105 protein-coding genes, 4 tRNA genes, 1 pseudogene and 2 riboswitches (2 of these 112 running past the window's edge) are annotated in these 114,742 nt (G+C 62.0%); of the genes and pseudogenes, 35 read left to right on the top strand and 75 right to left on the bottom strand.

The window, feature by feature from the left end; genetic code table 11:
- From rpmC to gcvP, 29 genes are all read right to left on the bottom strand, one after another.
- A protein-coding gene (gene rpmC, locus EWV35_RS01855) for a 50S ribosomal protein L29 (protein WP_129359329.1) crosses the window boundary here: on the bottom strand, positions 1-289 show its 5' portion. The gene continues 38 nt to the left of window position 1, outside the view; the window shows 289 of its 327 coding nt (coding positions 1-289); its start codon is at positions 287-289; the stop codon falls past the left edge of the window.
- Between the two features lie 2 nt (positions 290-291).
- The gene (rplP, locus tag EWV35_RS01850) at positions 292-708 is read right to left on the bottom strand and encodes a 50S ribosomal protein L16 (RefSeq protein WP_129359327.1); all 417 of its coding nucleotides are present in this window, start codon (positions 706-708) and stop codon (positions 292-294) included.
- Entirely contained in the window at positions 709-1,536 is an 828-nt protein-coding gene (gene rpsC / locus EWV35_RS01845) for a 30S ribosomal protein S3 (RefSeq protein WP_129359325.1), read from the bottom strand.
- A complete protein-coding gene (rplV, locus tag EWV35_RS01840) occupies positions 1,537-1,902 on the bottom strand; it encodes a 50S ribosomal protein L22 (RefSeq protein ID WP_129359323.1) in 366 nt (121 codons plus the stop codon). It abuts the gene before it with no gap.
- A gap of 62 nt (positions 1,903-1,964) precedes the next feature.
- The gene (gene rpsS / locus EWV35_RS01835) at positions 1,965-2,246 is read right to left on the bottom strand and encodes a 30S ribosomal protein S19 (RefSeq protein ID WP_030015038.1); all 282 of its coding nucleotides are present in this window, start codon (positions 2,244-2,246) and stop codon (positions 1,965-1,967) included.
- Between the two features lie 12 nt (positions 2,247-2,258).
- Positions 2,259-3,098 carry a 50S ribosomal protein L2 gene (gene rplB, locus EWV35_RS01830; protein ID WP_129657622.1) on the bottom strand — a complete coding sequence of 280 codons (840 nt, stop codon included), beginning with the start codon at positions 3,096-3,098 and terminating at the stop codon, positions 2,259-2,261.
- A 35-nt stretch (positions 3,099-3,133) separates the two neighbouring features.
- Positions 3,134-3,436 (bottom strand): 50S ribosomal protein L23, encoded by a 303-nt coding sequence (gene rplW, locus EWV35_RS01825; protein WP_129359319.1) that lies wholly within the window; start codon positions 3,434-3,436, stop codon positions 3,134-3,136.
- On the bottom strand, positions 3,433-4,056 hold the full coding sequence (rplD, locus tag EWV35_RS01820) for a 50S ribosomal protein L4 (RefSeq protein ID WP_129657620.1): 624 nt from the start codon (positions 4,054-4,056) through the stop codon (positions 3,433-3,435). The genes rplW and rplD overlap by 4 nt, the downstream gene beginning before the upstream one ends.
- A gap of 5 nt (positions 4,057-4,061) precedes the next feature.
- The gene (gene rplC / locus EWV35_RS01815) at positions 4,062-4,718 is read right to left on the bottom strand and encodes a 50S ribosomal protein L3 (protein WP_129359315.1); all 657 of its coding nucleotides are present in this window, start codon (positions 4,716-4,718) and stop codon (positions 4,062-4,064) included.
- Between the two features lie 16 nt (positions 4,719-4,734).
- Positions 4,735-5,043: a 30S ribosomal protein S10 gene (gene rpsJ / locus EWV35_RS01810; RefSeq protein ID WP_030015043.1), complete on the bottom strand. Its 309-nt coding sequence runs from the start codon at positions 5,041-5,043 to the stop codon at positions 4,735-4,737.
- Between the two features lie 482 nt (positions 5,044-5,525).
- The gene (locus EWV35_RS01805; RefSeq protein ID WP_129657618.1) at positions 5,526-6,152 is read right to left on the bottom strand and encodes a hypothetical protein; all 627 of its coding nucleotides are present in this window, start codon (positions 6,150-6,152) and stop codon (positions 5,526-5,528) included.
- A 14-nt stretch (positions 6,153-6,166) separates the two neighbouring features.
- The gene (locus tag EWV35_RS01800) at positions 6,167-7,768 is read right to left on the bottom strand and encodes a GMC oxidoreductase (RefSeq protein WP_129657616.1); all 1,602 of its coding nucleotides are present in this window, start codon (positions 7,766-7,768) and stop codon (positions 6,167-6,169) included.
- Positions 7,769-8,094: 326 nt separating this feature from the next.
- Positions 8,095-9,285 (bottom strand): elongation factor Tu, encoded by a 1,191-nt coding sequence (gene tuf, locus EWV35_RS01795; protein ID WP_129657614.1) that lies wholly within the window; start codon positions 9,283-9,285, stop codon positions 8,095-8,097.
- Between the two features lie 183 nt (positions 9,286-9,468).
- Positions 9,469-11,583: an elongation factor G gene (fusA, locus tag EWV35_RS01790; protein ID WP_129359308.1), complete on the bottom strand. Its 2,115-nt coding sequence runs from the start codon at positions 11,581-11,583 to the stop codon at positions 9,469-9,471.
- A 66-nt stretch (positions 11,584-11,649) separates the two neighbouring features.
- On the bottom strand, positions 11,650-12,120 hold the full coding sequence (gene rpsG / locus EWV35_RS01785; RefSeq protein WP_129359306.1) for a 30S ribosomal protein S7: 471 nt from the start codon (positions 12,118-12,120) through the stop codon (positions 11,650-11,652).
- Positions 12,120-12,494 (bottom strand): 30S ribosomal protein S12, encoded by a 375-nt coding sequence (rpsL, locus tag EWV35_RS01780; RefSeq protein WP_129359304.1) that lies wholly within the window; start codon positions 12,492-12,494, stop codon positions 12,120-12,122. Before rpsL ends, rpsG begins: the two co-directional genes overlap by 1 nt.
- A 397-nt stretch (positions 12,495-12,891) precedes the next feature.
- Positions 12,892-13,677: an IclR family transcriptional regulator domain-containing protein gene (locus EWV35_RS01775; RefSeq protein ID WP_129657612.1), complete on the bottom strand. Its 786-nt coding sequence runs from the start codon at positions 13,675-13,677 to the stop codon at positions 12,892-12,894.
- Positions 13,674-14,399, bottom strand: coding sequence for a 3-oxoacid CoA-transferase subunit B (locus EWV35_RS01770; protein WP_129657610.1), 726 nt, complete (start codon positions 14,397-14,399; stop codon positions 13,674-13,676). Before EWV35_RS01770 ends, EWV35_RS01775 begins: the two co-directional genes overlap by 4 nt.
- A complete protein-coding gene (locus EWV35_RS01765; protein ID WP_129657608.1) occupies positions 14,396-15,082 on the bottom strand; it encodes a 3-oxoacid CoA-transferase subunit A in 687 nt (228 codons plus the stop codon). Before EWV35_RS01765 ends, EWV35_RS01770 begins: the two co-directional genes overlap by 4 nt.
- A 6-nt stretch (positions 15,083-15,088) precedes the next feature.
- Positions 15,089-16,279 carry a thiolase family protein gene (locus EWV35_RS01760; protein ID WP_129658242.1) on the bottom strand — a complete coding sequence of 397 codons (1,191 nt, stop codon included), beginning with the start codon at positions 16,277-16,279 and terminating at the stop codon, positions 15,089-15,091.
- 48 nt (positions 16,280-16,327) lie between these two features.
- The gene (gene pcaDC, locus EWV35_RS13565) at positions 16,328-17,605 is read right to left on the bottom strand and encodes a bifunctional 3-oxoadipate enol-lactonase/4-carboxymuconolactone decarboxylase PcaDC (protein ID WP_129657606.1); all 1,278 of its coding nucleotides are present in this window, start codon (positions 17,603-17,605) and stop codon (positions 16,328-16,330) included.
- Positions 17,602-18,840, bottom strand: coding sequence for a lyase family protein (locus tag EWV35_RS01750; RefSeq protein ID WP_129657604.1), 1,239 nt, complete (start codon positions 18,838-18,840; stop codon positions 17,602-17,604). The genes pcaDC and EWV35_RS01750 overlap by 4 nt, the downstream gene beginning before the upstream one ends.
- 3 nt (positions 18,841-18,843) lie before the next feature.
- Complete coding sequence (pcaG, locus tag EWV35_RS01745; RefSeq protein ID WP_129657602.1) at positions 18,844-19,488, bottom strand: protocatechuate 3,4-dioxygenase subunit alpha; 645 nt, start codon at positions 19,486-19,488, stop codon at positions 18,844-18,846.
- On the bottom strand, positions 19,488-20,321 hold the full coding sequence (gene pcaH / locus EWV35_RS01740) for a protocatechuate 3,4-dioxygenase subunit beta (RefSeq protein ID WP_129657600.1): 834 nt from the start codon (positions 20,319-20,321) through the stop codon (positions 19,488-19,490). The genes pcaG and pcaH overlap by 1 nt, the downstream gene beginning before the upstream one ends.
- 246 nt (positions 20,322-20,567) lie before the next feature.
- Positions 20,568-24,461, bottom strand: coding sequence for a DNA-directed RNA polymerase subunit beta' (locus tag EWV35_RS01735; protein WP_129657598.1), 3,894 nt, complete (start codon positions 24,459-24,461; stop codon positions 20,568-20,570).
- Positions 24,462-24,514: 53 nt separating this feature from the next.
- Entirely contained in the window at positions 24,515-28,030 is a 3,516-nt protein-coding gene (gene rpoB / locus EWV35_RS01730; RefSeq protein WP_129657596.1) for a DNA-directed RNA polymerase subunit beta, read from the bottom strand.
- A gap of 346 nt (positions 28,031-28,376) precedes the next feature.
- Positions 28,377-29,825, bottom strand: coding sequence for an L-serine ammonia-lyase (locus EWV35_RS01725; RefSeq protein ID WP_129657594.1), 1,449 nt, complete (start codon positions 29,823-29,825; stop codon positions 28,377-28,379).
- A 56-nt stretch (positions 29,826-29,881) separates the two neighbouring features.
- Entirely contained in the window at positions 29,882-31,066 is a 1,185-nt protein-coding gene (gcvT, locus tag EWV35_RS01720; protein WP_129657592.1) for a glycine cleavage system aminomethyltransferase GcvT, read from the bottom strand.
- A 28-nt stretch (positions 31,067-31,094) separates the two neighbouring features.
- Positions 31,095-33,968 (bottom strand): aminomethyl-transferring glycine dehydrogenase, encoded by a 2,874-nt coding sequence (gcvP, locus tag EWV35_RS01715; protein WP_129657590.1) that lies wholly within the window; start codon positions 33,966-33,968, stop codon positions 31,095-31,097.
- A gap of 26 nt (positions 33,969-33,994) precedes the next feature.
- A riboswitch (glycine riboswitch) is annotated at positions 33,995-34,091 on the bottom strand.
- A riboswitch (glycine riboswitch) is annotated at positions 34,092-34,183 on the bottom strand.
- 181 nt (positions 34,184-34,364) lie between these two features.
- Between gcvP and EWV35_RS01710 the strand changes: the two genes are divergently transcribed.
- Positions 34,365-35,795 (top strand): MFS transporter, encoded by a 1,431-nt coding sequence (locus EWV35_RS01710; RefSeq protein ID WP_238654027.1) that lies wholly within the window; start codon positions 34,365-34,367, stop codon positions 35,793-35,795.
- Positions 35,796-35,881: 86 nt separating this feature from the next.
- Here EWV35_RS01710 and EWV35_RS01705 read toward each other — a convergent pair whose 3' ends face one another.
- From EWV35_RS01705 to modA, 6 genes are read right to left on the bottom strand one after another with little or no spacing between them, the layout of a single operon-like run.
- A complete protein-coding gene (locus EWV35_RS01705; RefSeq protein ID WP_129657588.1) occupies positions 35,882-36,358 on the bottom strand; it encodes a molybdenum cofactor biosynthesis protein MoaE in 477 nt (158 codons plus the stop codon).
- On the bottom strand, positions 36,348-36,833 hold the full coding sequence (locus tag EWV35_RS01700) for a MogA/MoaB family molybdenum cofactor biosynthesis protein (protein ID WP_129657586.1): 486 nt from the start codon (positions 36,831-36,833) through the stop codon (positions 36,348-36,350). Before EWV35_RS01700 ends, EWV35_RS01705 begins: the two co-directional genes overlap by 11 nt.
- Positions 36,830-37,321, bottom strand: a complete 492-nt coding sequence (gene moaC / locus EWV35_RS01695; RefSeq protein WP_129657584.1) for a cyclic pyranopterin monophosphate synthase MoaC — start codon at positions 37,319-37,321, stop codon at positions 36,830-36,832. Before moaC ends, EWV35_RS01700 begins: the two co-directional genes overlap by 4 nt.
- Positions 37,318-38,601: a molybdopterin molybdotransferase MoeA gene (locus EWV35_RS01690; protein WP_129657582.1), complete on the bottom strand. Its 1,284-nt coding sequence runs from the start codon at positions 38,599-38,601 to the stop codon at positions 37,318-37,320. Before EWV35_RS01690 ends, moaC begins: the two co-directional genes overlap by 4 nt.
- A complete protein-coding gene (locus EWV35_RS01685) occupies positions 38,594-39,469 on the bottom strand; it encodes a molybdate ABC transporter permease subunit (protein ID WP_238654025.1) in 876 nt (291 codons plus the stop codon). The genes EWV35_RS01690 and EWV35_RS01685 overlap by 8 nt, the downstream gene beginning before the upstream one ends.
- Positions 39,453-40,283 (bottom strand): molybdate ABC transporter substrate-binding protein, encoded by an 831-nt coding sequence (gene modA, locus EWV35_RS01680; RefSeq protein ID WP_129657578.1) that lies wholly within the window; start codon positions 40,281-40,283, stop codon positions 39,453-39,455. The genes EWV35_RS01685 and modA overlap by 17 nt, the downstream gene beginning before the upstream one ends.
- Positions 40,284-40,471: 188 nt before the next feature.
- On the opposite strand from modA, the gene moaA reads away from it, so the two are divergent.
- Genes moaA through EWV35_RS01660 form a run of 4 tightly spaced genes read left to right on the top strand, consistent with a single transcriptional unit; the run spans position 40,472 to position 43,662 of the window.
- Positions 40,472-41,539 (top strand): GTP 3',8-cyclase MoaA, encoded by a 1,068-nt coding sequence (gene moaA / locus EWV35_RS01675; RefSeq protein WP_238654023.1) that lies wholly within the window; start codon positions 40,472-40,474, stop codon positions 41,537-41,539.
- 3 nt (positions 41,540-41,542) lie between these two features.
- Positions 41,543-41,812: a MoaD/ThiS family protein gene (locus EWV35_RS01670; RefSeq protein WP_129657574.1), complete on the top strand. Its 270-nt coding sequence runs from the start codon at positions 41,543-41,545 to the stop codon at positions 41,810-41,812.
- Between the two features lie 3 nt (positions 41,813-41,815).
- Positions 41,816-42,472: a molybdenum cofactor guanylyltransferase gene (gene mobA / locus EWV35_RS01665; protein ID WP_129657572.1), complete on the top strand. Its 657-nt coding sequence runs from the start codon at positions 41,816-41,818 to the stop codon at positions 42,470-42,472.
- Positions 42,469-43,662: a molybdopterin molybdotransferase MoeA gene (locus EWV35_RS01660; RefSeq protein ID WP_129657570.1), complete on the top strand. Its 1,194-nt coding sequence runs from the start codon at positions 42,469-42,471 to the stop codon at positions 43,660-43,662. The genes mobA and EWV35_RS01660 overlap by 4 nt, the downstream gene beginning before the upstream one ends.
- Positions 43,663-43,910: 248 nt before the next feature.
- Here EWV35_RS01660 and EWV35_RS01655 read toward each other — a convergent pair whose 3' ends face one another.
- From EWV35_RS01655 to EWV35_RS01625, 7 genes are read right to left on the bottom strand one after another with little or no spacing between them, the layout of a single operon-like run.
- Positions 43,911-45,242 carry an MFS transporter gene (locus EWV35_RS01655; protein WP_238654021.1) on the bottom strand — a complete coding sequence of 444 codons (1,332 nt, stop codon included), beginning with the start codon at positions 45,240-45,242 and terminating at the stop codon, positions 43,911-43,913.
- Entirely contained in the window at positions 45,239-46,738 is a 1,500-nt protein-coding gene (locus EWV35_RS01650; RefSeq protein WP_129657568.1) for an ATP-binding cassette domain-containing protein, read from the bottom strand. The genes EWV35_RS01655 and EWV35_RS01650 overlap by 4 nt, the downstream gene beginning before the upstream one ends.
- Complete coding sequence (locus tag EWV35_RS01645) at positions 46,735-47,460, bottom strand: energy-coupling factor transporter transmembrane component T (RefSeq protein WP_129657566.1); 726 nt, start codon at positions 47,458-47,460, stop codon at positions 46,735-46,737. The genes EWV35_RS01650 and EWV35_RS01645 overlap by 4 nt, the downstream gene beginning before the upstream one ends.
- Positions 47,453-48,079, bottom strand: a complete 627-nt coding sequence (locus EWV35_RS01640) for an MptD family putative ECF transporter S component (protein ID WP_129657564.1) — start codon at positions 48,077-48,079, stop codon at positions 47,453-47,455. The genes EWV35_RS01645 and EWV35_RS01640 overlap by 8 nt, the downstream gene beginning before the upstream one ends.
- Positions 48,076-48,723: an MptD family putative ECF transporter S component gene (locus EWV35_RS01635; RefSeq protein WP_129657562.1), complete on the bottom strand. Its 648-nt coding sequence runs from the start codon at positions 48,721-48,723 to the stop codon at positions 48,076-48,078. The genes EWV35_RS01640 and EWV35_RS01635 overlap by 4 nt, the downstream gene beginning before the upstream one ends.
- The gene (locus EWV35_RS01630; RefSeq protein ID WP_129657560.1) at positions 48,720-50,501 is read right to left on the bottom strand and encodes an ABC transporter ATP-binding protein; all 1,782 of its coding nucleotides are present in this window, start codon (positions 50,499-50,501) and stop codon (positions 48,720-48,722) included. Before EWV35_RS01630 ends, EWV35_RS01635 begins: the two co-directional genes overlap by 4 nt.
- Positions 50,498-52,210 (bottom strand): ABC transporter ATP-binding protein, encoded by a 1,713-nt coding sequence (locus tag EWV35_RS01625; RefSeq protein ID WP_238654019.1) that lies wholly within the window; start codon positions 52,208-52,210, stop codon positions 50,498-50,500. Before EWV35_RS01625 ends, EWV35_RS01630 begins: the two co-directional genes overlap by 4 nt.
- Positions 52,211-52,405: 195 nt before the next feature.
- On the opposite strand from EWV35_RS01625, the gene EWV35_RS01620 reads away from it, so the two are divergent.
- Positions 52,406-53,098, top strand: coding sequence for a TetR/AcrR family transcriptional regulator (locus EWV35_RS01620; RefSeq protein ID WP_129657555.1), 693 nt, complete (start codon positions 52,406-52,408; stop codon positions 53,096-53,098).
- A gap of 183 nt (positions 53,099-53,281) precedes the next feature.
- Here EWV35_RS01620 and EWV35_RS13115 read toward each other — a convergent pair whose 3' ends face one another.
- From EWV35_RS13115 to EWV35_RS01580, 9 genes are all read right to left on the bottom strand, one after another.
- On the bottom strand, positions 53,282-53,422 hold the full coding sequence (locus EWV35_RS13115) for a hypothetical protein (protein WP_165168282.1): 141 nt from the start codon (positions 53,420-53,422) through the stop codon (positions 53,282-53,284).
- Between the two features lie 328 nt (positions 53,423-53,750).
- Positions 53,751-54,140, bottom strand: a complete 390-nt coding sequence (gene rplL, locus EWV35_RS01615; protein WP_129359258.1) for a 50S ribosomal protein L7/L12 — start codon at positions 54,138-54,140, stop codon at positions 53,751-53,753.
- A gap of 120 nt (positions 54,141-54,260) precedes the next feature.
- The gene (gene rplJ, locus EWV35_RS01610) at positions 54,261-54,800 is read right to left on the bottom strand and encodes a 50S ribosomal protein L10 (protein ID WP_129657553.1); all 540 of its coding nucleotides are present in this window, start codon (positions 54,798-54,800) and stop codon (positions 54,261-54,263) included.
- A gap of 297 nt (positions 54,801-55,097) precedes the next feature.
- Complete coding sequence (locus EWV35_RS01605; RefSeq protein WP_129657551.1) at positions 55,098-56,153, bottom strand: ABC transporter ATP-binding protein; 1,056 nt, start codon at positions 56,151-56,153, stop codon at positions 55,098-55,100.
- A 167-nt stretch (positions 56,154-56,320) separates the two neighbouring features.
- Positions 56,321-57,016 carry a 50S ribosomal protein L1 gene (gene rplA / locus EWV35_RS01600; RefSeq protein ID WP_129657549.1) on the bottom strand — a complete coding sequence of 232 codons (696 nt, stop codon included), beginning with the start codon at positions 57,014-57,016 and terminating at the stop codon, positions 56,321-56,323.
- A 136-nt stretch (positions 57,017-57,152) separates the two neighbouring features.
- Positions 57,153-57,581, bottom strand: a complete 429-nt coding sequence (gene rplK, locus EWV35_RS01595) for a 50S ribosomal protein L11 (protein ID WP_129359250.1) — start codon at positions 57,579-57,581, stop codon at positions 57,153-57,155.
- Positions 57,582-57,822: 241 nt separating this feature from the next.
- Positions 57,823-58,674: a transcription termination/antitermination protein NusG gene (gene nusG / locus EWV35_RS01590; RefSeq protein ID WP_129657547.1), complete on the bottom strand. Its 852-nt coding sequence runs from the start codon at positions 58,672-58,674 to the stop codon at positions 57,823-57,825.
- 82 nt (positions 58,675-58,756) lie between these two features.
- Positions 58,757-59,041 (bottom strand): preprotein translocase subunit SecE, encoded by a 285-nt coding sequence (gene secE / locus EWV35_RS01585; RefSeq protein WP_129359245.1) that lies wholly within the window; start codon positions 59,039-59,041, stop codon positions 58,757-58,759.
- 94 nt (positions 59,042-59,135) lie between these two features.
- Positions 59,136-59,208, bottom strand: a tRNA-Trp gene (locus EWV35_RS01580).
- A 308-nt stretch (positions 59,209-59,516) separates the two neighbouring features.
- Here EWV35_RS01580 and EWV35_RS01575 point away from each other — a divergent pair.
- On the top strand, positions 59,517-60,728 hold the full coding sequence (locus EWV35_RS01575; protein WP_129658236.1) for a pyridoxal phosphate-dependent aminotransferase: 1,212 nt from the start codon (positions 59,517-59,519) through the stop codon (positions 60,726-60,728).
- A gap of 209 nt (positions 60,729-60,937) precedes the next feature.
- Positions 60,938-61,969: a 6-phosphofructokinase gene (locus tag EWV35_RS01570; RefSeq protein ID WP_129657545.1), complete on the top strand. Its 1,032-nt coding sequence runs from the start codon at positions 60,938-60,940 to the stop codon at positions 61,967-61,969.
- 107 nt (positions 61,970-62,076) lie between these two features.
- Here the strand turns inward: EWV35_RS01570 and ygfZ are convergent, their stop codons facing one another.
- The 3 genes from ygfZ to EWV35_RS01555 form a co-directional block, all read right to left on the bottom strand.
- Positions 62,077-63,228: a CAF17-like 4Fe-4S cluster assembly/insertion protein YgfZ gene (gene ygfZ / locus EWV35_RS01565; RefSeq protein ID WP_129657543.1), complete on the bottom strand. Its 1,152-nt coding sequence runs from the start codon at positions 63,226-63,228 to the stop codon at positions 62,077-62,079.
- Complete coding sequence (locus EWV35_RS01560) at positions 63,225-63,830, bottom strand: nitrobindin family protein (RefSeq protein ID WP_129657541.1); 606 nt, start codon at positions 63,828-63,830, stop codon at positions 63,225-63,227. The genes ygfZ and EWV35_RS01560 overlap by 4 nt, the downstream gene beginning before the upstream one ends.
- Before the next feature lie 171 nt (positions 63,831-64,001).
- Positions 64,002-64,697 carry a hypothetical protein gene (locus EWV35_RS01555; RefSeq protein WP_238654017.1) on the bottom strand — a complete coding sequence of 232 codons (696 nt, stop codon included), beginning with the start codon at positions 64,695-64,697 and terminating at the stop codon, positions 64,002-64,004.
- Between the two features lie 276 nt (positions 64,698-64,973).
- Between EWV35_RS01555 and EWV35_RS01550 the strand changes: the two genes are divergently transcribed.
- The 8 genes and pseudogenes from EWV35_RS01550 (at position 64,974) to EWV35_RS01520 (ending at position 73,325) form a co-directional block, all read left to right on the top strand.
- Complete coding sequence (locus EWV35_RS01550) at positions 64,974-65,660, top strand: response regulator transcription factor (protein ID WP_129657539.1); 687 nt, start codon at positions 64,974-64,976, stop codon at positions 65,658-65,660.
- Between the two features lie 137 nt (positions 65,661-65,797).
- A pseudogene (gene mshD, locus EWV35_RS13375) lies at positions 65,798-66,862 on the top strand (mycothiol synthase); the annotation flags it as partial.
- 6 nt (positions 66,863-66,868) lie between these two features.
- Positions 66,869-69,160, top strand: a complete 2,292-nt coding sequence (locus tag EWV35_RS13370; RefSeq protein ID WP_394342428.1) for an RNA degradosome polyphosphate kinase — start codon at positions 66,869-66,871, stop codon at positions 69,158-69,160.
- A gap of 63 nt (positions 69,161-69,223) precedes the next feature.
- Complete coding sequence (locus tag EWV35_RS01540; protein WP_129657535.1) at positions 69,224-70,168, top strand: NUDIX hydrolase; 945 nt, start codon at positions 69,224-69,226, stop codon at positions 70,166-70,168.
- Entirely contained in the window at positions 70,158-70,988 is an 831-nt protein-coding gene (locus EWV35_RS01535; RefSeq protein WP_129657533.1) for a thymidylate synthase, read from the top strand. Before EWV35_RS01540 ends, EWV35_RS01535 begins: the two co-directional genes overlap by 11 nt.
- On the top strand, positions 70,985-71,605 hold the full coding sequence (locus EWV35_RS01530; RefSeq protein ID WP_129657531.1) for a dihydrofolate reductase: 621 nt from the start codon (positions 70,985-70,987) through the stop codon (positions 71,603-71,605). Before EWV35_RS01535 ends, EWV35_RS01530 begins: the two co-directional genes overlap by 4 nt.
- Positions 71,606-71,720: 115 nt before the next feature.
- A complete protein-coding gene (gene asd / locus EWV35_RS01525; protein WP_129657529.1) occupies positions 71,721-72,860 on the top strand; it encodes an aspartate-semialdehyde dehydrogenase in 1,140 nt (379 codons plus the stop codon).
- 9 nt (positions 72,861-72,869) lie between these two features.
- Positions 72,870-73,325, top strand: coding sequence for a GntR family transcriptional regulator (locus EWV35_RS01520; RefSeq protein WP_238654015.1), 456 nt, complete (start codon positions 72,870-72,872; stop codon positions 73,323-73,325).
- Here the strand turns inward: EWV35_RS01520 and EWV35_RS01515 are convergent.
- The 9 genes from EWV35_RS01515 to EWV35_RS01475 all read right to left on the bottom strand — a co-directional run bounded on the left by EWV35_RS01515 (position 73,322) and on the right by EWV35_RS01475 (position 80,768).
- On the bottom strand, positions 73,322-73,831 hold the full coding sequence (locus EWV35_RS01515; protein ID WP_238654013.1) for a PGPGW domain-containing protein: 510 nt from the start codon (positions 73,829-73,831) through the stop codon (positions 73,322-73,324). The two genes, EWV35_RS01520 and EWV35_RS01515, sit on opposite strands and share 4 nt — an antisense overlap.
- Positions 73,832-74,042: 211 nt before the next feature.
- On the bottom strand, positions 74,043-75,131 hold the full coding sequence (locus EWV35_RS01510; RefSeq protein ID WP_129657525.1) for a UDP-N-acetylmuramate dehydrogenase: 1,089 nt from the start codon (positions 75,129-75,131) through the stop codon (positions 74,043-74,045).
- A 51-nt stretch (positions 75,132-75,182) separates the two neighbouring features.
- Positions 75,183-76,508: an MFS transporter gene (locus tag EWV35_RS01505; RefSeq protein WP_238654011.1), complete on the bottom strand. Its 1,326-nt coding sequence runs from the start codon at positions 76,506-76,508 to the stop codon at positions 75,183-75,185.
- Between the two features lie 250 nt (positions 76,509-76,758).
- Entirely contained in the window at positions 76,759-77,220 is a 462-nt protein-coding gene (locus EWV35_RS01500; RefSeq protein ID WP_129657521.1) for a MaoC family dehydratase, read from the bottom strand.
- 2 nt (positions 77,221-77,222) lie between these two features.
- Entirely contained in the window at positions 77,223-77,681 is a 459-nt protein-coding gene (locus EWV35_RS01495) for an FAS1-like dehydratase domain-containing protein (protein ID WP_129657519.1), read from the bottom strand.
- A 270-nt stretch (positions 77,682-77,951) separates the two neighbouring features.
- Positions 77,952-78,025: transfer RNA gene (locus EWV35_RS01490), tRNA-Met, on the bottom strand.
- A 54-nt stretch (positions 78,026-78,079) separates the two neighbouring features.
- A tRNA-Thr gene (locus tag EWV35_RS01485) sits at positions 78,080-78,151 on the bottom strand.
- Between the two features lie 80 nt (positions 78,152-78,231).
- Positions 78,232-80,139: a DEAD/DEAH box helicase gene (locus tag EWV35_RS01480; protein ID WP_394342427.1), complete on the bottom strand. Its 1,908-nt coding sequence runs from the start codon at positions 80,137-80,139 to the stop codon at positions 78,232-78,234.
- Between the two features lie 419 nt (positions 80,140-80,558).
- Positions 80,559-80,768 (bottom strand): hypothetical protein, encoded by a 210-nt coding sequence (locus EWV35_RS01475; RefSeq protein WP_129657515.1) that lies wholly within the window; start codon positions 80,766-80,768, stop codon positions 80,559-80,561.
- Between the two features lie 400 nt (positions 80,769-81,168).
- Here EWV35_RS01475 and EWV35_RS01470 point away from each other — a divergent pair, with 400 nt between their 5' ends.
- Positions 81,169-82,170, top strand: a complete 1,002-nt coding sequence (locus EWV35_RS01470; protein WP_129657513.1) for a DNA-3-methyladenine glycosylase family protein — start codon at positions 81,169-81,171, stop codon at positions 82,168-82,170.
- Between the two features lie 41 nt (positions 82,171-82,211).
- On the opposite strand, the gene trxA is transcribed toward EWV35_RS01470, so the two are convergent.
- The 3 genes from trxA to EWV35_RS01455 form a co-directional block, all read right to left on the bottom strand.
- Positions 82,212-82,622 carry a thioredoxin gene (trxA, locus tag EWV35_RS01465; protein ID WP_129657511.1) on the bottom strand — a complete coding sequence of 137 codons (411 nt, stop codon included), beginning with the start codon at positions 82,620-82,622 and terminating at the stop codon, positions 82,212-82,214.
- A 186-nt stretch (positions 82,623-82,808) separates the two neighbouring features.
- Positions 82,809-82,893, bottom strand: a tRNA-Tyr gene (locus EWV35_RS01460).
- A 183-nt stretch (positions 82,894-83,076) separates the two neighbouring features.
- The gene (locus EWV35_RS01455) at positions 83,077-83,400 is read right to left on the bottom strand and encodes a hypothetical protein (RefSeq protein WP_129657509.1); all 324 of its coding nucleotides are present in this window, start codon (positions 83,398-83,400) and stop codon (positions 83,077-83,079) included.
- A gap of 175 nt (positions 83,401-83,575) precedes the next feature.
- On the opposite strand from EWV35_RS01455, the gene EWV35_RS01450 reads away from it, so the two are divergent.
- The gene (locus tag EWV35_RS01450) at positions 83,576-84,067 is read left to right on the top strand and encodes a YajQ family cyclic di-GMP-binding protein (RefSeq protein ID WP_129657507.1); all 492 of its coding nucleotides are present in this window, start codon (positions 83,576-83,578) and stop codon (positions 84,065-84,067) included.
- 33 nt (positions 84,068-84,100) lie between these two features.
- On the opposite strand, the gene htpX is transcribed toward EWV35_RS01450, so the two are convergent.
- Positions 84,101-84,997, bottom strand: coding sequence for a zinc metalloprotease HtpX (gene htpX, locus EWV35_RS01445; RefSeq protein WP_129657505.1), 897 nt, complete (start codon positions 84,995-84,997; stop codon positions 84,101-84,103).
- Positions 84,998-85,240: 243 nt separating this feature from the next.
- Here htpX and EWV35_RS01440 point away from each other — a divergent pair, with 243 nt between their 5' ends.
- Together EWV35_RS01440 and EWV35_RS01435 are read left to right on the top strand one after the other, a co-directional pair.
- Positions 85,241-85,792, top strand: a complete 552-nt coding sequence (locus EWV35_RS01440) for a Fur family transcriptional regulator (RefSeq protein ID WP_129657503.1) — start codon at positions 85,241-85,243, stop codon at positions 85,790-85,792.
- 49 nt (positions 85,793-85,841) lie between these two features.
- Positions 85,842-87,341, top strand: a complete 1,500-nt coding sequence (locus EWV35_RS01435) for a catalase (RefSeq protein ID WP_129657501.1) — start codon at positions 85,842-85,844, stop codon at positions 87,339-87,341.
- 115 nt (positions 87,342-87,456) lie between these two features.
- On the opposite strand, the gene EWV35_RS01430 is transcribed toward EWV35_RS01435, so the two are convergent.
- Positions 87,457-88,899, bottom strand: coding sequence for an SseB family protein (locus EWV35_RS01430; protein ID WP_129657499.1), 1,443 nt, complete (start codon positions 88,897-88,899; stop codon positions 87,457-87,459).
- Between the two features lie 126 nt (positions 88,900-89,025).
- Between EWV35_RS01430 and EWV35_RS01425 the strand changes: the two genes are divergently transcribed.
- Positions 89,026-90,390 carry a DUF6882 domain-containing protein gene (locus EWV35_RS01425; protein WP_129657497.1) on the top strand — a complete coding sequence of 455 codons (1,365 nt, stop codon included), beginning with the start codon at positions 89,026-89,028 and terminating at the stop codon, positions 90,388-90,390.
- Between the two features lie 203 nt (positions 90,391-90,593).
- Here the strand turns inward: EWV35_RS01425 and EWV35_RS01420 are convergent, their stop codons facing one another.
- Positions 90,594-91,235 carry a TetR/AcrR family transcriptional regulator gene (locus tag EWV35_RS01420; RefSeq protein WP_129657495.1) on the bottom strand — a complete coding sequence of 214 codons (642 nt, stop codon included), beginning with the start codon at positions 91,233-91,235 and terminating at the stop codon, positions 90,594-90,596.
- Between the two features lie 117 nt (positions 91,236-91,352).
- Between EWV35_RS01420 and EWV35_RS01415 the strand changes: the two genes are divergently transcribed.
- The 3 genes from EWV35_RS01415 (at position 91,353) to EWV35_RS01405 (ending at position 94,604) form a co-directional block, all read left to right on the top strand.
- Positions 91,353-93,089 (top strand): CocE/NonD family hydrolase, encoded by a 1,737-nt coding sequence (locus EWV35_RS01415; RefSeq protein ID WP_129657493.1) that lies wholly within the window; start codon positions 91,353-91,355, stop codon positions 93,087-93,089.
- Between the two features lie 121 nt (positions 93,090-93,210).
- Positions 93,211-93,912: a hypothetical protein gene (locus EWV35_RS01410; protein ID WP_129657490.1), complete on the top strand. Its 702-nt coding sequence runs from the start codon at positions 93,211-93,213 to the stop codon at positions 93,910-93,912.
- Between the two features lie 170 nt (positions 93,913-94,082).
- Positions 94,083-94,604: a nuclear transport factor 2 family protein gene (locus tag EWV35_RS01405; protein WP_129657489.1), complete on the top strand. Its 522-nt coding sequence runs from the start codon at positions 94,083-94,085 to the stop codon at positions 94,602-94,604.
- Between the two features lie 470 nt (positions 94,605-95,074).
- Here EWV35_RS01405 and EWV35_RS01400 read toward each other — a convergent pair whose 3' ends face one another.
- The 3 genes from EWV35_RS01400 to EWV35_RS01390 form a co-directional block, all read right to left on the bottom strand.
- Positions 95,075-96,082: a polyprenyl synthetase family protein gene (locus EWV35_RS01400; protein ID WP_129658230.1), complete on the bottom strand. Its 1,008-nt coding sequence runs from the start codon at positions 96,080-96,082 to the stop codon at positions 95,075-95,077.
- A 134-nt stretch (positions 96,083-96,216) separates the two neighbouring features.
- Complete coding sequence (locus tag EWV35_RS01395) at positions 96,217-97,551, bottom strand: geranylgeranyl reductase family protein (protein ID WP_129657487.1); 1,335 nt, start codon at positions 97,549-97,551, stop codon at positions 96,217-96,219.
- 4 nt (positions 97,552-97,555) lie between these two features.
- Positions 97,556-98,257, bottom strand: a complete 702-nt coding sequence (locus tag EWV35_RS01390; protein ID WP_129657485.1) for a demethylmenaquinone methyltransferase — start codon at positions 98,255-98,257, stop codon at positions 97,556-97,558.
- 110 nt (positions 98,258-98,367) lie between these two features.
- Here EWV35_RS01390 and EWV35_RS01385 point away from each other — a divergent pair, with 110 nt between their 5' ends.
- The 4 genes from EWV35_RS01385 (at position 98,368) to EWV35_RS01370 (ending at position 104,887) form a co-directional block, all read left to right on the top strand.
- Positions 98,368-99,060, top strand: a complete 693-nt coding sequence (locus EWV35_RS01385) for a TetR/AcrR family transcriptional regulator (RefSeq protein WP_129657483.1) — start codon at positions 98,368-98,370, stop codon at positions 99,058-99,060.
- On the top strand, positions 99,041-101,572 hold the full coding sequence (locus tag EWV35_RS01380) for an MMPL family transporter (protein ID WP_129657481.1): 2,532 nt from the start codon (positions 99,041-99,043) through the stop codon (positions 101,570-101,572). The genes EWV35_RS01385 and EWV35_RS01380 overlap by 20 nt, the downstream gene beginning before the upstream one ends.
- A 70-nt stretch (positions 101,573-101,642) precedes the next feature.
- Positions 101,643-102,368: a TetR/AcrR family transcriptional regulator gene (locus EWV35_RS01375; RefSeq protein ID WP_165168280.1), complete on the top strand. Its 726-nt coding sequence runs from the start codon at positions 101,643-101,645 to the stop codon at positions 102,366-102,368.
- Between the two features lie 29 nt (positions 102,369-102,397).
- Positions 102,398-104,887 carry an MMPL family transporter gene (locus EWV35_RS01370; protein WP_129657477.1) on the top strand — a complete coding sequence of 830 codons (2,490 nt, stop codon included), beginning with the start codon at positions 102,398-102,400 and terminating at the stop codon, positions 104,885-104,887.
- Positions 104,888-104,985: 98 nt separating this feature from the next.
- Here the strand turns inward: EWV35_RS01370 and menD are convergent, their stop codons facing one another.
- Complete coding sequence (gene menD / locus EWV35_RS01365; RefSeq protein WP_129657475.1) at positions 104,986-106,755, bottom strand: 2-succinyl-5-enolpyruvyl-6-hydroxy-3-cyclohexene-1-carboxylic-acid synthase; 1,770 nt, start codon at positions 106,753-106,755, stop codon at positions 104,986-104,988.
- Positions 106,756-106,884: 129 nt separating this feature from the next.
- On the opposite strand from menD, the gene EWV35_RS01360 reads away from it, so the two are divergent.
- From EWV35_RS01360 to EWV35_RS01330, 7 genes are all read left to right on the top strand, one after another.
- Positions 106,885-107,925, top strand: coding sequence for a FecCD family ABC transporter permease (locus EWV35_RS01360; RefSeq protein ID WP_202976012.1), 1,041 nt, complete (start codon positions 106,885-106,887; stop codon positions 107,923-107,925).
- Positions 107,922-108,749 (top strand): ABC transporter ATP-binding protein, encoded by an 828-nt coding sequence (locus EWV35_RS01355; protein WP_129657471.1) that lies wholly within the window; start codon positions 107,922-107,924, stop codon positions 108,747-108,749. The genes EWV35_RS01360 and EWV35_RS01355 overlap by 4 nt, the downstream gene beginning before the upstream one ends.
- 70 nt (positions 108,750-108,819) lie before the next feature.
- On the top strand, positions 108,820-109,854 hold the full coding sequence (locus EWV35_RS01350) for an ABC transporter substrate-binding protein (protein ID WP_238654008.1): 1,035 nt from the start codon (positions 108,820-108,822) through the stop codon (positions 109,852-109,854).
- Entirely contained in the window at positions 109,851-110,669 is an 819-nt protein-coding gene (locus tag EWV35_RS01345) for a Rossmann-like domain-containing protein (RefSeq protein ID WP_193554061.1), read from the top strand. Before EWV35_RS01350 ends, EWV35_RS01345 begins: the two co-directional genes overlap by 4 nt.
- A gap of 20 nt (positions 110,670-110,689) precedes the next feature.
- Positions 110,690-111,937: an MFS transporter gene (locus tag EWV35_RS01340; RefSeq protein ID WP_165168278.1), complete on the top strand. Its 1,248-nt coding sequence runs from the start codon at positions 110,690-110,692 to the stop codon at positions 111,935-111,937.
- The gene (locus EWV35_RS01335; RefSeq protein ID WP_165168276.1) at positions 111,934-112,941 is read left to right on the top strand and encodes a GHMP family kinase ATP-binding protein; all 1,008 of its coding nucleotides are present in this window, start codon (positions 111,934-111,936) and stop codon (positions 112,939-112,941) included. Before EWV35_RS01340 ends, EWV35_RS01335 begins: the two co-directional genes overlap by 4 nt.
- A complete protein-coding gene (locus tag EWV35_RS01330) occupies positions 112,938-114,002 on the top strand; it encodes a pyridoxal-phosphate dependent enzyme (RefSeq protein WP_129657465.1) in 1,065 nt (354 codons plus the stop codon). Before EWV35_RS01335 ends, EWV35_RS01330 begins: the two co-directional genes overlap by 4 nt.
- Here EWV35_RS01330 and EWV35_RS01325 read toward each other — a convergent pair.
- Positions 113,986-114,405, bottom strand: coding sequence for a GNAT family N-acetyltransferase (locus tag EWV35_RS01325; protein ID WP_129657463.1), 420 nt, complete (start codon positions 114,403-114,405; stop codon positions 113,986-113,988). The two genes, EWV35_RS01330 and EWV35_RS01325, sit on opposite strands and share 17 nt — an antisense overlap.
- Positions 114,406-114,742, bottom strand: partial view of an o-succinylbenzoate synthase gene (locus tag EWV35_RS01320; protein ID WP_129657461.1) — the final stretch only. Its footprint extends 704 nt past the window's final position; only the last 337 of its 1,041 coding nucleotides appear in the window; the start codon falls outside the window, past its right edge — the gene reads right to left on this strand; the stop codon is at positions 114,406-114,408.

Below are 114,742 nucleotides of genomic sequence, written 5' to 3'. Positions count from 1 at the left end.
CCTTCTTCGCTGCCTTTGCAGCCTTCTTGTCGGCCTTCTTGTCAGAGGCATCGTCCGAAGACTCGGCCTCGGGTCGGATGCCCAGTTCGCGCTCACGCAACACCGTGTAGATGCGCGCGATATCGCGCTTGACAGCCTTGAAGCGGCCCGCATTCTGGAGCTGCCCGGTGGCCTTCTGGAAACGGAGGTTGAACAGCTCCTCCTTGGACGAACGCAGCTTCTCGGTGAGAGCTCCGTTGTCCAATTCAGCCAGCTGCTCGATGGACTGATCCTTGGATCCTACTGCCATTTCTATTCACCACCTTCGCGACGCACAATGCGTGCCTTCATGGGGAGCTTGTGGATTGCCAGGCGCAAGGCCTCTTTGGCGACTTCATCGCTCACGCCGGCCAGTTCGAACACGACACGACCGGGCTTGACGTTGGCAACCCACCACTCCGGCGAACCCTTACCGGAACCCATGCGGGTTTCGGCAGGCTTCTTGGTCAGCGGACGGTCCGGGAAGATATTGATCCAGACCTTACCGCCACGCTTGATGTAGCGGGTCATGGCGATACGAGCAGCCTCGATCTGACGGTTAGTCACATACGCGGGTGCCAGCGCCTGAACGCCCCACTCACCGAACGAAACGGTGGTGCCGCCCTTGGCGACGCCGCTGCGCTTCGGGTGGTGCTGCTTGCGGTATTTTACGCGACGGGGAATCAGCATTTATGCCTCACCGTTTTCTGCAGTCTTGGCTTCGTTGGCCGGGGCCTCCGAAGCGCTGTTCTGCTGCTCGTTGCGCCCACCGCGACGACCTGCGCCACCGGCGGTGTTGCGACGACGGCGCTCGCCGCCTCCGCGACGATCGTTGCCGCGGCGGTTGCCCTGCGCGGCCTGCTGAGCAGCAAGTTCCTTATCGGTCAGATCACCCTTGTAGATCCACACCTTGACACCGATGCGACCGAAAGTGGTCTTGGCTTCAAAGAAGCCGTAGTCGATGTTTGCGCGGAGGGTGTGCAGGGGCACGCGGCCCTCTCGGTAGAACTCCGAGCGGGACATCTCGGCGCCGCCGAGACGACCAGCGCACTGGATGCGGATGCCCTTGGCTCCAGCCCGCTGAGCGGACTGGATGGCCTTCTTCATCGCGCGGCGGAAAGCCACACGAGAAGCGAGCTGCTCGGCAACTCCCTGCGCCACCAGCTGAGCGTTGACCTCGGGATTCGAGACCTCGAGGATGTTCAGCTGGATCTGCTTGCCGGTGAGCTTTTCGAGCTCTCCGCGAATGCGGTCGGCTTCGGCGCCGCGGCGACCGATCACAATGCCCGGGCGCGCAGTGTGGATATCCACACGGACGCGATCACGGGTGCGTTCGATCTCGACGTTGGCGATGCCTGCGCGTTCCATGCCGTTCGACATGAGCTCACGGATCTTCACATCCTCGCGGATGAAGTCCTTGTAGCGCTGGCCTTCCTTGTTGGAGTCAGCGAACCAGTGCGACTTGTGGTCCGTAGTGATCCCCAGTCGGAATCCGTGCGGGTTAATTTTCTGTCCCACTTAGCGGTCCTCCTCATTATCCGGGGTAGCGAGAACCACGGTGATGTGGCTGGTTCGCTTGTTGATGCGGTATGCACGACCCTGAGCTCGCGGTTGGAACCGCTTCATGGTCGGGCCCTCGTCGACGAACGCTTCACTGATGAAGAGTTCTTCTTCCTTGAAAGCGACGCTATCGCGATCAGCGAGCTGGCGGGCGTTGGCCACTGCCGACTCGACAATCTTGAATACCGGTTCCGAAGCACCCTGCGGGGCAAACTTCAGAATCGCCAGTGCCTCATTCGCCTGCTTGCCACGAATCAGGTTGACGACGCGCCGGGCCTTCATAGGCGTCACGCGAACGTAGCGCGCAGATGCCTTGGCTTCCATTGCCTATCTCTCTTTCGTCTATTGCCGAAGAGTTACACGCTGCCAAATCGGTCGGAACCGACTTAGCGACGCTTACCCTTGCGGTCGTCCTTCACATGGCCGCGGAAAGTCCGCGTGGGAGCGAATTCGCCGAGCTTGTGCCCGACCATCGACTCGGTGATGAACACGGGTACGTGCTTGCGTCCGTCGTGCACGGCGATCGTGTGCCCGAGCATGTCGGGGACGATCATCGAGCGGCGGGACCACGTCTTGATGACGTTCTTGGAACCCTTATCGTTCTGAGCGGCAACCTTCAGGAAGAGGTGCTGGTCAACGAAAGGGCCCTTCTTCAAACTACGAGGCATGTTTCAGGCTCCTTAGCGCTTGTTCTTGCCAGTACGACGACGACGCACAATGAGTTTGTCGCTTTCCTTATTGGGGCGACGGGTGCGTCCCTCGGGCTTGCCGTTCGGGTTGACGGGGTGACGACCACCGGACGTCTTGCCCTCGCCACCACCGTGAGGGTGATCGACGGGGTTCATGACGACGCCGCGAACGGTCGGGCGGATGCCCTTCCAGCGGTTACGGCCGGCCTTGCCCCAGCTGATGTTGGTCTGCTCGGCATTGCCGACCTGACCGACGGTTGCGCGGCAGCGGACGTCGACGTTGCGGATCTCGCCGGAGGGCAGACGGAGCTGACCGTACTTGCCTTCCTTCGCGACCAGCTGGACCGAAGCACCGGCTGAACGAGCCAGCTTGGCGCCGCCACCGGGGCGGAGCTCAACGGCGTGGATCACGGTACCAACAGGGATGTTGCGCAGCGGCAAGTTGTTGCCGGGCTTAATGTCCGCGTTGGGGCCGGACTCGACGACGTCGCCCTGCTTCAGGCGGTTCGGCGCGATGATGTAACGCTTGGCGCCATCGACATAGTGCAGCAGCGCGATGCGCGCCGTGCGGTTGGGATCGTACTCGATGTGTGCGACGCGAGCATCGACACCGTCCTTGTCGTGACGGCGGAAATCGATCAAACGGTAAGCCCGCTTGTGTCCACCGCCCTTGTGACGGGTCGTGATGCGACCGCTGTTGTTTCGTCCGCCGCTCTTGGACAGCGGGCGCAGCAACGACTTCTCGGGAGTCGATCGCGTGATTTCTGCGAAGTCGGCAACGCTCGAGCCACGACGGCCCGGCGTTGTCGGCTTGTATTTACGGATAGCCATAATTTAGTTCCTCGTTAAAGTGGTCTCCGCGGGCGCTAGGCCTGCGGACCGCCGAAGATATCGATGGTGCCTTCGCTCAGGGTCACAATCGCACGCTTGGTGCTCTTGCGGGCTCCCCAGCCGAAGCGCGTGCGCTTCCGCTTGCCGGCACGGTTGATGGTGTTGACGTTGGAAACCTTGACGCCGAAGATACGCTGAACGGCATCCTTGATTTCCGACTTGTTCGAGCGAGTGTCGACCTCGAAGGTGTACTTGCCCTCGTCGATCAGCCCGTAGCTCTTCTCCGAGACGACAGGCGCAATGATGACGTCGCGGGGATCCTTGATGGTGGCGCTCACTTGGCGTCCTCCTGGTTCTTTCCAGCCTTGCTGGCGATTGCCACAAACACGTCGTAGGCATCCTTCGTGAAGACCACGTCGTCGGCGCGCAACACGTCGTACGTGTTGAGCTGGTCCGCGTACAGGACGTGGGCGAACTCGAGGTTGCGAACGGAAAGGGCGGCGTTATCTTCCTTGCGGTCGATAACAACCAGCACGTTCTTGCGAGAGGTCAAGTCCCTCAAAGCGGCCTTGGCTGCCTTGGTGGAGATCTCAGCGACCAGCGAATTGACCACATGAATGCGGCCGTGGTTCGCGCGGTCGGAGAGGGCACTGCGCAGAGCAGCAGCCTTCATCTTCTTGGGCGTGCGCTGCGAGTAGTTGCGCGGCACAGGCCCGTGCACGACGCCGCCGCCGGTGTGCTGCGGCATACGGACCGAACCCTGGCGGGCGCGGCCGGTACCCTTCTGCTTGAACGGCTTGCGGCCTGAACCGGAGACCTCGCCGCGGTTCTTCGCCTTGTGGGTGCCCTGGCGGGCAGCGGCCAACTGCGCGATGACGACCTGATGCATCAGAGCCTCGTTGGGCTCGACGCCGAAGACATCGGCCGGCAGATCAACCTTTACGGTTTCAGTAGCCATTGGAGTTAGGCTCCCTTCACAGCGGTGCGAACCAGAACGACGCCGCCCTTGGGACCAGGAATGGCACCCTTGATCAGCAGGACGTTGTTCTCGGTGTCGACACCCTGAATCGTGAGGTTCTGGGTGGTGTGGCGGTTGTTGCCCATACGTCCAGCCATGCGCATTCCTTTGAATACGCGGGCGGGATAGGACGCGCCGCCGATGGAACCCGGCTTGCGGTGGTTCTTGTGCTGGCCGTGCGAAGCACCGACGCCCTTGAAGCCGTGACGCTTCATAACACCTGCAAAGCCCTTGCCCTTGGTCTTGCCCACGACGTCGACGCGCTGGCCGGCTTCGAAGAGCTCAACGGACAGTTCCTGACCGAGGGAGTACTCGGAGGCGTCCGCGGTGCGAACCTCGACGAGGTGGCGGCGCGGAGTGGTCCCGGCCTTCTCGAAGTGTCCGACGAGGGGTTTGGTTACCTTGCGGGGGTCAATCGCACCGAAACCGATCTGAATGGCGTTGTAACCATCGGTGTCCTGACCGCGCAGCTGGGTGACAACATTGGAATCGGCCTTGACGACGGTGACCGGCACAAACTTGCCGTTCTCGTCCCAGACCTGGGTCATGCCAAGCTTGGTGCCCAGCAGGCCCTTCACCTGGCGCTCGAATTTGGTAGTCATTGGGATGCGATCCTCTTTACAGCTTGATTTCGATGTTCACGTCTGCCGGCAGGTCCAAGCGCATGAGCGAGTCAACAGCCTTGGGCGTGGGGTCGACGATGTCGATCAGCCGCTTGTGCGTACGCATCTCGAAGTGCTCGCGGCTGTCCTTGTACTTGTGCGGCGAGCGGATTACGCAGTACACGTTCTTCTCGGTGGGCAGCGGCACGGGGCCAACAACCGTCGCACCAGCGCGCGTCACCGTCTCAACAATCTTCCGAGCCGAAGAGTCGATGACCTCGTGGTCATACGACTTCAGCCGGATGCGGATTTTCTGTCCCGCCATCTGTCGGACTCTCTTTCTTCAAGTACTTCCCTGTGTAGGGACCCCAAGGGCCCCTCTGTATGGCGTCTTCTGGCAGTAACCGCTCGTATTCCGGACGATGGACACCGTCCAGATTCCATGCGGATTCCTGGCGCCGCCTCACACGAACTGAATCCGGCATTCCCGGGTTCCTCAATTCGTTGAAGCACCGACCCCCGAACTCGGGCGTGTCGCGAAGTGGTTGCGCAGACATTTCCAGAGTTTTCGGACCGGGTCATTTTGGGCTTGAGCGGACGAGCCGAAATCGAGGACCGATTTTTGGGCAAGTCAACGCCAACAAGCGCTTGAACAACGTCCTCTATCTTGCCAGAGGCTCTTGGGACCGCGCAAGCCCGGATCTCCGAAGTGGCCAAAGACACTCTTCAGAGAATTCGGTCCGGGCCCGATTTTATCGATCGGCCCCGGACCATCAAGGATACCGTGGCAGCCAGTGCCACTAGGTGTCAGAAGACACTCGTGTACGGTACGTGCCCGATCCTGAGACTGTTGTCGTCGTAGTCCCCATCTCGCTCGTCCTCCACCCACCCCGCCACCAGCACGTTGAAGGCAACATGCACGAATGGCGGGTCGACGAAGTATCGCAGAGGGATCTCGATAGTCTGCCCAGGTGTGAGTTGACCGGAGACCTTGTACCTGAATCTGGCACCCGATGACTTCCCCGACCCTGTTGTGTCCTCGGCCCAAACCACCCCCGGAAGGGTTGTTGTCGCCTTGAGCCGGTTGGCACGCCATGGTTCATAGTCCGAGATGTAATCGCGCATGGTGATCTCCACCGTGCCGCTGGGATTCATCGCGATCACACGCCCGACATTCGTGATGCGGAGACTTGGAGGCAAGGAGCCCGTGTTCGCGATGCGCTCTCCTGTCGATTTCCTATAGACCGGGGTCTCCCGCTTCGGCTCCCAGGTCTCCATGTCATACGGCGGGTCGACGACATCGATGGCCAAGTCCGTGGGGACGCTGCTTGCCATAGCGGGAACAGTGCTGGATACCGCCACGACCGGCAGCGACCACGCAGCCGACTTCATGAGGCTCCGACGCCCGAGGCGGGCGTAGTGATGTTCTTTCATGGTGTCCGCCCCTGCTAGAACCGCTGCGCCGCGAGCAACCGATCCATATTGCGTTCCGCCAGAGCCGTGATGGTCACGAACGGATTGACGCCGATCTTGGCCGGGATGAGGGAGCTGTCCATGACGAACAACCCCGGGACACCCTTGACCTCACCCTGCAGGTCGGTGACCTCCCCCAGAACCGCCCCGCCCAGAGGGTGATACGTGAAGTAGTCGGAGTATGTCTTGTTCTGTTCGAAGAGATCCCCGCGAGGCCCGGTACCCGGGTTGGCGTTGTTGATGCGATTGAACAATTTGCGGGCCGCCCGCACGGACGGTTCGGAGTGTTCCTGGCCCCAATCAAGTTCCATCTTTCGGCTTCCGCGGTTCCAAGTGAAGGTGCCCGTGTTCGGGTTATTGGTGATCGCGAGGTACACACCGGTTCTGAGGTCGATCCCCGCCGGGAACGGTGCAATTTCCGCGAAGACCGAATCCACGGAATCGTCCCAGTTCGACAGCCCCATGACCGGAATCGTGGACTGGCGTGCTCCAGACCAGGTCCTGAGCCTGCGAGCGTGCATCGTATTGCCGTTGGGCCCCCATCCCCGGCCCAGAGACTCCGACATACCCGTGATAGCCCCCTCGGCCTGGGCCGACAAGAGCAGCCTGGTCGTACCGACGGAACCTGCCGCAAGAACCACGCGGTCGTATTCCCTCGTGCGCCTTTCGACGAGGTTTCCATTGAAGTCGATGGTCTTGGTCCGGAGCTGAAAGGTTCCGTCGGGCTTGCGCTCGAGGGATTGCACCTCCGTCATCGGGATGAGATTGACCCGACCCGTGGAGAAGGCTTCCTTGAGCAGCGTCTTCGGCAAGGAATTCTTGCCGTGGTCGTTACCGAAGATCACCTGCTTGTCCAAAGCCGACCGTGGGACCTGGCCATAGGCTTCTTTCCGCATGTAGTCGAAGTCGTAGACATTGGGGACCATGACGTGGTCGATGCCGGCCTTCTTGGCCTGCGCCGCACTGACCCTGGCGAACTGATACCACGGAGTGTTCATGACCAGGTCCATCGCGGGATCGTTGACCCTCAGGGAGCTGTTCGCGCGGGGGAAATACACGTTGTACATTTCCTCCGCGTCCACCTGGGGCAGAACCATTTCGAAGAAGGAACGGCGCGGAGTCACGGCCATGCCCCCGTTGACCAGCGACCCGCCGCCGACGCCGCGACCGACGTAGACCTTCATGTTAGCGAAGTACTCGATATCGAGCGCTCCTGCGCCGGGGTCAATGCGTCGATTGACCAGGTCCAGGCCTCCGAGATAGCTGAAGGGCATATCCGTCCTGGCCTTGAACCACATGGAACGGGAGGACGGTGCGGTCATCGTCGTGAAGATGCGTCCATTGATAGGACGCATCTTGTCCCAGTCGGTGCCCATCTCGATCAAATCGACTTGCTTGCCTGCCAAAGCCAATTTGCGGGCGGCGACCGCTCCCCCATACCCGGAACCGATGATCGCGATCCGGTTCGAGCCCCCTGTGGCAACGGCCGGTTGGGCAACCCCCGCAACTGCGGGAGCAGCCGCGGCGACCACGGCGGATGCCTTGAGAAGTGTTCTGCGAGTTATGTTGAACGACATAGTTCCACCTTTAGAAGTGCGAGTAATAGGTGAATCCCGTATGAAACGAGACGCTCTCATTTTATACTTCTCTTGAAATTTCGATCTTCCGAATTTCATTCCGAAATCGGATTCTCCACGCCCTGGAGGACGCTCATTTTCTGCCCTGGCGGCACGATCCCAACGCGGAAGGCACCCCGCCCCTCCAGAAAAATCTCGTCATTTCCCGAGGTCACCGAGAGGAAACTTTGAAAAGCAAAAGAAAAGGGCCCCGGCAAAAGCCGGGGCCCTTTCTTGAAGCGGTCAACGTGACATCACACGCTGACCACCGGGATCACAAAGAAATGTTACTTGGTGATCTTGGTAACGCGACCCGAACCAACGGTACGGCCACCCTCACGGATAGCGAAGCCGAGGCCCTCTTCCATAGCGATGGGCTGGATCAGCTCAACCGTCATCTCGGTGTTGTCGCCGGGCATAACCATCTCGGTGCCCTCGGGCAGAGTGATGACGCCGGTAACGTCCGTGGTGCGGAAGTAGAACTGCGGACGGTAGTTCGAGTAGAACGGGTTGTGACGGCCGCCCTCATCCTTGGAAAGGATGTAGACGTTCGCCTCGAAGTTGGTGTGCGGGGTGATCGAACCCGGAGCAGCAACAACCTGGCCGCGCTCGACATCGTCGCGCTTGAGGCCACGCAGGAGCAGACCGCAGTTCTCGCCGGCCCATGCCTCGTCGAGCTGCTTGTGGAACATCTCGATACCGGTAACGGTGGTCTTCTGGATCGGGCGGATGCCGACGATCTCGACATCCGAGTTGAGAGCCAAGGTACCGCGCTCGGCACGGCCGGTCACAACAGTGCCGCGACCGGTGATCGTGAAGACGTCCTCGATCGGCATGAGGAACGGCTTGTCCTTGTCGCGAACCGGGTCCGGAATGAAGTCGTCAACGGCCTCCATGAGGTCCTCAACCGACTTGACCCACTTCTCGTCGCCTTCGAGGGCCTTGAGAGCGGACACGCGAACGACGGGAGCGTTGTCCCCGTCGAACTCCTGCGAAGACAGCAGCTCGCGGACCTCCATCTCGACGAGGTCGAGAAGTTCCTCGTCCTCAACCATGTCGGCCTTGTTCAAGGCGACAAGGAGGGAGGGGACGCCAACCTGACGGGCGAGCAGAACGTGCTCGCGAGTCTGGGCCATGGGGCCATCGGTAGCGGCGACCACGAGGATAGCGCCGTCCATCTGGGCAGCACCGGTGATCATGTTCTTGACGTAGTCAGCGTGACCGGGGGCGTCAACGTGAGCGTAGTGACGCTTGTCGGTCTGGTACTCAATGTGAGCAATGTTGATGGTGATGCCGCGCTGCCGCTCCTCAGGAGCGGAGTCGATCATACCGAAGTCCTGCTTCTCATTCAGGTCCGGGAACTTGTTTGCGAGAACCTCGGAAATTGCAGCAGTCAGCGTGGTCTTACCGTGGTCAACGTGACCGATGGTACCAATGTTGACGTGCGGCTTGGAGCGCTCGAACTTTGCCTTAGCCACTATGTTCCTCCTAGAACGTTTGATGGAAACTTGCGCTGGCTTTCTGCGCAGTCCGTGGTTGAAGACGGATTCCTGATCAACAATAACGGAAAAATCATCCCGTATGAAAACCAGCGCAAGCTTCCGAGGCTTTGTTTTATTTGGGTTGGGAAGGCGGCCCGGAAGAGCCGCCGTTGCGGAGAATTACTCCCCGCGGCTCTTCTGGATGATCTCCTCGGCAACTGCCTTCGGGACCTCTGAGTAGCTGTCGAATGCCATCGAGTACACCGCACGGCCCTGCGTCTTGGAACGCAGGTCGCCGATGTAGCCGAACATTTCGGACAGCGGCACCAAGGCTGATACCAGCTTGACGCCGGCAACATCTTCCATGGATTGGATGTGGCCACGGCGCGAATTCAGGTCACCAATGACGTCGCCCATGTACTCCTCGGGAGTGCGAACTTCGACGGCCATCAGCGGCTCGAGCAGCACCGGGTTGGCGCGGCGTGCGCCTTCCTTGAATACCATCGAACCGGCGATCTTGAAGGCCATCTCGGATGAGTCGACGTCGTGGTAGGCGCCGTCAACCAGGGTGGCCTTCACGCCAACCACGGGGTATCCCGCGAGGATGCCGAGCTGCATCGCACCTTGGATGCCGGCATCCACCGAAGGGATGTATTCACGGGGCACACGGCCACCGGTGATCTTATCCTCGAACTCGTAGAGTTCTTCGGAGTCGAGAGCGATCGGCTCGAAGTTGACCTGCACCTTCGCAAACTGGCCGGAACCACCGGTCTGTTTCTTGTGGGTGTAGTCGACCTTCTCAACGGCCTTCTTGATCGTCTCACGGTACGCAACCTGCGGCTTGCCGACGTTGGCTTCCACGCGGAACTCGCGCTTCATGCGGTCCACCAGCACGTCCAGGTGGAGCTCGCCCATACCACCGATTTCGGTCTGACCGGTCTCGTCGTTGAGGTTGACCGTGAAGGTCGGGTCCTCAGCGGAGAGCTTCTGGATAGCGGTCGAGAGCTTCTCCTGGTCACCCTTGGTCTTGGGCTCGATGGCCACGTAGATCACGGGCTTGGGGAAGGTCATCGACTCGAGAACGATCGGATTGGCCTGATCGCACAGCGTATCGCCGGTCGTGGTCTCCTTGAGACCGATCGCGGCGTAGATGTGTCCGGCCTGGATCTCCTCGACCGGGTTCTCCTTGTTGGAGTGCATCTGGAAGAGCTTGCCGATGCGCTCACGGCGACCCTTGGTCGAGTTGAGAACCTGCTGACCCGAGCTCGCGATACCGGAGTAGACGCGAATGTAGGTGAGCTGTCCGTAGAACGGGTGAGCGGCCACCTTGAACGCGAGGGCCGAGAACGGCTCGTCCTTGGCAGGACGGCGAGTCAACTCGACCTCTTCGTCCTTCGGATCGTGACCGATCATCGGGGGCACGTTCAGCGGGGACGGGAGGTAGTCGATGACCGCATCGAGCATCGGCTGCACGCCGCGGTTCTTGAACGCCGAACCGCAGAAGACCGGGTAGGCCTCGTTCTTGACGGTCAGCTCGCGGATTCCGGCCTTGAGCTCGTCGATCGTCAGCTCTTCGCCCTCGAGGTACTTCTCCATGAGCTCTTCGGACGTCTCAGCGACCTGCTCGACGAGCTGGTTGCGGTACTGCTCCGCACGTTCCTGAAGATCCTCGGGGATCTCGCGGGTTTCGTACGAAGCACCCAACGTCACGTCGCCCTTGGAGTCGCCAGGCCAGACGTAGGCCTTCATCTCGAGCAGATCGATGACGCCGATGAAGTCGTTCTCGGCACCGATCGGCAACTGCATCACGATCGGAGTAGCACCGAGGCGCTTCACGATGGTGTCGACCGTGAAGTAGAAGTCGGCACCCAGCTTGTCCATCTTGTTGACGAAGCAAACACGGGGAACCTCGTACTTGTCAGCCTGACGCCACACGGTCTCTGACTGGGGTTCAACGCCCTCCTTGCCATCGAAGACGGCAACGGCGCCATCGAGCACGCGCAGCGAACGCTCCACCTCAACGGTGAAGTCGACGTGGCCCGGCGTATCGATGATGTTGATCTGGTTGTTCTTCCAGAAGCACGTGGTAGCCGCGGAGGTGATGGTGATTCCGCGTTCCTGTTCCTGGGCCATCCAGTCCATCGTGGATGCACCGTCGTGGGTCTCACCGATCTTGTGATTGATACCGGTGTAGTACAGGATGCGTTCGGTAGTGGTGGTCTTACCGGCATCGATGTGGGCCATGATGCCGATGTTGCGGACCTTGTTCAGGTCGGTAAGCACGTCAAGTGCCACGATGTTTCCCTTTCAGGTGGATCAACCGGATGGCCCGCCCGCACGGAGCGGGCCAACAGGAAGAAATTACCAGCGATAGTGAGCGAAGGCCTTGTTGGACTCGGCCATCTTGTGGGTATCTTCGCGACGCTTCACAGCGGCACCGAGACCATTGGAAGCATCCAAGATCTCGTTCATCAGGCGCTCGGTCATGGTCTTTTCGCGGCGGAGCTTGGAGAAGCCAACCAGCCAGCGAAGAGCCAGCGCGGTCGCGCGGCCCGAACGGACCTCGACCGGGACCTGGTAGGTCGCGCCGCCGACGCGGCGGGAGCGAACCTCGAGCGAAGGCTTGATGTTGTCCATCGCCTTCTTGAGGGTTGTCACAGCATCAGTATCGGTTTTCTGAGCCACACCTTCGAGCGCGCCGTAGACGATGCGCTCTGCGGTGGACTTCTTGCCGTCCTGCAGGACCTTGTTGATCAACTGCGTCACGAGCGGGGAACCGTAAACCGGATCGACCACGAGCGGACGCTTGGGAGCGGGACCCTTACGAGGCATTACTTCTTCTCCTTCTTTGCGCCGTAGCGGGAACGAGCCTGGCCACGGTTCTTGACGCCCTGAGTATCCAGTGCGCCGCGAACGATCTTGTAGCGAACACCGGGGAGGTCCTTCACACGGCCGCCGCGAACGAGCACGATGGAGTGCTCCTGGAGGTTGTGTCCCTCGCCCGGGATGTAAGCCGTAACCTCGACGCCGCCGTTGAGCTTGACGCGGGCGACCTTACGCAGAGCGGAGTTCGGCTTCTTGGGGGTAGTCGTGTAAACACGGGTGCAAACGCCGCGCTTCATGGGGCTGCCCTTGAGTGCGGGCGCCTTGGTCTTCACGACCTTGGGAGTCCGGCCCTTGCGGACCAGCTGCTGAATTGTAGGCACTTTTGAGTTCTCCGTTTGATCTTGGCTTCCCGGAGGGAAAGCCTTGAAATGTATGCCTCGTGCGGAGTGGCCGCGCTGAGAGCACTGATAAACCGGTCTAGCGTTTCTTGGAAAATGGGCACAATTAACCGATGGCATTTTGACACAAAAAAATAAAAAAGTGTGTCAGAGGACCGTATCCATACCTGCCATTGATTCCGAAGCCCATCCCGGTCGCATACCGTGAGAAGGTTTCTGAGCTCGCAACGTAGGAGAATATGATAATCCGACATCGCACCACTCAGACACACTGCACACAGCACACTCGCACTGAGACTGAGTACTTCATGGTTAACAGTACCCCAGGATCGGCGTCTTGGCGAATGGATGTGGCGGACGTGACCCTTCTCGACTCGGTTCAGGCAGGAAAGCTGAGTCCGGCTCCGGAACGATAGGCATGACCGATTCTCAACGAGGTCTCACGCAGGCGAGGCAGGATCTTCTCCTGAAGTCTCTCGGCGCGCGCATTGTCGGTTCCGACGCGCATCGAGACATTGACCGCAGCTACGTGCCGGCCTTTTGCGTCGAGCACCGGAGCGGCCACCGAACGAAGCCCGAGTTCCAATTCTTGGTCGACGACTTCCCATCCCCGCTTCTGCACACGCAGGATGCGCGCGCGCAGCTCATCCACATCCGTCACGGTGTATTCCGTAAATTCTTCGGGCCCCTGCCGATCCAGATACTCCTCAAGCTGCTTCTCCCCCAGCCCGGCAAGCAGCACGCGTCCCATCGAGGTCGCGTGCGCGGGGAAGCTGGTCCCCACGCTGATAGCGACGTGCATGATCCGACGAGCGTGGACCCTGGCGACGTATATGATGTCGTCACCTTCCAGCACCGACATCGACGTGGACTCCCCCACCCGGCCGGACAGCTCCCGCAGATGCGGGTATGCGAGATCCGGCAGTGACAGGCTGGAGAGGTAAGAATAGCCGATGCCCAGAACGGTCGGACTCAACCGGAATTCTTTCCCATCAGTGTGGACGTAGCCGAGTCCCACCAGGGTGTGGAGGAAACGCCGGGCCGTCGCGCGAGTTAGCCCCGTCTTCTGCGCAACTTCAGACAGGGACATGCTCGCGTGATCGGCGTCGAAGGCTCGCAGGACCGATATCCCACGGGCCAGGGACTGCACGTATGCATCGCTCATGGTCGCGCCCAACCCGTGGATTCCGAGGCACCCGGTTTTTCCTCGCGGCCCGTGAGGGGACCGTGCAATTCGACGTCGAGCTCTTCGGCGAGCTGGGCGGCATCGATCCCGAACGTCTCGCGGACGTGGACTCTGCCTCCGTCCAACTCGAAGATGGCCAGGTCGGTGTAAGCGCGGGAAACGCAGCCGACCCCCGTCAACGGGAATGTGCACTCTCGGACCAACTTGGCAGAACCGTCCTTGGACAGCAGATTCATCATCACGAAAGTCTGTTTGGCCCCGATCGCCAGGTCCATCGCACCGCCCACGGCAGGAATCGAACCGGGCGCTCCCGTGGACCAATTCGCCAGGTCCCCGTTCTCGGCCACCTGAAAGGCCCCGAGAACACAAATATCCAGATGCCCTCCACGCATCATCGCGAAGGAATCCGCATGATGAAAATAGGACGTGCCCGGTGTTTCCTTGACGGGGATCTTGCCGGCATTGATCAGGTCGGGGTCGATCTCCTCGCCGTGGGCCTCAGGTCCCATGCCCAACATCCCGTTCTCGGTATGCAAAGTCACGCCGTTCTCCGGATCGAGATAGTCCGCGACTTTGGTCGGCTGTCCGATTCCGAGGTTGACGAACGCCCCCGAGGGAATGTCCTGAGCAACCTTGCGGGCCATTTCCTCCCGGGTCAGGGGCTTCTCGGTGACTCGAGGGGTCTGGTGGAGTGAACTCATGAGCCTGCGCCTTTCGTTGTGACGTCCGCGATCTTCACGACCGTGTCCACGTAGATTCCGGGGGTCACCACGGCTTCCGGATCGATGCTTCCGGGCTCGACCGTCCGGGCGACCTGGACAATGGAATGGTTCGACGCGGCAGCCATAATCGGCCCGAAGTTTCTCGCTGTCTTCCGGTAGGTGAGGTTCCCGACGCCGTCGCTCTCCTCGGCCTTCGTCAAAGCGAAATCCGCCCGCAAAGGGTATTCCAGAACGTAGTGGACGCCATCGATCTCGCGGGTTTCCTTGCCTTCGGCCAATTCGGTCCCGTAACCGGTGGGAGTGAAGAATGCTCCGATGCCGGCGCCAGCGGCACGGATCCGTTCGGCGAGGTTCCCCTGGGGCACCACCTCGAGCTCTATATCGCCCGAACGATATTTTTCATCAAAGTGCCACGAATCCGTCTGTCGCGGGAAGGAACAAATAATCTTCTTGACTCTCCCCAACTCTATGAGCCGAGCAAGCCCGACGTCACCGTTGCCCGCGTTGTTGTTTACGACCGTGAGGCCGGTCGCGCCGTTGTCGATCAGGGCATCGATCAGCTCAACGGGTTGGCCCGCGACCCCGAAGCCACCGATCATGATCGTCGAGCCGTCCGAAATATGGCTCACGGCCTCTGCAGCTGTGTTCACGAATTGCGTCATCGACTTCTACTTTCCCTCGTCGTTCTCCAGCACCACGGCCAGTCCTTGCCCGACGCCGATGCAGATCGCAGCGACTCCCCATCGGGTTCCCGATTTCCTCATCGAGCGTGCCAGCGTGCCGAGGATCCTGGTGCCGGAGGCGCCGAGCGGATGGCCGATCGCTATGGCTCCGCCGTGCGCGTTGACGATGCTCGGATCAATTCCCCACGCGTTAATGCACGCCAGGGACTGGGCGGCGAAAGCCTCGTTGAGCTCGACGGCTCCCACACGAGACCAGTCGATACCGGCTCGTTCCAGAGCCCGATTGGCCGCTTCGACCGGGGCATAACCGAAGTATTGGGGCTCATTGGCCGCCGATGCCCGGCCCGCTATGCGCGCGAGCGGATCGAGACCGATCAGATTGGACGCCTTTTCGTTGCCCAAGAGGGCAGCCGACGCCCCGTCGTTGAGCGGTGACGCGTTACCGGCCGTGACTCGACCATTGTCCTTTCGGAACACAGTGCGCAGAGACGAGAGCGTCTCGGCCGTACTGTCCGGGCGCAATGATTCGTCCCGCGTCAAGTCCGTGCCGGGTACCTGCTCGACGAGATCAGCATAGAAACCTGACGCCCACGCCTCGGCCGTCAGCCGGTGCGAACGCGCACTGAATTCATCCATCGCTTCGCGTTCCACGCCGTACTTCTCGGCCAACCGCTCGGTCGCTTCACCGAGTGAAACCGTCCACTCATCTTTCATCTGGCGATTGACCAAACGCCATCCAAGGGTCGTAGAAGCCAGATTCAGGTCCCCGGCGGGAAATGGCTTGCTCGTCTTCGGCAGGACCCAGGGGGCGCGGGACATGGATTCCACGCCGCCGGCGACCACGACGTCGGCCTCGCCCACGTTGATGGCGCGGCTCGCTTGCATTGCAGCGTCCAGGGAAGAACCGCAGAGTCTGTTGATCGTCGTGCCCGGCAAGGAGTCCGGCAATCCCGCCAGAAGTGTTGCCATCCGAGCGACGTTCCGGTTCTCCTCCCCCGCGCCGTTCGCATTGCCCAGATAGACCTCATCGACTGAGTGTCCTTCAAGCCCCGGGGCCCGCTCAACGAGTCGGCGAAGCACGAATGCCGCCAGATCGTCGGGACGAACGCCGGAGAGTCCTCCGCCGTACTTTCCAAAAGGAGTGCGAACCGCGTCGTAGACATACGCAGAGTGCAAGTCGTTCATGGGGTCCTTCCAGGTGCTCGTGAGCGTGATATGTGGTTCTTAGAGGTCGCCGAGCGCGTGCAGGACCTCTTGGGCCCGGGCGAACGCCGTGTTGGCCGCCGGGACACCGCAATAGATGGCCGATTGCAGGATGACCTCCTGGATTTCTTCGACAGTGACGCCGTTACGACGCGCGGCCCTGACGTGCATCTCGAATTCCGACCAGTGGCCCAGAGCGATCATGGCCGTCATAGTGATCGCACTGCGCGTTTTCCGGTCCAGGCCCGGCCTCGTCCAGATCTCGCCCCACGCGTATCGGGAAATGAAATCTTGAAAAGGAGCCGTGAAGGCAGTGGTTCGAGTCTCGGCCTGGTTCACGTGCTCATCGGACAGGACTTCCCGCCGCACCTTCATCCCTGCGGCCTTCACGTCCGTGCGGCTCATGTCCTGGTCCGGAAGGATCGGCGACGACGCATCGGCGGTTCGGGCGGAGTCCTCCGCAGCCCCCGAGGACCGGGAGCGGAAGAACTCGACGATCTCGCTCGCAGCACGCCCCGGTTGTTCCGCGGGCAAGAGGTGCGCTGCCTCGTCGAAGACCACGGCCTTCGAGTCCTGGACTCCTTCAGCGATTTGTCGGAGACTCTCGGGAGGCGTTGCGACGTCGTTCGACCCCGCCATGGTCAGAACCGGGACCCGGAGGTCTCGGAGGCGCTCGCGCACGTCGAACCGGGCGAGAGCCCGGCACACGAGGCCGTAATTGTGTCGATCGGCCTCTTGGAGGCTGTGCAGGAGTTCGGTGCCGACCACGTGCTCTTCACCCAGGAACCCGGGTGCGAACCACTTCTTGGCCGATCCGATCACTTGGGTAGGGGTACCCGAGGTCTCGACGAGTTGCGCGCGCTCGATCCAACTCGACGGATCGCCGATTTTGGCTCCCGTGCAGATAGCGGCGATCGCCTTCAGCTCATCGGGGTGTGCCAGTGCCAAGGAAAGTCCAACGGCGCCGCCGACCGAAACCCCGGCGTAGAAATAGGCTTCGGTCGAGGTCCCGCGTTCCTCCTGGACACGCCGGGCGAGCACGTGCACGCCCTCGGCCAGCTCTTCGACGCTGAACTCCTCCTCGACGACACCGCCCCGGCCATGACCGGGCAGCTCCCACCCGACGAGATCAAATTTCTCCCTCAGGTACTCTGCGGCAGGCGCCCACAAAGGCGTCACGGAAGTTCCGAGCGACGGCCCGAGGACCAGCAGCGGCTTAGCGCGTCGTGCCTGTGCGTCCTGAAGCGATCCCTCGAGGTTCTCGCCGAGGGCCACTGGTGTAAGTTCCGGGATGCTCATTGGTTCTCCTTCGCGTGCTTCCATCGACGTGCGGCGGTTCGAGCCTGATGGGCGCTGTTGCCGGTATTCCGCTTTTCCGATGCTTCGCTCCCGTCCGGGCACAGATTGGCGTTCATGGCATCGGCGTGGACCTCGAGGCCGGACACCAGATCGGACAACATAGTGCTCGCCACGATCCCGTGCCGGGCGACCGACCGAATCGGTTCCCACTCCAGGTGCCACGCGAGTTCAGATCTTTCCTCGACGGCGAGCGCCTCGGATTCCAACAGCGCGCCCATGGATCGGGCCGCCATGACCGCCGAGCGGCGGATGAGGATCGACATGCTCGGATTCCGTTTGTGGGGCATCGACGACGATCCTCCGCGTCCGGCCGCGATGGGTTCCGTGAGTTCGGCGATCTCGTCGCGGGACGAAATCACGATGTCGCCCGCGATCTTGCCGCAGGCCGTTGCCGCCTGCGCCAGAGGTTGCACCGCGTCGATCATCGGACGACGTCGCGTATGCCAGACTTGCTCGACCGCCGGGCCGTTCAGGCCCAGTCGTTGCGCCCACATCAGCCCGAGGCGGTCGGGAACAGGCATGTTCAGGGATTCGTCATCGTGTAGGTTCATCAGGTCGAGAACCGCAGCGTTCGTTCCGGCGGCGCCACCTCCGGAGACCGGAAGCCATAGAAGTCCTGGATCCGTCGCCCGTGCCGCGGCCGCGACGGCGTCCAACCACCGGCCCGCCCGGGCACCGAAAGTCGTAGGCAAGGCATGCTGGCCCAACGTCCTGGCCGCCATCGGCGTCTCGGCGTGCATTTCGGCCACCACGGACAGGTCGTCCGCGGCCCGGCACAGTGCCGCATGGGTTTTTCCCAACGAGTCCCTGATCACGAGCATCAAAGCCGTGTCCAGGATGTCCTGGCTCGTGAGCCCCCGATGCACCAGAGCTGTGCCTGGGTCCTCCCCGTTCGGCGAGGCCTGAGCGACCTTGGATTTCAGCGCTTTGACCAGGCCGATAACGGGATTGCCGCCACCCTCGGAGCCTTCGGCGATCTCCGGCAGGTTATCGTGAAGGCCGGAATCGATCGCCGAAGCGACCCGCACGGCGCTCGGGGCATCCGCGAAACCCGCGTCGGCCTGCGCGAGAACCCAGGCGGATTCCGCGCGGACCAGAGCGTCCAGGATCGCAGCATCCCCGACGACGGACTCGGCACGGTGGCCTCCGGGAACCAAAAGATCCGTGAAAGACATGCCCTAGCTCTCGATTCCTGGGAACTTCAGGAACACGGTTTCGTCCTCGCCCTGCAGGCGAATGTCGTGGTGCAACGAACCGTCGTCACGTCGAGTGGCAATGAGGGTTCCGCGGCGGTCCTCCGGCAGGGATTGCAACAGCGGATCCGCGGCCAATGCTTCGTCATCGTCCGGAAGGTAGACGCGTGTGAAAAGACGGTTGAGGAGACCACGCGCGAAGACCACCATCAGGAAGTACGGTGCGTGACCGTAGCCCGTAGGCCCCGGATTGACCGTCGTGAAATTGTACGTCCCCAACCGGTCCACGGCGTGGCGCCCCCATCCGGTGAACGTGAATCCGTCACGGTTCAGCGACCCCGTCTGGTCAGGAATGTTCCCGTTCTCGTCGGCTTGCCAGATCTCGATCATCGCGTCGGGAATGACCTCTCCCTCCCCGTCGAATACTTGGCCGAAGAGGCGCACAGAATCCGGACGCGACTGGCTCACGAGCTCATTGCCGCCCCGATAGGGCAGGCCCATTTCCTCATGAGCCGTCGCGTATCCGAAGAAAGGACCGATCGTCTGCCCGGGCGTCGGCGTGAGGTCCTCGGGCGCCGCGTCCACGGGTCGACCATAGCTGACAGGAATTGCGGTTTCCTCGCGGTTCATCACTGAGCATCCTCCGATTCCATCCAAGTACGGTTGCTGCCACCCAGGACGATGTCCCAGTTGTAGCCCAACAGCCATTCGTGTTCGGACACGCCGTGGTCGTAGGTTGCGACCAAGCGTTCGCGCGCCTTGGGATCGACAATGGACTGATATATCGGGTCCAGGGCGAAGAGCGGATCCCCCGGGAAATACATCTGCGTGATCATGCGCTGAGTGAAATCCGTACCGAACAACGAGAAATGAACGTGCGCGGGCCTCCAGGCGTTGCGGTGATTCTTCCAGGGGTAGGGCCCCGGTTTGATGGTTGTGAATTCGTAGGAGCCGTCCTCACCAGTGAGGCATCGCCCGACCCCGGTGAAATTCGGGTCAATCGGCGCCGGATGCTGATCGCGCTTGTGAATGTACCGACCCGCGGCATTGGCCTGCCATATCTCCACGAGCTGATGGCGAACGGGACGCCCTGCCGAGTCCATGACACGGCCGCGGATCTTGATCCTCTCACCAATGGGCTCGCCCCCGCCCTGAATCGTCAAATCGGATTCCAGCTCGTGAATATCACGATGACCGAATGCCGGCGAGGTCAACTCGATCAGTTCCGGATCGGTGTGATGCAGGTCCTTGGTCGGGTGCCGCAGAACCGAACTGCGATACGGCGCATAGTCGAGTCGCGGCTGGGTTTCCTCCGAGCCCGAGGCTTGGTACCGCTCCCTTTGTTCCCGAACCTGCCGGTTGATGAAGTCTTGACTGTCCGCAGCAGCGTCGGGGTTCGTCACCGACCGCTCTGTGAAGTTTTCTTCGTCCAGATTTTTCTCGGCGTGGTCTTCGATCACCATGTCGATCTCCCTTCCGCAACGGGTGTGATGCATAACCCGTTCAGTGGTCAATCTACCGTTTGCCCGTTCGTAATGTGACTCGGCGTACGCAATGCGAACAGAGCGCAAGACCTTGTCAAAGCTTGATTCGCTGGCCCTGGGCCGCAACTGCCCCGGCACAACGACGGCGGCCGGCCCTCTCCGGGAGGAGAGGGCCGGCCGCCGTCGAGCGTGGAGCGGACTCAGCCGCTCACGTGCGTTCTATATTCAGTTGCTTCCGAAGTCGTAGTCATCCAACGGGATGGCCTGGAACTCGGCCGCCACGGAGGCGTCGTTCTCAGCGGCATAGCTGAAATCGCCGAACCCGGTCGAGTTGGCGTACAGCTTTTCGCGAGCCTCCTCGGTCGGCTCGACCTCGATGTTGTTGTAACGATCGAGACCGGTACCGGCCGGGATGAGCTTACCGATGATCACGTTCTCCTTGAGACCGACCAAGGGATCCGACTTGCCCTCCATCGCGGCCTGGGTCAGGACTCGAGTGGTCTCCTGGAAGGAGGCCGCAGAGAGCCACGAATCCGTCGCCAGCGAAGCCTTGGTAATACCCATGAGCTCCGGACGACCAGCCGCGGGACGCTGCTGGTTGACCATGGCCTTCTTGTTGGCCTGCTGGAATGCGACGGTCTCCACGAGCTCACCCGGAAGCAAGGAAGTGTCTCCGGACTCGATGACCGTGATACGACGTGTCATCTGACGGATGATGACTTCCACGTGCTTGTCGTGGATGCCCACACCCTGAGACCGGTACACGCCCTGGACCTCGTCCACCAGGTGCTTCTGCGCCTCACGGGGACCGCGAATACGCAGAACTTCCTTCGGATCCACCGCGCCGGAGACCAGCTGCTGGCCGACCTCCACACGGTCGCCGTCTTCAATGAGCAGACGCGCACGGCGGAGGATCGGGTAGGCAATCGCCTCGTCGTCCTTGTTGTCCGGGGTCACGATGATCTTGAGAGCCTTGTCCGTGTCCTCGATCGACACACGACCTGCGATCTCGGAGATCGGCGCGACGCCCTTCGGGGTACGAGCCTCGAAGAGCTCCTGAATACGCGGCAGACCCTGCGTAATGTCCTCTGCCGAAGCAACACCGCCGGTGTGGAAGGTACGCATGGTCAGCTGGGTACCGGGCTCGCCAATGGACTGGGCGGCGATAATGCCGACGGCCTCGCCGATGTCCACCAGGTTTCCGGAAGCCATCGAACGCCCATAGCATTTTGCGCACACGCCGACCGCAGACTCGCACGTCAGTACCGAGCGAACGCGCACGGTCTGGATGCCCGCCTTGTACAACGTCCGGATCACGGTGTCCGATACGTCGTCGCCCGCGTTGGCCAGAACGTTTCCGTCCTCGTCCTTGACATCGACCGCAAGAATACGACCATGGATCGAATTCTCGACGTCCTCGTGCAGCATGACCGAGCCGGTGTCCTCGTCGATCTGGACGAGCGGGAGGTTCAGGCCGCGGCGCGTCTGGCAGTCCAGCTCGCGGACGATGACGTCCTGCGAGACGTCGACCAGACGACGCGTCAAGTAACCCGAGTTGGCGGTACGCAACGCGGTATCCGCAAGACCCTTGCGGGCACCGTGGGTCGCGATGAAGTACTCCAGAACCGACAGGCCTTCACGGTAGGAAGACTTGATCGGACGGGGCATGATCTCGCCGCGGGTGTTGGCCACGAGACCACGAATACCCGCGATCTGGCGAACCTGCATCCAGTTACCGCGAGCTCCCGAAGACACCATGCGGTTGATCGTGTTGAGATCGGTCAAGTTGTCTCGCATGGCCTGGGCGACCTCGTCGGTCGCTTTGGTCCAGATGTCAATCAACTCGGAACGGCGCTCGTCGTCGTCGATCAGACCCAACTCGTACTGGCCCTGGATCTCGTCGGCCTGCTTCTCGTAACCGGCCATGATCTCCGGCTTGGCCGGAGGTGTCGCGATATCGGAGACCGCAACGGTCACGCCCGAGCGAGAAGCCCAGTAGAAACCGGTGTCCTTGAGGTTGTCCAAGGTGCGAGCGACGTCGACCATCGGGTAGTTCTCCGCCAGATCGTTGACGAGCTGACCGAGCCCCTTCTTGTCGGCGATGCCATTGAACCACGGGTAATCGGCAGGAAGAGTCTCGTTGAAGAGAACCTGACCGACGGTGCATTCGACCAGAACGGGCTGACCCTGTTCCCAACCCTCGGGAGCTTCCCATCCTTCGTATGGGACGAAGTCATCGAGAACGATCTTCACGCGTGAGTTCAGGTGAATCTCTTTGCGCTCCATGGCCATGAGCGCTTCCGCCAAGGACGAGAACGCGTGGCCCTCACCCTTTTCGCCTTCGCGCACCGTGGTCAAGTGGTAAAGACCGATGATCATGTCCTGGGACGGAACCGCCACGGGACGACCGTCAGAGGGCTTGAGGATGTTGTTCGAGGACAGCATCAGAACACGCGCCTCGGCCTGCGCCTCGGGGCTCAGCGGCAGGTGCACTGCCATCTGGTCACCGTCGAAGTCGGCGTTGAACGCGGAGCACACGAGCGGGTGCAGCTGGATGGCCTTGCCCTCGACGAGTTGCGGTTCGAATGCCTGAATACCGAGTCGGTGCAGAGTCGGCGCGCGGTTCAGCAGCACGGGGTGCTCAGTGATGATCTCTTCGAGAACATCCCACACCTGCGGGCGGAAACGCTCGACCATTCGCTTAGCCGACTTGATGTTCTGAGCATGGTTCAGATCGACCAGGCGCTTCATCACGAACGGCTTGAACAGCTCCAGCGCCATCTGCTTCGGCAAACCACACTGGTGCATCTTCAGCTGGGGCCCGACGACGATCACGGAACGACCCGAGTAGTCGACGCGCTTGCCCAACAGGTTCTGACGGAAACGTCCCTGCTTGCCCTTCAGCATGTCGGACAGCGACTTCAACGGACGGTTGCCGGGTCCGGTGACCGGGCGGCCGCGTCGACCGTTGTCGAACAGCGAATCAACCGCTTCCTGGAGCATGCGCTTTTCGTTGTTCACGATGATCTCGGGGGCACCGAGATCCAGCAGACGCTTGAGACGGTTATTGCGGTTGATCACGCGACGATACAAATCATTGAGGTCTGAGGTCGCGAAACGGCCGCCGTCCAGCTGAACCATCGGGCGAAGCTCCGGAGGAATGACCGGAACCGCGTCGAGGACCATGCCCAAAGGCGAGTTGTTGGTCGTCAGGAATGCATTGATGACCTTGAGGCGCTTGAGCGCACGGGTCTTCCGCTGCCCCTTGCCGTTCTGGATGATGTCGCGCAGCGCTTCGGCTTCGCCGGCCATGTCGAAATTCTCGAGGCGGTTCTTGATGGACTCGGCGCCCATCGACCCCTCGAAGTACATGCCGTACTTGTCGACCATGGAACGGTAGAGCGCCTCATCACCTTCGAGGTCGCTGACCTTGAGGCTCTTGAAACGGTCGAAAACCTGATCCATGTGTGCGATCTCGGCATCGACACGCTTGCGCACCTGTGCCATCTGACGCTCCGAGGAGTCGCGCAGCTTGCGCTTCTCTGCGGCCTTGCCGCCTTCGGCCTCGATGCGGGCAAGTTCTTCCTCGGTTTCCTTGGCGATTGCCGCAATATCGGCGTCGCGCTCGGTCTCGAGAGCTTTCTTGTCCTTGTCGTGTGCCGCCTGGAGATTCGGCAGATCGTCGTGACGACCTTCCTCATCGACCCAGGTGATCATGTACGCGGCGAAGTAAATGATCTTCTCGAGATCCTTCGGCGCCAAATCGAGCAAGTAGCCGAGGCGTGAAGGAACGCCCTTGAAGTACCAAATGTGAGTCACGGGCGCGGCCAGTTCGATATGGCCCATGCGCTCACGACGCACCTTGGCGCGAGTCACCTCGACGCCGCAGCGCTCACAGATGATGCCCTTGAAGCGCACGCGCTTGTACTTGCCGCAGTAGCATTCCCAGTCGCGGGTCGGACCGAAGATCCGCTCGTCGAACAGGCCTTCTTTCTCCGGCTTCAGGGTTCGGTAGTTGATGGTCTCAGGCTTTTTGACCTCACCGTATGACCAGTTTCGGATGTCTTCCGCGGTGGCCAGGCCAATCCGCATCAGGCCAAGTGAAGATTCGTTGGACATGGGGTCCTTTTCTCTCAAAAACTCTTGAAGGATCTGGTGTGGATGAGTGAGATTTAGACTTCCTCAACCGAGCTGGGCTCGTTGTGGGAGAGGTCAATACCCAATTCATCGGCAGCCCGGAATCCTTCATCCTCCGAGTCGCGCATTTCGATCGCATTGCCTTCGGTCGAGAGAACCTCGACGTTCAAGCACAGAGACTGCATTTCCTTGATGAGCACCTTGAAGGACTCGGGAACACCCGGTTCTGGGATGTTGTCGCCCTTCACGATGGCCTCGTAGACCTTGACGCGTCCGTGGACGTCGTCGGACTTGATGGTCAGGATTTCCTGCAGGGTGTAGGCGGCGCCGTACGCCTCGAGTGCCCACACCTCCATCTCGCCGAAACGCTGTCCGCCGAACTGAGCCTTACCGCCCAGCGGCTGCTGGGTAATCATCGAGTAAGGACCGGTCGAGCGGGCGTGGATCTTGTCGTCCACCAAGTGGTGCAGCTTGAGGATGTACTGGTAACCCACCGAGATCGGCTCCGGGAAGGGTTCGCCGGTACGACCGTCGAACAAGAGTGCCTTGCCCGAGCGGTCGATGAGGCGTTCACCGTCGCGGTTCAGATTGGTGTGGTCCAGCAGGTCGAAGATTTCCTCTTCGTCCGCGCCGTCGAACACCGGGGTTGCAACCTTGGTCGGGCCGGATTCCTTGGGGAAATTCGGCAGGTTGTCCAGCCACTCGGGGTTGCCCTCGATCTTCCAGCCCTGCTGGGCCAGCCAACCGGTATGGACCTCGAGAACCTGACCAATGTTCATACGCCCGGGCACACCCAGCGGGTTCAGGATCACGTCGACGGGAGTTCCGTCGGCCATGAACGGCATGTCTTCGACGGGCAGGATCTTGGAGATGACGCCCTTGTTGCCGTGACGGCCGGCGAGCTTGTCGCCGTCGGTGATCTTGCGCTTCTGAGCCACATAGACGCGGACCAGCTGGTTGACTCCGGGAGGCATGTCCTCGTCGTCTTCATCGCGGTCGAAGACGCGAACGCCAATGACCGTGCCGGACTCGCCGTGCGGAACCTTCAAGGAAGTATCGCGAACTTCACGGGACTTCTCGCCGAAGATCGCGCGCAGCAGGCGCTCTTCCGGTGTCAACTCGGTCTCGCCCTTGGGCGTGACCTTACCGACCAGGATGTCGCCGGCCTCGACCTCGGCACCGATGTGGATGATGCCTCGCTCGTCGAGAGCCGAGAGGACGTCCTCGGAGACGTTCGGGATGTCGCGGGTGATCTCTTCCGCGCCCAACTTGGTATCGCGGGCATCGATCTCGTGCTCCTCGATGTGAATCGAGGTGAGAACGTCCTCGGAGACCATGCGCTGGGACAGAATGATCGCGTCCTCGTAGTTGAGGCCTTCCCAAGACATGTAAGCGACCAGTAGGTTCTTGCCGAGAGCCAATTCGCCCTGATCCGTGGACGGGCCATCGGCGATCAGACCGCGAGCGCCCACCCGATCCCCCTCGGAGACGACAACACGGTGGTTGTAGCAGTTACCCGGGTTGGAGCGCAGGAACTTGGCGATCGGGTACGACGTCGTGGTTCCGTCATCGTTGGCGATGACGACCATGTCGGCCGAGACCTCGCGAACCACACCGGCCTTCTGGGCCAGCACGGAATCGCCGGAGTCCATCGCGGCGTAGCCTTCCATGCCGGTGCCGACGATCGGGGATTCCGACTCGAGCAGCGGCACAGCCTGACGCTGCATGTTGGCGCCCATGAGGGCGCGGTTGGCGTCGTCGTGCTCGAGATACGGGATCAGCGACGTACCGACCGAGACCATCTGGCGCGGGGAAACGTCCATGTACTGGACATCGTCGGCCGGCTTGGCCTCGGCCTCGCCGGATCCGTCCGAGGCACGGCACAGCACGTATTCCTCGACGAAGTGCTGGTCATCGGTCAACGGCGCGTTGGCCTGAGCGATGATCTTGCCCTTCTCGTCGTCCGCCGTCAGGTAGACGACCCTCTCGGTCACCTTGCCGTTGATGACCTCGCGGTACGGGGTCTCGATGAAGCCGAACGGGTTGATGCGCGCGAAGGTCGCGAGCGAGCCGATGAGGCCGATGTTCGGGCCTTCAGGAGACTCGATCGGGCACATGCGTCCGTAGTGGGACGGGTGCACGTCGCGAACCTCCATGCCCGCACGGTCACGGGACAGACCGCCGGGGCCGAGGGCGTTGAGACGACGCTTGTGCGTCAGCCCGGCCAGCGGGTTGTTCTGGTCCATGAACTGCGAGAGCTGCGAGGTGCCGAAGAACTCCTTGATAGAGGCGACGACGGGGCGGATGTTGATCAGGGTCTGCGGCGTGATGGCCTCGACGTCCTGAGTGGTCATGCGCTCACGAACCACGCGCTCCATGCGGGACAGACCCGTGCGAATCTGGTTCTCGATCAGCTCGCCGACCGCACGGATGCGGCGGTTGCCGAAGTGATCGATGTCGTCGGTGTCGACCAGGATGTCCTGCTCGACGCCGTCACGCTTGCCCTTGATGGACTTGCCGCCGGCGTGCAGGGTCACGAGGTAACGGATCATCGCGACGATGTCTTCCTGGGTCAGGACCGAGGAATCGTTGTCACCAATGGGCTTGTCCACGCCGAGCTTGCGGTTGATCTTGTAACGACCGACCTTGGCCAGGTCGTAACGCTTCGGGGTGAAGTACATGTTGTCGAGCAGCGACTGGGCCGCGTCGACCGTCGGCGGCTCACCCGGACGAAGCTTCTTGTAGATATCGATGAGAGCTTCGTCGCGAGTCTCGACGGTGTCCTTCTCGAGGGTCGCACGAATCGAATCGTACTCACCGAATTCCTCGAGGATCTTGGAGTCGGTCCAGCCGAGTGCCTTGAGCAGTACGGTCACGGACTGCTTGCGCTTGCGATCCAGGCGCACGCCGACCTGGTCGCGCTTGTCGATCTCGAGCTCGAACCAGGCGCCGCGCGAGGGAATAATGCGCGCCGAGTAAATATCCTTGTCCGAGGTACGGTCCACGGCCTTTTCGAAGTAGGCACCGGGCGAACGAACCAGCTGGGAGACGACGACGCGCTCGGAACCGTTGATCACGAACGTGCCGGACTCGGTCATGAGCGGGAAGTCACCCATGAACACGGTCTGCTGCTTGATCTCACCGGTTTCGTTGTTCATGAACTCGGCCTTGACATATAGCGGGGCCGAGTAGGTGGCATCACGATCCTTGCACTCCTCCATGGAGTACTTCGGGTCAGCGAATTCCGGTTCCGAGAAGGACAGGGACATGGTGCCCTGGAAGTCCTCGATCGGGGAGATCTCTTCGAAGATCTCCGTCAGGCCGGAAACACGGGAAACGGAGTTGTCGCCGGTCTTGTCCGCTTCGGCAACGCGCTGAATCCAGCGGTCGTTGCCAACCAGACGATCGAAGCTCTCCGTCTGCAGGGCCAGCAGGTTGGGAACGCTGAGTGGTTCGTGAATCTTTGCGAATGAAATGCGTGAGGCGGAACCGTCGTGCGGGTTTCCCTCCGCTTGAGCGGCATCATAATTAGAGGTGCTCGAGGCGACCAAGATTGGATCCTTCCACAGACCTGTCTGTACACGAAGGCTTGCCCGGATCCACGGTTTCCCACGTTCCGGCGGTCGATCTTAGGCGCACGAGGTTCGACCCGTAAATGGGCGATCTCTGTGAGTCGGTGGTCGTGGTTGCCTGGAAGCGTGAGCTGGATCCATCAGTTGTACCCACCGCTATATGAAGGCACAAAAATTTAGGGAAAGCGCAAATTTTTACTCTACATGGTTCCGACGGTTCTGTCCACCCGTGGTAGTGGCGGTTTGTCGCCGTGAGACGCTCGCTCTGCTCGGTCGGCGACGTCGGCACCCTGCCGAATTGCCGCCTCGAGGGCAATCCTCTCCTTCAGCACTCGACCACGTTGACGGCCAGACCGCCCTGAGAGGTCTCTTTGTACCTGTTGGACATGTCGACGCCTGTCTGCCGCATCGTCTCGATGACTTGGTCCAGGGAGACCCGATGCTCCCCGTCTCCGCGCATCGCCATCTTCGCTGCATTCACGGCCTTGGCCGCGGCCATGGCGTTCCGTTCGATGCAGGGGATCTGGACGAGACCACCGACCGGATCACAGGTCAACCCGAGATTGTGTTCCATCGCGATTTCGGCGGCGTTCTCAACCTGTTCGACGTTGCCGCCGAGAACCTGCGCCAGCCCCCCGGCCGCGATCGACGAGGCCGAGCCCACTTCACCTTGGCAACCGACTTCGGCTCCGGAGATCGACGCGCGCTTCTTGTACAGCGTCCCGACCGCGGACGCGGCGAGGAAGAAGTCGATGACCGCTTTCTCGCGGACCTTTCTCCCTCCGTGGCGGATCGCCGGGATGTAGTTCACCGCGTAGTGGAGCACCGCCGGCACGATTCCGGCCGCACCATTCGTCGGAGCCGTGACGACTTTGCCGCCGAAGGCATTTTCCTCGTTGACCGCGAGCGCAATCAGGTTGACCCAATCGATCGCGTACTGCGGGTCCTTGTTGGGATCTTCGTCCAGCAGTTCCCGATGCCAGCGCTGGGCCCGGCACCGGACCTTGAGGGCACCCGGGAGGTATCCGATCCGTGTCAGCGAGGACCCGATGCATTCGCGCATGACGCGGTAGATCCGGAGGATCCCGGCCTCGACGTCCTCGCGAGAACGCGCCGTCATCTCGTTGGCCATCTTGAGTTCCGCAATCGAGATGCGTGCCTCGTTGGCTTGTGAGATCAATTCCTCGGCGGATTCGAACGCGTACGGAACGTCCGTGAGGCTGTCTCCCCCGGCGGCTTCTTCGCCTTCTTCGATCACGAATCCGCCGCCAACGGAGAAGTATGTCCTCTCGTCCAGCATCAACCCGTCCGCGTCGGTCGCGGTGAAACGAATACCGTTGGTATGCCGCTCCAGGATGGTCAGCGGCCGCAGCACCATCGCGGCTTCGCTGACCTCGACCTCGGGTCCGGAGACCAAGAGGTCCCGGCCCGCCTCGGACGGAGTTACTTCGGGTCCGAATCCAGCGAGCACGAGCTTTCCGGTTGCCTGATTCTCGGAGACCATCCGTTCGGCCTCTGCGACGTCAATGGTCTCCGGGACCCAGCCCAGGAGTCCCTTGACGACCGCGGACATGGTTCCATGTCCTGCACCCGTTGCGGCCAAGGAACCGTAGAGGTCGACCTTGATCCCTGCGACGTCATCGAGACGACCAGCGCCGATCAGTTCGGTGACGAATCGGTTGGCAGCTCTCATCGGCCCCACGGTGTGGGAGCTTGAGGGACCCACACCGATGCTGAACAGGTCGAAAATGCTGATATCGGTGGTGCTTTTCATGGCCTTCCACACCTCCCCTGGTACTTGTGCTTCGGCAGAACCGGAAGTCACGGAATCTATTTCGATCGGCTGTAGAACGGCAGTTCCACGACCTCGAAATCATTGGATTTTCCGCGGATGTCGACCGCGATGGTTGTTCCCACGTCTGCGTGCCGGGCCTCGACGAAAGCCAGCGCTACAGGGTAGCCCAGGGTCGGCGACGGAATCCCGGATGTGACTTCCCCGATCTCCCGGCCCTCGTCCCCATCGCCCTCGAGCAGCGTCGAACCGGCGCGTGCGGGCCGTTTGGACAGGCCTTTGAGCCCAACAAGTACCCGATGGTCTGGGTCCTCTGCGGCGCTTTGTGCCTTCTCCAATGCGCTCCTGCCGACGAAGTCCGCTTTGCTCTTGAGCGCGCCGTCGACCATTCTTCCCAGTCCCGAGGTATAGGGAGAGATATCGGCTCCGAGCTCGTGTCCGTAGAGCGGCATGCCCGCTTCGAGTCGCAAGGAGTCGCGGGCAGCCAGGCCCGCAGGCACGACCCCTTTGTCCTTCCCGGCCTCCTGGAGAAGTTTCCAAAGGGCCTCGGCCGACTCGTTGGGTACATACAGTTCGAATCCATCCTCACCCGTGTACCCAGTGCGGGCGAGCAGAACGTCGATGCCGCCCACGGTCGCGGGCGCGGACGCGTAATACTTGAGTCCGGGAAGTTCCGTGCCTCCTTCGGCGAGCTGAAGTTCGTCGAGGACGCTCTCCAGAACTTCGGCCGCCACGGGTCCCTGCAATGCAACGAGCGAGGTGGCCGCGGTTTCTTCGTGGACGCTCGCATCGAATTCGGTTCCACGGACGGTGAACTCACGGAGGACGGCGTCCGCATTGGAGGCGTTGGGAACGACGAGGTATTCCTCCTCGGCCACACGATACGTAATCAGGTCGTCGACCAGCCCACCTTGTTCATTGGCCATCACGGAGTACTTCGCGCGGCCGACGGCAAGCTTGGAGAAGGAAGAGACCAACGCATAGTCGAGAAGCGCGGTGGCATCTGGGCCCGTGATGCGTATTTCGCCCATGTGGGACAGGTCGAAAAGACCGGCGGTCTCCCGAACCGCTTTGTGCTCGGCGACGTCGTTGCCGTACTTCAGCGGCATTTCCCAACCGCCGAAGTCCGTGAAGGACGCACCGAGGGCTTCGTGAAGGCCGTACAGGGGCGTCTTGCGGGGGCTTTCGGGATTCGGAATGTAGTCCTGGTTCTGAATCGTCATGACAATGCTCGTTTCTCTTCAGGAGTGGTTACTCAGAGGTGGATTCGGCACTCGTTGCTTCGAGGTCGAAGGCCTCGATCGGAGGGCATTCACAGACGAAATTGCGGTCGCCCGCGGTACCGTCGATTCGGCCGACCGGCGCCCAGTACTTGTGACGGCGCAGGCTTGTCACGGGGTAACCGGCCTTCGAGCGCGAATATTCCCGGTCCCACTCATCGGCTGAGAGCATCTCCGCCGTATGCGGCGCCAACCGCAGGACCGACCGCTCGGCGTCGACCAGTCCTTGGGCCACCTCGGTCATTTCGGCGTGGATTTGGGCCATTGCCTCGATGAACCGTTCGAGTTCCTCGAGATCTTCGGACTCGGTGGGCTCGACCATGAGCGTCCCGGCCACGGGGAAGGCCAACGTCGGAGCGTGGAATCCGTAGTCGATCAGGCGCTTGCATACGTCCTCCGCGGTGATCCCCGAGGCCTGCGTCATGGGCCTGAGGTCCAAGATGCACTCGTGGGCAACCAAGCCGGACGGACCCGTGTACAGCACGGGGAAATATTCGTTGAGGCGTCTGGCCAGATAATTCGCGTTGAGGATCGCGACCTCGGCCGTTCGCCGAAGACCCTCGCCGCCCGTCATCGCAATGTACATCCACGAGATCGGAAGAACCCCCGCCGAACCGAAGAAGGCCTGCGAAACGGCTTCCACTCGCTTCGAGTCGGCGCCGGATTCGGCGTCGAGCTCGGCGGCATCGCCCGGCAGGTACGGAGCCAGTTGTGAGGCCACGGCGACCGGTCCGACTCCCGGGCCGCCCCCACCGTGCGGGATACAGAACGTCTTGTGCAAATTGAGGTGGGAGACGTCGCCGCCGAACTCGCCCGGGGCGGCGAGGCCCACCAAGGCGTTGAGGTTCGCACCATCGACATAGACCTGACCGCCCGCATCGTGGACCAGCTGACAAACCTGGGTCACGGTCTCCTCGAAGACGCCATGAGTCGAGGGGTAGGTGATCATGATGCCGGCGAGCTGCTGTCCGTATTTCTCGATTTTGGCTTTCACATCGTCGACGAGGATCGATCCGTCTTCCGCGGTGGCCACCGAAACGACTTTCAGTCCCGCCATCACGGCCGAAGCCGCGTTGGTACCGTGCGCCGAGGCCGGAATCAGCACGAGATCGCGCCCGGATTCTCCTCGGTCACGGTGGTAATCGCGGATCGCCTGAAGGCCCGCGTACTCACCTTGTGATCCGGCATTCGGCTGGAGCGAGACGGCCGAGTATCCGGTGATGGCGGTCAGCCAGTCCTCGAGGTTCTTGATCAGTTCGAGCCAGCCCTGAGCTTGGTCTCGAGGCGCGAGCGGATGAATATTCGCAAACTCAGGCCATGAGATGGGTTCCATCTCCGAAGCAGCGTTGAGCTTCATGGTGCAGGAGCCCAGGGGAATCATCGTGCGGTCCAGAGCGAGATCCTTGTCGGAAAGCTCCCGAAGGTAACGCATCATGGAGGTCTCGCTGCGGTGACTGTGGAAAGTGGGATGGCTCAGGTAGTCGTCCTGGCGCAGCGTCTCGGCGGGCAGGTCGAACTCCCCCGATGTATCCGAAGGAGCCGAACCGAACGCGGACAGCACCGCGTCGAGCTGATCAAAGGTATGAGGTTCTCCGACGCTGATGCCTACGCGATGGGCATCGACTCTGCGGAGATTTATGCCCTTGTCCAATGCGGCGGCCACAACCTCGTCCGCACGCCCGGGCACGATCGCGGTTACGGTGTCGAAGAAGACCCGGTGCGCGAGCTCGATCCCTCCGGCTTCGAGTCCCGCGGCGAGGTAGGCGGCCTTGTCGTGGATTTCCTCCGCGATCCGACGCAGTCCTTCCGGGCCGTGGTACACCGCGTATGCTCCGGCGACGATTGCGAGCAGCGCCTGCGCTGTACAGATATTCGACGTCGCCTTCTCGCGCCGGATGTGCTGCTCTCGGGTTTGCAGCGACAAGCGATACGCGGGACGACCGGTTGCGTCGGTGCTGACTCCGACCAACCGCCCGGGAAGCGAGCGCTCCAGCCCACGCCGAATCGCGATGAACGCAGCGTGCGGTCCGCCGAAGAAGAGAGGAACGCCGAAACGCTGGGAACTGCCGATCGCAATATCGGCCCCCTGGGATCCCGGCGAGGTGAGCAGAGCGAGCGCGAGGGGATCCGTCGCGATGGTGACCAGAGCATTGCGCTCGTGCGCCTTCTCGACGAGGTCAGTGTTGTCAATAACCTGCCCGTCCGCGCCGATCTGCGCGGCGAGGACCCCGCACAGGTCACCGCCCGGCAGCCCTTCCGAAAGGTCTGTTATGACGATCTCGATCCCAAGGGTCGACGCACGGCCTTCGATAATTCGCAGGGTTTGGGGCAGCAGCCGCGAATCCACGACGACCTTGCCGGCCTTGACCTTGCGGTTGGCCCGGCGCATCATGACCACGGCTTCGGCTGCGGACGTGGACTCGTCCAGCATTGAGGCGTTGGCGATGTCCATTCCCGTGAGGTCCATGATCGCGTTCTGGAAATTCAGCAGGGCCTCGAGCCGGCCCTGAGAGATTTCCGGCTGATACGGGGTGTACGAGGTATACCAACCCGGGTTTTCCAGGATGTTGCGACGAAGGACGGCCGGGGTGATGGTCTCCGAATACCCTTGACCAATCATTTGGACCTTGACCTGGTTGCGATCGGCGAGGCTCCGGATGCGTTCGGAGGCCTCGTGCTCGCTCAGGGCTTCAGGCAGGCCGGGCAATTCGAGTGATGCGGTTTTGCGAATGGAACCGGGAACCGCGGCGTCAGCCAGGGCGTCCAGGGATTCGAATCCGAGCTCCTCGAGCATCGAGGTGATGTCTGCGGTACGGGGGCCAAGGTGGCGATCGAGGAAGGACATGATCTCTCCGGGGTCGACGGAACTGTCCTCCCCGCTCTGTGCCTTGACCTGAGAGTTTTCGGCCGCGGAGTCTCAAGCGGCCTTGCCCCTTCGGCGGGGCCATGGAGCCCCTTTCCAGAGTTGCCTGGCACTACGGTTCATTGGCCTGAGAGTTTCCCGGGGAGGGTTTGCTCCTTCGGCGCCCGGTCCAGCCGAGGCTCTCCCGCAGTGCTTGAGCGGCAATTTCCTTTTAAGTGTGCCACATCGCACGGGTGCGGGCGAACATCGGGCCCCGGCATTGTCGAGAAGGCGCCCTGACGAGGCAAGAAGCCCCTTTTCTCACAAAACTGCCGCCTCGTGCCTCGTGACGATGTGGGCCACTAGCCTGATCTGGATAGCAACGTTATGTTTGTCACCATGAAGTCAGTTACCAGCTTGATCCCAGCTCGTCTGGACCGCCTGCCCTGGAGCACATTTCACACCATGGTGATCGTTGGTCTGGGGACCGCATGGATTCTCGACGGTCTCGAGGTCCAGATCGTCGCGGCCAATGGCTTCGCGCAGACCCTCAACATGTCCACGACCCAGATCACCGGGGCGGCCACCGCTTACCTCCTGGGCCAGGTCCTGGGGTCGCTGTTCTTCGGCGCTCTGACCGATCGGATCGGTCGGAGGAAGCTCTTCATCCTGACACTAGCGGTCTACCTGATCGGCTCGGGCATCGCAGGACTCTCCTTCGCCCCGTGGTTCCTCTATATCTGGCGGTTCGTCGCGGGCGCCGGCATCGGCGGCGAGTACAGCGCGATCAATGCCACTATCGACGAGTTGATCCCGGCGAAATATCGAGGACGCGTGGACCTGATCGTCAACGGGACCTACTGGGCCGGTGTGATGATCGGTGCGATCGCAACGATCTTCCTATTGGACCCCGACCTCTTCCCCATCGACTGGGGTTGGCGCATAGGTTTCTTCATCGGCCCGGTGCTGGGACTGATCCTCATCCTGATACGTCGCCACATCCCGGAATCCCCGCGCTGGATGCTGACGCACGGACACGGCGAACAAGCAGAATCGGTCGTCGATGGCATCGAGCACGATGTCCGCTCTCACGGTCGCGATATCCCAGAGGTCGACCAGAGCAAGGCTTTGCGGATCAAGCCCGAAGAGAAGCTGCCGTTGAGATCACTCGCCCACGTGTTCCTCAAGCAATATCCGACTCGCACGGTCCTGGGCATCACTTTGATGGTGACCCAGTCCTTCCTCTACAACGCCATCTTCTTCACGTATGCGATCGTGCTGGAGACTTTCTACGGGGTGAGCCACTCGGCGGCCGGCAAGTACATGATCCCGTTCGCACTCGGGTCTCTCTTGGGACCGATCCTTCTGGGTCGACTTTTCGACACGATCGGTCGCCGCAAGATGATTTTCGGAACCTACGGACTCGCTGCGGTGATACTGGCTGCTTCCGCGATCTTATTCTCCATGAACGTCTTGGGACCGATCACTCATACGATCTTCTGGTGCGTGGCCTTCTTCTTCGCGAGCGCCGGCGCCTCGGCCGCATATCTGACCGTCTCGGAGATCTTCCCGATCGAAGTTCGTGGCCAGGCCATCAGCTATTTCTTCTCGATCGCGCAGGTCGCCGGCTCGGTTGCCCCGCTCATTTACGGTCTGCTCATCGGCACCGGCGAACACCGCGGGCCGCTGGTCTGGGGTTATCTCATGGGTGCGGCGATCATGATGGCCGGGGGCCTGGTCGCGTGGTTCCTCGGCGTCGATGCCGAGAACAAGGGGCTGGAAGACGTGGCAGAGCCTTTGACCAAGGAAGTCCCCACGGTCCAGCCCTAGGGAACGGGGGCGGCATCGGGCTATGGAGTGCTTTTCGAGCCCCCGCACGATCTGATATGCACGCCGTAACCTGGTTCGTGCACACCCTAGCCTTGCAAACCCACCCAGTCGACCGTTCCGTCGTCCAAAAACTGTTCTTTCCATATCGGCACTTCGGCCTTGACCGTATCCGCCATGTCTTCGCAGGCCCGGAAGGCGGTTCCGCGGTGAGCCGCGGCCGCCATGATCGTCAGAGCCGATTCGCCGATGTCCAAGGGGCCGATCCGGTGGACTGCCCACAACCTGACCTCGGGGTTCCGCGCGGAAACCTTCGCGGCGACCTCCCGCATCATCTCCCCGACCTGCGGGTGCGCGGTATAGGTCAGCCCCTGGACTCCACGCCCCTCGTCGTGGTCCCGGACGACCCCGTCGAAGACGACGAGTGCGCCCATGGCACGGGTCAGCGTCGCCGACCGCGCTTGGCCCGCCAGCGGTTCGAGAGGCTCCTCGATCACATCCGCCCTGACCACGACGCCGGTTTGCTCGGCCACGTACGCCGGGTCCCCGGAATGTTCAGTGGTCATGACGATCCTCCAATTGATTCAGAACGTGCGGGTAGATTCCGTCCAAAACAGCAATTCCGTCCTTGACTCCGCCCGGAGAACCGGGCAGTGTCACCACAAGACTGCGGCCGATCACTCCCGCGACGCCCCGCGAAAGGACCGCGGTCGGCGTCGACTCGAGCCCCTTGCGCCACAAGGCATACATGACCCCGGGGATTTCGTAGTCCAGGTGCGGGGCGACCGCCTCTACCGTTCGGTCGTCGGAACTCAGGCCCGTGCCCCCGGATGTGATGATCAGCCGTGGCCTCGCGCGCTCATCGGCAACCGCCGTCTCGAAGGCTTCCGCAAAGTGCGCGTCCTCGACCACGATCGGGTCCGGAGTCGAAAAGCCCGCGGAGCGCAACCAGTCGACCAATGTCGCGCCCGAATGATCCTCGTAGACTCCTCGCGCCGCCCGGGTCGAGGCGACGAGCACCACCGCTGTTCCTCCGATCATCGGTCCTCCTCGATGGACCAGGAGCCGGATTTACCGCCCGATTTGGCCAGGACACGCATATCAGTGATCGTGGCGTGCTTGTCGACCGCTTTGATCATGTCGTACAGGGCGAGCGCGGCCGTACTGACTGCGGTCAGCGCCTCCATCTCGACGCCTGTCACTCCGCGGGTCTTGACTCTCGCCTTGATCCGGACGCCGTCCTCGAGACGATCGAAATCCACCGTGATCTTGCCCAAAGGCAAGGGGTGGCACAACGGGATGAGGTCTGGGGTCTTCTTGGCGCCCATGATCCCGGCTATTCGTGCGACAGGCAATGCGTCACCCTTGGGAAGGTCCGCGGCATACATGAGTTCGACGACGTCGGGGCGGGTCCGGACGGTCCCGACCGCGGTGGCCTCCCGGCTGGTCTCATCCTTGCCGGTCACGTCCACCATGTGTGCCGAACCGTCGTCGCGGACATGGGTCAGCCGGTCGTGGTGTTCTGTCATGAATTCTCCTCAAGGTGCTCCAGAGCTGTGGTCAACGGGTGGACTTGTACGGCGGAGCCGCGAGGCAAGTCAGCTTCCGGCGGCACTTCGATCAGGCAATTCGAGGCCACGGATTGCGCAAGCAGATGTGAGCCCGATCCTCCGACGGCCTGGACCCAGAAGGTGGCGTCGCCGCGAGCTTTGAGGCGGCCGCGTCTGAATTGAGTCTTTCCCGGAATACCACGAAGTTCCTGGGACACGAGGGCGGTGACCGGATGCCGTTCCAGCGCTGCCTCCCACATTCGGGCGGCCAGAGGGGCGACGAAGAGACGGAAGGAGACAAGGGTACTCACAGGATTTCCCGGTAGCGCGACGACGGGGACACCGGAGAGCGTGGCATAACCTTGGGGGCCGCCGGGTTGCTGAGCGACGTGTCCGAACCAGGCGTGGGCCTCCGCCTCCAGGACTTGTCGAACGACCTCGAATTTCCCGTGGCTGATACCTCCGGAAGTCACGATGAGATCAGGTTGAACTCGTTGGGCCGCTTCCTCCAGGCGGGTACGCAGTTGGTCGGCGTCGTCGCCGGTTACGATTTTGTCCGCGATTTCCAGGCCGTGCTCCTGGCACAGTGCCTCGAGCATTGGACCATTGGCATCCGGGATCTGGGCGTTGTCCAACGGGACCGTCGCATCCGCGGACACCTCTTCTCCCCCAGTACAGATCAGCACCCGGGGCCGGGCCCATACCTCGACCGTCGCGATACCTTGGCTCGCCAGAACCCCGATGGCCTGGGCGCTGAGTGGTTTGCCCGCCGGGGCGAGAGTCTCTCCCCGGATGAGGTCCGATCCGGCCATTCGAAGAAACTGCCCGTTCGGGACGGTAGGAACCTGCAAGTGTTCTCCGGCGGCCACGAATTCCGGCGGATTACACTTTTCCACCGGGACGACGGCAGCCGTTCCCTCAGGCAGCTTGGACCCGGTCATGATCGGGCAGACGAGATCGGCTCGATCCAACCCTCTGGGATAGTCGCGCGCGGGGTCGGTTCCCGCGGGCAATACGGGGCCGGCAACAAAAGTACGATCCTCCGACCGGTTCGCCTCGGCACTGAGCGCGTAGCCGTCCATCTGGGAGTTGTCGAAACGCGGCGAGTCCTCTGAGGCAATGACGGAATTCGCGAGGATACGCCCGTATGCCCTACCGAGAGCTAGACTTTCGCTCCGAGGGCTCGCCCCAACAGATTCAAGCAACCGGGTCAGAGCGGTGAGGTGCTCGCCCGGTGAACGCGGTTCCGAGTCATGCATAGGAGATCTCCGCCTTTCGAACTCTTCCCAAGAATCTCGCGAGGAGCATCAGCCCCACGACCAGCAAGTACAGCGCCAGTAGCATGATGCAGCTGCCGAGTGCCGCGTCGACGTCATTGGAGCTGAGCCCGATCTCTATGTTGAGCGGAATGGTCCGGGTCGTTCCTTCAATATTTCCGGCAAAGGTAATGGTCGCCCCGAATTCGCCGAGCGCCCGCGCGAAGCTCAGGAGGCCAGCGGTCAGAAGCCCCGGCCCAGCCTGAGGCAGCAGGACCTTGCGGATGATCTCACCGCGTGTTGCCCCCTCGGTCGCGGCGATCTCCTCGTATCGGCGAGGTATCGCGGAGAGAGCCGTCACTGCCGTCGAGACGAAGAACGGCATCGACACGAATACCTGGGCCAGAATCACGGCCCACGACGTGAATGCGATGGTCACGTCCGCTTGGGCGAGAATTTTTCCGAACAGTCCGTTGCGACCCCAGAAGAACATCAGGGCCAAGCCGGAAACCACGGGCGAGAGCACCAGCGGAGCGTACACGATGAAGGCGATGGGGCCGCTGAATGCGGATGCGAGTCCTGCCGGCCCTATGCGGCCGGATTCATTGGTTCGAGCCCGGCCGGTACGGGTCAGCATCAGCGACAGCGGAATTCCGACGACGACGCAGCACACCGTGGAGACGCAGGCCGTCGTGACGGACAGCTCGAGGGCTTCCATCGCGGACGGCTCCGTCAGGAGGTGGCCCGCCCGCGACCACGGGATCTTGACGATCAGTCCGACCAGCGGCCCCAGGACCAACAGCAGTGCGATCCCGGCTGGGACGTACATCCATGCCGGGAACGCATAATTCGAATTATTCGTCCGAGCCAAAGCCGTACTTCTCGAGGATCTGTTTGGCGTCATCGCTCTTGAGCCACTTGTAGAAGTCTTTGGCCTCGCCGTTCTTCTTGCCGGTATCCGTCAGGGCCGCAGGGTACTGATTGTTCTGAATTCCCTTGAGGTCGATCGTCGAGATGTCCTCGTTGTTCTTCTGCATGTTCAGCGCGTCCGTGGAGTACACGAATCCGGCGTCCACTTCTCCCTGGCTGACTTTGGTCGACACGGCCGATACATTGGCTTCTTGGCTCGCGTTGTCGAGTTTGACGTTCGCCGCGTCCAGGGCTTGCTGGGCCAAGGTCCCGCACGGTACCTCGGCGGCACAGACTGCGACGGGTTTGTCCGCGGCGTCCTGAATCGAATGGATATTTCCCGGGTTGCCGGGCGCGGTCACTAACTGAAGTGTATTCGTCGCGATCACGGACGTGTCGTGGGAATCCTTGAAGGCGTCGAGCTTAAGGGCCTTGTCCATGTTCTGCTGGTCCGCAGAGACAAACATGTCCGGGGATGCGCCCTGGTCGATCTGCTGTACCAGTGCCGAGGAACCAGCGTAATTCCACTTGATATCCGTGTCGGAGTGGCTTTCCTTGTACTTTGAGGCCAGTTCGTCCCCCGCTTTGTTCAGCGACGCCGCCGCGAAGACATTGACGGTCTTGTCGTCGGCGGAGCTCGAATCATTGGACTGGCTTCCGCACCCGGTCAGCAGGATCAGGCCGACCGCGGACGTCGCAATGGCTCCTATCAAACCGCCTCGACGACCCCGCGGACGAGCCGAGTTCTTGACATCAGTGTTCAGGTGGGCTTTCATACTTCGTCCTCCATTGGGTGTTCGTCGTGGCCATGCCCTGACAGCGAATGTACCGTAGCGCGAGGTCCGGTGGCGGTCTGCGGCCTGGAGCCGCCTCTGCATCCCTCCGTTATAACTCGTAGTCAACGGATGATTCGGGAGGTTCGGGGAGTTTTCCCGCAATCCGACAATCGCGAGTACCGTGGGATGTGAACGCTCTATGCGAGGAGGCGGCATTGGGACTCTTGGAAGACCAGTGGGGACGTGTGGCCAATGATCTCCGGCTGTCCCTCATCGACAAATGCAACCTGCGGTGTACGTATTGCATGCCCGCAGAAGGCCTCGATTGGCTGGGGAAGAACGAACTCCTGAGCGCATCCGAGGCGGTTCGGATTGCCGATATCGGCGTCAGGCTCCTGGGTATTCGAGAGGTGCGCTTCACCGGTGGGGAACCCTTGGTCAGGGCTGATCTGGCGAACATCATCGGCGATCTCCGCGGCCTTCATCCTGATCTGCCCATGTCGATCACGACCAACGGCATCGGCTTGGAAAAGAAGATCGACACATTGGTTGACGCGGGCCTGAACCGTATTAACGTTTCCTTGGACACGGTCTGTCCGGAGACCTTCGCGAAGATCACCCGGCGTGATCGCCTGCCTCACGTTCTCAGAGGCCTCGAAGCCGCGGCCGCGGCGGGAATACACCCCATCAAGATCAACGCCGTCCTCATGCGCGGGATCAACGACGATCAGGCCGGGGAATTGCTCGATTGGTCCCTTCGCCACGGCTTCCAGCTTCGTTTCATCGAGCAGATGCCTCTCGATGCCGACCACGAATGGACTCGCAGTGGCATGGTCACCGCAGGGGAAGTTCGAGAACGAATTTCCGAGGATTTCGAGCTGAGTCCGCAATCGGAGCCTCGCGGCTCCGCGCCGGCCGAATTATGGGACGTACGTCCCTTGGCAGCCCCAGGTTCGGGGGAAAAGGCCGACGTCCTCGGCCAGGTCGGGATCATCGCATCCGTGACCGAGCCCTTCTGCGAAGCCTGCAGCCGTACCAGGGTCACCGCGGACGGCAAGATCCGCAGTTGCTTGTTCTCCCACGAGGAGACGGATTTGATGGCCGCTCTACGAGACGGGTCGAACGACGAGCAGATAGCCGATATCTGGCGCGCGGCCATGTGGGCCAAGCCCAAAGCCCATGGTCAGACCAAGGTCGGACTGGGCACTCCAGGATTCGTCCAGCCCGACCGCAGCATGAGCGCGATCGGGGGCTGAGCATTGGTTGCGATTCATTATTTCGCGGCCGCCCGAGCGGCCCGGGGCCAGACCGTTGAGACCGTGGACCCGGGGCACGCAGGGGTCGGGACGCTTGGTGAGCTCGTCGACTGGTTGGGCCGCGAGCACACGCAGCATCGGGCCTCGGACCTGACCCTCGCCGAGGTGTTTCCTCGTTGCTCATTCTTGATGGACGGGCGGCGGGCAAGCCGTGAGGCGTCTTTGGACGGCGTCGAGCGGATCGACATCATGCCGCCTTTCGCCGGAGGCTAGCCCATGGTCACTGTGCACCGTCCAGATTTCCTGGCGCTCGTTCTGGCCGGAGGACGCTCCTCGCGTCTGCACGCGTCCTCACCGGCGGTGTCCCCTGACAAGCCGTTGCTGAAGAACGGCGACCGCACCCTGTTGTCTGTCGTCCTTTCGGAGCTGGAAGAGCATACGAGCGCGGGACCCTGCGAGTCCGTCGTCGTCGGCCCGGACGATTTGCCGGTCCCCCAGGCCTCCATAGTGGTGCGGGAAGATCCGCCGTTCTCGGGCCCGGCCGCGGCTATTCGTACGGGCCTCCGAGCGCTCGCCGAACGCGGTCATGCCAACGTCCGAGGGACGTGGGTTTTTCTGGTCGCATCCGACATGCCTCGTTCCGGTCCCGGACTCGCGGCCCTTGCCCGGGCCGTCGAATCCGGACCCGAGGAAGCCTCGGCCTACATCGGCTCCGACAGCGGCCGTTTGCAACCACTCTTATCAGTTGTTCGCTTCGAGGCTGCGTTGGAAGCCTTCGACGGAACGCCTGCCGACGCTTCCGTCATGTCCCGTTTGAAGCGCCTGGGCCCCGTCGCGGTGGAGGTCCCCGACGGGGCGAGCGCCGACGTCGACACGTGGGAAGACGCCGTGGCTCACGGTTTCACGGCCATGAGCGAAGGGAGCGACCGATGAAACGCGACTGGCTCGACGTGCGCGAAGCATTGCACGGACTCGCCCGTGATATCGGGCGGTCCGTGGACAGGCCAGAGGACGTCCGGCTCGAGGACGCTTTGGGGGCCACGACATCCAGGGCCATTGCGACCCCTATACCTGTGCCGCACTTCGATTCCTCGGCCATGGACGGCTTCGCCGTGGCCGGTCCGGGACCGTGGCGTCTGCTCTCGGGCCCGGTGCGCTCTTCGGGCGAACGCAACATCCACCGTCGCACCGGACAGATCGGTGTCGGAGAGGCCTGGCCGGTTCTGACCGGTTCCGTGCTGCCCGAGGGTACCGAGGGTGTGGTCCGTGCCGAGCACACCGAAACCCTGGGGGCGACCGTGCGTTGCCTTCCGGACCACCCGTATGCGCCCGGTCGCGACATGCGCCGTCGCGGCGAGGAGATGGCCCAGGGAGCCGAATTGGTCGCGGAAGCAACCGTGCTCGGTCCCCGCCACATCGCGCTGCTCTCGGCGTGCGGCATCGACATCGTTTCCGTGCACCGCCCGATGACCGTCAGCATGGCCTTCACGGGCAATGAGGTGATTGCCTCCGGAGTCCCCCAGCCCGGAGAGGTTCGTGACGCCTTCTCTGCCCAGTTCCCGCACCTGTTGCGTAGTTGGGGCGCGAACGTCACCGAACGAACGAGGCTCCACGACGACCACGACGTCATCCGTGAGTGGGTCTCCTGGGCAAGCGGCGACCTCGTGATCCTCACGGGGGGTTCGGGCTCCTCGAGCCAGGATTTCGTGCGGAGGATACTCGAGCAGATGTGCACGGAACTGATCGCGACGTCGATCGCCGTCCGCCCCGGGCATCCGACCATCGTCGGGCGCCTCCCCGGCGACCGGATCGTCCTGGGGCTGCCCGGGAATCCGCTCGCCGCGCACACCTCGCTCTACGGACTTGCACCGGTAGCCCTCGCCGGATTCCTGGGACGGGTTCTGCCACCCCTTCTTCCGGCCGTCCTCGGCAGGGACATGCCTGCCTCGCACAAGGGGAACACGAGCCTCGTCCCGTGCACGCTCGACGGCGACGTCGTCCTCCCCTGCCCCGGCACGCAGGCACACATGCTTTCGGGTCTCGCGGCGGCGGATGTCCTGGCCGTCGTCCCGCCGGACGGTGCCGATTCGGGCGAGCGGGTCAGCTGTCTGCCCCTGGGCTGAGCTTCGGGGCGGTCGCGAACGGCCCTTCCGGGCCAGGCCCAAAACCTGCCGAGGAAGCCCTCGGGATCATCGCTTCCTGTGCCGGCTGCCTAATCCTCGAGATTCGGCTAGCCCGCATCCTTAGGCACGCGAGACGACCGCAGTAAGGGCTGTGCCTTTCACGAGGCCCGCGGCCTGTTGAAGGCGGGCATTGACCGAGCTGTCAACTTCGGCCGTGAAACGGTGCTATTCCTCCCCCTCCCTGGTCGTCAGTCGGATCTGGTACGTGCTGATGGGTCCGTCAGTGCCGCTGGCGAGGTCTCGACCGGGGCTGCGGGCAGACGGCGGAAACGGGGGTGGACGAGGACGAAGACGGTGACACTGACCATGATCGCGGTGCCGACGATGACCGGCAGCGGCGCCCAGAGACCGTAGAGAGCAGTGCCTGCGGTGGGTGCGAGGACGAAGGTCAGCCCCATGTTGGCGGCGCTGAGGCCGGCGAGGCCGCCTTGCTCTTCGCGGTCGACGAGCAAGGTCGGGCCGGCGGTGTAGCCGGGCATGGCCAGGCCGATTCCGAGCCCGATGATCCCGAGGGATGCGAACAAAGCGAGCGGTCCGATGCCGGGGATGAGTAGGAGGAAACCCAGAACGGCGATGCCGCCGCCGACCCGCAGCAGGCTCGCCGGGCTCCATCCGCTGCGCGGGACGATCACCGCCTGAGCGATGACGGTGCCGAGGCCGGCGGCGAGCATCGCGGCCCCGGTGAGGACGCCGGCTGTGCTGCCGTCGAGCCCGAGCCGGTCCTGGACGATAAAGCCGGTGATGACCTGGATGAAGCCGAGCGCGCTGAAGATGCCGAACCCGGCCAGCAGGAACGGCCACACACGCGAATCCGTGGCCTTCACACTGCGCGGCTTCTCGATGAGGGTAGTCCGCGGTTCACGGCGCAGTCGGGTCGCGACGAGAACGAGGCCGACCGCGAGCATGACCGGGACGACGACCAGCGGCGTGAGCAGCCCGAAGAAGGCGAGCAGACCGCCGACGACGGAGCCACCGATCATCGCCACACCCTGGGCCGCACCCACGCCGGCCATGCCTTTGACCCGGGTCGACTCATCGTCGGTGACGTCGGCGATGTATGCCTGCGCGGTGGGCGGGATCGCGGCGATGGCCGCCCCGAACCCGACGCCGCGCAGCGCGACGAACAACGCGAACAGCACGATCCCGGTGATCGCGCCGACCATGCCTAGCCAGGAGACCAGAGCGAAGGCCGCCGTCGTGACCGTGCCGAGTCCGAGGGCGGCGACGAGGACTGGCTTGCGGCCCCAGGATTGGGAGCGACGGCCCCAGAGCTGGCTGGTGGTCACCAACATGAGCGCGGCGGTGCTGATGGTGGCTCCGACCTGCCACTCGGCCAAGCCGACCTCACGCGAGAGTGGGGCGATGATCGGGTTGAGGGTCATCTGCGCCAGGTAGACCATAAACACCGCTCCGAGGACCAGGGGAATCTGCGGGGCCGATTTCGCCTGTGGGGAGCCAGGTTCTGCGGTCCAAGGTGACGATGCAGTGGAGTTGGAGGCCGTCATCAGTTGTCCTTTCATGCAGGGATACTGCCCGCGGTCTGCCGCACGGGGGAGTCGGGCGGTGTGAGGATGAGCTGCTGGTCGGCGGCGAGGGCGAGCAGGTCGTCGTCGTGGCTGATCAGGAGCACAACAGCACCAGAGGCGGCTACATCTCGGATCTGTTGAGAGATGGAGGCCAGGTGGCGGCGGTCGACGCCTGAGCTGGGCTCGTCGAAGACCACGACCGCGCGGCCGGCGACCCGGACGGCGGCGACGACGAGACGTTGCTGCTGACCGCCGGAAAGGGAGAGCGGGTGCCGGTCGGCGTACTTGGCGAGGTCGAGATCATCGAGGATGGCTGCGGTGTGAGGTGGCGTCTGGGCGTCGGTCGCGGCGAGGCCGATCTCTGCTGAGACGCTGTCGGTGAACATCTGCCGCTGCACATCCTGCATCACGATCGCGCTGGCTCTTTGGCGCGCACGCCTGGACTGGGTCGTGCCGTTCAGTCGTATACGTCCGCGGCTGCGTTGGAGGCCGGTGATGATTCTGGCCAGTGTCGATTTGCCGGCCCCGTTGACGCCGCGGACCGCGGTGACGGTACCGGCGGGGAAAACAGCTTTCTCGATGTCCAGCACGGTGCGCCCGCCCAGACGGCACTCGACCCGCTCGAGGGCGAGTCCCCGGTCGATGCTCACCGGTGCGTCGGCTGGGGCCGGGATGCTCTGGCCCGTTGCGGGGAGCGTGGGAAGGTCAATCGGTTGGGGTTCGCCGCGTAGTCCTTCTCGTGCGAGCTTCTGGTCAGCGACGGTCCGGAAGGCATCAGCCGACCATTCGAGGTCGATCTGCCCGTTGCGCATGACGATGACGCGGTCGGCGAGATCCTGGAGGTAGCGAAGACGGTGCTCGGCAACCACGATCGTCACACCCTGGGCTTTGAGTTGACCGAGCCTACGCGTCAGGCGCGTGACGGCGTCAGCAGAGAGGTTCGAGCTGGGTTCGTCGAGCAGCAGGATGCGCGGCTGGTGGGCAGTAGCAGCTGCAATGGCGACTTGTTGCTGCTGACCACCGGAGAGGTGCTGCAGCCGCTGCCGGGCCGGCACGCCTTCGGCCAGCGATTCGAGGACCGCCTCGACGCGGGTCCGGATCTCGGCGGGCGGGGTGCCGAAGTTCTCCATCGCGAAGGCGATCTCTTCCGGTGCGGTGTCGGCGAAGAACTGGCGTCTGGGATGCTGCAGGACGGTGCCGGTGGCCAGACCGATCGCGTCGAGCTCGGCCTCGGCGGTGATGATCCCGTTCACCTGGACAGAGCCGGTGAGTGTTCCGTCGTCGTGAAAGTGCGGGATGAGGCCGTTCATGAGTCGCAGCACGGTGGACTTGCCGGAGCCGCTCGCGCCGCACAGGATGACGAACTCTCCCTGGCTGATGTGCAACGTGAGGTCGCGCAGGCTCGGTGCGTCGGCGTACGGGTAGGTCCAGGTGAGGCCGTCGATGCCGATGTCTCCGGCGGCCCGGTGGGTGGAGGTATCAAGAGTCATGTCAGCAGTGAGGGTTGGGTCAGGGTAGCAGCAGTCAGTACCGCGACGGCCAGGAGGAGAGCTAGGTCTGTTGGCCTGAATCGTGGCGGATGCATCGCGGTCGGGGTGCGTCGGGAGCCGAGACCGCGCAGGATCGCCGACGCTGCGAGGTCTTCGCTGGATCTGAGGCTGGCTGCGATCATCGGCACGGTGAAGCGCTCTACCGTGAGGATGGGGTGGCGCACGATGCCGTGGACTCCCACGAGTCCACGCAGCTTCATCGCATCGAGGACGGCGGCGGCTTCCGCCCCGACGACGGGGAAGAACCGGAGCATGACCGACAGGGTCACCGCAATGGCGCGCGGGATCCGCCAGGCCCGCAGGCCCGCGGAGAGTTGGGTTGGGGAAGTGGTGGAGATCACATGCATGCCGACGCTGATGGCCGCGACGAAGCGCAGCAGGTAGGAGCAGGCCAGTGACACGATCACCGTCAACGGGTTCGGCCACCACACCGGCAGCAGCCAACCCAGGGCGACCATCGCGGCAGCGGTCAGGACCACCCCGATCGCTCGACCCCAGGCGAGCTCCCAGGCAGAGAGGCCAATCGCAAGTAACAGGACGGCCGGTACGAATCGCAGTCCGGCCGGGCTCATCACCGCAATGCTGCACGCGATGACCAGAACGATCTTCGTCCGCGGATCGAGCCCCTGCCGCACCGCCGTCGCGGTTCTTGGTTCAGACAAGTCCGGCTCGCACGAAGTGCTTGCGCAGGATCACCGAACCCAGCAGCCCGCCGAGGAACGAGGCGAGGAGGACCACGCCGGCCACCGACGCGACGACGGGTGCCGCCAGAAGCGTATCGGATGCCGCGACGTATCCCTGCCCCATCTCCTGCCAGGCCGCGCTGGCGAAATAGGCGTCTCGATCGATGAACAGCGGCAGGAATGGGGTGACAAAACTCAGCCCGAACACGGTGTAGGCCCAGATCGCCGCCCATTTCGACCGGTACCCGCCCGCCCACAAGATAAGTTCGGCGACGAGCCCGGCTCCGATCATCCCGGTCGTGCTGATGAGGCTGTTGCCACAGATCAGGTAGAACAGTGCCACGACCACGGTGAACAGCAGCAGCATGCCCGCGTGCCTCACCCGGGCAAGGAAGAGCATCATAACGATCCCGCCGACGAGTGCTTGGACGGGGACGTTGAGCAGCCACACCAGCGGCGAGATAATTCCGAGCATCCCGGTCGCGTAGACCACGACGATGAACATGACGGCGAAGATCGCCGTGCCCATCAGATCTCGTGCGCTCAACCGCAGCGTGAACCGGGGCCGGGACGGTGCCGTCGTAATTTCAGCACTCATGCCAGACCTGCCTTGTGGAAATGCTTGCACAGCAGCCGGGTGCCCAGCAGTGCCCCGAGGAAGCCGCAGACCAGGGTCACAGCGACCATGATGCCGATCGCGGGAACAGTGACCACCTCCTGGAACTTGCCGAGATAGTCCTCACCCATGCTCGCCATGCTGGGCCGCGCGAAATAGCCGACCGGGTCGATGAAGAACGGAATCCACGGACCGGCGAACCACCCGGAGAACACCACGTAGGCCCAGACCGCCGCCCACTTCGAGCGGTATTGGCCGACCGCGAGCACGAGGTCGGCGAGAATCGAGAGCACGATGGTGAGGATCGTGCCCTGCCATGGGTGTCCCATCATGAGCAGCAGAAGTGCGACAACAGTGCCGAACAGAGTCACCATTCCGGCGTGGCGCACCCGGGTGAGGAACAGCATGTAGGGGATGCCCGCTGCGATCGCCGACAACGGTAAGGTAACCAGCATCACCACCGGGCTGATGATGCCGAGCATGGCGATGCCGAAGACGATGACGAAGTAGACCACCGCGAAGATCGCCACGTTCACCAGATCCTGGGCGGAGTAACGCACCGAGGACCGTGGCCGTACGGCAACGACATCCGCGTTCTCCGACGGGCCAAGGGTTGGTTCAGTCATTGCGTGTTCCTTTCTTCCTGTCTTACATCGCCGGTGTGGGGGCCGGCCAGTTGCCAACCGGTGGCGTCGAGGCGGTCGTGCCAGTAGCGGGCGTAGGAGCCGGACGCGGCGAGGAGCTGGTCGTGGGTGCCGGCCTCCTCGATACCGCCTTCGCCGTCGAGCATGACGATCCGGTCGGCGGTCATGATGGTCTGGAGCCGGTGGGCGACGACGACGAGGGTCCGGTCGGTACGGATCCGGTCGATCGCCTGGCTGATCGCGATCTCATTGCCGATATCCAGCGCCGAGGTGGCCTCATCGAGCAGGACGATGGGAGCGTCCTTGAGCAGGGCGCGGGCGATCGAGACCCGTTGCCGCTCTCCCCCGGACAGGTTCGACCCGCCCTCGCCGACGCGGGAATCCCAACCGCCCGGCAGCCGAGCCGCGATCTCGTCGACCCTGGCGCGGGTGGCGGCAGCGATGACCTGGTCGCGGTCGAGGCCGGGGTTGCCGATCCAGACGTTGTTCAGGATCGTATCGTCGAAGAGGTAGACGTCCTGGAACACCGGAGCGACCGCGTTCGCCACGACGGCTGTGCCTAGTTCGGGCAACGGAACGCCGCCGATCGACACGGACCCGGATTCGGGGTCGTAGTAGCGGGCGATGAGCTTGGTGATCGTCGTCTTGCCCGATCCGGAGGGGCCGACGATCGCGGTCATCTGCCCTGCCGGGGCGGTGAACGACATCTTCCGCAGCACCGGGGGCTGTGAACCCGAGCCGTCATAGCCGAAGGTGACGTCGTCGAAGTCGATGGTCCAGTCCTCAGGAATTCGGGGGCTCGATGGTTCGGGGAGGCCCTCGATATCGGCGAGGTGGTCGAGGCGGTCGAGCGTGGCCCGGGCGACGGCAAGGTTGCCGCCCAGGTCGCCGGCGGTCGTGATCGGTTCGTTGAACCGTACCCCGAGCACAAGCAGTCCGATCAGGATGGCAGGGTCGATGCTGCCCCCGATCGCCAGGTACGCCCCGAGGACGAGGACCACGGTCAGGGAGGCCTGGACGATCGCATTGAACGTTGCGAGCCCGGCTCCGCCCGTGACGAGCATGCCCCGGTAGCTGCGATGCTGGTTCGCCAGGGCATCGGCGACGAGCCGGTCGGCGATGGAGCCTTCGCCGGCGGTGCGCAGGGCGGGCTGGATACGTGCGAACTCGATCACCCGGTTCGACGCTTCGGACACGGCACGCGAGTGGACGGCGTCGCCGCGGGCGATGCACTTTTGCAGCAACCGGTACCCGAGCGCCATCACCGGGACCATGACTGTCATCGCCAGCGCGAGTCGCCAGTCCAAGTAGTACATCCCGACCAGGACGGTCGCGGGGGTGAGGAAACCGGCGATGATCTGGCGCAGGAACGAATACGGGGTGGTGGAGACGAACATCGCACCTTGCGTGGCGATCCCGGCTATCATCCCCGAGCGGTCTCTTCCGAACCACGTCACCGGCAGGTCGACCAGCCGGTCACCGAGGCTGGTAAGCAGCGACTCGAGGACGGCAGTGCTCGCGCGGATCCCGAGCCGGCTCACCGCCCAGTACACGAGGACATAGACCGCGCCGACGATGCACAGCGTGATCAGCCAGTCCTGGACTGCGGCCGTGTCGGCGCTGAACAGGCCCCTCAGGACCGGGACGACCATGAGGAACGCGATTCCCTGCAGGATCGCGACGACAACCGATCCGGCAAGCACCGCGATAAGCAGTCGGCGCGCGGTCGGGGACGAGTAGTGCAGCAGGCGGCGGATCATCGGTTGTTCCCTTCCGGCAGCGAGCGGGCGTGGTTGGCCTGGTAATCGGCCCACATCCTGGCGTATCGCCCTCCTGCGGCGACAAGGTCGGCATGGGTGCCGGACTCGACCAGACGCCCCTCTTCGAGGACGAGGATCTGGTCCGCACCGGTGATCGTGTGCAGGCGGTGGGCGATGACCAGCACCGTGCGCCCCTCGGCGAGTGTGCTCAGCGCCTGCTGGATCGCGGCTTCGGACTCCGGGTCGGCGAATGCCGTTGCTTCGTCGAGCACCAGCACTGGGGCGTCGGCGAGCAGGGCGCGGGCGATCGTCACCCGCTGCGCCTCCCCGCCTGAAAGGATGGCGTCCTCCCCCACGACGGCGTCATAGCCACGCTCGAACCGCAGGATACGGTCGTGGATCTGTGCCGCTTTGGCGGCGGCTTCCACCTGCTGATCAGGGGCGTCGGGCCGGGCTAGACGAATGTTCTCGCGCAGGCTTGCGCGCAACAACTGCACGTCTTGGAAGACGAACCCGACCGTGTCGTAGAGCTCCCTGGAAGCGAGGTCGCGTACGTCCTGACCGCCGACCGCCACCGTGCCCTCGGTGGTGTCGTAGAAGCGGGGCACCAGCTTCGCCAGCGTGGACTTGCCCGAGCCCGACGCGCCCACCAGTGCGGTGACCGTCCCCGGAACACACGAGGCGGCGATTTCGTGCAGCACCCGGTGCTCACCGTCGTAGGCGAACGAGACCTCATCGATATCGAGCATGTGGCCTGCGGGGCTGCGCGGCGAGGTTGGTTCCTTGACCGGCTCGAGCGCGAGGAAAGCGGCGAGAGATTCCTGCGCCTTCATCGCGTTGCGCAGGAACTGACCCGAGGAGCCCAGCTTCATCAGCGGCCCGGTCAGCCCCAGCCCCAGCAGCACCGCCGGCAGCACGTCGATCGCCGCGGCATTACCGATGTTGACCAGCCAGGTCCCGACGGCCAGCAGCCAGACCAGGACGACCACCGGAGAGGTGACGATCTCGATGATCGTGAACATCCACATGGTCTCCCGGGTCCACTGGTCGACGAATCCGACGTACTGCTTTGCCTCGTCCCGGTAGCGGCGATGACTGCATCCGGCCTGGCCGAAGCGCTTGACCACCGCGATGCCGTGCACGAACTCGACGGTCGCCCCTGACAGGCGTTCGGTCGCCTCATCGTACTGGACGTACTTCTCCGAGCTGCCGCGCATCATCGCCCAATACAGGGCCATCGTGATCAACAGCGGCGCGAGCGCGGCCAGCCCCAATTGCCACCCCCCGGCGAACAGGTAGGCCAGACTGATTACCGGCACGGCAATCGCTGTGATCACGTCTTGGATCGCGTGCGCGACCAGCTGGTGCAAGGCGGTGACGTCGTGCTCGACGAGCTTGCGCACCGTGCCCGAGGAGCGCGCATCGAACCAGCCCAGCGGAAGGCGTTGCAAGTGCCGGATGATTCGCTTCCGCAGCGACAGCTGCAGCTCGGCGTCGGCGAAGTGGCTCACCAGTCCGGACGCGAACGCCGACCCGAAACTCACGAACAGCGCGAGAACCGCCACGAGAACGATCAGCCACACCCGGCCGATGTCGATCTCGCCGCCGGACAGGGAGGGCAGCAGCTCGCGAGCCAGCTCCACGATCGCGATGAACGGCACGACACTGCTCACCGCACCGAGCAGGCTCAATCCGATGATCGAGGCCATACTCCCCCGCACGGGGGCGAAGAACCCCAGCCCGATCGAGCCCTCAGCTTCTTGCTGCACACCAGCCGCAGGTGCTTTTGTGCATACGAGACGTGTCATCACACGCATCCCCCGTTCCTACACATGAGAATCGTCCTTATGTTAACATGAACACTGTTCTAATGGTCAAACACCCGGAGCGAGGAGGCCGACGCGATGGTGAAGTCGAGCGAGGCATTCCATGCTGGCCTGACACCTGGGGCGGTCGTCGACGCCGCCGTTGACCTGACGTTGGGATCACATCTGTTTGCCTGGTCCATGCGTGACCTCGCACGACGACTCGACGTAGCACCGTCGGTGATCTACCACCACGTCGGTGGCAAGGACCGACTCTGCCGCAGCGTCGTGGAACGGGTGATCGGCCGGCTCGAAGTACCTCCCCAGAGCCAGGGCTGGCAACCGTGGTTCCGCACGCTCCTCTATGAGGCAGGGCCACTCATCATGGCCTACCCAGGCGTGGCGAAGTGGATGCTCATGCACGGCCCCGCCATCCCCCAGGCGATGCCGATCATTGCCACTGGCATGAACAAGCTCAGCGAAGGCGGATTCACCGAGCGTGCGACGTTCGCGTACTCGGCGCTGCTCAACAACGCCATGCTCACGATCTCCCTCGGCGACGACCGCCTCCAGCACGAGGGCGACGGTGCCCGCGACCACGCCGCGATCATGGCCGAGTTGGCCGCCCTCCCCACCGCTCCCGACGAGGTCCGAACCTTCGAGCGGGACTTTCTCGGGCCTTCGGCGCAGGGCGGCGCAGCCGCCGCACGAGTGCGGGAGAGCTACTATCGGTACGTCGTCGACACCACGATCGCCGGGCTTGCCGCCCAGCTCGCGGCGATCCCTCGGTGAAGGCTCCCTCCGGGCTCCATCGGCATGTGAATCAGGGCACCGGTCATCATTATCCGTGTCAACGACGCACAGCCGGGTCCCGGCGCCGGAGTCAACGGCGCAGCCTCATCGCCACTGACCTGAGCCCCGCCGGGGGGGGGGTGGCAGGCCTCGCGATATCGGCGTGAACGTTCTCGTGGTCCTTCACGACCTCAATCTGGCCGCAGCCGCCTGCGATCGGATCCACCTCATGCGTGACAGGGCCATCCACGTCAGCGGGTCCAGCACGAGGTGCTCACCACCGGGAACCTCCAACGTGCGCGACGCCGAGAGGCGCGAACGCATTCCAGGCAGGCTACGAACGGGCCCTAGCCGATAACAACCAGCACAACCACGCCCCGACCCCTTTCGCCCGCAATCCTACGGATCTATTAACCGCAGGAGGACAAGGCGTTCTATTGCTGCTCAGCCCCATGTGAGGTGGCAAGAGAGCCTAGTAGACCCGTCCGTAGAAACACATCCGCGAGAAACTTCTTTCGCCAGGACAGCTTCGACGACGAGGACGATTCTCGTGTGAAGCATGGCACCGGAGAGTCAGACCCGCTTTTAAAAGCAAAAAGGCTCCCCCACCGCACGGGTGGGAGAGCCTTCTACTAAAGAATTCCGGAAGGAATTACTTGAGGGTGACGGTAGCGCCAGCGCCCTCGAGCTGCTCCTTGGCCTTGTCGGCGTCTTCCTTGGAAGCGCCTTCGAGAACCGGCTTGGGAGCGCCGTCGACCAGGTCCTTGGCTTCCTTGAGGCCGAGGGAGGTCAGGGCACGAACTTCCTTGATGACTGCGATCTTCTTGTCGCCGGCCGACTCGAGAACGACGTCGAACTCGGTCTGCTCTTCAGCAGCATCGGCACCAGCGTCGCCACCGGCAGCCGGAGCAGCAGCAACGGCGGCGGGAGCAGCAGCGGTGACGTCGAAGGTCTCCTCGAAGGCCTTGACGAAGTCGGACAGCTCGATCAGGGAGAGTTCCTTGAAAGCCTCAATGAGTTCTTCGGTGGTCAACTTAGCCATGTGTTTGGCTCCTTCTTATGTCTTGTTGCAGAGGTTTCCTGCAACGGATCTTGGATTCTCCTGCTCCCCAGGCTGAGGTGCAGGGCCAACGGATTCCCGTTGATGACGTCCGGGGACGTCTTAGGCAGCGGATTCTCCACCCTGCTCCTCGACCTTCGCGCGCAGAGCCTCTGCGGTACGAACGGTCTTGGAGAGCGGTGCCTGGAACAGCGCAGCAGCCTTGGACAGGGTGCCCTTTGCGGCACCTGCGACCTTGGCCAGCAGCACCTCGCGAGATTCAAGATCCGCAAGCTTCTTGATGTCAGCTTCATCGAGAGTCTTACCCTCAAAGTAACCACTCTTGATGACCAGCTGGGGATTGTCCTTGGCAAAGTCACGCAGGCTCTTGGTCGCCTCAACCGGTTCCCCGGTGATGAAAGCGATAGCGGTGGGGCCATTCAGGTCATCGAAGTTCAAGCCTTCGACGCCGGCTTCCTTGGCCGCGATAGCGGTCAGCGTGTTCTTCACCACGGCATATTCAGCGTTCTCACCGAGTGAACGACGAAGCTCTTTGAGCTTGGCCACGGTGAGACCACGATACTCAGTCAAAACAGCAGCGTCCGAGTTGGAGAAAAGCTCCCTCAACTCCGATACAGCGGCCGCCTTTTCCGGTGTCGCCATGGTACTCCTTCCGGTCTGATTGCCGGGCGCCCATGAGCTCACAAAAAATGCCCCGCACAGATGGCGGGGCACAGCGAAATCTCACATGCATCTGAATGCACGGAGTCCAGTTGTGTCACGTTCACCTGCGCTGGCGGTTCCTTGCGAGAACTCTTATGGCGGATAAACACACCCAGGGGGCGTGCAAAACCTACGACCGGCGGTCTTTGGTACCTCCAGTAAACCACATGCCCGCCGAGCGAGCCACCTTGTGCCGTGGATTGCGATACACCTCACCTCATTCGGCACCCGCGGCTGCTAGCCGATGCGTCGCCCCGTCCCCTTCTCGAATTCGTGCACGTGCTCCGGATGAACGCGCAACCATGCGACCTCCCCGGCCTGGGGCGGTGCGCCGACCCGGCCTTCCACTTCGGAAGGCACCAAAGCCCGCAGGGGACCGAGATCGGATTCAACCGGGTCGAAGTCGACCAGTGTGGCTTCCCCCAGGAACGACGACGTCGCGACCGTGCCGTGGAAGCTCAGGCCTCGGTCCGACGGTGGATCAGCCTGTCCGAGGTGATCGGCGTCCTTTACCACGACGCAGTTCTCCGGCCGGAACCCCCGAATGACCTCGTCTTCACCGGCGACGAAGTTCATCGGATAGCTCCCCAGGAAACCGGCGACGAAATGAGTCGCGGGGCGGCGCCAGATCTCGTGGGGAGTACCGACCTGTTCCAGACGGCCCTCGTTCAAGATCGCTACTGTATCCCCCAGGGCGAATGCCTCTTGAACCTGATGCGTTACGTAGAGCATCGTCAGGCCGGTCTCGTGCTGAATTTCTCGGAGGTCTTCCCTGATTTCCCGGGCGAGTGATTGGTCGAGATGGGCCAGTGGCTCGTCGAAGAGGTACAGCCCCACATCACGTACGAGCGCACGGGCGATTCCAACGCGTTGTTTCTGTCCTCCGGACAATTCATGGATGCGCCTCGGACCCAGGTCCGGGATGTGCATCATGTCCAGGACTGTCTGAGCCGCTTCGCGCTGTCCCCGTGGATCCTTGTGAACCCTCGAGCCACACGCTGATTTCAGACGAAGGGGGAACAGGACGTTTTCCATGACGGTCAGGTGCGGGTACAGGGGTGTGTCCTGAAAAGCGACCGAGGCGTCTCCCAGACGGACGGAGGAACCGTTGAGTCTGACCGCTCCAGAAGTAGGGGTTTCCAGGCCCGCCGCGACCCGTAACATCGTGGTCTTCCCTCCGCCCGAAGGACCCAAGACCGTCATGAGCGTGCCCGACTCTAGAGTGAGGTCGAGGGATCTGAGAACCTGGGTCCGGCCGAAAGACTTCGTCACGCCCTCAAAGACCAGACTCATGGCCGTCGTCCTCCCTCGATCCAAAAACGATCATGCCAGTTTAGCCTTCAGAGGGCGGGCAGTGAACGCATATGGCCCCGTGCCGTCACTCAGGACGGCACGGGGCCATATGCTCACTGAAATCTTCAACGGCCGGTCAGACCGCGCGAGATCACAGACAAGAGAATTTACTTCTCCGCCGCGGACGGGTCGACGGGGACGCCGGGGCCGAAAGTCGTGGCCACGGTCATCTTGGAAATGTAACGACCCTTGGAGGACGAGGGCTTCAAACGAACGATCTCTTCGAGCGCCGCACGGAAGTTCTCTTCGAGCTTCGCAGCGTCGAAGGAGGACTTGCCGATGATGAAGTGAAGGTTGGCGTTGCGGTCGACACGGAAGTCGATCTTGCCGCCCTTGATGTCCCCCACGGCCTTGACGACGTCCATCGTGACGGTGCCGGTCTTCGGGTTAGGCATCAGGTTACGAGGGCCCAGAACCTTGCCGAGACGACCGACCTTGCCCATCATGTCCGGGGTTGCCACGGCGGCGTCGAAGTCGACCCAGCCGTCGGCAACCTTCGCGATGAGCTCGTCGGAGCCGACGTAGTCCGCGCCGGCTTCTTCGGCCGCTGCGGCCTTGTCCCCCTGGGCGAAGACGACCACACGGGCGGTCTTGCCGGTGCCGTTGGGAAGGTTCACGGTGCCGCGAACCATCTGGTCTGCCTTACGGGGATCGACCGAAAGGCGCATTGCAACCTCAACGGTTGCATCGGCCTTGGAGGAGTTGATCTCCTGTGCGAGGGCGATCGCCTCGGTGATGCCGTACAGCTTATCCTGATCGATCTTCGCTGCGGCTGCCTGGTACGCTTTGCTGCGCTTTGCCATCTGCTTATTTCTCCTTGTGCAGTCGTGGTCTATCGGACCGCGCTGGGCCCTGCCACCGACCCGTTCTAGGACGGGCCTCCCGCGTCCGGCGCGGGTTGAATGAATTATTGAAGAACTGTCGATTTGTCCCGGAGGATTATTCGACGGTGATGCCCATCGAACGGGCGGTGCCGGCGACGATCTTGGACGCTGCGTCCATGTCGTTGGCGTTGAGGTCGGGCATCTTGGTCTCGGCGATCTCGCGGACTTGGTCCATGCTGATTTTGCCGACCTTGTTGGTGTGCGGGACACCGGATCCCTTGGCAACGCCTGCGGCCTTCTTGATGAGTTCGGCGGCCGGAGGAGTCTTGGTGACGAAGGTGAACGAGCGATCCTCGTAAACAGTGATTTCCACGGGGATCACGTTGCCGCGCATGGATTCGGTCGCGGCGTTGTACGCCTTGCAGAATTCCATGATGTTGACGCCGTGCTGACCGAGCGCGGGGCCGACCGGAGGTGCCGGGTTGGCGGCGCCTGCCTGAATCTGCAGCTTGATAAGGCCTGAGACCTTTTTCTTGGGAGCCAATTGAGGTCCTTTTCTTTCAATGGGGCTTACCGACGCACAGGAGCGTACGACGGCGGTGGGTCACCGTGGCGCGGCGACCACACGTGCGCACGCCAAAGCGAACGAGCACACGCGGTCACGAGTCTAGCCCCGAATGCCAAGGTTTCTCCACTTGACGGGACCAAACTCACTCCGGCAAACGCAAATGCGCGGTCTGCCGTTGACGGGCAGCACCGCGCATTGCGCTACGGGTCGAATGGAATCAGATCTTGGTGACCTGGTTGAAGCTCAGGGTCACGGGGGTCTCGCGCTCGAACAGCGACACAAGAACCACGAGCTGTTGAGCTTCGGGCTTGATTTCGGAGATCGTGGCCGGGAGGGTTTCGAACGGCCCCTCCTTGACGATGACGGATTCCCCAACCTCAAAGCCCACGTTGAGCTGGGGGGCAACCTCGGCGGGGATCGGCTCCCCGGCCTCCTTAGCCGCCTCGGCCTGCTCGGCCTCGAAAACGGGAGCCAGCATGTCGACGACCTCGTCCAGGCGGAGAGGAACCGGGTTGTAGGCGTCCTGACCCACGAATCCGGTCACGCCCGGCGTGTGGCGGACGACGCCCCAGGACTCGTCCGTGAGATTCATGCGCACCAGGACATAGCCGGGGATGCGAACACGCCGCACGGTCTTGCGCTGGCCGTTCTTGATCTCGACGACTTCTTCCATGGGTACCTGGATCTCAAAGAGATCGTCTTCCATGTTCATGGACTGGGCACGGGTTTGCAGGTTGGTCTTGACCCGGTTCTCGTACCCGGCGTAGGTGTGAATCACGTACCAGTCGCCCTCTTGGCGGCGGAGCTTGGACCGGAATTCCTGCATCGGGTCGACGTCGGCATCCCCCTCAGATGCTTCGGAGACCTGTTCGACGGTGTCGTCGAAATCGGCGGACGCATCTTCGGAATTCTCCGAATCCTCTTGGGCAGCAGAGACCAGGGTGGACTCGGTCTGCTCGAAGCCGGATTGGCTGGACTGCTCCGCGGCGTCGGCCTGCTCTACCTGCTCGGGAGAGGTCTCCTTGACCTGGTTCTCCGCGGCGGAGTTCTCGAGTTCCTGCTCGGACACTGCGTTTCCTGCTTTCTTGGGGGTGTTCTCACCGGAGCGACCGAGCGCTCGGTCACGCGGCGGGTTCGTCTGAAATCTCAGTCTAGCCTTGGGCGCCCGTAGGCTTCTGGCCGAAGCTACCATCGCCGAAAAGCCAGAAGGCTCCTTGGCCGAACAGGTAGTCGAGGCCGAAGATCAACAACAGCATGAAAGCGACGAACACCAGGACGATGATGACGTAGTTCAGGAGTTCGCGCTTGGTGGGGCTGACGACCTTTTTCAGCTCAGCAATGACTTGTTTGAAGAAGAGGAAAATACGTCCGAAGAAGCCGCGCTTTTCGGTGCTGGCATCTTCCTCGGCGGCTCCCGCAGCGGCAGCTCTAGCCATTCGGTACCGCCCCTTTCGTTCGTTATGGCTTGGACGTTATGCAACGCTTACGACTATATGCCACGAATTGGGTCTTCGTGAGGGGATGATAATGCAGGGCAGACAGGACTCGAACCTGCAACCTGCGGTTTTGGAGACCGCTGCGCTACCAATTGCGCCACTGCCCTTCGGCGGAAAAACCGCCGTTCGCCTTCAGGTGCACATGTGCCGTACGGGCATACGCAATCCTCGGTGGCGAGCACCGAACGTCAACTTTAGCGGCTTTGGCCAAGCACCGCAATTCATGAGTTCTCATTCGCCCGACTCCCTGCTCGTGGGCCTCGAAGTCTTCGTGGCTCTCCAGCAGGAAACTTTCCACAAGAACCACTCCGGGCGTGTTTCCTGGACGGCACGACGCATAGGATTGTCCGTAGCACCGACGCGCCGCGCAAGCCGGTGCGGCTATCCGGAACCGTCTTCGACGAAAGTGAGCACCATGCCGTCCCACGAACGCATCTCCGCGCGCATTGCAGCGATTGCCCCATCCGCAACCCTGGCCGTGGACTCGAAGGCCAAGGCGCTCAAGGCCGAGGGACGGCCCGTGATCGGATTCGGGGCGGGAGAACCGGATTTTGCGACCCCAAGCCCCATTGTGGATGCGGCCCGCGATGCCTTGAACGACCCCGCAAACTTCCGTTACACGCCGGCTGCGGGCCTTCCGGAATTGCGCAGAGCCATCGCAGAGAAGACCTTGAGAGACTCGAAGTACTCGGTGGATCCGTCCCAGGTGATCGTGACCAACGGCGGGAAGCAAGCCGTGTACGAGGCCTTCGCTACTGTAATCGACGAGGGCGACGAGGTCCTGTTGCCAGCCCCTTACTGGACCACCTACCCCGAGGCGATCCGCCTGGCCGGCGGCAATCCCGTCGAGGTCTTCGCCGGCTCCGAGCAGGAGTACAAGGTAACGGTCGACCAGCTCGAAGCAGCGTATTCTTTGCGCACCAAAGCCCTCATCTTCGTATCTCCGTCGAATCCCACCGGCGCCGTATACAGCCCGGAAGAAACCGCAGCGATTGGACGTTGGGCCGCCGAAAAGGGGATCTTCGTCATCGCAGACGAAATCTACGAGCACCTGACCTACGATCAGACGCCTTTCACATCGATCGCGACGGCCGCGCCCGAGTTGGGCGAGAACGTCATCGTTCTCAACGGAGTAGCCAAGACGTACGCCATGACCGGCTGGCGTGTGGGTTGGATGATCGGCCCGGCCGACGTCATCAAGGCGGCTTCGAATCTCCAGTCTCATCTGACGTCAAACGTGAACAACATTGCCCAGAGGGCCGCATTGGCCGCGATCACCCAACCGATGGATGCCGTCGAGGAGATGAAGGAGGCTTTCGACCGACGGCGCCGGAGTATCGTCAAGGGCCTCAACGCGATCGACGGAATCACATGCCCCACCCCCAAGGGGGCCTTCTACGCCTACCCTGACGTCACGGCACTTATCGGAAGCACCATTGCGGGCAAGAAGATCAATTCTTCCACCGATCTCGCCGAGGTCATTCTCGAAGAAGCCGAGGTGGCCGTGGTTCCGGGCGAGGCATTCGGCCCCTCGGGATATCTTCGCCTCTCGTATGCACTATCGGACTCCGACCTCGAGGAGGGCGTGGCCCGCATTCAGAAGCTGCTCGCGGGCGCACAGCGCTGAGTGTCCTTGCCGCGAACGCGGAACCGACAGGCTTGAGCCCCTCGTTCGGAAAACCAACATAAAACAATATAGCCATGAGCAGACCGCCCCGATGATCCACATATATCGGGGCGGTCTAGCCATTTCTTGTGCGTTGGATATCCACAAATTCCCAACTGTTCGCTACACTGAAAGTAGACACTTTGGTTGGCTCGTAGCGAGGAGACCCCATGAAAATCGGACTTCTGACAAGCGGTGGCGATTGCCCCGGACTCAATGCCGTGATTCGAGGTGCGGTGCTCAACGGCGTCAAAACCTACGACGACGAATTCGTGGGTTTCCGGGACGGCTGGAGAGGCGTGGTCGAGGGCGACATCATGGATCTGCCGCGCACGCGAGTCCGCGGATTGGCCCGCACCGGCGGAACTATCCTCGGTACGTCACGCACCAATCCTTTCGACGGACCTAACGGTGGCCCAGACAAGATTTCCATCATGCTCGAGCGCAATGCGATCGACGCGATCGTAGCGATCGGCGGCGAGGGGACTCTGGCAGGGGCCAAACGTTTGGCCGATGCCGGGCTTCCCGTCGTCGGGGTGCCCAAAACCATCGACAATGACCTCAGCGCAACCGACTACACGTTCGGGTTCGACACGGCCGTCTCCATCGCAACGGATGCCATGGACCGTCTTCGCACAACCGGGGAGTCTCACCACAGGTGCATGGTCGCGGAGGTCATGGGCCGACACGTTGGTTGGATCGCGTTGCATTCCGGGATGTCGGCTGGCGCCCACGCCGTACTCATCCCGGAACAGAAGGTACCCATGACGCAGGTAGCGGACTGGGTGCGCGAGGTTCATGAGCGTGGCCGCTCCCCGCTCGTCGTCGTCGCCGAAGGCTTCATTCCCGAAGGATTCGACGAAGTCGTGCACGAAAAAGGCCTCGAGAAAGACGGCCGTCCCCGACTGGGCGGGATCGGCGAGTACGTCACGCACGAGATCGAGCGCATGACCGGCATCGAAGCTCGCAACACAACGCTGGGGCATATACAGCGGGGCGGCGCCCCCACCGGTTTCGACCGCGTCTTGGCCACCCGCATGGGTATGGCGGTCATTGACCTGGTGCACGACAAAGAATGGGGCAAAATGGTTGCCCTGCATAGCACGGACATTAACCGCGTTGAATTCGCCGAGGCCCTCAGCGGTCTTAAATCCGTTCCCCAGAACCGTTGGGACGAGGCGAAGGTCCTCTTCGGTCGCTGATTCGTCGGCAAAAAGACACCAAGCGCCGCACCCTTGAGGGTGCGGCGCTTGGTTTTTGTTCCTAGGAAAGTCCTCCTGCCGGAGACCCGCGGGTTACGGCCGGATGATCAGTGCAGAAAATCGTTTCGATTGCGTCGCCCGACCGCTTGCCCGGCATTGGGACTGACCACAACGGTTTGCGCAGCCGCGTACTCGACCGACACGGGTTTGGCCTCCTGGTCAGGCGATTGACCGGGTGCGACGTGGGAGGACGTGTCACGGACGATAAGCCGGGAATCAGGGTCCACACTCCGCTTGACGACGGCCAGAGCGATCGGACCCGACTCATGGTGCAGTGCCACGCTCGTGACCCGACCGACAGAGCGCTTGCCGCCTTCCACATAGATCTCCGAGCCTCGGGCGGGAAGCGTGTGTTCGGAACCGTCCAGATCCAAGAACACGAGCCGGCGAGGAGGATGGCCCAGATTGTGAACCCGAGCGATCGTCTCCTGGCCCTTGTAACAGCCCTTGGACATGTGCACCGCCGTTCGCATGAGATCAAGCTCGTGCGGAATCGTGCGTTCGTCCACCTCGGTCGCGAAACGGGGGCGCCAAGCTTCGATGCGCAATGCTTCCAAGGCCCAGATGCCGACCCACTCGACATCGAGAGAGGCCAAGTCGCCGCGGGGTATCAAGGTCTCCCAATAGCTCCATGACTGACCGGGATGGATCTCGGTCTCCGCATAGGAGGTGCCACCCGGGCCGACCCTGGGCCACGGGTCCTCCCAGACCGGAGCGTCTGGGGCGATTCCCGACCTGCCTCGAATGTCCGACGTCGAGCCGATCACCGCGAAGACGTCCGTCTCGTCGGAGACCTCTACACGAAGCATGAACCGCATCGAATCCAGGAAGCCTACAAGGCCTTCTTGCTGTCCCGCCTCGACGATCAGCCAGACCTTTTCCGGGCCGACCACCACATGGGGCTGGTATTCAATGCGTCCTTGAGCCGAGAGAAGGGTCGTCTCGGTGCTCGCTCCGGCCGGCAATCCGTCGATGACCTGGGATGAAAGAGTCGTGAGCCAACTGGCTCGGTCCTCGCCCGCGACCGAAACCACCCCGCGATGGGACAGATCGACAATGACCGGGCGCTCCCCCGAAGACCGTTCGAGCCAACGTTGCTCCCTCGTGGGATCTCCGTAGTGGGCGGCGACCCCGTCGTCGCAGCCCTCGGCTTCGACGGCACCGTGCACCCTCAGCACCGGTGATGAGTATTTGGTCATGAGACCTCCGTCTTGCGAAGCCGGGCCGAAGCGTGCGAACCCATTTGTTGCCCGGCTGCAGCCATGTCCCATGCCCACATCAACTCCCCGTTGACGAGGCCGAACATGCGGGACGCCGCGGTGTATTCCTTGGCATTAGCTCCGCGCATCACAGCATCGGTCGCCATCTGGACGCGGGGTCCCTCGATGGCTCCGACGTACAATTCGCTGACCCCGCCCGGGTGATTGATAGTTGCCAGAATGTCGAAGCCCTGGTCCGCGTTGCGAAGCTTCTCGACGTCGGCCGCAGTCGACAGGGCAGGTTCCTCCGCACCAGGAAGCAGGCCGGGACCCAAGTCCTTCTCTCCCAGTTTGCGATCTAACTGCCAGAACCCGGTCTCCACTGTGATGGGGCGAGTTCTGTTTCCCTCGTCATCCAGGAGATAGGACTCAGCCCTGTACTCGATATAAGGCAGGCCACTATGGGTGAAGTCGACGATCTGGCCGAATTGGCGTTCCTCGGCGTCGGCGTAACCCAGCACGCCCACTCCCTCCCAATGGCCGAGGAGCCAGGCGAAAGGGACGAGTTCGGGGGTCAGATCCGTGGGGATTTCAATAGGCATGAGTCCATCTTAAACGCCAAAAGCCCGAGCATCCATGCCCGGGCTGCTGACGATAAATGTTGCTTTACTTCTGGCCCCGGAAAAGACCGCCAATAACGAGCACAGCGCAACCTGCGATCGACAGCGATGCCAGTCCCAAGAGAGTCAGGAACAGGATTTCGAGTGCAATGATCATGAAATCCAAGTTATCACGCGATCGATGAGGAATGCGCCCGCATAACCCAGAATCCCCAAGAACGCGACCGGGGTTACGCCCAGTGTCATGGCACCTCGTCGAGGACCGTCTTCCGGACCTGCCGCGATCATGCGGGCCCCGACGGCTCCGATGCACAGTGCAAGGACCAAACCGGCTCCCCACACGATGACGCTCGCCTGTGCCTCACGATGAAGCAGTGACATACCGACCCAGCCAGAAGCGCTCACGGAGGTCAGTACCCCAACCGCCGCGGTGATTGTTGATTCCAGACGGGCGGGGGCACCTTCACCCCGGGCGAGTTCGACCATGAAGGCCACGACGACGCCTACTGCCACCACTGCGGGAAGCAGTGCGAGCAATCTTCCCAGCGGGGCGAAGAAGACCAGCGCGCAACTGGCCCAACCACAAGCGGCGAAAATGGCGCTGTGGGACAGGACGTTCTTGCGCCCTCTCCACTCCGCGATACCCGAGGCAGCAGGCCAACCCCAGGCAATGATCGCGACCATCAGAACGGTCGCGGAAAGCGAGACCCAGGGTTGCAGGATCGCGCCCGACAAGGAAACGACGAGGGCGACGACGCTCGAAACGGCCACGAGCCAGTATCGTTGCTTGCCCTCCGTCCCGACGGTTCGCAACGCGTGGGTGCCAGGAGACACATCGCTGTGCGCCACAAATTCCTCCAGGGTCTTTCAACGGCTTGACGGGTTCGGCGGGTGTAGTCCGCGAAAGCTGCCCATCGGTCTTTCGTCCTCAGTCTAGCCACCGGTTGGCTCGGGGCAACGAAACGTAGCATGGCGGTTCCTGACGGAGACTTGCCTATACTGACCGACACAAGGCAACGGAGCCCTCTCCCGCGCGGTGACCACTATTGTCGGTACCGCGCCTTGACAGAGCGCTCCCGGAGAGCCTTATCCGGTGCGCATGAGTAATCCGGAAGGACGACGCCGATGGTCAAGATCCTCATGCTGAGCGATGCGACTGGTCCCTGCTCGGATATCGTTCCCTCGCTCGGCCTTCTCGCGCACGAGACCGAGGTACGGCCGACGTCGGCTTCGGTTTCGGAGATCGAGTCCCGAGCGGCCGACCTGGTTTTTCTCGATGGCCGGCAAGCCTTGCTCACCGCCCGCAATACTGCGCAGTTGCTCAAGGGAACCGGCCTCGAAAACCCCATCATCATGGTCCTCAGTGAAGGCGGTATGGCCGCCGTCTCCCCCTCATGGCTCGTGGACGACATCCTCTTGGCTTCTGCGGGACCCGCAGAAGTCGAAGCGCGCATACGCCTGGCAGGGGTCAAAGCGAACGGAGTCATCCCGGATGAAGACGTCATACGCTGCGGAGACATCGTCGTGGACGAGGCTTCCTATTCGGCCAAGGCCGGATCCCACACCTTGAATCTGACCTACAAGGAATTCGAGCTACTGAAGTTCATGGTCCAGAATTCGGGACGAGTTTTTACGAGGGCCCAGCTGCTGTCTGAAGTCTGGGGGTATGACTATTACGGCGGAACGAGGACGGTCGATGTCCATGTTCGCCGCTTGCGCGCAAAACTTGGACCCGATCATGACCAGCTGATCACCACGGTCCGCAACGTGGGATACAGCCTCACGCAATTGCGGCATCCGGCCGAGGAATAGAGTCTCTCGGCCGTGGTGGACGGCAGAGCCAAAAAGTTCATCCACAGTTGACTCTTCAGGGCATCGCGCGTCTGCGGGGCCGAAGGCCCTGCTTGTAGAGTGGAAGGTGACACGGCGGCGTCACGACACCGCCGATAATGCAGCGACTCGGATTGGGTAGGTACGCGGTGAATTCAGCGCCCGGAAATGCGACTTCTCGATACTCCGTGGACAGCACACGTCCGTATCCGGAGCTTGTCCGGCACGTGGAGGCCCTTGCCCAGCGTGTCCATTCGCAGGACGGTGCCAACCCGTTCTCCGAACAGACCCTCGTTCAACTTCGGCGGGCTGCCGAACAGAACCGGCAGGATGCATCGGCCCCCATTGTCATAACCGCTTACGAAGGCGAGAACCTTATTGGCGTCGCGGTTGCGACAGCCTCCGACGAGGCCGAGTCGAACGGCACAGTCGAGGGCGCCGTCGCCCCGGGCCATCGCGGAGAAGGCCTCGGCCGGGCCATCGCGGAGTTCCTCCTCGGAGACCAAGGACTCGGGGAAGACGTCAACAAGTATCGGGTGTGGATACACGGGTCCGGCGTCGCCGACAAAACCCGTGACTACTCAGCACCGTTGGCCGCAGTCTCTCTCGCCAACAGCTTCGATTACGTTCCCGTGCGTGAACTCTGGAAAATGCGCCTCAACCTCACACCGCAGTCGCGACGTTCCATCAAAGAGGAAGCCGAGAAGCACGCACCGGAACCGCCCGTACACATCCGAACCTTCCAGGATTCCGACGCCGAAGCATGGGTGCGCCTCAACGCACGCGCTTTCGCAGACCACCCGGAGCAAGGACAACTCGGGATAGAAGATCTTCAGGCTCGCCAGAAGGAATCATGGTTCCGCCCCGAAGGTTTCTTCCTCGCCGAGTCCGAGCAGGATTCCAGCGGAAAACCCGCACTCTTGGGATTCCACTGGACCAAGATCGAAGAACAAGCCGACGGAACCCGTGAAGGCGAGGTCTATGCCGTTGGGGTCTCCCCGGATGCACAAGGAACTGGTCTGGGGCGGATCCTGACCCTGGTCGGGATGGACTACCTCGCGCAATTCGGTGAACAAGACGACCACTCGGAAACGCCGCTGGACGCCATCGTTCTTTATGTCGACGCTGACAATTCGGCGGCAGTCGGCCTGTACGAGTCGCTTGGTTTCCGTCCGTGGGACGTCGACACCATGTATGCGCCCTCCTCGGCCGTTTCGGACGAGGAAGAAACCCTCGCGAAGCCCGAGTCGTCCACCGACTCGGGTCAGAACAATCTGACTCAGCCGGGCCAGTCCACCAACATCGCCAAGATCGAACGTGCAGAAACGCGTGGGGATCGCATCGATGCACCGGAACAATTTTCGACGCCGTTGCTTCAGGGGGATTTCGGCCCGGAACGATTCGCTGACCGGGAAGCGTCGTGGCTGGACTTCAACACGCGTGTCCTCGAATTGGCCGAAGACCCCTCGCTCTACTTGTTGGAACGGCTCAATTTTCTGTCGATCGTCGCGTCAAACCTCGACGAGTTCTTCATGGTCCGTGTTGCAGGCCTCAAACGTCGCATTGCCACCGGTATCGCTGTCCCCTCGGCCTCAGGGCTTACCCCGGACGAGCAGATGGAGCTGATCAGCGAGTCCGCTCATCGGCTGCAACAGCGCCATGCCGAAGTCTTTCACCAGAAGGTTCTTCCCGAGCTCGAGAAGGCGAAACTCCACATCGTCGGTTGGGACGATCTCGAAGGCCAGGCCAAGGAGCGACTCACCGCCCAATTCCGGGAGAGAGTCTTCCCGATCCTCACCCCGCTTGCCGTGGACCCGGCACACCCTTTCCCGTACATCTCCGGCTTGTCGCTGAACCTGGCGGTCATCGTTCGGAACCCTCAGACAGGGAAAGAACTGTTCGCGAGGATCAAGGTTCCGGACCAATTGGATCGGATGATTTCCGTCGATGGCTCGAGGAATGCCAATTCTCCGTCCAGAACCGCGCGGTTCATCCCCCTCGAGGCCATCATCGCCGAGCACCTCGATCAGCTCTTCCCGGGCATGGAAGTCGTCGGGCACCACGTCTTCCGCGTCACGCGCAACGAAGACCTCGAGGTCGAAGAGGACGACGCGGAGAATCTCCTCCAGGCGCTGGAGAAAGAGCTTCTGCGCCGCCGTTTCGGCCCGCCGGTCCGGCTGGAGGTCGAAGACACCATCAACCCGGCAATCCTGGATCTTTTGGTCTCGGAACTCAGGGTCGACGATTCCGAGGTATACCGCCTGCCGGCCCCTCTGGACCTGCGAGGCATGTCCAACATCGTCAAGGTCAACCGGCCTGCACTGCACTATCCGAAGCACATCGCTCATACCAGTCGGTTCCTCAATGCCGCGGAAACGGCCAAGGCGGCAGACGTGTTCTCGGCGACACGCGAGCACGACGTACTTCTCCAGCATCCTTATGATTCCTTTGCCACGAGTGTTCAGGCTTTCTTGGAACAAGCGGCCTCCGACCCGCAAGTCATGGCAATCAAGCAGACGCTCTACCGGACCTCGGGCGACTCCCCCATTGTTGATGCACTCATCGAAGCGGCGGAAGCCGGCAAACAGGTCTTGGCCGTGGTCGAGATCAAGGCCCGATTCGATGAGCAGGCAAACATTTCCTGGGCTCGCAAGCTCGAAGAAGCCGGCGTTCACGTGGTGTACGGAATCGTAGGACTCAAGACGCACTGCAAGCTCTCCCTCGTGGTTCGTCAGGAGTCTGACGGCCTGCGCCGTTACTGCCACATTGGGACGGGAAATTACCATCCGTCCACCGCGCGCTTCTACGAAGATCTGGGACTGCTGACCTGTGATTCTCAGGTCGCAGAAGACGTCTCGCGCTTGTTCAATCAGCTCTCCGGTTACGCTCCCAAGACGGCCTACAAATCCCTATTGGTTGCGCCCCGCTCCCTGCGGTCGGGACTGATCGACCGCATCAACCGCGAGATCGCCCACAAGCGCGCCGGATTGAATGCCCAAATTCAGATCAAGTGCAATTCAATGGTGGACGAGGCCATCATCGACTCGCTGTACCGCGCCTCGCAAGCCGGAGTCGAGGTCAACATTGTCGTGCGTGGCATTTGCGCCCTGCGGCCGGGTGTGCCTGGGCTGTCCGAGAACATCAAGGTGCGCTCGATCCTGGGCCGTTTCCTCGAGCATTCGAGGGTTTTCACCTTCGAGAACGGCGGCAAGCCTGTGGCGTACATAGGTTCGGCGGATATGATGCACCGAAACTTGGATCGCCGGGTCGAGGCGCTCGTGCGCATCAAGGATCCGGTGCATATCCGGTACCTTATGGGAGTGATGGCCATGTACATCTCCGAGAGGACTGCCAACTGGCATCTCAGCTCGGACGGCAAGTGGACACGCTTCTCACGGGCGGAGGACGGAACACCCCTCCGAGATATCCAGTCCCGGCTCCTGGAGTCCCGGGCCAAGCGAGGAATGTACCCGGGCCAGTAACCGAGGCTCCATCCGAATTCGACCACGCATCACGTTCCCTCCGCACCGAAGGATCCATTCTCGATGTCAGACCATTCGAAAAGTTCCCCGGCAGTCATCGCTGCTGGTGCCATCTGTTGGCGCGAGACAAGCGCGGGCCTCGAGGTCCTGATCATCCACCGGCCGAAGTACGACGACTGGTCATGGCCGAAGGGCAAACAAGATAATGGGGAATCCATCCCGGAGACCGCCATCCGCGAGGTGCACGAGGAGGTCGGTCTCAAGATCACCCTGGGTCCACCCCTGGCCAAGACCACGTACAAGGTTTCGCGCGGCAAAAAGGATGTCCACTACTGGGCCGCGGAGATTCCCGCAGGCAAGAAGGCGCGGGAGGACAAAGGCGAGGTGGACCGGCTCGAATGGGTGAGCCCGAGCGCTGCCCGCGAGGCCCTGACCAATTCGTCCGACAGGTACCCTCTCGACCGGTTACTCGAGTTGTACGAGGCAGGCGACCTCCGAACTCGCCAACTCATCGTGGTCCGACACGCCAAGGCCAAGCCCCGATCCACGTGGTCGCGCGCGGAAAGTGACCGGCCGTTGGCCGCGACGGGAAAACGACAGGCGCACGCCGTCTGGCGTTTGCTCGACGCGTGGAAACCAGGAAAAATCGTTTCGAGTCCGTGGCTGCGGTGCATGCAAACGGTCGCCGGTTACGCGAAGGCCAATGGGCTGATTATCAAGGAGAAGAACCGGCTCACGGAGGCGGAGCACAAGCGCAAACCGGCAAAAGCGGCCAAGCTCATGGAAGCACTTTTCGAATCCCATCATTCGACGGTCCTGTGCACCCATCGGCCGGTACTGCCAACGATCCTCAAGGTGGTCAACCACCACCTCCCCAAGGATCTGCGCGACACGCTGCCGACCAAGGACCCGTACCTGACACCCGGGCAGATGTTGGTACTCAACATCAGCCTGAAACACCGCGATCGCGTTATCTCCGTAGAAAAGATTGATCCCTTTGACGACTGACTCTCCCTCCGTACCCACTCCCTATGAAGACCTATTGCGGGACATCCTGGCCCACGGCAACCGTCGAGGAGACCGTACGGGGACCGGTACCACATCGGTTTTCGGGCGACAGATACGGTACGACCTATCGGCCTCGTTCCCTTTGCTGACCACCAAGAATGTTCGGTTCAAGGCCGTGGCACTCGAGTTGCTGTGGTTCCTCCGCGGTTCGACCAACGTTCGGTGGTTGCAGGATCGCAACGTTCATATTTGGGACGAATGGGCCGACGAGAAGGGGGATCTCGGCCCGGTCTACGGTGCGCAATGGCGCTCCTGGCCGACTCCGAGCGGCGAATCCATCGACCAAATAGCCAAGGTCATCTCATCGTTGAAGACGAGCCCGTACTCTCGGAGACACATTGTCAGCGCGTGGAACCCCGCCGAGGTCGACGAGATGGCGTTGCCGCCTTGCCACGCCCTGTTCCAGTTCTACGTCGAACCCGTCGAGGGAGGCCCGGACAGGCTTTCCTGCCAGCTGTATCAACGCTCGGCCGATATGTTCTTGGGGGTTCCGTTCAATATCGCCTCATACGCATTGCTGACTCGACTGGTTGCCGATCAGGTTGGCATGAGTCCAGGAGAATTCGTCTGGACCGGTGGGGACTGCCATATCTACGACAACCACCGGGATCAAGTGGAATTACAACTTTCCCGCGAGCCCAGGCCCTACCCGACGTTGAGCATCTCGCACCGTGACTCGATCGACCTGTACGAGTACGAAGATCTCATGGTTCAGGGATACGATCCCCACCCCTCGATCAAGGCTCCTATCGCGGTATGAGCGAGACCTTTCCGAACGAATCGACGCCACGATTATCGGCCATTTGGGCGCAAGCTCGAGGACGAATCATCGGGCGCCAGGGCTCAATGCCCTGGTGGGTCCCTTCTGACCTGGCCTTCTTCAAACGCGCGACCTCGGGCGGGCCGGTCATCATGGGCCGTACGACATGGGAGTCCTTTCCGGCGCGGTTTCGCCCCCTGCCCGAAAGGACCAACATCGTCCTTACCCGGTCTTTGCCTTCCCCCGCCGACCCTGTGACCGGCCTCGCCCATCACGACGGTGCACTCTGGACCAGCGACCTCGCCAAGGCCCTCGAAGCGTCCCGACGAGCTCCCCGGTCTGGGGAGGATTTGTGGGTCATCGGCGGTTCGCGTCTCTACGAACAAATTCTTCAGTTGACGGCTGTAGCCGGCGTCCTCGACGGTCGAGTGACCCGCGTATTGGTCACCGAGCTGGACATCGACGTCGCGGGAGACCGCGAGGCTCCGGAGCTGGGAGCTGAGTGGCACGTCGAAGAAGCGACCGGCGGGATAGATGAACGAGGCAAAGTTGCCGATCCTTCCGGCACGCTTCAACCGAAGCCCGTTCCCTTCCGGTTCCTCGAGTACCGGAGATAGTCTTTCCTTCTCTTGTTCCTGAATCCGGAAACCAGGTTCAGCAGATGACAATCCCGAATTGACGTATGTCACTCACATGAGACCAGATGTCGCGACTCTCGCTACACTGGACAGCATGGCTTTTCAGTCCGGAGATTCGGTAGGTTTTGTCGGTTGGCGCGGCATGGTGGGTTCAGTTCTCATGAAGCGCATGGAAGAAGAGAAGGACTTCCAGGGAATCGCCCCGGCATTCTTCTCGACGTCCAACGCAGGCGGGCCCGCGCCCCAGTATCGAGGCGTTCCAGAAGGCGGGACGCTCAAGGACGCGTACGACATCGATGAGCTCGCCAAACTCCCCATCATTGTGACCGCCCAAGGCGGTGACTACACCAAGGCTGTCCATTCCAAGTTGCGGGAGCGCGGCTGGGACGGTCTCTGGATCGATGCGGCGTCGACGCTGCGCATGAATGACGACTCCGTCATCGTCCTGGACCCCGTCAACCGCGACGTCATTGATCGCGGACTGGATCGCGGGATCAAGGATTTCGTCGGCGGAAATTGCACGGTCTCCTGCCTGCTCATGGGCTTGGGCGGCCTCTTCCGCGAGGGGCTCGTCGAGTGGACCACGGCCATGACGTATCAGGCTGCCTCCGGCGGCGGCGCCCGCCACATGCGGGAGGTCCTCAAGGGCTTTCGGGACATAGCGGGGTCGGTCTCCGCAGAGCTTGACGATCCCGCATCGGCGATCCTGGATATCGACCGGAAGGCGCTTGACAAGCAGCGCTCCGGCGATCTGGACACGCAGCAGTTCGGTGTGCCCCTGGCCGGCTCTCTCATCCCGTGGATCGACGCGGACCTGGGCAACGGTCAGTCCCGCGAGGAGTGGAAGGCGGACGCAGAGACCAACAAGATTCTGGGCCTCTCGGACGACGAGCGCGTGATCATGGACGGCTTGTGCGTGCGCATTGCGGCCATGCGCTCTCATTCCCAGGCGCTCACCATCAAGCTGACCGATGACCTCCCTGTCGAAGAAATCGAGCACATCATCGATCAGGACAACGAATGGTCAAGGGTCATTCCCAATACGAAGGAAGCGACCATGGACGCCCTGACTCCGGTCGCGGCGTCGGGAACGCTCTCGATTCCCGTGGGCCGTATCCGCAAGCTGGCAATGGGTCCGGAGTATATTTCGGCCTTCACCGTCGGAGACCAGTTGTTGTGGGGAGCGGCAGAACCCCTTCGTCGCATGCTGAATATCGCTACTGGAACGTTGTAGGAGCTCACCGTGCCGGACCAGGAACCCAAGGACACTGGGTCGATCGCCCCGAAGAACATCGATTGGAATGACGACGCCGCAGCGCGCGAATTCTTTGCCGTTCGCCCGGACTCGGGGGTTCCACCGTACGCCCAACTCCGACGCCGCGTCGTCGAGGCGAGACACACGGGAGAACTCGGATCCGGAACACGGTTGCCACCGGTCCGCAAACTCGCCGCGTCGCTTCACCTGGCTAATAACACGGTGGCCAAGGCCTACAAGGAGCTGGAAGCCGCTGGCGTCGTCGAAACGAAAGGGCGCGCCGGAAGTTTCGTGCGCGCGGGTTCCGGCTTGGAAGAAAAGGCCCTCAAGATCACCCACAAGTTTCTGGCGGATCTGGAGAACATCGGCTTGCACCAGAATGAGGCCGAAGCATTGCTACGACGGGTGATTGACGAGGCATCGCCTCTGGACGAGCGTCCCTAGACTTTGGGAACACGGCGGATACGCCGTGTATGCCCTTGTGCATGGGGCAGTACCAGCCCAGGCGAACTCGTCGGACGGTGCGGTGCACAATTGTGGCTTCGCCTGAACTGAGCGTCCAAGAATTCCTTGTGCTGCTTCTTGGCGATGCGGGCTCGGGCTCTCTGCTCCTGGGCATGCTCACGGCGGAGCGCACGCGCGGCTCGCCATGAAGTGAATCGGCGCCACACCGCGACGACCTTTGACTTGGCCCACTGGTTGAAGCGATGAATGATCGGGTACTCGGTCGCCAAAACCCCCAAGCCCAAGAAGATCGCAAGCCAGCCCGGCCCCGGAGTCACCAACATGATGAGACCGGCGAGAACAATCACTCCGCCGACCACAGAGACGATTACCTTGCGCAATAAACGCAACACGGGGTGGCGACCGGTGAAATCCCGGAAGCGGTTCAAAGCGTGATGCAACCGGCCTTCTCGCTGGCCTTGCTCGATTTCTTTCTCGATTCCCACGGGGCACCCCCTGCTCCTGAACGGAATTCGGTGCGGTGACCGCACGAGCCCGTCACGGGGCCGCACGCCCCGCGGACCTGCTTTTCCTGTTCCCAGCTTAGTAGCCAGAACGCGAGGAATCGCCATGTTCGACGAATCCTTGTGCGTTGAACATCAAGTATCTCGTTTTCACCTGTGATTTGCCCGGGATAATGAGAAGAATTTCCCTGAACTAGAGGTGTGTGCCCACCAGAATGGGCTCTGCTTCAAGGGTTACCCCGAACTTTTCGCGAACCCCATCACGGACAGCGCGGGCGATCGCAACGACGTCTTCCGCACGCGCTCCCCCGCGATTAGTGATCGCGAGCGTGTGTTTGGTCGACAAGGAAACCCGTCCCCCAGCGACGGACGCGGAATCACCCTCCAAGCCGTAGCCTTTGTTGAAACCGGCGTGCTGGATGAGCCATGCCGCCGAAAGCTTGGTCTTCGACTCATCCACCTGCCCCGAAGGATCGAGCACCGGGTAACGCGGGGCGTCATCCGGTACCTGTTCTTGAGTCTCTGCCGCGATGATGGGGTTCGTGAAGAAGGATCCTGTACTGAAAGTGTCCCGATCCCGAGGGTCGAGGACCATGCCTTTGCCCGCTCTGAGCCCGAGCACGATTTCTCTGACTGTTGTCGCCTCCGCCCTGTCCCCGACCTCGACGCCTAGGCGCTGGGCAAGCTCCGTGTAGCGAATCGGCTGGGAGAGGGCGTTGGACTCGAGTGCGAAATCCACGGAGAGAACAACATACCTGGGCGAGCCGTCGTGGATCTCTCGTTTCAGCTTCGAAGTACGATACGCAAAATCCAGGTCAGTACCCGTAAACGTCAGCCGTTGCTGTGTTTTGCGGTCGTATACGCGGGCTGCACGGAAATGCTGTGAGATCTCGGTGCCGTATGCACCAACATTCTGCACGGGGGTCGCCCCGGTGATCCCGGGGATTCCCGAGAGCGTTTCGAGTCCGCTCAACCCCAATTCCACGCTGTGACGCACCAGCCCGTCCCAAGGTTCACCCGCCGCGCTGCTAAGAGTCACGCGGCCGTCGTCATCGGTGACCACGTCCGTGCCGCGTGAGGCGATGTGCACGACGGTCCCATCGAATCCGGCGTCACCGACCACCAGGTTGGAGCCGCCGCCCAGCACGAGAACGCGGTCCCCCGCACGATCGGCTTCCTGGACGGCGTTCACGATCTCGTCGTCATTTTCTGCCCGCACGTAACGCCGGGCAGGACCGCCCACGCCAAGGGTCGTCAATTCGCTCAAAAAGGTCTCAGTCACGCCCTCCAGTCTAACCAGCCTGCGAGTGCATCCCCGACCGGGCTAGGCGCGCTAGTCTTCCTCTTCCTCGGCGCCGTCGTGGGATTTCCTTTCGCGCAGGGCCTCTTCCATGCTCATCTGCGTCGCCGGGTATTCCGGCGTTTCGGTGAAGTGGTCTGCATCGGGCTGGTTGATCCAATGAGCGGTCACGTCGTCCTCTGAATGTTCTGCGGTCCGCCGGCGAGCCTTTTCGGGTGTCCGTAGTTGCGGCACGAGGCACAAGGACACGATCACCAGAAGGAGTACGACGGCGAGGCCGTTGCGGACTCCGAGGGCTTCCCCGAGGACTCCGAGAAGGGGCGGGCCGCCCAGGAAGGCGCCGTATCCGATCGTCGAAACCACGGAGACCCTCGCGGAGGCCCGCACCGGATCGTCCGCGGCCGCCGACATCCCTACGGGGAAACCGAGTGCCGCACCGATGCCCCACACAAAAATCGCGACCATCCCAAGCCCGATCCACGGAGAGACGACGAACGTCCCCAAACCGATCACGGCGAGAACGCAAGCAATCCGCATCACCATGATGCGGCCGTAGACGTTCAGGAGTCCGGTGCCAAGAAGCCGACCGGTCGTCATGGCGGTCACGAAGAGCCCGTAGCCGATGGCACCGACCGAGGCGCTCGCGTCGTACCCATTGGTCAGGGCCAACGCGACCCAGTCATTGGCCGAGCCCTCCGCTAGCGCCATACCGAGAACAAAGATCCCGAGGAGGACGGTCCGCTTCTCGGACCAAGCGTGCCGAACCGAGAACTTCCCGTGGCCGGAGTCGACGATCGCCATCAGGCCGGTGGTTCCCGGTTGGATGTCCTCGCCTTCGTGGCGTGTATAACGCATCGCCACGGCCACCAGGGCAATCACAACCACGTACACGCTCAACATGTGCCAGAAGACCGAGATGTCCATCGCAGTCATCGCGGTACCGACGATCGAACCAATGACCGTACCGACCGAGAAGCAACCGTGCATCAACGGCATACGCTGCTTCTTCAGGGCACGCTCGACGGCTGCGCCTTGCACATTGGCCGCGACGGAGAAGGTAGCTTGACCCAGTCCGAACAGCGCCAGCCCGATTCCGGCAACGAGGACGGAGTGCAGGAAAGAAACGCCCACGGCCAGCCCCAGGCCCCCGAGCATCATGAAGACGAATGTCAACCAGAGCGTCTTCTGCGCGCCGAGCTTCATCACGACCATGCCGGAGGCCGATACGGACAGGAATGCGCCCAGCGTCTGGGACAACAACAGAATTCCCAGCGGGCCTGCGCTGAGGTCAAGCTCTTGTGCGATCGCGGGAACGCGCACGAGCCAAGCGGAAATGGACAGCCCGCTGGCCAGGTACACGCCGAGAACGGCATAGAACCAGGAGCGCGTGGAGATCTGCTGAGCCTTGATAACCGAGCCTCTTTCCGTGCGAAGCGCGTGCTGATGGTGTGATCGTACGCGAGAAAAAATAAACGTGCCGCCCCTCTGCCCCTGCGAGAATGAGTCTTACACCCTGAAGGGGAAAGGGCCGGCACGTTATCGCGTCGGTTCTCAATTCCAGACGAGCGCCCCGTGACCAGTCAAGAGGCACCGGTTATACGGCGAAGTTTTACAAGCGAACGATCGCTTGGGCCTTGACCAGAACTTTCTGGGTCTTGCCCTCCGCGTCGGGGGCCGAAACCGTGAGGTCGACGCGCGCCGTACCGTTGTCTGCGTCCACGGCCCCGATCTTGCCTTCCACAGTGATGATGTTCCCGCCTGTGTCTGGCGTATGGTCCCCCTGGGCGTCCGGGACGGGAACGGGCTTGGTGAATCGGGTCTGGTAGTCGACGATCCGACCGGGGTCCCCTGCCCAGTCGGTCACGATCTGCACGGCGGCTCCCATCGTGAACATACCGTGAGCGATCACGCCGGGCAGCCCGACGGAGCTGGCGAAGCGCTCGTTCCAGTGGATCGGGTTGAAGTCACCACTGGCCCCCGCGTATCGGACGAGATCCGCCCGGGTCACCTGGATCTCGCGCCTGTCGATGATCTGGCCCTTTTCAATGGACTCAGCATTCGGTTTCTGCATGGCTACTCCTCACCCCGGACAAGAAGCGAAGAAACCGCGGTAGCTACCGGTTCGCCCTTCTCGTCGACTATTTCTTCGCGCGTGGTCACCATTGCTCCGGCCCCCATGCTTCGGACGGCGTCGACGTGGACGGTTGCTGAGAGCTCGTCTCCGGCGACGATGGCGCGGTGATGCGTAAATCGCTGGTCGGCGTGAACTACTCGTGAAAAGTCGATCCCGGCGGTTGGATCCTGGATGAGTTCGGCATCGGCGGCCTGACTGACGATAATTGCGAAAGTCGGCGGCGCGACCAGGTCCGTATACCCGAGTTCCCGAGCCGACTCGACATCGAAGTGAGCGCGGGACTCGGCCTTCACCGCCCGCGCGAATTCGCGGATCTTTTCCCGGGACACCGAATAGACCGGAGCGTTCGAGTAAACACGCCCCTGAAGGTCTTCGGCAATGCCCTGATGTTCAGACATGGTGCTCCTTGCTGAAGTGGTGCGTAGATGGTTTTCGAAAACCACATTACCGGCAGCTCGTACCACTGGTTCTTTGGACTCATGGTTTCTGCGGAACTGTCGCACATAGGGGTCCGTGTTCGCCCGCGCCCGGCCTCGTCGTTCCGATGGAAGTGACCGGCCAAAGCCTCGGAACAACCCCACAAGAAATCCCGAGAGTTCAGGTGTGAACCGGCACATCAACAAAAAGTCCCGTCCGGACCGGCTGGGCCAGTCGAACGGGACTTGTTGTAGCGGTGGACGGGCTCGATCCGTCGACCTCACGATTATGAGTCGTGCGCTCTAACCAGCTGAGCTACACCGCCAAGCATGAAAGCGCCCACGTAAAGCAAATACTCCACGCAGGCCCTCAACATGAGAGCCCCGACCGGGAATCGATCCCGGGACCTCCATCTTACCAAGATGGCGCTCTACCACTGAGCTATCGGGGCAACGACATAAAACTATACAGTCAGGCGGATAGTCCGACAAATCCGTACAGAGTGCCGTTCCTCACAGGGCGGTGAGGGTCTTAGAACTTCCGGAATCCGCCCTTGCGCGCGCCCCGGTCGTTTCGATCGCTGCGGTCGCCACGGAAGCCACCACGGTCCTCACGAGGGCCGCCACGGCCGCCACGGTCTCCGCGGTATCCACCGCGCCCTCCGCGGTCGCCGCGGAAACCACCGCGGTTGCCTCCGCCTCGGTTCTGACCGCCACCACGATCCGGTTCAATGTCGATCGTGTTTCCATTGATCTGAATATTGCGGAATTCGTTGATGTTCAGGTTCTCGGGCAAGTCGACCAGCGAGAATCCGCCGCGGATGTCGATGTTTCCGACCTGAGAGCCGTCGAGGCCGCCTTCGTTCGTAAGCGCTCCCACGATCGAGCCGGGTGAGACTCGTTGCTCGTGTCCGACCTGAATCTTGTACGTGGTCAGGCCTTCGTCACTGCGCTTGCGTCCACCGCGCTCCGGGCGCCCTCCACGATCACCACGGTCGCCGCGTTCTTCGCGCCCACGGCTGGCCGTCTTGGTCGGCAGTTCGTCCACGAGGAAAGAGCGGCCGTTCTGAGCGATCACTGCAATGGCGGCGGCAATATCCTGCGCCGGAACGTCATGCTCGTTTTCGTACTTCTCGACGAGTTCCTTGAAGACGGTCAGGTCTTCGGACTCGATGGTGTCGGTGATCTGCTGTGCGAAGCGCTGCAGGCGATTCGCATTGACATCGTCCGCGGTCGGCATGTGCATCGGCTCGACCTTTTGACGCGTCGCCTTCTCGATCTGGCGCAACAGATACTTTTCGCGCGGCGTCATGAACAGGATCGCCTCACCCGCACGGCCCGCACGGCCGGTACGACCAATGCGGTGGACGTAGGATTCGGTGTCGTGTGGGATGTCGAAGTTGACCACGAGGCTGATGCGTTCGACGTCGAGGCCGCGAGCGGCAACGTCCGTCGCAACGAGAATGTCCACACGGCCGTCACGCAACGACTGCACGGTGCGCTCCCGCAGGTTCTGCGGGATATCGCCGTTGATGGCCGCGGCCTGGAAGCCACGGGCCTTGAGCTTCTCAGCGACCTCTTCGGTTTCCTTCTTGGTACGCACGAATGCGATGACCCCGTCGTACTCCTCGACCTCGAGCACGCGGGTCATTGCATCCAGCTTGTGGGAGTGCATGACCTGCATGTACCGCTGACGAATATTGGCCGCGGTGGTGGTTTTGGACTCGACGCGCACCTCAATGGGGTCATTGAGGTACTTTTCCGCGAGTTTGCGGATCGTTTTGGGCATGGTCGCCGAGAACAGAGCGACCTGCTTGGTCTTGGGGGTTTTCGCCAGGATCTGCTCAACGTCTTCGGCGAAGCCCATGCGAAGCATTTCGTCCGCCTCGTCAAGCACCAGGTGCTTGATATTCGAAAGATCGAGCGACCCGCGCTTGAGGTGGTCGATCACACGACCGGGGGTCCCGACGACGACCTGCGCACCGCGGCGCAGTCCGGCCAGCTGAGGGCCGTAGGGGGATCCGCCGTAAACCGGCAGAACCGTGAAATCAGGCATCTCGCTCGCGTAAGAGGAGAAAGCCTCCCCGACCTGCAAGGCGAGCTCACGGGTCGGAGCGAGGACGAGCACCTGGGTGTCGCGGTTGGGGCCGTTCACATCAGAGAGCTCGGCGAGATGGGACAGGGCAGGGACAGCGAATGCTGCCGTCTTGCCGGTACCCGTCTGAGCCAGACCGACGACGTCGCGCCCTTCGAGGAGCAACGGAATCGTCTCGGCCTGAATCGGAGAAGGCTTCTCGTAGCCGACCTTTTCGAGCGAGGCGAGCACTCGGCCGTCGAGGCCCAGATCAGTGAATTTTACGGAGTTGTCCTCGGCTTCTACCGTCTCGGCAGCGGTGTTCGAGGAGATTTCGGGCAGGGTCTGGTTGGTTTCAGTCACCAATTGGTCCTTATGGGGTTGGGGTTGCACGCACCGTCCCTCATGGACGGCGGCCGGTTATGTCCCCTTGAATCTGCCCGCGAACACGCCCTGAGTTTTCAGGACCGAATGTTCCTCCTATGGGCGCACCTCTACCGATCTCGTAGATCAGTGAATTTCGGTGAGCACGGCGGCGAGCTATTACACGTCATGCAACGGCCGGGTCCTTCTATCAGTTCAGGACTGACTCGGCACAAAACGGGGAATCCCGGTAATGATGTCTACTTTACCGTATTGAACGAGATTTTCCGCTCGTTGGTGACGTATCGCTCACCCGGAGCACCACGAGCCCACCGTTGCCCAAGACCATCGTGTACTCCGACCCGTAGGTGAGCCTCGGCCTCAGTTGTCGGCCCCTTCGAACCGTAGCCGTTCCAGGTTCTCTACACCTGGTCCAAGAAAATGCATTCAGGGGCCGCCCCCTCGCTCCCTCTCCACCGAACGTCGTGCCGAGGGACCAAGTGTGTGAGAACCGAGAGACCACTGGTCACGCTCGCGTCCTCGAGAACCACACGGATCGCGCGCTGTCTGGCGTCGACGTTCTCCGGCAACGGCGCCTGTGCGGTCTCGATCGTCGCGGCCGATGGCGACATGGCGCACAGGGCTCCGAGAACACAAGAGTCGGTTGGAAATTGTCTCCCGGCAGATTGAAGCAGCATCCCTTGATATCCACGATCCGAGCCGAAACCCGCATACCGTTTGGCCGCTTGGCCGCGTGGCCGCTTGGCCGAAAATAGCCAAGTCCCAGGCCCGTGCCTGCTTCGTTCCCCACCGCTGCAAGGACATGAATACGTAGGCGGCCAGGGAAACAATGCCCAGCAGAGCGGCGAGGACCCTAGGAGACCAACACCCCGGTACACGAGGCACGATCCACGATACGGAGATTCGATGAACCACGGAGCGAACCGGGGCAGGCCCACTCATCGTGGATGACGTGGAGTCGGGCCCCTGGCGCGTCGGAACAGAGCGATTCGCCATGCGATGATGGACCGCATGTCCACCGTATATGCATCCGAACGGCGCCTGGTACCTCAGGCACCCGCGGATCTTGCGCGGACTCTCTCGGTCCTGAGGCGTGGGACGCACGATCCGACAGTCTACGTGGAATCCGCACCTGGCCGGACTCGGGTATTCATGACCGCGCGCATCCCGGAACACGAAGGCTCAGGCGTCGCCGCGGTCCTCGACCAGGTCGCAACCTCGGGGCTGATGGCTCGCGCGCCGATCGACGTCGTCGCCTGGGGCGAGAATCCTCAGGAAGTCGAACAGTTCCTGGCTTCAGCCGAACGCCTCACCGGGCTCGACGACGACTGGTCGGCTTTTGCCGCATCTCCCGAATTTTTGCTTATTCCGCACCATGCTCGCGCTGCGTATCGTCTCAAACCTGGTTTGCGGCTCAGCGCCACGGGGTGGGTTTTCAAACAAACGGTCACGGCCGTTTTCGAACAGCGAGTCACCGGGAGCGAAGCAATAGGCGCTTGGCAACGGCTCGTTCGCCGAAACGGTTCCGCCCCGCCGCCAAGCCCACCGGGTCTCGCCTCATTGCCCGAAGGCATGTCGGTCTTCCCCACTCCCAGGAAATGGTTGTCCATTCCATCGTGGGAGTGGCGGCGGGCCGGCGTCGACGCGCACCGGGCCGATGCGATCCGGCGCGTCGCCGATAACGCTCCCGCCCTGATCGGTCTGACCGCGACGGCAGATCCGGGTTCCGTAGCCCGCGGGCTAGCAGGAATCCGCGGAATCGGGCCGTGGACCATCGCGGAAGCCATGCAAAGGTCACACGGGTTGGCCGACGCCGTCAGCGTAGGTGACTACCACATGGCCCACGGTGTCTGTTTTGCATTGGAAGGAAAGCGAGGGGACGACACTCGCATGCTCGAGCTCCTCAAGCCCTGGGCCGGGAACCGGCAACGGGTTGTGCGGATGCTCGGCCTCTCCGGCGTTAAAGAGCCCCGGCGAGGACCGAGGGTTGCCCCTCAGTCTCTCGCCGGTTGATTGAAGTCTTTGGTCACCGGAGCGCACGCGCCCCTGAATAGTCAGGCCTGGCCGGGGTCCCCGCCGGGCTGGCCCTCCTGCTGGGCCGCTTCCTTTTCGGCCTGGGCAATCTGCTCGCGGACTTCGTCCATGTCGAGGCCCTGGACGGCCTCGATGACCTGCTCCAGCTGGGACCCATTGAGGGCACCCGGCTGTGCAAAAACGAGCGTCTGCTCGCGGAAAGCCATGAGAGTCGGAATCGAGGTGATCCCGGCTGCAGCTGCCAGCTGCTGCTGATCCTCGGTATCGACCTTGCCGAACACGACGTCCTCGTACTTCTCCGAAGCGGACTCGAAGACGGGGGCGAACTGCTTGCAGGGCCCACACCATTCGGCCCAGAAATCGACCAGGACGATGTCGTTGTTCCCGATCGTGTCGTTGAGATTCTCTTGCGTCAGTTCAATAGTCGCCATGGCGTAGACACTACATATTGCGTGCCAAGCGACCCAAAGACTTTCACCAATAGCTCACAGAACGGCGGGGCAGCAAAAACAGAGCGGCGATATGCATACGAGCTTGGTCCAAGGCCGCCCAGCCAATGAGGGGGTTTAAAAGCGACAAGCCGTGAACTGACGATCGAGTTCACGGCTTACGCACAATGGTGGCAGGTGAGGGATTCGAACCCCCGTAGGCAGTGCCAGCTGATTTACAGTCAGCCCCCTTTGGCCACTCGGGTAACCTGCCGAGCATTCCCCGGCCCCAGAAGGACCGTACGGAACCGCGCTCCCGTCAACGGGAGCGGGTTCAACAGTACCCAAAGTCTCGCCGGATACACAAACCGACCACCGCACTCCGCCGACTTTGTGATCAACCACACTATTTCGGGTCCGCGTCGGGGTCTCCTGCCGGCCACGGATTCGCCACAATCTAGGCGGTCGAGGATGCTGCCTGCTCTTCCAGAAGCCGACTCTCCATGCGCGCCAGGAACTTTTCGAGTTGATCCTCGGTGATCTCTCCTCGGGCCAGCGAAGCTTCAAGATCTTCACGGACACCGGCGAGCCGATGAAGGAGCTCGGGATTGACGAGCCTCTGCCCGGCCTCGCCGTCACTCACGACGGACCTGCGACCATGCGAGATAATGACCGAGCGGTTGGACGTTGAACGGTATGTGGTCAGATCCGAGACATACCGCTTCGTGACGTTGGCACGCGAACTACGGGGGCCGCCATTGAATCTCGAGGTGGTGTTCATGATTCCAGTTTGGGACGCGTACCTGTGAGGACCACCAGAATCAGATGACGATTCGATAACGATTCGGTCCAGGTTGTCTCACAGTGCGGCATCGCCACCTTGACGCCGCCCGAGCATGGGAGCACATGTGCTTTAAGCTGGAACCGATCCCATTCCTCGACGACAGGAGTCCACCATGGCCAGCGAATCCTCATTCGACATTGTCAGCAAAGTCGACACGCAGGAAGTGTCCAACGCTCTCAACCAGGCAGCCAAGGAGGTTTCCCAGCGGTACGACTTCCGGGGAGTCGGAGCCTCCATCGATTTTTCGGGAGAGAAGATCCTGATCAAAGCGAATTCCGAAGAACGCGCCAAGGCGGTCCTCGACGTATTCAAGTCCAAACTCGTCAAGCGCGGCATATCGCTCAAATCCCTCGACGCGGGCGAGCCGTTCGCTTCTGGCAAGGAGTACCGCATCGAATCCTCCATCAAGGAGGGTATCGCCCAGGACCAGGCGAAGAAGATCTCCAAGCTGATCCGGGAGGAGGGGCCCAAAGGCGTGAAAGCGACCATTCAGGGGGACGAACTGCGAGTTTCGTCCAAATCCCGGGACGATCTCCAAGACGTGATGGCGACCCTCAAGTCCGCGGACCTCGACGTGGATCTTCAGTTCGTGAACTACCGGTAGGTATCACCGGAATTTCGGCGTCAGCGCCTCGCGTTAGTTATAACGCGGGGCGTTTCCGCCATAACCAGCCATGTTCTCGAGTCGGGCGATGCGCTTGTCCATCGGAGGGTGCGTTGAAAACAGATTCTGGGCTTGTGCCATGCGGAACGGATTGGCAATCATCATGTGAGCCGCATTGACCGTTCTCTGGTTCTCCGGGTCCATCGGGATCTGCTGAGTTCCCTGCTGAAGCTTTCGGAGCGCCGAGGCGAGCGCCAGCGGGTCGTCGGTCAGCTGAGCACCGTCCTGGTCGGCGTCGTATTCGCGGGTTCTGCTCACCGCAAGCTGGATAATCGTCGCGGCCAAAGGCGCCAGAAGCGCCATGAGGATCGCGGCAATGGGATTTCCACCGCGTTCACGGCCGCCGAACGCTCCGCCGAAGAACATCATGATTTGGGCAACTGAGGTGATCACCCCGGCTATCGCAGCCGAAATCGAGGATGTGAGAATATCCCGGTTGTACACGTGCATGAGCTCGTGGCCCAATACCCCTCGGAGCTCCCTTTCATTGAGCAATTGCAAGATGCCCTCGGTGCAGCACACGGCAGAGTGATCGGGATTGCGACCCGTCGCGAAAGCATTGGGCGACATCGTCGGCGCGATGAACAATTTGGGCATGGGCTGGTTCGCCTTGGACGAGAGCTCTTCGACGATCCGGTACATGCCCGGCGCTTCTTCTCTCGAAACAGGGCGCGCCTGCATCGACGCGATAGCGATCTTGTCGCTATTCCAGTAACTGACAGCGGTCGCGATCAGGCCGCCGATGGCGAACAACCAAATGAAGATGCTGCTGCCGCTACCCGCAGAGAGGACGGCGCCGACCGCGAGCAGGACGCCGAACATCCCGCCCATGAGAAGGACGGTTTTGAGTCCATTGAAATGATTGTGCATGTTTCCGCGCATCTCCTTGCGTGGCCGTGGGTTCTGGCGCGCTGAGCCCTGGGCGCAATATCCGCCCAGGGACTCGAGATGGTTCAACTGTAAAGCACTTCGCGCCCTGAAACGACTGTGTTTTCCAAAGGCCAACCGGACGGCTTGCCAAATCCGGACTTGGCTTGGGCACACGTGAACACGATGATTTTCCACAGGGAATTCTTATTGTGAGCGACTCAAAATAACGCTAGACTGAGGAACATGACAACGGTTCAGCCAAATACCAGCAACGCGCCCGAGGGCACCCCCCTCGACCATTTGCGCGCCGAGTGGTCCGGTGAACTCCGTTCCCATGGTCGGCGGGTTACCAAGCAACGCCTGGCGGTGCTGTCCGCGGTCCACCAGAACCAGCATTCCCCCGCGGAGGACATCGTCGAATACGTGCGGGGCGAATTGCCGAATATCACGGTCCAGTCCGTATACGTCGTTTTGGCGGACCTCACGGAGATCGAATTACTGCGGAAATTCCAGCCGCCCAGCACACCTGCGCTATACGAAACGCGAGCATCGGACAACCATCACCACGCCCTGTGCGTGGTCTGCGGTCGCGTCGAGGACGTGGACTGCGCAGTCGGCGAAGCGCCTTGTCTGGCTCCAAGCGATGCCCACGGTATGACGATCATCGCCGCCGACGTCGTCTACCGCGGAATCTGCGCCGATTGTCAATCCGAAAGGGCCGAAACCAATGCGAACGGTCCCCACTCTGCGGCATCGGCCGCGAGTCCACATCTGTCCGGGCTCACCACTCACTGAGTCCGGCAATCACCACACAACCACGCACATCAAAAGAAGGAGATCACAGATGACTGAGTTCGTTTCGAACCAGAGCACCACGGATCCGACGAAGCCCTCGACCACCGAGTCGGGCGCACCTCGCGAGTCCGATGCCAATTCATTGTCATTGGGCCCCAACGGGCCTCTGATGCTGCACGATGTCGCCCTCGTCGAGAAGCTCGCACGCTTTGACCGGGAGCGTGTTCCGGAACGCAGCCCCCACGCCAAGGGTTCGGGTGCTTTCGGTGAACTCGAGATCACCGAGGACATCAGCCGCTACACCAAGGCGAAGTTCCTGCAGAAGGGTGCCAAGACGCCGATGCTGGCTCGCTTCTCCACAGTGGCCGGCGAGCTCGGCTCGCCGGATACGTGGCGAGACGTCCGCGGCTTTGCACTGAAGTTCTACACCGAAGACGGCAACTTCGACATGGTCGGCAACAACACCCCGGTGTTCTTCGTCCGCGATCCCATGAAGTTCCCCGACTTCATTCACTCGCAGAAGCGCACCCCGGACTCCGGGCTGCGCAGCGCAAACATGCAGTGGGACTTCTGGAGCCTCTCCCCCGAGTCGGCCCACCAGGTCGCCTACCTCATGGGTGACCGTGGCTTGCCGCGCAGCTGGCGCCACATGAACGGCTATTCGTCCCACACATACATGCTGGTCAACGAATCCGGCGAGAAATTCTGGGTCAAGTACCACTTCCTCACCGAGCAGGGTGTGGAGAACATGACCAACGAAGAAGCCGAGGAGCTCGCTGGCTCCGATGGTGACTACCATCGTCGTGATCTCTTCGACGCGATCACACGCGGCGACTACCCCTCATGGCGCGTCGAGATTCAGATCATGCCGTACGAGGACGCCAAGACCTACCGGTTCAACCCCTTCGATCTGACCAAGATCTGGTCGCAGAAGGACTACCCGCGCATCCCCGTCGGCCGTTTCACCCTGACCCGCAATCCGCGGAACCACTTCGCGGAGATCGAGCAGGCCGCCTTCAGCCCCTCGAACACGGTTCCGGGAACAGGCGTATCCCCCGACAAGATGCTGTTGGGGCGCGTGTTCTCCTACCCGGATGCACAGCGCAACCGCATCGGAACCAACTTCAACCAGTTGCCGGTCAACGCTCCCCTCGTGAGCACCAATTCGTACGACAAGGAAGGCCAGATGGAGTACCACCACAGTGGTGACGCTCCGGTCTATGCCCCGAACTCCTACGGTCGCGCGTATCAGGACGAGCAGGGCCCGGTGGACAATGGCTGGGAATCCGACGGCGAGCTCGTTCGGGCCGCCTACACTCTCCACTCGGAGGATGATGATTTCGGCCAGGCACACACCTTGGTCCGCGAGGTCTACGACGAGGGCGCACGCGAGCGCCTGATCGAGACCGTCGCAGGAATGCTCGGTGATTGCGAGGAACCGGTTCTCTCCAACGCCATCCAGTACTGGAAGAACATCGATCAGGAAGTCGGCGGACGCATCGAGTCCGCGGTCAAGCATAACGAGGGCGACGACGTCCCCGGCGCATAATGACGCGATGCCTCTGAGCGCGGCCTGAACCGCCCGAAGACGAAGCGGGGCTTCCCACCACAGGGTGGGAAGCCCCGCTTCTTCGTGGTCACGGGCGTCGTCTCCCGGAGAAAACCTAGGAGCTCTTGGCCCGCAACTTCTCCTGGAGCCCCGCGATCTCCAGCAGTTCCTTGACCTGTGCGATCGGTAAGCGTGCGCTGGGGCCAAAGGCGTTGATCATAACCTCGGTCGCTCCGGACTCCACCGCGAGTCTCATGGCATCGAGGGCCGGGATCGAGCGCACCTGCAGACGAGGGTCGAGGGCGGCGACTTCGGGAGCGGAAGTAAATAACAGGAACGTATGAGGGTCTTCGTCTCCCTCGGTCTGGGCGAAGACGGGATGCAGGCCCTGATCGTTCTGCCTCATCCCCAGGAGCAAGACGGATGCAGGTCCCATGAAGGACCCGATGAGTTGCTGCATTTTCTTGCCCAACAGAGCATTCTTAGCGGCATCGTTGCGTGGTGTGTTCATGGCCCATTCGACCTGGGGGCCTTCGATACGGCAAGAGTCCGGCGCGTTGGGTTCGACAATGATGTCCGAGAGGGTCTCGTCGGCGACGAAATTCTGCAGAACGGACACGCCTGGTTCTCTCCTGAGAACCAGGTCTTCGGCGTTTCGACCCGATCCGGAGATGACTCGGCGGGCGGTTTCCTCACGAAGGTACACGGCCAGTGAACGTCTGCCGTCATTGCCGAGAACCGCTTGGACACGGACCTGGGATCCGGGGCCGACTTGCTCGCCGTTGGGTCCGGGGACCAAATCTGACCCGGATATGTCCAGGAGGACCTCACCTCCCATGAGGCACCGCAGAACGTTGGCGATCGTCTGTTCCGTCGGCTTTCGTGCGAAATGGGACAGAGCCCGCTCCACCTGAGGGTTCACGGCCTCACTCGGCCGCTCAGACGCAGAGAACTCGTCCTCGTGGAACTGCGAGGCCACAGATGGTGTCTGTTCGTGACCAGAAGTCTCGGCGGCCGGGGCGGCCTGGTCCTCGGGCAGAAATCCTCGTGTTCGCTCAACCATCCATTTCGGTAGGTTGATTCGGTCACGGGGAAAAGTTTCCCAATCACTCACAAGATCCTCTGCGGCCAGCGGCGACTCCTGGCCCCAGGTATCCGGCTCCTCGTCGAAGTTGAGGTCCGTCCCTACTTGGTATTCGGGGTCCGGCCACCCCTCCGCCTGGATAATGAGGCTCGCCGACAACCAAGCACCTTGCGCCCGCGTATAAGTTGCTTCGCGAAGTTCACGCAAGATCGGGACCACTGTCGAGTCTTCGTCGACCAGACCGGTAGACCCGGTCACTTCTCGCTCTCCGCGAAGTTCAGTAATGCGGATGAGGTAGGAGCCTGGCTCCCGACGCGAAGGCTTCAGATCCGCGATGAGTTGATCCCAGCCGGGTTCGGTCTTGGTCGAAGACAGCAACCAGTGCCCCAAGCGGTTGACCGCTTCCCCGGTGCGTCGTTGCCGTTCCGCCTCAGGCAGTTCCTCCGCCGCGTGGTTGTGGGCTGTACTTGGCATGCAATGTTCCTTAGCTGGTCAAGTGCCGCGTCGCCGTCCTGTGGCGACCTTTTCTGATCCGAGCCTACACAGTCGAGTCGGGCTCATGAGGCCGCGGCACTGGCGTTTACTTGCTAGCCTGTTTTCATGACGAAAACTCTGCAGGACTTGATTGACGAATCGATCTTCATCTCCACCGAATATCAGGCTCGGCTCGCCGAGCTCAGCGGCAATTCCGACTGGTCGGTGGATTTCTCTGCCCCGTCATTCACTCTTGAGTCCGACCCCTCGGTATCTCTGAGTCCCTATCTGCTCGGCACCGAGTCCGAGCAGCGCGGCTCGTGGATCTGGTCCTGGCAAGAGCTGGGGCATTTCCCCGACGTCGTCGTGACCTCGGCCGTCCAGGCCCGTGAGGCCGGTGAGCATTTGGGAGTTCAGGAGCTGACCACCGACGAATTGGTTCTTTCGGAAGGGCTTGCTCGCCGGCTGACTCTGGCCGCCAAGGCCGTCACCGGTGTATTCGCCCACTACCCGGCCGTTGCCGGCGGCGGCGTGCGCGCCTGGCTGCTGGTCGACGGCCCAGAGCTCGAATTGCCCGATCCCACGGTCAACCGTATGGGCCGGGTCATGGCCGAGGCACTTCAGACCAATACCGCTGTCCACCACCAACGCGCGGTCGACTCCTACGCACGCCTTCGCGGCGCTCACATCTCGTGGGATACGGAAGCGTGCGCCGTGATCACAGCCACCGATGGTGCCTTGCGCCTGTGGTTTGACGAGAACAAGATCTCCGGAATCGAGCCGGCCGAACCCGCCGTCGGCCAACGTGAACTGGACCGTGCGGCGCAGGAAGCCGACCAGCATCGCCAAGCTCTTCGAGACGAAGCGCGTCGCGCGCTCAAGATTGCACAGCGCGAATCCGAGCAACAGCGTCGGGCTCGTGAAGAGGCAGAGGCGCAACGCGTTGCGGCCACGGAAGCAGCGGTTGCCCCGGGGGCCGAACAGCAGCCCGCAGTGTCTCTGGCGGACACTGAAGGCGTCGAACGTACGCACCCCGAAGGCCGGGACCTGCCCTTCGATCAGGAACCCCGTGAGAATGCCGAGCCGGGCCTCGTCTCGACACACGTGGTCACGGAGGAAGAGACCCCCGAGCCGGCCGTTTCCCCGCAGGTCAGCCAGGATGAAGCGGTCACCGATACACACCCGATCGTCGAGGAGCCCGCCGAATCCGAGCCTTCTGAGGCACAGGATGAGCAGGGTCAGCCATCCGCGCTGGAGCGTCTGCGTGCCGAACAGGCGCAGAACGAAACCGCCCGTGTGGCCCCCAGCGCACCTCACGAGGAGAAAGGATCGGAACAGACACAGACCGGTTTGACCGCTTCCTCGGAGATTCCCTCCACAGGCGAGGAACGCGTATCGGACCGCCGCGACGTCGAACCCGACGAGTCCCAAGACCAAGAAGATCAGGGGGCCAAGAAAAAGGGCTTCTTCAGTCGCTTCTTCGGTCTGTAGAACACATCGGGCGGTGACGATCCGGAATCGGTTCGTCACCGCCCTCACATGCACCCGGTCTCACCGAATGCCGCGACCAACACAACTTTGGTCCCTCCCCCCCCCCCCCCCCCCCCCCCCCCCCCCCGGGTGAGCGGCCACAGCTCGTTGATGGTATTCCTCGCACGTCGCGGGCCTGCCTGCGGGTGACCGTAAACTTCAGCTCATGCCCGCTGGGCTTCCGCGGAGGAATCGTCTGAGCCTTCCACAAGAATGGACTGGATCGCAGGGCCAACCATCGCGACGATCGATTCGTGATCGGCAGTGGCCAACGTCGGAACGCCAATGATCCGACGGCTGGTAATAATGCCGACCAGCATGGCAGAGGCCATACCTGCTCGCAGCGCCCGGTCCTGACTGTCTTCCCTCCTTGCTCCGCGCTCGAGTCGGGACTGGATGAATTCCCGCAATTGAGCCTTCGCGTGTTCATTCACGATTGCCCCTCGGAGCATGGCCATCAGCGGTTCGGATTCCTCAGCCGGTCCTTCCCAGGCCCTGAGGTATGTGCGGACGACCCGTTCCCCAAGCTGCCCGTCCGGTCCATCGAATGCCGTATCGAATCGGTCGAGTGCGGATGCGGGGACGTCCATGACGGCGGCGAAAAGGCCGTCTTTTGAACCGAAGAACTGCATCACCTGCGAGGGGTCGACCCCGGCATCTGCAGCAACGTTTCGAATGGTGGTCGAGGCATATCCGTCATGCGCGAAGCGCGCTTTCGCAGCGGCGAGTACAGCCGCGCGAGTGTTGCTGGGGCCGGGACGCCGCCCGATGCGCGGCGACTGCTCATTCTTGTGCTGGATTGTCATAACCAAAACCTATCGTGAGCGCACCCCATTCTCAACAGGTGTTGAGTTTTAGAGGGGGCACTCGTAGGCTCGAGGCAACAGCGAGATCACACAGGCTTTGGCACGAAGGAGATCACGATGACCGATCAGAAGATGTACATGCCCTCCCACCCCCTTCCTGAACAGCGGACGGGGTCTTTGACGCCTTTCGATCCGGGTACACGGACTTTCGAAGCGGGGTTCCAGATTGCTCCACAGTTCAAGCCGTTGCCGGTCGACATCGTCTTGGACAAGGACGTCGCCGTCCAGTTGCGCGACGGCACAACCCTCTATGTCGATGTATTCCGCCCGGCCGGCACCGAACCGGTACCCGTGATCGTCGCCTGGAGCCCGTATGGCAAGGGCCAGGGCACCTCCCCCAGCGTGACGGGCGTGTTCGGAATGGTTGGCCTGGACAACGCGAAGGTCTCCGGGTTGGAGAAGTTCGAAGCACCAGATCCGGCCTACTGGTGTTCTAAGGGCTATGCGGTGTGCAACCCTGACATACGGGGCGTGGTGGACTCGGAAGGGGACAGCGTCATCTGGGACCGCCAGGAAGGGCGCGACTGCTATGACGTGATCGAGTGGCTCGCGGAACAGGAGTGGTGCTCGGGCAAGGTCGGGATGAGCGGTACCTCCTACCTTGCTGTCTCGCAGTGGTTCACCGCCGCCGAGCAGCCGCCGCACCTCGTCGCGATCAATCCGTGGGAAGGTGTCAGCGATGTCTATCGCGACCTGGTGATGCGCGGTGGAATGCCTGATACCGGCTTCGCTGAGCAGCTTCAAGAAGGAAGTTTCTTCGGGAAGAACCAGAAGGAGGATCTCCTCTCCGAGGTCGAGCGCTACCCTCTGATGACAGACCTCTGGGAGAACAAGATTCCGGAGTTCGAGAAGATCACCGTACCCGCGTACGTCGTGGCCAGCTATTCGAATACCCTGCATACCGCCGGGACCTTCCGTGCGTGGCGACGGATTGCATCCGAGGAGAAATGGCTTCGAATCCATAATGGTCAGGAGTGGCCCGATTACTATGACAAAGCGAATGTCGAGGATTTGCGTCGATTTTTCGACCATTTCCTGAAAGACGAGAACAATGGATGGGAGCGGACGCCTCGCGTGCGGTACTCCGTACTCGATCTCGAGGGCGGAGACCAAGTCAGGATTCCTGCGCAGTCGTTCCCGCCTGAGGGCGTCGAATCGAAGAAGTACTATCTCGACGGTCGTACACGGACGCTGACGACTGCCGCCCCGGCAGAAGCGGTCGAAGCCTCATATGCGGTGGACGCGAATCCGAACGCGGTGTCCTTCATCACGCGATTCGAAAAGGAAACGACGCTGGTCGGATACCCGAAGGCTCATCTCTACGTCGAAGCTCGTGGCGCTGAGGACATGGATCTGTTCGTCCTCGTACAGAAGCTGGACCGATTCGGTACACCGTTGCAGGCGTTCACGGTTCCGAACCAGAGTGCGATGGCCCATGATCTTACCGACCATGGCGCAACAATCCTCCGGTACAAGGGTTCCGATGGGCGACTTCGTGTCTCGGCACGGCATCTCGACGAAACGCTGTCGACTGTCGATGTGCCCGTGCACAGTTTCGACCGCATTGAGAAGCTCTCTGCGGGCGAGGTGGTAGAGGTTGAGATCGACCTGTTGCCGATCGGTCTGGCGTTCTATCCGGGCGAGCAATTGCGCTTTGTCGTGAGTTCCCGGAACTTGCTCGGTACGATGATGCCCGCGATCCGTGAGTATGTCGGCACCAATGAAGGACAGCATGTCCTGCACACCGGGGGCAATCGACCGTCTTACCTGCAGTTGCCTGTCCGAAACAGCTGACACGAAACCAAAGCCGCCGGCACGAGAAGACGCACAGCATTTTTCTCGTGCCGGCGACAGCAACCGACTGTAGAAAAGCAGCCGCCGAAACCCACCCGTATGCACTGGGAGCACGACCCTGATGAATTTTGACCTGCCCACAACCGCCCCGCGCATCACCGAACCGAGAGTTCACCTGTCCGGTCAGGACAGCGACCGAAGCATCGACGAATTCGAGCGGTTCTCCGCACGGCGGGCCCTGGGGCTCATGAAACGAAAGCTCGGTCGAGAGCGTGTGCTGGAGCTCCTGAGCGAAGAGATCGCGGCGGGTGAGGCATTCCTGCGAAACCACCTTCAGCGGTCGGAGGGTGAGGAAACCACCGGAACGACGACGTTGCGCGCCCACGGCATCACGGCTGCGGAGTTCGGCATCTGGCTCGCTGGCGCTTTTGCCCGCGAGGATGTCATGATCGCTGGCCACCCCGAGCACTACTCGATCCACGCGGAACCCGGCCAGAACGTCAACATCGTAGAGACCCTCGACGAGTACGTCTGTTCGTTCTTCATGCGTCCGTGGAATGACAGCGTCATTCAAGGCCAGGAGTTGCCTGGTCTCGCCGAGGAACGTCCGGCCGAGCGCCGGTCACACATCCTCCTCGCCGACGGGACCGTGATCGGTTCGATCGCGAACGCGTTCGAGGAAGAGCCAGACGGGTTCACCGCGAGACTGTCCGTCACGCTGCCCTCGACGTGCGCGCCCGACGTGATCGAACAACATCTCGAGCACTTCGCCGTCGAGTTCCGCTTCTGGATCTTGCAGGCAGCAGCCGATCTGGCCGCCTGAGCCCTTTCCCGGCAGATAATGATACGAGCACGAGCTGACTGGAACCGACCGATACAGGTGCGGATGATGGCGGATTTCGCTGGTGTCCGATTCCGAGAGGTCACGCCTGGCGCAGTGGCCTACTCATACTGGCATCGCCCCCCCCTCGAAGCTCTGAAGGAGACAATGACATGACTGACAACGACAAGGCAGCAATCGTCGAGGTGCTGAACCTCTACGCCCTCGCACTCGACGCACACCAATGGCACCTGTTCGACCGGGTGTTTACCGAAGACGTCAGCGCAGATTTCGGGCCTGCTGGGGCCGAATGGACCGGACTGGAGAATTTCAAGAAGTCCTTCGCTGAGTTCCATGACCGGCTCGACAGCCATCAGCACACGATGATGGGCCAGCTGGTCCATGTGAAAGGTGATATGGCCTACGCGTTCAGCTACGGGAACTGGCTCCTCATTCGAGCTGACGCCGAGGGAGGCCCAAGCTGGGTGGGCAATGGTTGGTACGACGACGTGTTGGTCCGTACTTCAAGGGGGTGGCGTATTCAGAAGCGCGTTTGTCGGCTGTTGGACTGGACGGGAAATCCTGCCGTCCCGGAGCCGCACAAGGAACACCAACCGGATATGGACACCAATTCCCTTCACCAGTTCGCGGAGGCGAAGCAGGTCAGCTTCCTGGAAGCTCTCGAAGAGAAATAGACGAGCACGATTGGCTCCTGCACCCAGTGCTCGATACATGGCCGGCCGATCCATGTGGTGCCGCCGGGGCAATGCTCGCAGGCGTAAGTCCTCCTTCAGGACCAATGGCAGTAGGGCACGAATCAACACGAGGAATCCCGCCAGCATGACAGTGACGGTCATGTTCTGCCATGCGATCAAAACTGCATTGGGGCTCCGATCGGGATGACGGCCACAGAGCCGGCCGCGATCCAACAGCCGTCATACGGTGATTGTCGGTCTTCTACGAGGCCACAATGCCTCTGACCCCTACCCGCGCCCCGCGCGCGGTCGAGAGACATGGAAGGCCAGGCAGCCGCTGTATTGCTGTCTACATTGGCTGAACCGTCATGCATTCCGAAGCCCATTCCACAGCACCGAAAACAGCGAAATTCACAACAATGAGTAATGCGGTTCGTAGGGCCACGGACGGAAAACCCGCAAGGAACCGGTCAAGATTCCCGGTGCACTACGGCTTCTGCGAAGGACTTGAGAGCTTGCTTCACGGTTGTATCAGGCAGAGAATTCAAAGCACCGATGGCGTCGTCGGCCCATCTGTAAGCGATGTCCCAGGCCATGTTCGTGGCGGGGTGCGCACCCAGCGCCTCAACGGCTCGGGCCAGCGCCTCGTCCGAGCTGAGGTCGGCATCCATGAGGTCCACCACACGCTGTGCTTCCTCATCCCCATCCGAAGCGGATTTGCGGACCAGAATCGACGGAAGAGTCGGAACCCCTTCGCGAAGGTCAGTTCCGGGTGTCTTCCCGGAGGATTGGTGGGAAGCAGTGACATCGATGACGTCGTCGGCAAGCTGGAAAGCGACCCCGACCAATTCGCCGTAACGAATCAGGGTTTGCACGGTTTCCTCGCTGGCACCTGCCAAATGTGATCCGTACTCGCAAGCGGCCGCGATCAACGAACCGGTCTTGCCTTCAATGACCTTGATGTAATGAGCCAGTTGGTCTTCGTCCGGCTTCGCCCCGGCCGTCTCGTACAGTTGCCCGAGCACCAGCCTTTCGAAAGTCTTGGCCTGGACCGCCAGGGCCCTGGCCCCGAGGTCGGAGACGATCAGTGAAGCCCGCGAGAAAATCAGGTCGCCGGTAAGAATCGCGACGGAGTTTCCCCAAATCATGTGTGCGGCGTCCGCCCCGCGACGTTTGGTGGCGTCGTCCATGACGTCGTCGTGGTACAGAGTTGCCAAGTGTGTCAGTTCAGTGACGACCGCGGCCTCGATGGCGTCGTCATTGATGCCCCCCGAGATCTCCGCGGCCAAAAGCGTCAGGAGCGGCCGTACCCGCTTTCCTCCGGCTTCGAGGAGATGACGGGAAGCGACGTCGGCCAAGGCATCCGTATAGTGGACGGCCCGATCAAGACGTTCTTCGACTTCGCCGAGGCTACGAAGAATCTTAGGACCAAGAATCTCGTCACGAGCGATCAGCTCAAATCCAGACGGCAATTGCATGTCCTCATACCCCGCGAGGGCTTGCGCGAAAGCGCTCTCGGGCTGGTCGTCATGCTGTCCGGGATGTGTATCAGTCACGGGCTTAACACTAACCGTTTCTCTCGGGGCCAAAGGCCGTTGGCTGCGGACGGGATTCACCGGGTCGATGTCGCCGGGGTCAGGGATTCCACTAGGTGAACCACCCTGTCTGCCAGGTGCCGCGGATCCTGGGGAGTCAGGTCCGCCATGACGCCCACGACGATTTTCATCAGGGCGGGCCATCGCATACCCAGCGACACCGACGCCTTCATGAGCACGGGATGGCCTATCAACTCGGCACAAGCACGGCCCAAGGTGAAGTGCGAACCCCAAGTCTGGCGGATGATGTCCGGATATCGGTTCAGGATCAGCTCTCGCTGCGCCGGACCGTTGGCCGTGGCCGCATCCTCAATGATCCCCGAGGCGATTCGAGCCGACTGCATTGCGTTGGCAATGCCTTCTCCGTTGAAGGGAGAGACCATGCCCCCCGCATCGCCCAGCAGCATCAGTCCCGGGACATAGTTCGGGGTGCGGTTGAAAGCCATGGGCAGCGCCGCCCCAAGGACTCGCCCCGTCCGGTGCTCCGGATCAAGGGTCCATTCATCGGGCATGGCGCCGGTCCAGTCCGAGAGAACTTGGCGGTAGTCCAATTTCCCGAATTGCTGGGAAGTGTTCAGGATGCCGAGACCGACATTCGCAGTGCCGTCGCCGACGCCGAAAATCCAACCGTAGCCAGGAAGCAACTCTGGTTTGCCGGAGGACCCGCTGCGATCGCCTTCGAGTTCGAGCCAGCCCTCCATCCAATCGAGATCCCCGAGCGGGGAGTCGTAGTACGCGCGAACGGCGACTCCCATGGGCCGGTCGTCACGCTTTGCGAGTCCGGCGGAGACTGCGGCTCGTGTCGAGTTGCCGTCCGCAGCCAGCACGAGGTCTGCGTAGAACTCCCGCGTCTGGCTGGTTCTGCGTCCTCGCTCGTCGTGAAGCTGCGCTCGGATACCGACAATACGGTCCGGGTCGCTCAGAATGCCTGAGGAGACTCCTTCCGGAACCGACTCCAGTTCCTGGGCACGAATGACCTCGTGGCCTGCGTGCCCTTCCAGGACGACGGCCCCCGCCGCCCGAGCGTGTTCCGCCAGCTCTTCGTCGAAGCCATAGCGTGTGCGAACCAGCCCGTAACCGGGGGTGTCGCCGGCGGATTCGAACGGTACCTCTATGCTCCGGCCGGAGGCTCGAAGGCGCAATCCCTTCTGCAGGTGATAGCCCTGCGCCGTGCCGTGAGGCAAGTGCATGAGATTCATCTCCCGGACCGCGAGGGGCGTCAGCCCATCGCCACAGACCTTTTCCCGGGGAAACCGCGTCTTTTCGAGGACGGTCACCTCGTGACCTGCTTGCCCAAGCCAATATGCGGCCGTGGCCCCGGCGGGGCCCGACCCGACGACGAGTATCTTCATGTGCCTAAGCCTTGAAACCCCTATGAAGTGCCACGATCCCACCGGTCAGGTTGCGATACTGAACCCCATGCCAGCCCGCTTCCGCGACGGCCGAGGCAAGTTGTTCCTGGGCCGGCCAATCACGAATGGTCTCGGCCAGATAGGTATAGGACTCTGGGTTGGAAGAGAAGATGCTTGCGGCAGGGGGAAGCGCTCGCATCAAGTATTCCTGGTAGATCCTACGGAACGGCGGCCACGTGGGCGTAGAGAATTCACAGATGACGAGCGTTCCGCCGGATTTGGTCACGCGATACAGTTCGCGGAGGGCTTTGGGATATTCGGCGACGTTGCGCAGGCCGAACGACATCGTCACGGTATCGAATTCTGCGTCCTCGAACGGCAGATCCGTGACGTCGGCACGGACGAAGTCGATCTCGGGGTGACGACGGCGCCCTTCGGCCAACATGCCCTCGGAAAGGTCCGCGGCGACGACGTCGAGCCCGGCTTCTGCATACGGAACGGATGAGGCGCCGGTTCCAGCCGCCATATCCAGGATTCGCTGACCGGGTGCGGGCTCTGCGGCTTTGACCGTGGCCTTTCTCCATCCACGGTCCTGCCCCAAGGAGAGCAGTGTGTTCATGAGGTCGTATTTCGGTGCGACCCCGTCGAACATCGCGGAGACTTCCTCGGACTTCTTATCAAGATCAGCTCGGTTCACACTGTCCATTCTGTCAGACGGCAGGGCGCCCCAGAACCGGGCCTGTGGAAATGAGCCGCAATACATAATGTGGCTTCGTTTCATTGCACCCAGTGCACAGACTCTTCTAAGCTCATCCCATGTCTATCGTCCCTCCGCGCGTTCAGCCTGCGTCGACCCGTGGCGCCACGCAAGATCGCCGGAGCCTGGTGCGCGAACAGAATCGACACGCGATCGCCGCGGCGGCCGCCGCGCTCGTTCGTCGCGAAGGACCGCAGAGCCTGAACGTGGATGAGCTCGCTGCACGGGCCGGGGTTTCTCGCAGAACGGTGTTCAATCATTTCTCCTCGATCGAAGAAGCTGCGTTCGCCCAGATCAACGACGACTTCGATCAGCTCGCGGATGGGTTCCGGATCAGCCCGGGGCACAATGAGGAGTCCATGGCCTCCCATGTCACCCACGCCTTCACAGAATTCGTACTGCGTCCCGAAGTACTTGAGAACATACGGGAGAGCGTCAGCACGGCCAGCCAGATGGTGAACTACCAGGGATTGACAACGTGGGGGCAGTCCTCGATGCAACGCATGATCAACCGTTTGATCGAGATCGTTCGCGGGGCATATCCATCTGTTCCTGCCATGCGCGTCCACATCCTCTGCCGGGTACTGCTCGACACCATCTGCGTGGCACTGCACGAAGCGCTCGGCGATGATGGCCTGAGTTCGACAACCGCAGAGACGCAAGACAAGGTCCGCGAAGCTCTCGAATACCTGACGACCATTTCATTCGATTCCGTCCTGAAGGGACCCGCCCATGGCATCGCTGCTTTATAAGATCGGACGCTTCTGTGCCCGAAAGGCCTGGCTCGTGCTTGTGGTGTGGCTCGTTGCCCTCGCCGCCGCAGGCGGCAGCTTCGCCGCTTTCGGTGGCCAGCTCAGCAACGCTTTTTCCCTGCCCGGTTCGGAAACGGAACGGTTGCAGAACCTCCTGAAGGACAAAGTCCCTGAAGCCAGCCACGGCATGGGACAGGCCGTCGTCTCCACCAAAGATGGCAAACCATTCACGGACGCACAAAAAGCCGAGCTGGCCAATGCATTATCGGATGCCGGCAAGGTCGACGGTGTCGCATCGACGACCGACCCCTTCCAGACGCAAAGCTCGCTCAAGGATTCGAAATCCCAGCTCGACGATGCAGCCCGCAAGATTGAGGGCGCGTGGCGGCAATTGGGCGACGGGCAGAAGCAACTCGACGACGGGTACCAGCAGCTGAGCCAGGGCCAGACGAAGCTGGACGAGGCCGCGAAACAAGCCTCGGGGTCCCCTGATCCGGAATCCGCCCAGGAGCAATTGAAATCGGAACAGCAGAAGCTGGATGACCAGCGCAAAACATTGGACGGCAAAAAGGACGAACTCGACAAGAGCCGAGATCAGCTCCAGGACCAGCAGCGGGAGTACGACCGCAATCTGAAACTCTTCAAGCTGTCCGAATCGGCGGCCATGGTTTCCCAGGACGGTTCGACCGCCATCGCATCAATTTCCTTCGACGAAACCGAACAGAACATCAGCCAAGAAACCAAGGATTCGCTGCGACAAACCATCGATGATGCCGGGATCCAGGGCGTAGACATCAACTACAGCCAGTCCATCGCCCAGGATTTGGGCGCCTTGGCCGGACCCTCGGAGATCATCGGCGTCGTGATTGCACTCGTGGTCCTGCTGATCATGCTGGGTACCGTCATTGCCGCGGGTCTCCCCCTTGTCACCGCTCTGATCGGGGTGGGCATCGGCGTCCTGACCACCATGGCCCTCTCCTCGGTCATCGAGATCCAGCAGATCACACCGATGCTCGGGCTCATGCTCGGGCTTGCCGTCGGAATCGACTACTCCCTGTTCATCCTCAACCGGCACCGCGTCAACCTCCGGGAGGGCCACGCACTCTCCCAATCCATCGCGATGGCCAATGGAACCAGCGGAAATGCTGTCGTGTTCGCGGGCACGACGGTCATCGTCGCTTTATTGGCCCTGAACGTCGTCGGAATTCCTTTCCTGGGCATCATGGGCACGACCGCAGCCATGTGCGTGCTGATCGCGGTCCTCGTGTCCGTGACGCTGACCCCGGCCCTTCTGGGGATCATCAAGTTGCATGTTCTGAACAAGAACGAAAGGGCCGCCTACAACGGACATGCGGGGAAACACGTTCATCTCAAACGGATCGACGAGCCGCGCGGCTGGGCCAAAACGGTCACGCGCCGCCCCGTCCTCGTCATTTTGGGTGCCATTGTCGTACTAGGAATCATTGCGATTCCCACGGCCTCGATGCGGCTCGGCCTCCCGGATGCCTCGACCGAGTCCGTGGATTCGACCGACTACAAGGCGTACAAGCAGGTTGAGGACAAATTCGGCGCCGGGGCCAATGGCACCATCCTCGTAGTGGCCGAACTGCCCTCAGACACTGATGAGACCGCCGCCCAAGAGCTTCAGGTCAATTTGGCCGAGAAGATCCAAGGTCAAGACGACGTCAAAACCGTGGTCCCGGGTCCCATCGCAAAGGACAAATCCGTGGAAGTCTTTCAGGTAACGCCTGACGAAGGGCCCGCCGCCGAATCCACCGAGAAGCTCGTCAACAGTTTGCGCGATCTCTCCTCGGACACCGAGGCCCAGGATCACGTCACGTTGGGCGTGACCGGCCAGACCGGTGGAAACATCGACATTTCCCAGATCCTCTCGAAAGCGCTTCCGGGATACATCGGAATAGTGCTCGGCCTGTCGTTTCTGATCATGGTGTTGGTCTTCCGGTCCATTCTGGTTCCTTTCATTGCGACGCTTGGTTTCCTGTTCTCGCTGCTGGCGTCGTTCGGCGGTGTCGTAGCGATCTACCAGTGGGGTTGGCTCGGGCAGATTTTCCAGGTTCACGATGCTTCGATCGTGCTTTCGTTCCTGCCAACCCTGGCCGTGGGCATCCTGTTCGGGCTGGCCATGGACTACCAGATGTTCTTGGTCTCCGGAATGCGCGAGGCATATGCCCACGGGGCGCCAGCCCGCAAGGCCGTCATTATGGGATACAACCAATCGGCTCGCGTTGTCGTGGCGGCGGCGATCATCATGTTCAGCGTGTTCGGCGGGTTCGTATTCTCCGAACTGACTATGATCCGCCCCATCGGCTTCGGCTTGGCCTTCGGCGTACTCCTCGATGCCTTTGTGATTCGTATGACCCTGATCCCCGCAGCGATGCATCTGCTCGGCGAAGCGGCGTGGTGGATGCCTCGCTGGCTCGAGAAGATCCTGCCGAATGTCGACGTGGAGGGCGCTTCCCTCGAACGGAAGCCCCAAGAAGACCGGCAGTAGCGGGTGGACGTGGCCAATGACACACGAGGACTCGTTGATCCTCAAAAGAATTTGCAATTACTGTAAATACATGAGTACTTCGACCTTGCCCACCGGTGACCGCCGCCATGCCCGGCGTGAGGCCACTCGCAAGGCGATTCTCGATGCCGCGGAGGCCATCGTGCTCGAGGATGGGTTCGAGGCGCTCAAATCACGGACACTGGCCGAGCGGGCAGGAATCTCCGAAAGATCCCTCTTCAACCATTTCCCCAACCTTCACGAAGTCATTCTGGCCAGAGTCAGCTCATACCTCGTCCAGCTCTTGGACGAACCGGGAATTCCTGCGAGGTTGCCCGTGCCGGAAATTCCCGAGGCGCTGGATCGGAAGTTCCGCGAGAGCTTCGATCGCCCCGGTGCCGACGAACTCTTCGCAAGATTCTTGGCGCTGAGCATGCGCCTGAGTCCGGACATGCTCGACGTGTTGGGCCAACACATCCTGCGAACTCTGGCCAGCGTCGCCGAACAGCTCATGGAAACCCTCGCCGACAACTACCCCTCCCTGGATTTCGAACAGAGCGTCAAAATCCAGATGTATGTCTTCAACCTGACCACGGGCATAGCCTTCGGTCTCCTCCACGGCGTCAACCGGTTGGGCATTCTGGACGCCGGCCGATCCGGGCCGTGCTCAACCGGCAAGGCCCATTTCACTCAAACCATTCAGGGATCCGAGCCTATCGATCTGCTCACCCTGGAAGTCCTGCGCGAAGACCTCAACTGGGCCTTCGCGCAGGTGGCCAATGGCCGTCCTCGCATCTGACACTGAACCATCAACCATCGAGAGAAGTCATGGCAAAACTCCTATACCGTATCGGCGGATTCGCCGCGCGCAAGGCATGGGTGATCATCAGTCTGTGGATTGTGATCCTCCTGGCTTTGGGCGGGTCATACGCCGCGTTCAAGGGGGATCTGAGCTCCAACGTCACGATCCCTGGCACCAAGTCCCAAGAGCTCCAGGACGAGCTGAGCGACAAATTCGATCTCAACGCGAACGCCGGTTCGGGCCAGGCCGTTGTCAAAACCGGAGACGGCTCTGCGATTTCCGACGACCAGAAGCAAGCCCTCGCCAGCGCTCTCCAGAAAGTCGGAAAGGTCGACGGCGTCGAGTCGACGACCAACCCGTTCGACGAGCAGAAGCAGATCGACCAGGGCAAGGCTCAGCTCCAGCAAGCCGCCCCTCAGATCGAAGACGGCCAGAAGAAACTCGACGACGGTCAGAAGCAGATCGACGATGGACGCTCGAAGCTCAAATCTTCCAACGCGCCGTCAGATGCCTATAAGGAGATTGACGACAAGCAGAAGGAACTGGACGCACAGAAGTCACAGTTCGAGCAGAAGAAGACCGAGTTCGACCAGAACAAGGCCAAAATCGACATGTCGAGCCAGTACTCGTCCGTCTCGGACAACGAGTCGGCGGCCCTGGCCAGCATCAGCTTCAAGGATGAGATCAACTCGGTCTCCCCGGACACGCTTTCCGAGGTGCGTTCGGACCTTGCCGACGCCGACCTCAAGGGCCTCGACGTCCAATTCGATCAGAATCTCGAGGGCCAGCCCGATATGAAGCCCACGGCCGAGATCATCGGCGTCATCGTGGCCTTCATCATTCTGCTCATCATGATGGGCACATTCATCGCCGCCGGGCTGCCGATTCTCATGGCCCTCGTCGGCGTGGGCGCGGCGATGCTCGGCACGTTCTCGCTATCGGGCCTCATCGAAATGAACTCCACGACGCCGGCCCTCGGCTCGATGCTGGGTCTTGCGGTCGGCATCGACTACTCGCTGTTCATCATCAACAGACACCGCAACAACCTGGTGCGAGGCATCGGCATTAAGGACTCGGTTGCGCTGGCGACGGGCACCAGCGGCAACGCGGTGGTCTTCGCCGGCACCACGGTCATCATCGCCTTGCTTGCGCTCAACGTCGTAGGGATTCCGTTCCTGTCGGTGATGGGCAATGTCGCCGCGGCGTCGGTCCTTTTGGCCGTCGTGGTGGCCGTGACTCTGACGCCGGCTATGCTCGGGCTCATCGGGCGAAGGATCATCACCAAGAAGCGGTGGCAGACGATACAACGTCGTGCTCGGCTCAGGGAGAATGCCCAGGCCGAAAACCTGGTCGGTGACGGGCAGCTTCAGGACCGTGCCCATAAGGCGCACCGGGAACACGAGTCTTCGCCGCACGGGTGGCTGAAATTCGTCACCAAGCGTCCTGTCGTCACCGCCATCGTCTCGGCCCTGGTGCTGATCATCATCGCCATCCCGATGACTCAGATCCGACTGGGCCTGCCCGATGCCACGAGCTCCAGCCCTGATTCCGGCGCTTACAAGAGTTACAAGACCATCGAGGAGCAGTTCGGCGCGGGCCGGAACAGCACCATGGTTGCGGCCGCTCAGCTTCCGGGGGGAACCACCGCGGATCAGGCCAAGCAATTGCAGATCGACGTCGGACAGGATCTGCAGAAGCAGGACAACGTGGAGACCGTGGTGCCCGCCGCGATTTCCAAGGACAACAGCATGGTCATGTACCAGATCGTTCCGAAGGACGGACCCAGCGACGTCTCGACCAATGATTTGGTGAACGACCTGCGTGACCTCAAGGTTCACACCGACGACGGAGACGTGACCTTCGGCGTGGCTGGACAGACGGCAATGAATATCGACATTTCCGAGAAGCTGTTCAAGGTTCTGCCCATTTACCTGGCCATCGTCTTGGGCCTCTCGCTGCTCGTGCTGATCCTGGTCTTCCGTTCGATCCTCGTTCCGTTGACGGCGACCCTAGGGTTCCTGTTCTCGCTCTTGGCTTCGTTCGGCGCGACGGTCGCGGTATTCCAGTGGGGATGGCTCGGATCCCTCTTCGGGGTCACCGACCCCGGCCCGATTCTCAGTTTCCTACCGATTCTTGCGGTCGGTATCCTCTTCGGACTCGCCATGGATTATCAAGTCTTCCTGGTCTCGTCGATGCGCGAGGCATACAGCCACGGGCGCGGCGGCAAGAAGTCGGTCATCATCGGCTTCAATCACAGTGCCAAGGTCGTCCTGGCCGCCGCACTGATCATGGCCGGGGTGTTCCTCGGCTTCGTCTTCAGCGGCGAGGCCATGATCGCCTCGATCGGCTTCTCCCTGGCAGCGGGCGTGCTGTTCGACGCTTTCGTCGTTCGCATGACGCTCATCCCCGCCCTCATGTACCTCATGGGCTCGAAGGCGTGGTGGCTGCCGCGTTGGGTCGACAAGATCCTGCCGGACGTCGACGTCGAGGGCGCTTCACTGGAGCGCAAGGACTAGGAGCGTTCGAGCCGAGTACGGGGGCGTTTGTCTGCCGGGCGCGGGGTTATTCCCCCGCGTACGGTCGACAAACGCCCCCGTTGTCGTACGACCCAGGATCAGACGCACTCTTTCCAGAGGACACGCTCGTCGGCAAGTCCTTCGCGTGTGCCTCGGACCTCGATCAAGGTGATACCGCGGACCGGAGAAGACAGGGCGCGCCCCAGCGCTTCGGCGTCGTCCGCGCGGACATAACGGTGATGATGTACGGCAGCGAGCCTTTCGAGGTCCGCCGCCTGCGGTGTCCCGAAGAAACGTTCCACGGCGCCCGACCACCCCTCATCCCGGGCCACGTTGCCGTGCTCGAGGGTCGAAAAAATCCCGCCGCCCGCGTCGTTGAACACGATGATCTGCAGATCGGGCACGGTTTCCCCCAGCCCGATGAGCAAGGATCCGGAATCGTGAAGGAGCGTCAGGTCTCCCAGGAGTAGGCGGACCGGCCCTCGCTCGGCCAGCGCGATACCGCTTGCCGTTGCCACAGTGCCGTCGATACCGGCAAGCCCGCGGTTCGCGTAGACTGCCGCTTCACGGTCCACACTCTCGTCGATGGGGGCAAGGTCGAGATCACGGATGAGGTTGGATGACCCGCAGACGAGAGTTATCCCGTCCCTGTCGGTCGCTTCCCTCACCAAACGAGCAACCCCAGGCCCGTTGAGAACGCCGTTGTGAGCTTCGGCATGCGAGAAGAGACTATTAAGGGACCGGTCGAGGCGGTGGTCTTCGCTTCTCCACTGTTCGAGCCAGGAGGCTGCGCAACGCCCCGCGAAGTTCCGGGCCTCCTCGAGGGTCTGTACAGGACGTTCCGGACGCCGGTCGGGCCGGGCCCACGCCACGGGACGAGGCAGATAGATGATCGACTCGATGTCCTGGCGATGGAGAAGGCTGTCCACGGACCGGGACAAGGTCGGGCGCCCGAAGAGGACCACACGCTCAATGACTTTCCCGAGTTTGCCGTCAAGGAGCAATTGGTATGTGCCCAGAGCATTTGGACCGCCTCGGGCGCCCGAAGAAGGTTCTGCCAACAACGGAGCTCCCACAGTTTCCGCAAAAAGCCTGGCGACGGGGCCGGCTCCGTCTCCTGCGACCACTACGGTACGTCTGGTGGGCTCCTCCCGTGACCCATCGGCTGCGTCCTCGCCGAGGGCATCGGCGACCGTCCGGTCAACGAGCCGAGGTGCGACCGGTTTGCGCACATCAGCCAACGACGAGGCCCACGCACGCAAGGTTTCGCGCATCCTCGCATCCGGAGCCAACGGAGCATCGAAGGCGACGTTGATGTGCGCCGGTCCGAGTGGCCTAGACGACGCATCTTCCCAGGATTCGGGGTCGCGCCCGGTCAGAGCGGCAAGGCAATCGGTAAATGCAACCGTCTGCTCCCCCGGCTCCGGTTCCGGGTAGGAGGTGAGGTCGGCCCAGGCGCGCACATGTGTGCTGTAGAGACCCGGTTGCCACGTGGTCTGATTGGCACCGGTATCGCGCAGCCGTGGCGGGCGATCCGCGGAAAGAACCGCAAGAGGGACTTCGGAATGGTTTGCTTCCATCACGGCCGGCAGCAATTCGCCGACGGCAGTGCCCGAGGTCGTCACGACGCCGACCGGCTGCCCCGTGGCTTTGGCAATACCGAGCCCCGTGAACGCGGCAGACCTCTCATCGATTCGGACATGAACCTCAATGACCCCGGCTTCCGAGGCGGCAGCGAGGGCGTACGCCAGGGGTGCAGACCGAGACCCGGGAGCCAGAACTACCTGCCGCATACCGGACCGAAAAAGAGAGTCCAGCACGGAAACCGCGGTAAAGAAAGCGTCTGGCTGGGAGTCTGAAGAAGTCATCCACTTTATTTTACGCCGGACCGGGTCCCATGAAGCCGGGCGCAGAATCACGAGACCACGTGGGGCTCTTTGGAATTTCTAGATGCGAATGATTATCATTTACTTCCAATGAATCCTTCACGTCGCAGAATGAGTCCACGACACCAGGTACTACTGGCCTGCGGGCTGGCGGCCGTGCTCCTCGTGTCGATACTGCTCGCCATCTCGTGGGGCGCCGCCTCGATCCCGTTGGGTCGTACGACGTCTCACTTGTGGGCTGCCCTGACCGGCGGGACTATCGACTCTGCTGACGTGACTGATTACACGGTCATCGTCGACATTCGCACGCCGAGGGCGATCATGGCCGCCGTCGTGGGTGCCGGACTGAGCACCCTGGGGATCGCCGCACAGTCCATGGTGCGCAATCCCCTCGCGGATCCCTTTATTCTCGGCATCTCATCCGGTGCCTCAGTAGGCGCGAGCGCCGTGGTGTCCTGGGGGCTGCTTTCGGGGCTCGGTGTCTACGCGCTGTCCTCGGCAGCATTTGCCGGTGCCCTCGCGGCCTCGGTCCTTGTCTACGGGCTGTCAAGCTCGTCGAACGGTATTGCACCGGTACGGCTGATCCTGACCGGCGTCGTCCTGTCTTTCGGGTTCCAGGCCCTGATGTCCGCGATCGTCTTCTTCGATTCCAAGGGTGACGCCGCCCGCACCGTGATGTTCTGGATGCTCGGTTCTTTGGGCGGGGCAACCTGGAGTCAGCTTCCGCTCGCCGGGATCGTCACGTGCGGGTGCATTGTCTATCTCTGGCACCGCGCCCCTGATTTGGATGCCCTGTCCATGGGCGACGGGTCGTCCGCGAGCCTCGGCGTCGATCCGGAAGCCCTCAGGATCCGGCTCTTCTTCCTCACCGTTCTCGGAACGGCGACATTGGTCTCGGTCGCTGGAACCATAGGCTTCGTCGGACTGGTCATCCCTCACCTGACACGAATCGTGCTCGGCCCTGCACACCGAACCGCAACCCTCCTGGCGCCCATGTTCGGTGCCGTGTTCATGGTCTGGGTCGATCTGATCAGCCGCATCGCCGTGCCTCCGCGCGAACTCCCCCTCGGCGTGGTCACGGCACTCATCGGTGTGCCGGTGTTCATCATTCTGATCCGCCGCCGCGGTTACGTCTTCGGAGGATCTCGATGAATGCTCGGGTCGGTCTCAGCCTGCAGAACCTGACGATCGAGGTCGCGGGCACAGAAGTGGTGCACGAGGTTTCGCTCGGCATTGGCCCGGGTGCGGTCGTCGGGCTAGTCGGTCCCAACGGTTGCGGGAAATCGACTCTGCTCAAGGCGCTCTACCGCGCCTTGCGACCCCGCCACGGTGCGATTCTAATCAACGGTGCTCGCCTGACGGAGCTGCCCCACAAGAAGTCCGCCTCGCTCATTGCGGCTCTTCCGCAGGAAGAGCGCGGAGAACTGGATTTCACCGTCGCCGAGGTCGTTTCCTTGGGCGCCCTCGCCAATCCGACGGCAACCCGTGAGGGAGGCAATCAGGCGGTCGAGAGCGCGATGGCCCGCACCGGTGTTGCGGAATTCGCCCACAGAAGTTTCCTGGATCTTTCGGGCGGAGAGCGCCAGAGAACTCTGCTCGCCCGCGCACTGGCCCAAGAGACCCCGTATTTGCTTCTCGATGAACCGACCAATCACCTGGATCTGAGACACCAGGTCGATCTCATCCGGGATGTGAGGAGCCACGCTCACCCCGCGGAGAGTGCCGAATCCGACGATGAGGCGCCCTTACCGCCCGCCGGAACGAGGAGACCCGGCGTCGTCATGGCCCTTCACGATCTCAACCTCGCGGCCAGCTCATGCGACCGAATCATCGTGATGGACCACGGCCGCATTGTCGCCGACGGTCCGCCCGCCGAAACGCTTGATCCTGATCTCGTAGAGGAGGTCTACAAGGTTCGTCCCCTGGTGACGTCGCGTCCGGACACCGGGGCACCCTATTTCCTGTTTCCCATGTAACGCCGCCCTCCTGAATACCCGGCGACTGCACCACATGAATATTTCGATCAACCGACCAAAGGAGAACCTTATGAATCACATCCCGATGCCGTGCAAACGCAGACGCACCCACCGGCGACGCTCCGGAACGCTGTGTTCGGCCGGGCTCGTGGGAATCTTGCTTCTCTCCGGTTGCGGAGCCTCGGTCCAGAAGGATTCATCGCATGCCCCGGAGAAGACCATATCGAACTGCGGTCAGTCGACGACCTACCCCACGCCGCAGAAACCTGTCGCCTACGATGTCTCCGCGATCGAGAAAATGTTCTCGTTGGGGCTTGCCGATAGGATGCGCGGAATCGTCATGCCCAAGACGATCAGCAGCGTAGTCGACAAGTCCCCCTACCGTGATGACTATTCCAAAGTCGAAACCATCTCGGACACGGTCCTGGGACAGGAAACGTTGGTCAGCGCCAAAGCCGATTGGGTGTTCGCGGGTTGGCAGGCAGGATTCAGCGAGGAACGCGGGGTAACTCCCGACTCCTTGGCAAAAGTGGGCATCCAGTCGTACATGCAGAACGAGACGTGCTTCAACTACAAAGGTGACCAATCCAGCCCAGAACCGTTGGAAGCCACCAATCAGGACCTCAAGGATCTCGGAAAGATTTTCGGGGTCGAGGACCGCGCCGAGAAGTTGGTCTCGGACCTGAACCAACGCAAGGACAAACTCAAGGATGCACCCCGTCCGGACAACCCGAGTCGAGTGTTCATCTACGATTCCGGAACCACCGAGCCATACACCGCGGGGCGTCGGACAGCTGCCAATTCGATCGTGGACCTGGCCGGTGCCCATTCCGTCACTTCTCAGCTGGATGCCCGTTGGGACACCGTGGGCTGGGAATCCGTTGTGACCGCAAACCCACAGGCAATTGTCGTTGTGGACTACAACAAGCAACCGGTCGAAGAGAAGATCAGGTATCTCAAGGAACAATCTCCGCTCAAGGACTCGCCTGCCGTCAAACACGACAACATTTATGTGATGGATTACGGCGAGGCAGTGGCCAGCCCACGAAATATTGAGGCGGCCGAGAAATTGTCCGAGTACCTGAACGGAAGGGGCCTGCGATGAGCCGGGTCAGCCCTCACGAAACCATCTCGATCGAAGACGTCATTCGAAAAGCAATTGCTCAGGAAGACAATGCCGCAACTCCCGCCGTCGCCCGGAGCGTCTTCTATGTACAGCACGGCACGCGTCTGGCCGCCGGAGAACAGCTCTATCGGAATCAATACGTCCTGGTCCGGGTCGACAGCGCGTTCGGGGCCTGCGCGTTCGAGGCTGGGGAACTCGGGCCTGAAATTTCCGAGCTGTCCGGCAACCCGGTGCGAGAACTGCTCAAACACGCCTCGGGCCCGATTCGGTTGGCGGCACTCGACGCCTGGCTCGCTGCGCGGAGGCCGCATCGCGACGACGCGAGGGCGCGGCTCGTTCATCTGCCCACGGGCACTCCCGACGAGCGTGCCGCCGCTCGCGATCACGCAGTGGCGGGGCTGGTCGACATAACCGCGGGCGATCGGGTCGCGCTCATCGGTGTGGTCAACCCCTTGATCGCGGCGATACGCCAGCGCGGCGGCGAGCCGCTGCCTTGCGACTACGGGATGCAAACCACACAGTGGGGCGACCCCGTGAGTCACGATATGGAAGAGGTTCTGGACCAGGCAGATTCCGTCATCGCCACGGGGATGACTCTGGGCAACGGAACTTTCGATCGCATCCGAAACAGATGCGTCGAGCGTCGGATACCGCTCGCGGTCTACGCCCAATCGGGCTCCGCAGTCGCCAGAGAGTTCTTGGGATGCGGGGTCTCGGCCCTAAGCGCTGAGCACTTCCCATTCTCGCAGTTCAGCGCCGAAGAAACTCCTCTCTACGTGTACAAGGCACCATGACAAAGGGCCGAGGAGCATACATGCAGCACGAGCACCCGACCGACTCCGATGCAAGACTTACTGACCGAGCGATCGTGGCCAGGATCTGGCCGCTTCTGGGCGCGTGCGCCCTCGGACTCGTCCCTTTCACCATTTATTCCAATTTTCTGGTCGAGATCACCCGGGACAGCGGTCACCACGCGACCCTCATGGGGAGCCTGCGCGGTGTAGGGGGCGTCGCCGCGCTCCTCGTCGGACTGAGGTGCGCGCCTCTTCTGGACCGCATCTCCCGGTGCACGGCCACGATCTCCTCATTGGTCCTGTTGGCGTCGGCCTGTTTGGTCGGGATCATCGGTTCACCCTGGGCCTGGGTACTCTTCTGCCTGTTCGTCGGAGCGGGCACCTCGGTCCTCAATCCGGCGGCCTCCGCAATGGCCGCCGACCGGTTCCGCGACGAGGCGACATCCGGACGCGCCGCAACGCAGGTCTCGTCCGTCATGACGTTGACTGCGGTGTTGTCGGCACCCCTTCTGGCATTCCCTGCCACGTGGTGGGGCTGGCGTGGAGATCTCCTCGCCACGTCATTGCTCTGCCTCGCACTGGCGTGGGCCCTGAAGTCCGGGCTCGGTTCCGCGGTCGAAGTCGGGTCCCCGAGACAGGGCGGTTCGCACACCGGTTACGTGGAATCGCTCAAGATAGCCGTAGGGCTGTCCTGCATTCCTGCTTTGCTGACGGCTTCGACGTTACGGACGGCGGCCTTCATGGGGCAGCTCGCGTACCTTGCCGTCCTGTACGACGAGCGCTTCCGGGTCGGTCCTGGGCTCTTTTCCTTGGTCTGGACGCTCTCCGGATTGGCCTTCTTTCTCGGTAACTGGTTCGGAGGTGTCGCGCTGCGCAAGATCTCCAATTCGGTCATGACGGCGTGGATCGGCGCGATCGCAGCGGCACTCGGAACGGCGGCAATCATGTGGCTGTTCGGGACCCATCACGTGGCTTCGGCCCTGGGCGCCACGGCCCTCTTGGGGGCGTCCCACGCGGTTCTGGCCGCCACGGTGACCACCCTCCTTGTACGCCTATCAGGAAGTCACCGCGGAACGGTCCTCGGGCTCAATGGAGCGGGCCAAAGCCTCGGGGTCTGCATCGGAGCCTCAATTGCAGGACTGGGCCTGGCCCTGTCTGGTTGGAACGGCGCAGGGATTGCCTTGGGAGCGGTGACGGCGGGCGCAGCCATTGCGACAGCCAGAGCCGCATGGCGCCTACGCGCAGGCCGCGAAGGAGGGAATCCATGATCGATCCTCAGTTGCCTCACGCCGGGCTTTCGTCAAGGGCCCCCTCAACATGCTCGCAAGCGCAATCCGCCGTCCCGACCGCCGACGCCGATGCCGATTGCACGTTGACCACCGGCCGGGGTTCTTGCATGGGACACCACGGCGAATTGCTCCAAGGAACCTTCTGGGACCGATCCCGTGGCAAGTACGTTCCCGGGCTGCTGACCCTTCCATTGCCCAGCAGGCGGGCCTACGCGACCTTTTGCCCCCGGGATTCTCGGGCCGGTGTCCGTGTGCAGGGCGAGCATTCGAAATCGGCGAAAGCGGCCGAACTGACCTTGGAGCTGTGTTCCCGGCGAGGCCTCAACCGGCCTACCGGCGGGTATTTGCACCTGAGCAGTGACATCCGTCGAGGTTGGGGAATGGGCTCGTCGACGGCCGACGTCGTGGCAACAATTCGCGCCGTCTGCGATTGCTGCGGCCTGACGCTGGACCAAAGGGAGGTCAGCGCGATCGCTGTTCGTGCCGAAACGGCTTCCGATCCCCTGGCCTTCGACACAACGCCGGTGCTCTTCGCCCAGCGCCACGCTCACATCCTGCAACGGTGGGAGCAACCGTTGCCGCCCCTGTGGTTGGTCGGGTGCAGGCTCGCCGTCGAACCGATCGACACGGTTTCCATGGGGCCCGCACGATATACGACCTCAGAGCGAACCGAATTCGATCATCTACGGAGCCTCTTGGATCGGGCCATTCGCCGGCGTGATCCCAAGGCCCTGGGGAGGATTGCGACGCGCTCGGCACTCATCAACCAGAGGCACTTGCCCAAACCCCATCTCTGGCGGGTGTTGGACATCTGCGGTCGAACCGGTGGTGTGGGGGTCCAGATCGCTCACAGCGGGACCATCTGTTCCATCATGTTCGACGCCTCCGATCCCGACGTCGCGCCGCGCGCCTCCGAGGCCCGTCGAGAACTCACCGACTCGGGCTTACCGACTACCATCCACGAACTTTGGGAGAATCCATGAGCGACGAGGCTTCATCGAACGGTGCCGACATTCCTCGAGCGATATCAAGGCACGCGGGCCAGTCGCTGGGGGCCCCCGACCTGATCGAGTTGACACCCCAATTGTTCACTTTGCGCTTTGAGGTGATGAAGGCACGCTCGGCCCGAGCGGCTCTGGGCCGCCTCATGCAAGAAGGCACAATCCGGGCCGGTTCGACGGTCATCGACTCGTCGAGCGGCATCTATGCGTGCGCCTTGGCTCTCGCATGCCACGAGTTCGGGGTGCACTGTTACATCGTCGGTTCGACCACGATCGACGAGACTCTGCGCATACAGCTCGACCTCTTGGGCGCCGAACTCGAGCAGATGCCACCGTCCGAATCGTTGCGGGCAGACCAACACCGCCGCGTCTCGCGAGTCCAGGAGCTGGTGAAAGCTCATCCTGAGTGGCACTGGATGCGTCAGTACCACGACGCGGTTCATTACCTCGGGTATGAACCTATCGCTTCGGTTTCGGGTCACCTCCTGCTCGAGAGAGGTTATCGGGCCGTTGATCTCGTCGCCCCGGTGGGTTCGGGCGTTTCCAGCGGTTCGCTCGCCCTCGGTCTGGCATCGTCGGGGCTCGATGTGCGACTCGTCGGTGTCCAGCCGTTTGGCTCGGTCACTTTCGGCTCGGAAGAAGTCGAGGATCCGGACATGCTCATCGCCGGGATCGGCAGTTCAATCGAATTCGAAAACGTCCGCCATGATCTGTATCACTCGATCCACTGGATCTCGTACGAGGTCGGACGGTCGGGCACCATATCTCTCTGCCGGGAGCATGCGCTGTTCGCGGGCCTCAGCTCGGGAGCCGCTTACGCGGTGGCGAGATACCTCACGCAGAATGAGGCCCCTCGGGACCGTTGCGTTCTGATGACGTGCCCGGATACGGGACATCGCTATCTCAAGGGAATCTATGACGATGCCGCGAAAGTCCGGGACCTCTCCTCCTACGGACCCCAGCGCCTGGCCTCGCCCGGAGAACGGCCGAGGCTTCCGTGGTCGTCGGTTCTTTGGGGAGGCAAAGTCAGTCCCGTGGAATGACCATCCCCATCGAATGGGGCATCGCGTCTCTGAACCCCATGCTGTAATACAGCGCGCGTCCCGGCTCGTCCGCCATCAAGGTGATGTACGGGTCAGCCGGGGCGTGCTGTCGAATTCTTCGGATCAAAGAAGAGATCACTTCCCTACCAATGCCCCTGCCCTGGTGGTTGGGCAGCGTAGCCATGTCGGCGATGTGGAAGTACCATCCGCCGTCACCAAGGACCCTGCCCATAGCAACAGTCTCATCCGATTCCACGTGCCTCACATGTGCCCAGGCCCACGAACCGGTCAATACCGGAGCAGCCTGTTCCGGGGTCTTCGGAGACAGCCCCGCTTCCGCTCTCAAACGCACGTAGTCTTCGAGGTCAGGCGCATCCTCGATCAGACGGTAGTCCGCTCGCATTCATTCCTCCTCGTCGTTGAGGTGCTTCCGTACATGCCCGGTCTTCCCGGCCAACGGGGCGTAATTGTCTCGGAGCCGGCCCATCCACCAGTCGCGTCGGTCTCCGGGGGCCCGGAATTCTTCGAGTCGCCCCGGGTCGGGGGCAACTCGTCGCACCGGCAGGTAGCCGTCCTCGGGAATCAATGGCTCATTCGTCAGGTCACCGGCGAGCAGGGAAGCCGTTCCCAAACCACAAGCGTGCTCCAGTTCAGGAATTGAAGCCGCGAGCGCAAGACCCGCGCTCATTCCGACCGACGTCTCCAGGGCCGAGCTGACTACAGCGGGAAGACCGGCGTCG

This window comes from Rothia uropygialis (assembly GCF_004137765.1).
Classification (GTDB): domain Bacteria; phylum Actinomycetota; class Actinomycetes; order Actinomycetales; family Micrococcaceae; genus Rothia.
This window is presented reverse-complemented; position numbering and strand designations above follow the sequence as displayed.

Excerpts from the sequence above, each read along its gene's own strand:
- rplP (WP_129359327.1), bottom strand. The coding sequence starts at position 708 with ATGCTGATTCCCCGTCGCGTAAAATACCGCAAGCAGCACCACCCGAAG.
- rplV (WP_129359323.1), bottom strand. The coding sequence starts at position 1,902 with ATGGAAGCCAAGGCATCTGCGCGCTACGTTCGCGTGACGCCTATGAAG.
- rpsS (WP_030015038.1), bottom strand. The coding sequence starts at position 2,246 with ATGCCTCGTAGTTTGAAGAAGGGCCCTTTCGTTGACCAGCACCTCTTC.
- rplB (WP_129657622.1), bottom strand. The coding sequence starts at position 3,098 with ATGGCTATCCGTAAATACAAGCCGACAACGCCGGGCCGTCGTGGCTCG.
- rplD (WP_129657620.1), bottom strand. The coding sequence starts at position 4,056 with ATGGCTACTGAAACCGTAAAGGTTGATCTGCCGGCCGATGTCTTCGGC.
- rplC (WP_129359315.1), bottom strand. The coding sequence starts at position 4,718 with ATGACTACCAAATTCGAGCGCCAGGTGAAGGGCCTGCTGGGCACCAAG.
- rpsJ (WP_030015043.1), bottom strand. The coding sequence starts at position 5,043 with ATGGCGGGACAGAAAATCCGCATCCGGCTGAAGTCGTATGACCACGAG.
- EWV35_RS01805 (WP_129657618.1), bottom strand. The coding sequence starts at position 6,152 with ATGAAAGAACATCACTACGCCCGCCTCGGGCGTCGGAGCCTCATGAAG.
- EWV35_RS01800 (WP_129657616.1), bottom strand. The coding sequence starts at position 7,768 with ATGTCGTTCAACATAACTCGCAGAACACTTCTCAAGGCATCCGCCGTG.
- rpsG (WP_129359306.1), bottom strand. The coding sequence starts at position 12,120 with ATGCCTCGTAAGGGTCCCGCTCCCAAGCGTCCGCTCGTGGTCGATCCG.
- EWV35_RS01775 (WP_129657612.1), bottom strand. The coding sequence starts at position 13,677 with ATGAGCGATGCATACGTGCAGTCCCTGGCCCGTGGGATATCGGTCCTG.
- EWV35_RS01770 (WP_129657610.1), bottom strand. The coding sequence starts at position 14,399 with ATGAGTTCACTCCACCAGACCCCTCGAGTCACCGAGAAGCCCCTGACC.
- EWV35_RS01765 (WP_129657608.1), bottom strand. The coding sequence starts at position 15,082 with ATGACGCAATTCGTGAACACAGCTGCAGAGGCCGTGAGCCATATTTCG.
- pcaDC (WP_129657606.1), bottom strand. The coding sequence starts at position 17,605 with ATGAGCATCCCGGAACTTACACCAGTGGCCCTCGGCGAGAACCTCGAG.
- EWV35_RS01750 (WP_129657604.1), bottom strand. The coding sequence starts at position 18,840 with ATGTCTTTCACGGATCTTTTGGTTCCCGGAGGCCACCGTGCCGAGTCC.
- pcaG (WP_129657602.1), bottom strand. The coding sequence starts at position 19,488 with ATGAACCGCGAGGAAACCGCAATTCCTGTCAGCTATGGTCGACCCGTG.
- pcaH (WP_129657600.1), bottom strand. The coding sequence starts at position 20,321 with ATGGTGATCGAAGACCACGCCGAGAAAAATCTGGACGAAGAAAACTTC.
- EWV35_RS01735 (WP_129657598.1), bottom strand. The coding sequence starts at position 24,461 with ATGTCCAACGAATCTTCACTTGGCCTGATGCGGATTGGCCTGGCCACC.
- EWV35_RS01725 (WP_129657594.1), bottom strand. The coding sequence starts at position 29,825 with ATGAAAAGCACCACCGATATCAGCATTTTCGACCTGTTCAGCATCGGT.
- gcvT (WP_129657592.1), bottom strand. The coding sequence starts at position 31,066 with ATGACGATTCAGAACCAGGACTACATTCCGAATCCCGAAAGCCCCCGC.
- gcvP (WP_129657590.1), bottom strand. The coding sequence starts at position 33,968 with ATGTCCTTCCTCGATCGCCACCTTGGCCCCCGTACCGCAGACATCACC.
- EWV35_RS01710 (WP_238654027.1), top strand. The coding sequence starts at position 34,365 with ATGAAGTCAGTTACCAGCTTGATCCCAGCTCGTCTGGACCGCCTGCCC.
- EWV35_RS01705 (WP_129657588.1), bottom strand. The coding sequence starts at position 36,358 with ATGACCACTGAACATTCCGGGGACCCGGCGTACGTGGCCGAGCAAACC.
- EWV35_RS01700 (WP_129657586.1), bottom strand. The coding sequence starts at position 36,833 with ATGATCGGAGGAACAGCGGTGGTGCTCGTCGCCTCGACCCGGGCGGCG.
- moaC (WP_129657584.1), bottom strand. The coding sequence starts at position 37,321 with ATGACAGAACACCACGACCGGCTGACCCATGTCCGCGACGACGGTTCG.
- EWV35_RS01690 (WP_129657582.1), bottom strand. The coding sequence starts at position 38,601 with ATGCATGACTCGGAACCGCGTTCACCGGGCGAGCACCTCACCGCTCTG.
- modA (WP_129657578.1), bottom strand. The coding sequence starts at position 40,283 with ATGAAAGCCCACCTGAACACTGATGTCAAGAACTCGGCTCGTCCGCGG.
- mobA (WP_129657572.1), top strand. The coding sequence starts at position 41,816 with ATGGTCACTGTGCACCGTCCAGATTTCCTGGCGCTCGTTCTGGCCGGA.
- EWV35_RS01660 (WP_129657570.1), top strand. The coding sequence starts at position 42,469 with ATGAAACGCGACTGGCTCGACGTGCGCGAAGCATTGCACGGACTCGCC.
- EWV35_RS01655 (WP_238654021.1), bottom strand. The coding sequence starts at position 45,242 with ATGAAAGGACAACTGATGACGGCCTCCAACTCCACTGCATCGTCACCT.
- EWV35_RS01650 (WP_129657568.1), bottom strand. The coding sequence starts at position 46,738 with ATGACTCTTGATACCTCCACCCACCGGGCCGCCGGAGACATCGGCATC.
- EWV35_RS01640 (WP_129657564.1), bottom strand. The coding sequence starts at position 48,079 with ATGAGTGCTGAAATTACGACGGCACCGTCCCGGCCCCGGTTCACGCTG.
- EWV35_RS01635 (WP_129657562.1), bottom strand. The coding sequence starts at position 48,723 with ATGACTGAACCAACCCTTGGCCCGTCGGAGAACGCGGATGTCGTTGCC.
- EWV35_RS01630 (WP_129657560.1), bottom strand. The coding sequence starts at position 50,501 with ATGATCCGCCGCCTGCTGCACTACTCGTCCCCGACCGCGCGCCGACTG.
- EWV35_RS01625 (WP_238654019.1), bottom strand. The coding sequence starts at position 52,210 with ATGGCCTCGATCATCGGATTGAGCCTGCTCGGTGCGGTGAGCAGTGTC.
- EWV35_RS01620 (WP_129657555.1), top strand. The coding sequence starts at position 52,406 with ATGGTGAAGTCGAGCGAGGCATTCCATGCTGGCCTGACACCTGGGGCG.
- EWV35_RS13115 (WP_165168282.1), bottom strand. The coding sequence starts at position 53,422 with ATGCGTTCGCGCCTCTCGGCGTCGCGCACGTTGGAGGTTCCCGGTGGT.
- rplL (WP_129359258.1), bottom strand. The coding sequence starts at position 54,140 with ATGGCTAAGTTGACCACCGAAGAACTCATTGAGGCTTTCAAGGAACTC.
- rplJ (WP_129657553.1), bottom strand. The coding sequence starts at position 54,800 with ATGGCGACACCGGAAAAGGCGGCCGCTGTATCGGAGTTGAGGGAGCTT.
- EWV35_RS01605 (WP_129657551.1), bottom strand. The coding sequence starts at position 56,153 with ATGAGTCTGGTCTTTGAGGGCGTGACGAAGTCTTTCGGCCGGACCCAG.
- rplA (WP_129657549.1), bottom strand. The coding sequence starts at position 57,016 with ATGGCAAAGCGCAGCAAAGCGTACCAGGCAGCCGCAGCGAAGATCGAT.
- secE (WP_129359245.1), bottom strand. The coding sequence starts at position 59,041 with ATGGCTAGAGCTGCCGCTGCGGGAGCCGCCGAGGAAGATGCCAGCACC.
- EWV35_RS01575 (WP_129658236.1), top strand. The coding sequence starts at position 59,517 with ATGCCGTCCCACGAACGCATCTCCGCGCGCATTGCAGCGATTGCCCCA.
- EWV35_RS01570 (WP_129657545.1), top strand. The coding sequence starts at position 60,938 with ATGAAAATCGGACTTCTGACAAGCGGTGGCGATTGCCCCGGACTCAAT.
- ygfZ (WP_129657543.1), bottom strand. The coding sequence starts at position 63,228 with ATGACCAAATACTCATCACCGGTGCTGAGGGTGCACGGTGCCGTCGAA.
- EWV35_RS01560 (WP_129657541.1), bottom strand. The coding sequence starts at position 63,830 with ATGCCTATTGAAATCCCCACGGATCTGACCCCCGAACTCGTCCCTTTC.
- EWV35_RS01550 (WP_129657539.1), top strand. The coding sequence starts at position 64,974 with ATGGTCAAGATCCTCATGCTGAGCGATGCGACTGGTCCCTGCTCGGAT.
- EWV35_RS13370 (WP_394342428.1), top strand. The coding sequence starts at position 66,869 with ATGTATGCGCCCTCCTCGGCCGTTTCGGACGAGGAAGAAACCCTCGCG.
- EWV35_RS01540 (WP_129657535.1), top strand. The coding sequence starts at position 69,224 with ATGTCAGACCATTCGAAAAGTTCCCCGGCAGTCATCGCTGCTGGTGCC.
- EWV35_RS01530 (WP_129657531.1), top strand. The coding sequence starts at position 70,985 with ATGAGCGAGACCTTTCCGAACGAATCGACGCCACGATTATCGGCCATT.
- asd (WP_129657529.1), top strand. The coding sequence starts at position 71,721 with ATGGCTTTTCAGTCCGGAGATTCGGTAGGTTTTGTCGGTTGGCGCGGC.
- EWV35_RS01500 (WP_129657521.1), bottom strand. The coding sequence starts at position 77,220 with ATGCAGAAACCGAATGCTGAGTCCATTGAAAAGGGCCAGATCATCGAC.
- EWV35_RS01495 (WP_129657519.1), bottom strand. The coding sequence starts at position 77,681 with ATGTCTGAACATCAGGGCATTGCCGAAGACCTTCAGGGGCGTGTTTAC.
- EWV35_RS01475 (WP_129657515.1), bottom strand. The coding sequence starts at position 80,768 with ATGTCGCCATCGGCCGCGACGATCGAGACCGCACAGGCGCCGTTGCCG.
- EWV35_RS01470 (WP_129657513.1), top strand. The coding sequence starts at position 81,169 with ATGTCCACCGTATATGCATCCGAACGGCGCCTGGTACCTCAGGCACCC.
- trxA (WP_129657511.1), bottom strand. The coding sequence starts at position 82,622 with ATGGCGACTATTGAACTGACGCAAGAGAATCTCAACGACACGATCGGG.
- EWV35_RS01455 (WP_129657509.1), bottom strand. The coding sequence starts at position 83,400 with ATGAACACCACCTCGAGATTCAATGGCGGCCCCCGTAGTTCGCGTGCC.
- EWV35_RS01450 (WP_129657507.1), top strand. The coding sequence starts at position 83,576 with ATGGCCAGCGAATCCTCATTCGACATTGTCAGCAAAGTCGACACGCAG.
- htpX (WP_129657505.1), bottom strand. The coding sequence starts at position 84,997 with ATGCACAATCATTTCAATGGACTCAAAACCGTCCTTCTCATGGGCGGG.
- EWV35_RS01440 (WP_129657503.1), top strand. The coding sequence starts at position 85,241 with ATGACAACGGTTCAGCCAAATACCAGCAACGCGCCCGAGGGCACCCCC.
- EWV35_RS01435 (WP_129657501.1), top strand. The coding sequence starts at position 85,842 with ATGACTGAGTTCGTTTCGAACCAGAGCACCACGGATCCGACGAAGCCC.
- EWV35_RS01430 (WP_129657499.1), bottom strand. The coding sequence starts at position 88,899 with ATGCCAAGTACAGCCCACAACCACGCGGCGGAGGAACTGCCTGAGGCG.
- EWV35_RS01425 (WP_129657497.1), top strand. The coding sequence starts at position 89,026 with ATGACGAAAACTCTGCAGGACTTGATTGACGAATCGATCTTCATCTCC.
- EWV35_RS01420 (WP_129657495.1), bottom strand. The coding sequence starts at position 91,235 with ATGACAATCCAGCACAAGAATGAGCAGTCGCCGCGCATCGGGCGGCGT.
- EWV35_RS01415 (WP_129657493.1), top strand. The coding sequence starts at position 91,353 with ATGACCGATCAGAAGATGTACATGCCCTCCCACCCCCTTCCTGAACAG.
- EWV35_RS01410 (WP_129657490.1), top strand. The coding sequence starts at position 93,211 with ATGAATTTTGACCTGCCCACAACCGCCCCGCGCATCACCGAACCGAGA.
- EWV35_RS01405 (WP_129657489.1), top strand. The coding sequence starts at position 94,083 with ATGACTGACAACGACAAGGCAGCAATCGTCGAGGTGCTGAACCTCTAC.
- EWV35_RS01400 (WP_129658230.1), bottom strand. The coding sequence starts at position 96,082 with ATGCAATTGCCGTCTGGATTTGAGCTGATCGCTCGTGACGAGATTCTT.
- EWV35_RS01395 (WP_129657487.1), bottom strand. The coding sequence starts at position 97,551 with ATGAAGATACTCGTCGTCGGGTCGGGCCCCGCCGGGGCCACGGCCGCA.
- EWV35_RS01390 (WP_129657485.1), bottom strand. The coding sequence starts at position 98,257 with ATGGACAGTGTGAACCGAGCTGATCTTGATAAGAAGTCCGAGGAAGTC.
- EWV35_RS01385 (WP_129657483.1), top strand. The coding sequence starts at position 98,368 with ATGTCTATCGTCCCTCCGCGCGTTCAGCCTGCGTCGACCCGTGGCGCC.
- EWV35_RS01380 (WP_129657481.1), top strand. The coding sequence starts at position 99,041 with ATGGCATCGCTGCTTTATAAGATCGGACGCTTCTGTGCCCGAAAGGCC.
- EWV35_RS01375 (WP_165168280.1), top strand. The coding sequence starts at position 101,643 with ATGAGTACTTCGACCTTGCCCACCGGTGACCGCCGCCATGCCCGGCGT.
- EWV35_RS01370 (WP_129657477.1), top strand. The coding sequence starts at position 102,398 with ATGGCAAAACTCCTATACCGTATCGGCGGATTCGCCGCGCGCAAGGCA.
- menD (WP_129657475.1), bottom strand. The coding sequence starts at position 106,755 with ATGACTTCTTCAGACTCCCAGCCAGACGCTTTCTTTACCGCGGTTTCC.
- EWV35_RS01360 (WP_202976012.1), top strand. The coding sequence starts at position 106,885 with ATGAGTCCACGACACCAGGTACTACTGGCCTGCGGGCTGGCGGCCGTG.
- EWV35_RS01355 (WP_129657471.1), top strand. The coding sequence starts at position 107,922 with ATGAATGCTCGGGTCGGTCTCAGCCTGCAGAACCTGACGATCGAGGTC.
- EWV35_RS01350 (WP_238654008.1), top strand. The coding sequence starts at position 108,820 with ATGAATCACATCCCGATGCCGTGCAAACGCAGACGCACCCACCGGCGA.
- EWV35_RS01345 (WP_193554061.1), top strand. The coding sequence starts at position 109,851 with ATGAGCCGGGTCAGCCCTCACGAAACCATCTCGATCGAAGACGTCATT.
- EWV35_RS01340 (WP_165168278.1), top strand. The coding sequence starts at position 110,690 with ATGCAGCACGAGCACCCGACCGACTCCGATGCAAGACTTACTGACCGA.
- EWV35_RS01335 (WP_165168276.1), top strand. The coding sequence starts at position 111,934 with ATGATCGATCCTCAGTTGCCTCACGCCGGGCTTTCGTCAAGGGCCCCC.
- EWV35_RS01330 (WP_129657465.1), top strand. The coding sequence starts at position 112,938 with ATGAGCGACGAGGCTTCATCGAACGGTGCCGACATTCCTCGAGCGATA.
- EWV35_RS01325 (WP_129657463.1), bottom strand. The coding sequence starts at position 114,405 with ATGCGAGCGGACTACCGTCTGATCGAGGATGCGCCTGACCTCGAAGAC.